Below are 115343 nucleotides of genomic sequence, written 5' to 3' on the forward strand. Positions count from 1 at the left end.
GGAAGATTCAATGGCAGGCCGTTTCCGTAGGGGTCCTCGACAGATGCTCAGGGCAGCGGGCTTCGCTGTGGTCCGGGCACCGACCCCCGGCGGGGGGTCGGTGAGCGACGCCTGTCCGTCGTGGTTCGGGTTGTGAGGAAGTGAGAACGATGGCTGTGCATTCGGAGCGGGTGCAGACGCAGTCCCCGGATTCAGGGAAGGCTGCCGTGGCCGGAATTGAGACGAGTGCCGCCGGTGGTGGCGCCAACGGCACCCCCCGCAAGGGCGCCAGACCCGCAGGCGGGCCGAGCCTCGGCGCACGCCTGGCACCGTACCTGCTACTGCTGCCCGCCACCGTGGCGACCCTCGCCCTGCTCGGCTGGCCGCTGGTGAAGACGGTCCTGCTGTCGTTCCAGAACCTCAACAAGCGCCAGTTCGTCCAGCACCTGACCGAGTGGAACGGCTTCGACAACTACAAGGAGCAGCTGACCGACCCGGACTTCTGGGCGGTCACCGGGCGCACCGTCGTCTTCACCCTGGTCAACGTCGTGCTGATCATGGTCGGCGGCACCCTGATCGGCCTGCTGCTCAACCGCCTCGGCAAGCGGATGCGGCTGCTCCTCTCGGTCGGCCTGCTGATGGCCTGGGCGATGCCCGTGGTCGCCGCGACCACCGTCTACACCTGGCTGTTCGACCAGCAGTGGGGCGTCGTCAACTGGTTCCTGGACAAGCTGGGTTGGCACGCGATGGCCGACTACAACTGGATGAGCGACCAGTACTCGACCTTCTTCGTGGTGATCCTGCTGATCGTCTGGCAGTCGGTCCCCTTCGTGGCGTTCAACATGTACGCCGGACTGACCACCATCCCCAAGGAGCTCTACGAGGCCGCCCGGATGGACGGCGCCGGCGCGTCCAAGATCTTCGGCTCGGTGATCTTCCCGAACCTGAAGCCGTTCTTCCTGGCCACGACGTTCCTGGAGATCATCTGGGTCTTCAAGGCCTTCACCCAGGTGTACGCGATCAACGGCGGCGGCCCCGAGAACCTGACCCGCACCCTGCCCGTGCACGCCTTCCTGGAGGGTTCGTCCGGGCAGCACTACGGCATCGGCTCCGCGATCGCGGTGCTCACCATCCTGATGCTGGGCGCGATGATGGCGTACTACTTCCGCATCATGATCAAGCAGGAGGACGAGCTGTGAGGCGCTCGCTCATCGGACGTACCTGGCCGAACGTGATCGCGGTCGTCCTCTTCGTCTTCTTCATCTTCCCCGTCTACTGGATGATCGCGACTGCCTTCAAGCAGGACAACGACATCATCAGCAAGACGCCGGTCTTCATCCCGTTCAACGGGACCCTCGACCACTTCACCACCGCGATCAACGCGCCCAACTTCTGGACGTACGTCACCAACAGCCTCATCGCCACCGTCGGTGCGGTGCTGATCTCGCTGGTGATCGCGACCCTCGCGGCCTTCGCCATCGCCCGGATGAAGTTCCGCGGCCGCAAGGCCTTCGTCCTGGTCGTCATGGTCGCGCAGATGGCGCCGTGGGAGGTCATGACCATCGCGGTCTACATGATCTCGCGCGACAACGAGATGCTGAACAGCCTCGTGCCGCTGACCTTCTTCTACATGATGATGGTGCTGCCCTTCACCATCTGGACGCTGCGCAGCTTCATCGCCGCGGTGCCGAAGGAGCTGGAGGAGTCGGCCATGGTGGACGGCTGCACCCGCTCCCAGGCCTTCGTGAAGGTGATCTTCCCGCTGCTGGCCCCCGGTCTGATGTCGACCTCGCTGTTCGGCTTCATCACCGCGTGGAACGAGTTCCCGCTCGTCCTGATCCTCAACAAGGAGGAGGGCAAGACCCTCCCGCTGTGGCTGTCGTCCTTCAAGACCGCCTTCGGCAACGACTGGGGCGCCACCATGGCGGCGTCCACGATGTTCGCCATCCCCGTGCTGATCCTGTTCGTCTTCCTGCAGCGCAAGGCGGTCGGCGGACTGACCGACGGCGCCGTGAAGGGCTGAGAAACGTGAGCATCCTCGTCCCCACCGCTCCGGTCAGCGACCAGCTGCACCGCGACGCCCTGACCGTCCTGCAGCCCGGCTTCGTCGGCACCGAGCCGCCGCAGTGGCTGCGCCGCCACCTCGCCGCCGGGCTCGGCTCGGTCGCGCTGTTCGACCGCAACGTGGTCGACCTCGACCAGCTCGCCAAGCTCACCAAGGCGCTGCGCGAGGAGAACCCCGACCTCCTGATCGCCATCGACGAGGAGAGCGGCGACGTCACCCGGCTGGAGGCGGGCTCCGGCTCGTCCTGGCCCGGGAACCTCGCGCTCGGCGCGATCGACGACCCGGCGCTGACCCGGGACGTCGCCCGCGAGCTGGGCCGGGCGCTGGCCGCGGCCGGCGTCAACTACAACTGGGCGCCCACCGCGGACGTCAACTCCAACCCGCGCAACCCGGTCATCGGCGTCCGCTCCTTCGGCGCCGACCCGGAGCTGTGCGCCCGGCACACCGCCGCCTGGGTGGAGGGCCTCCAGTCGGCCGGCGTGGCCGCCTGCTCCAAGCACTTCCCCGGCCACGGCGACACCGCCGTCGACTCGCACCACGGGCTGCCGGTCATCGACGTCGACCTGGACGTGCTGCGCTCGCGCGACCTGATCCCGTTCCAGGCGGCGATCGCGGCGGGCACCAAGGCCGTGATGACCGCCCACATCATGATCCCGGCGCTCGACCCGAAGCTGCCGGCCACCCTCAGCCCGCTCGTGCTGCGCGACCTGCTGCGCGCCGCCCCGGCCGACGGCGGCCTCGGCTACCAGGGCCTGATCGTCAGCGACGCGATCGAGATGGGCGCCATCGCCGACACCTTCGGGATGGGCGACGGCACCGTGCTGGCCCTGGCGGCCGGCGCGGACGCGATCTGCGTCGGCGGCGGGCTGGCCGACGAGGACACCGTGCTGATGCTGCGCGACGCCATCGTGGCGGGCGTGCGGGCCGGCGTGCTCTCCGAGGAGCGGCTGGCGGACGCCGCCGACCGGGTCCGCTCGCTCGGCAGCTGGGGCCGGATCTCGGCCCAGGGCGAGCGGCCGGAGCCGGACCTCGCGGTCGGCCTGCGGGCCGCCCGCCGGGCGCTGAAGGTGGTCCGGGCGCCGGGCCACGAGCCGCAGCCGGTGTCCGAGCGCCCGTTCGTGGCCTCGTTCTCGGACGAGCCGAACATCGCCGTCGGCGACGTCACCCCGTGGGGCGTGGCCGGCATGCTGGCCGACCGCTTCCCCGGCACCCGCACCCGCGCGGTCTCGGCGGCGCAGGCCGCCCCCGAGCTGCTGGACGCCCTGGTCGCCGAGCTGGTGGCCGGCGCCGAGGGCCGCCGCCTGGTGCTGGTGGTCCGGGACGCGCACCGGCACGCCTGGATGTCCGCCGCGCTGGGCCGCCTGGTGGCGGCCCGGCCGGACGCCGCGGTGGTCGAGATGGGGCTGCCGCAGTCCGAGCCGGTCGGCGCGCTCTACATCGCCACCCACGGCGCCGCCCGGGTCTGCGGGCTGGCGGCCGTGGAGGTGCTCACCGGGCAGCCGGGGGCCATCGGCTGAGACCGAGGGGGGCGTCACCGGGAGTGCCCGGGAGGCGTCGGCCGACGGGCCCGTCATGCGCATGTCGCATGGCGGGCCCGTTTCGTTTCCCCGCCGTTTGACCTGCGGATTCGCCAGGTGACCGTGCTCCCTCAAGTGGGCCTTAAATCCACCTTAAGTTCCACTTAGGGTGACGGTACGGCAACTGATCGCCACGGGGTACAACAGCTCTGCAACGGCCGTGGCGACGAGGCCATTTGGCCGTTGACACCACCTATGGTCTAGGCCAGAGTCCAGTCATCCGGTTCGAAATTCAACCTCACCGGATGTGGTATCGGCCCTCCCCGAAGCTCTTCGCCCCTGCCCGGACCCTCCGTTGCGGGCGCCATCACGCTGCCGGCGGGCAACACGGCTCTAGCACCCTCGGAGGATGGCGTGAAGAAGCGTCAGCTCATGTCGACGTTCGGAATCACTGCCCTGGCGATCGGGCTGACGGCCTGTTCATCGGCCGGTACGGCGTCGAAGGACGGCAAGAGCCCCGGCGCCGACCCGAAGGCCGCGAGCGGCACCGTCACCGTCTGGCTGATGGACGACGCCCAGAAGAACTGGCCCGACCTGGTGCAGCAGGTCAACGACCAGTTCGCGGCGAAGTATCCGAACGTCACCCTCAAGCTCGCCTACCAGGGCTGGGCCGACAAGGTGACCAAGCTCGACAAGGCGATCGCCGACGGCTCCGCGCCCGACGTGGTCGAGCTCGGCAACACCGAGACCATGAAGTACGTGCTCTCCGGCGCGCTGGCTCCGGTCGACCGGACCACCTTCGACAACTCCGACAGCTGGATCAAGGCGCTCGCCAACACCTGCACGTACCAGGACAAGCTCTTGTGCGTGCCCTACTACGCCGGCGCCCGGGTCGCCATCTACAACGCCGCCACCTTCCAGCAGGCCACCGGCAGCGCCGAATTCCCCAAGACCGAGGCCGACCTGACGGCGGCCCTGGACAAGGTCGCCGACAAGAACAAGGCCGACAAGAGCTACTCCTCGCTCTACCTGCCCGGCCCGTACTGGTACGCCGCGATGAGCTACGTGGCCGCGTACGGCGGCAGCATCGCCAAGTTCGACAGCTCCGGCAACTGGCACGGCACCCTGCACGACGCCAAGTCCCAGCAGGGCATCAGCCACTTCGTCGACCTGGTCCGCAAGTACACCAAGGGCGACCTGACGGTGAACGAGCAGAACCAGTTCGAGTCGATGGCCCGCGGGCGCGCCGCGTCCTTCTACGGCAACGGCTACGAGGCGGCCAGCGTCGTCGCGCCGGGCACCGGCGACCCGAGCCTCAAGGACACCGTCAAGATGGCCACCATGCCCGGCCCGGACGGCAAGCCGCTGCCCACCTTCATCGGCGGCTCCGACCTCGCGGTCACCGCCAAGTCCACGCAGGTCGAGCTGGCCACCGACTGGGTGCGGATGTTCACCAGCACCAAGTCCCAGCAGACGCTGGCCGACAAGGACATCCTGCCGAACAACCTCACCCAGCTGAACCCGCTGAAGAACAAGCCGACCACCGCCGCGGCGGCCAACGCGGTGCCGGACGCCTGGTTCACCCCGCTGGCCCCCGGCTGGGGCGCGATCGAGAAGCAGAAGATCCTGCCCGACATGCTGACCGGCATCCTCAAGGGCAAGTCGGTGGACCAGGCCACCAAGGACGCCGACGCCGCGATCGACCAGCTGATCAACAAGGCGTCCTGACCCGGCGCCGCCAGCCGCACAGGCCGAAGGCCCGTCCCGTCCGGGGCGGGCCTTCGGGTGTGCCCGCCGGGGGCGGCCCCCGTAGGATTGCGGCAGGAAACCACCGCAGCGAGTGTGCGGACTCGCCGCCGTAGAGGTCCCCGTCGGGCAACCTGCCCGGAGGGGTCGAACCATCTCATCGGAGGCACATCCTGATGTCCGACCCGCAGACTGTTTCCGTTCCCGGCCGGATCATGGCGGCGGAGATGGCCGAGCAGCCGGCCGTCCTCCAGCGCATCCTCGACGAGGGTGCCCCGAAGATCCGCCAGATCGCGGCCGAGATCGCCGCCCGCAACCCTCGCTTCGTCCTGCTGACCGCGCGCGGCACGTCCGACAACGCGGCGCTGTACGCCAAGTACCTGATCGAGATCCTGCTGGGCAAGCCGGCCGGCCTGACCTCGATGTCCACCACCACCGCGTACGGCGCCAAGCCGGACCTCACCGACGTCCTGGTCGTCACCGTCAGCCAGTCCGGCGGCTCGCCCGACCTGGTGGCCTCCACCAAGGCCGCCCGCGAGGCCGGCGCCATCACCCTCGCCGTCACCAACAACGCGTCCTCGCCGCTGGCCGAGGTCTCCGAGTTCCACATCGACGTGCTGGCCGGCCCGGAGAAGGCGCTGCCCGCCACCAAGACCTACACCGCCGAACTGCTGGCGCTCTACCTGCTGGTCGAGGGCCTGCGCGGCGGCGACGGTGCGGCGGCCAAGGAGCTGCCCGGCCTGGCCGCCGGCGTCCTGGCCCGCCACGCCGAGGTGAAGGCGCTGGCCGAGCGGTACCGCTTCGCCCAGCGCCTGGTCATCACCTCGCGGGGCTACGGCTACCCGACCGCCCGCGAGGCGGCGCTGAAGCTGATGGAGACCACCTACATCCCGGCCTCCCCGTTCTCCGGCGCCGATCTGCTGCACGGCCCGCTGGCCATGGTGGACAACGTCTCGCCGGTCATCGCGATCGTCCCGGACGGCAAGGGCGGCGAGGCCCTGCAGCCGGTGCTGGACCGCCTGCGCGGCCGCGGCGCGGACCTGGTCGTGGTCGGCCAGCAGGCGCAGGTGGACGCTGCCTCGGCCGGCTTCGTCCTGCCGGCCGGCGTGCCGGAGGAGGTCCAGCCGATCCTGGAGATCCTCCCGCTGCAGCTGCTGGCCTACGAGGTCACCATCGCCCGCGGCCAGGACCCGGACGCCCCGCGCGCCCTGGCCAAGGTCACCGAGACGCACTGAGGCACGGCGCCACGCGATCGGGCCCCCGTCCACAGGCTGTGGACGGGGGCCCGACTCGTTGAGCGGCGGAACATGGCTTCGGCGGGGGGAGCGCCCGGAACGCGTCGCGCCCCCGGAACGCGTCGCGCCCCCGGAACGCGTCGCACCTGGCGCTCGGCGTACCCGGAAAGCACTACGGGCCACGGCGCCGACACGGGACCCTCAACCCATGCGGCACCGCAGCCCGGAGCTGTCGTCGGTCGCCGGAGTCGATCGAGAACTGTGCGGGGTCCTCGTTCGGCGGCGTCCGACCGAGGAAAGGCCTCGCGCGGTCAGGGCAGTTGCGCGGTGGGCCTCTCCTTGGTGCCCTTTCATTGTGGACTAGACCAATCTGGGTTGTCCAGGCCGCCCCGGAAATTGGTCTGGACAACTTCGGGAAGCGGGCTTCGCCGCAGGCCCGGCGCATGATCCGTTCCCCGGTCCGCCGCGCCGCGCCCCGACCGGCGGCGCTACCCTCGCCATGTGCCCTCGCTGAACGAACTCGTCCGCCGCCACACCACCCTGACCGGGGCCGATGTGGAATGGCTCCACATGCTGGTCTCGGAGTGGCAGCTCCTCTCCGACCTCTCCTTCGCCGACCTGGTCCTGTGGATCCCCACCTGGGACGGCATCCGCTACGTCTCGGTGGCGCAGATGCGGCCCAACACCGGCCCCACCTCCTACCAGGACGACATGGTCGGCCACCTCGTCCCGCGCGGGCGCCGCCCGCTGCTGGACGCCGCCTTCGACGAGGGCCGGATCGTGCGCGAGGGCGATCCGGAGTGGCGCGAGGAGGTGCCGGTCCGGGTCGAGTCCATCCCGGTCCGGCGCGAGGGCAAGGTGCTCGGGGTGATCGCCCGCAACACCAACCTGCTGACCGTCCGCACCCCCAGCCGGTTGGAGCTCACCTACCTGCAGAGCGCCTCCGACCTGGCCCAGATGATCGCCGCCGGCAGCTTCCCCTTCCACGGTGTCGAACAGATCGACATGGACGCCGCCCCCCGGGTCGGCGACGGCCTGATCCGGCTCGACGCGGACGGCATCGTCACCTACGCCAGCCCCAACGCCCTGTCCGCCTACCACCGGCTCGGCCTCACCACCGACCTGGTCGGCAGCCACCTGGGCCGGGCCACCGCCGAACTGGTCCCGCCCTCCCGGGCGGCCGTGCACGAGGCGCTGGTGAAGCTGGCGAGCGGCTGGGCGCCGCGGCAGACCGAGGTCGAGGTGCAGGGCGGGGTGGTGACCCTGCGGGCCATCCCGCTCAAGCCCAAGGGCACGCTGACCGGTTCGCTGGTGCTCTGCCGGGACGTCACCGAACTGCGCCGCCGCGACCGCGAGCTGATGACCAAGGACGCCACCATCCGGGAGATCCACCACCGGGTGAAGAACAACCTGCAGACCGTCGCCGCCCTGCTGCGGCTGCAGTCCCGCCGGATGGAGTCGGAGGCCGGCCGCGCCGCGCTGGACGAGGCGGTGCGCCGGGTCGGCTCGATCGCGATCGTGCACGAGACGCTGTCCCAGGCGCTGGACGAGCAGGTGGCCTTCGACGAGATCGCCGACCGGGTGCTGGCGATGGTGATGGAGCTGTCCCAGGACGGCCGGGTGGCGACCCGCCGCAGCGGCAGCTTCGGCATCCTGTCCGCCGAGGTGGCCACCCCGCTGTCGATGGTGCTGAACGAACTGCTGCAGAACGCGCTGGAGCACGCCTTCGGCCCGTCCGCCTCCGGGAACCTGGAGGTCAGCGCGCTGCGCGGGCGGGCCCCGGCGACCGGGGCGGGCTGGTCGGACAGCTGGAACGGCGGCGCCCGGCCGGAGGAGTTCCTGCTGATCACGGTGCAGGACGACGGCCGCGGCATGCCCGAGGGGTTCGACCCGCAGACGGCCGGCAACCTCGGTCTGCAGATCGTCCGCACGCTGGCCACCGGCGAGTTGGGCGGCACCTTCGACATGGTGGCCGGTCCGGACGGCGGCACCAAGGTGATCCTGGAGATCCCGGTCCGCTGATCCGCCGGCCGGTCTGCGGTGCGGTCCGCACTGCAGACCGCGGAAAGGTGCATCGAGGCGCGCGGTGGGGGCGTGCACTTGGCGAAAGCGCCGGGTGCCCACCCCGCGAGCCCGGCGCGGGTCGGCCCGCGCGGGGGCGTGCCAGGGTGCTGGCGCGCTGGGGCGCGCACACAGAACGGGGCGCGAAAACAGAAACGAGGCCCTGTCGACCGGGGGGGGGTGGGTCGACAGGGCCTCTCAACCCGTTCCGGCCGTCGGGGGGAGTCGGCCGGAACGGGGGCTCTGGGTGGTGCGACACCTCGCCCGTGCGTTGCACACGGTGAGCGCCACAGCTCCACGATATTGCTCTAAGTGAACAGTATCAAGTGGCTGGACGGTCCGGTGTCGCGGGACCTCGCCAGGCAAGGCCCTTTGTGCGGAAGGCTTCACCAGGAGGTGCAGGGAAGCCTTTGATCATGTGTTGATCGGTGTTTCGGTTACTGCTGGTGTTACGGCGTGTGATCAGGCGGTGCGGGCGCGGTTGCGGGCGGCACGGCGCTTCATCGCGCGACGCTCGTCCTCGCTCATACCGCCCCAGACGCCGGCATCCTGGCCGGTCTCAAGAGCCCACTGCAGGCACTGCTCCATGACCGGACAGCGGCGGCACACGGCCTTGGCTTCCTCGATCTGCAGCAGAGCAGGACCGGTGTTCCCGATCGGGAAGAACAGCTCCGGGTCCTCTTCGCGGCAGACAGCGCGGTGGCGCCAGTCCATGGTCGTCCAACTCCTCCTGCCGGCGGGGGGCACCCGGTCGGCATAATCGATGGCTTGTGAATGTGGCTTGTGAATGTGAACGCTTTCACGAATCCCGCAACAGCAAAAGAGACCAAAGGCCCGCCGGGGCCCGGGTGGTCTGTGCTAGGGAGGGATTCGGCGATTCGAGGGACGCCCCGCGGTCGACACCCGCCAGGTTCTGAGGTTGCCGTCGCTGCGATGCGTCCCGATCGCCATGTAGAGGTTCGCAAACCTCGGGCCCGGATACAACCCCCTTCAGGGAGGAATTTTTGATTCTTCGGTGTCGCCTAGCTCACAGCCAGTACTTCTATGGAGTGAAGGGGGCTTGTGCGTTCGAGAAGAAGGGTGAAACCCCCTTCCGGTCACACAATCACACGCAGTGCCCGCCGTACGCCTGTGAAACTGACGCGACTCCTGTCTCCAAGGTGGTCCCCGTCAACCTGGAACGGGGCCGGTTCCTCTGAAACCAAGGTGAAGTGTCTGACGTCGTGATAGGAGACGACGTGCTTGCCGGACGGGCCGGCCGGCGGGGCGCCTTCGCTCGAAGAGGCGTACGACCGCAGGATCTGACGGATCGTTCGAACGGTGCCGAACGCCGTCATCCGGGTGATCCCGAAGACGTCGAGATCAGTGTCGAAGGAGGCGAGCGGTGAGGGGTACACCGGGCGGTTGCCGAGGAACGTCCACGGCGAGGTGTTGCTGACTATGGCCAGGGCCAGGCCCGGCACGCCTTCTCGGCCCGGTAGTTCCAGGGCCACAGGCCCGGAACGACGCTGCTCACGCTGGGTGACGTAGTGCCGCAGCGCCTGCCCCACATAGAGCGCGTGGGTGGACTTGCGCCCCAACCGGCGCTGCTCCTCGACCCGGCCGACCACCCCGGCGTCGAAGCCCAGGCCGGCGGTGAAGGTGAACCAGCGGTCCGGCAGCCCGTCGGTCATCGCCTTGCCCAGGCCGACCGGCCGCTCGCTCCCGTGCTCCAGCGCGTACAGCAGGGCGCCGGTGGCTTCCACCGGGTCGTTGGGCAGACCCAGCGCGCGGGCGAACACATTGGTCGAACCGCCCGGCACCACGGCCAGTCGCGGGACCTTCTCGCCCGGGCCGTGCGTGAGCAGCCCGTTCACCACCTCGTTCACGGTGCCGTCGCCGCCGAGCGCCACCACCAGGTCGACCGTGCCGTCCTCCGAGGCCTCGCGGGCCAGGTCGCGGGCGTGGCCCCGGTACTGCGTCTCGGCCACCTCCAGCTTGAGGTCGCTGCGCAGCGCGTGGATCAGTACGTCCCTGGTGCGGCCACTGGTGGTGGTGGCCTTGTGGTTCACGACCAGGAGAGCGCGCATGGGGAAAGCCTACGGGTCGGTACGGACCAACCGGCGGCTACCCTGCTGGAGTGACCGCAGAATCCTCCGCACCCGTACCCACGGCGGGCCCGGCCCGCCCCTTGGCGCTGACCGTGGGCGCCGCCATCACCGCCCTGGAGGGCGCCGCGCTGGCCGTCGTCGGCGTCTGGGACATGGTGTCCGCGCTGTCCGGCCAGTCCAAGCAGCTCGCCCTGAACGAGTTCGGCGGCCTGGTCATCGTGCTGCTCGGCGTGCTGCCGGTGCTGGCCGCCCGCGCGCTGCTCAAGGAGCGCCGCTGGGGCCGCAGCCCGGCCGTGCTCACCAACTCGATCTGTCTGCCGATCGGGTACTACATGCTGGAGAGCGGCGGCGCGATGATCGGCGTCGGCGTGCTGGTCGGCCTGCTCGGGCTGGTCGGCATCGGCGCGCTGCTGAACCCGAAGTCGACGGCGGCCCTGTACGCGTCGCACGAGGGCTGAGCGCACAGGGCCGCCGGGGGTCGGCCGCCGGTTGAGCGGCCGTCAGTCCTACTCCTCCACCAGGAGCTTCTCCCGCAGCTGGGCCAAGGTTCGGGCCAGCAGGCGGGACACGTGCATCTGGGAGATCCCCACCTCGGCGGCGATCTGCGACTGGGTCATGTTCCGGAAGAACCGCAGCACCAGGATCTTCTGCTCCCGGGGCGGCAGTTGGGCCAGCAGCGGCTTGAGCGACTCGCGGTACTCGACGCCCTCCAGCGCCTCGTCGGTGGCGCCGAGGGTGTCCGCCACGGCCGGCGACTCGTCGTCGCTGTCCGGGACGTCCAGGGACAGCGTGGAGTACGCGTTGGCGGACTCCAGGCCCTCCAGGACGTCCTCCTCGGAGATCCCCAGGTGCTCGGCGAGCTCGTGCACCGTGGGGGAGCGCCCGTGCCGCTGGGAGAGCTCGCTGGTCGCCGTGGTGAGCGACAGCCGCAGCTCCTGGAGGCGGCGCGGCACCCGGACCGCCCAGCCCTTGTCGCGGAAGTGCCGTTTGATCTCGCCGACGATGGTCGGCGTGGCGTAGGTGGAGAACTCGACCCCGCGCTCGTGGTCGAAGCGGTCCACCGACTTGATCAGGCCGATGGTGGCGACCTGGGTCAGGTCGTCCAGCGGCTCGCCCCGGTTGCGGAACCGCCGGGCCAGGTGCTCGACCAGCGGGATGTGCATCCGCACCAGCTGGTTGCGCAGCTCGACGCGCTCCGGGGAGCCGTCGGGCAGCGCGGACAGCCGGACGAACAGCGCGCGGGCCGCCTCCCGGTCCGGTGCGCCCGAGCGGTGCGGGGCCGGGGCCGGCGCCTGGACGGGCACCGCGGTGCGCAGGTCCGCGGCCTCGTCCGCCGGATCGGACGGGGGCGGGGATGCGGGCGACGGTTCAGACGTCGGCTCGGTCGGGTGGCTCATCCGGTGGGCGTCCTTCGGGTGCGCATCGTCGTTGGCGGCGAGGCCAGGAACGCTCGCCTGGGTCGGTACGGCAGGTCCCGCCGTCGCGAGGCCGGTACGGTCCAGATCACTCACGGCCATTCCCCCGTTCCGTTCCGGGAGCACCGGGGCCCTCGGGCCCCGGCATCGTCTCGTTGGTCGTACCGCGTGGGGGGCGGTACCGGGCGCCGCCCGCCCGGCCCCTGATCGGGGACCGGGCGGACGGCCCTTGTGCGGTGCTGGTCGACGCCCCGGCTAGTGGGCGACGGGGCCGCCGCGCTTCTTGTGCAGGCTGATCGACACGGTCTTGTCCTCGCCGACCGAGGAGTCGACCTCGCCGGCCAGGGCGGAGAGCACCGTCCAGGCGAAGGTGTCCCGTTCGGGCGCCTTCCCGTCGGTGGTGGGGGCGGTGACGGTCACCTTCAGCGAGTCGCCGACCAGCCGGAACTCGCAGGTCAGGACGGAGCCTGGCACCGCCTGCTGGAGCAGGATGGCGCAGGCCTCGTCGACCGCGATCCGCAGGTCCTCGATCTCGTCGAGGGTGAAGTCGAGCCGTGCCGCCAGGCCGGCCGTCGCTGTTCGCAGGACCGAGAGGTAGGCACCCGCCGCGGGCAGCCGGACCTCCACGAAGTCCTGCACTCCGGGCTCGCCGTCGATCTGGGACACCCTCACCTCCTGGGTGACGCGCTGTGCTTCCGGGCCGGTGGCCGCGGCACTGTCTGTTGCTTGGCTCAACTGCTTCGCCCCAACTGTCCAGAGGGGTGGTGCGGTACGTACCGGTCATACCCTTCGCGGGGCGACCGGACGCCGCGTATCCGCCTGAGACCTTACCGCCTTCCGCACGCCGGCCGGGGCTCGGGAGTCACTCATGGTAAGCCATCGCGACGCAGGGTGGCAGGGGTTCGGACGGTCCGTTCAGTGACCGCCGCCGGCGGCGGCGAGCGCCTCGCCGGTGAGCCGGTAGACGGTCCAGCCGTCCATCGGCACCGCGCCGAGGGACTTGTAGAAGTCGATCGAGGGCGTGTTCCAGTCGAGCACCGACCACTCCACCCGCGCGTAGCCGCGCTCGACGGCGATCCGCGCCAGTTCCAGCAGCAGCGCCTTGCCGTGGCCGCCGCCGCGGGACTGCGGGCGGACGTACAGGTCCTCCAGGTAGATCCCGTGGGTGCCGCGCCAGGTCGAGAAGTTGAGGAACCAGACCGCGAAGCCGACCGGCTCGCCGGTGGCGTCGTCCTCGGCGATCAGGCCGAACAGCGCCGGGTTGGCGCCGAACAGGGCGTCGCGCAGCTGCTCCTCGGTGGCCACGGCCTCCTGCGGGGCCTTCTCGTACTCCGCGAGCTCGCGGATCAGGGCGAGGATGACGGGGACGTCGGTCACGACGGCGGTGCGGATCATGCCGCGAGCCTACTGCGCGCCCCCGCCCGCGGCCCAGGCCCTGATCGGGGCCCGGGCCGGGACCGGGCGGGTCAGCGGGCGGGGACGGTGCGCAGGTAGTCGGCCAGCGCGGTGATCGCGGCCGGGTTGCGCGGGCTCTCCACCAGGTCGACGTAGTCCAGGACGAAGATCCGGTCGTTCCTGACCGCCGAGACGCCGGCCAGCGGCGGGAAGGACTTCAGGAAGGCGCGCTTGGCGTCGGCGCCGGTCTCGCCGTAGTTGTTGATCAGGATCACCTCGGGGTCGCGCTGGACGACGCTCTCCCAGCCGACGGTGACCCAGGTGTCCGCGAGGTCGCCCATCACGTTGGCCCCGCCGGCCTTGGCGATGATCTCGTCGGCCGCGGCGAACTTCCCGGCGGTGTACGGCTTGTCCTGCCCGCTGTCGTACAGGAACACGGACGGCCGGCGCTCGGGCTGCGGGGCGGCGGCGACCTGCGTCTTGAAATCGGCGACCAGCTTGTCCGCCCGGTCGCGGACGTCGAAGATCTCGCCGAGGTTGGCCAGGTCGGTGTAGAGCGCGTCCAGCGGGGACATCACGCCGCGCTCGGTGCCCTTGCCGCTGCGGCAGGACTCGCTGAGCACGTACGAGGGGATGCCGAGGTCCCCCAGCGCCTGCGGGGTGAAGCCGCGGCCCTCGTCGAAGCCGTAGTGCCAGCCGGCGAAGACCAGGTCGGCCTTGGCGCCCAGCACGATCTCCTTGGTGATCTCCTTCTTGGAGAGCCACGCGGTCTGCTGGTAGCCGTCCTTCCAGGCGACCTGGTCGACCCGGCCCTTGTCGTCGGGCATCACGTAGCCGGCCATCCGGTCGGCCAGGCCGAGGGCGAGCATCAGCTCGGTGATGCCGACGTCGTTGGTCACCGTCCGGGCGGGCTTCTGCGGGAAGGTGAGCTTGGTGCCGCAGTTCTCCACGGTCACCGGGTAGTGGGCGGAGGCGGCGGTGGCGTCGCCGCTCGGGGCGATCTCGGCGCCGCAGGCGGTGAGCCCGAGGGTGAGCAGGGCGGTGATGGCAACGGCCTTGGTGCGCACGGGGGTTCCTTCGGGGGGTGGGTCAGATCCGGTCGAAGAGCAGTTGGACGGCGCCGGTCACCGGGTGCCGGACGGGGGTGGCCCGGACGCCGAACACCTCGGCCAGCAGGGCGGGTCGGAGCACCTCGGCGGGCGGCCCCGAGGCGACGATCCGGCCGGCCCGCAGCACGTACAGCAGGTCGCAGTGGCCGGCCGCCAGGTTGAGGTCGTGCAGCGCGGTGAGCACCGTCGGGCCGGCTTCCCGGACCAGCGCCAGGACGTCCAACTGGTGGGCGATGTCCAGGTGGTTGGTGGGCTCGTCCAGCACCAGCAGCCGGGGCTCCTGGACCAGCGCGCGGGCGATCAGCACCCGCTGCTTCTCGCCGCCGGACAGGCTCAGGAAGCCCCGCCCGGCCAACTGCTCGACGCCGACCTTGCGCAGCGCCTCGGTGCAGCGGGAGTGGTCGTCCGCGCCCGGGCCGCCCAGGCCGCGCCGGTGCGGCAGCCGGCCCATGGCGACCACCTCGGCCACCGTGAAGTCGAACTCGGCGGAGTGCTCCTGGGGGAGCGCGGCCACCCGCCGGGCGGCCTCGCGCGCGGTCAGCGCGTGCAGGTCCGTGCCGTCCAGCAGGACGGCCCCGGCGGCCGGCCGCAGCGCCCGGTAGACGCAGCGCAGCAGCGTCGACTTGCCGCTGCCGTTCGGTCCGATCAGTCCGACCACCTGCCCGGCGGCGGCGTCCAGGGCGACGTCGTGGACCAGCCGGGCGCCGGCCAGCTCGACCGAGACGGAGTCCAGGGCGAGATCCATCAGCGGCCTCCGAAGGAATAGCCGCGACGGCGCATCAGCAGCAGGAAACAGGGCACCCCGAGCACCGCGGTGACCACCCCGACGGGCAGTTCGGCGGGCGCCAGCAGGGTGCGCGAGACGATGTCCACCCAGACCAGCAGCAGCGCCCCGGCGAGCGGCGCGACCAGCAGCACCCGGCGGTGCCCGGCGCCGACCAGCATCCGGGCCAGGTGCGGCACCATCAGCCCGACGAAGCCGATCGCCCCGCTGACGGCCACCACCGTGCCGGTGACGGCGGCGGTCACCACGAACAGCTCGCGGCGCAGCCGGTCCGGGTCCACGCCCAGCGAGGCAGCCGTCTCGTCGCCCATCGCGAGCGCGTCCAGCCGGCCGGCGGCGCAGGCCAGGTACGCCAGGCCGGCCAGCACGGTGGCGGCGGCGATCGGCACCGAGCCCCAGGTGGCGCCGCCGAGGCTGCCGAGCAGCCACATCATGGCGTCCCGGGCGGCCTCGCCGCGGGCGGCCGCGAAGACCATCAGCGCGGTGACGGCGGAGAAGCCGTAGGAGAGCGCGGTGCCGGTGAGCACCAGCCGCAGCGGGGTGAGCCCGTAGGCCGTCCGCGCCGCGAGGTAGACCAGCACCATGGCGACCAGCGCGGAGCCGAACGCGGAGGCCGAGATCGCCCACACCCCGAGCGAGGCGAAGGCGCCGAGCAGCAGTACCGCGTTGGCGCCGACGGCCGCGCCGGAGGAGATGCCGAGCACGAACGGGTCGGCCAGCGCGTTGCGCACCAGGGCCTGGACGGCGACCCCGGTGGCGGCCAGCCCGGCGCCGACCACGGCGGCCAGCACGGCGCGCGGCAGCCGGATCTCCCAGACGATCGCGTAGGCGGCGGCCTCCTCCGCCTCCAGCCGTCCGCCCGTCAGCCCGGCGGCCAGCAGCCGCAGGACGCGGGGCAGGCCGATCCCGGAGGCGCCCAGCGCCACGCCGCAGAGCAGCGAGAGCAGCAGGGCGGCGGCCAGGCCGACGGCGAGCGGGAGGGCGGGTATTCGGCGGTCGGGCGGGCTCGTTGCGCCACTGCCCGCGACTGCGGTGCTGCTCACGGTGCGCCTTGCCTCGGGCCGCGGGTGCGCGGGGGCGGCACCGGTCGGGCGCGGGCCCGGGCGCCATCCCCTCGCAGTCCACGGCGAGTTGTCGGGAGTTCAGCGGCCGGGGGCGATCGGGCTGGCGCGGCCCCGGGGGCCGTGCTCACCGTTGCGGGTCAGCGCCGGATTCACACCGGACTTCCCCCTCGGACGCCCTGGCAGCATAACAGCCACTCAGGCTAGGCAACCCTTACCGGGCTCGGATGGGGCGTGAACGCACGACCGCCCCCGTCCGGGCTCGCGGACGGGGGCGGTCGGGTGGCGACGCGTCAGGCTCAGGCCTGCTTGGTCTCCCAGAAGATCTTGTCGACCTCGGCGATCAGGTCCAGCAGGGCCTGGCCGGTGGCGGGGTCGGTGGACGCCTTGGCGGCCGAGGCGGCCTTCAGGGTGTCGTTGATCAGCTGGTGCAGCTGCGGGTACTTCTCGAAGTGCGGGGCCTTGAAGTAGTCGCTCCACAGCACCGAGATGTGGTGCTTGACGGCCTCGGCACGCTGCTCCTTGATGATCAGGGCGCGGGTGCGGAAAGCCGGGTCCTCGTTGGCCTGGTACTTCTCCTGGGTGCCCTTGACCGACTCGGCCTCGATCCGGGCCTGCGCCGGGTCGTACACGCCGCAGGGCAGGTCACAGTGGGCGTGGGCGGTGGCGCGCGGTGCAAACAGACGAGAGAACATGGGAGTCCTTCCTTAGATCGTCTTCCCGCGCCCGAGATTACCCTTCCGCCCCCGGGGTTTCGCGATCGGGCGGTGGGCCTAGGGCAAAAGGCGGACCCGGAACCGGGGTAATCCGGACATCGAACGGATCGAACGGGGTGACGGTCCGTACGGCAGACTGGGACCGGTCGGTCCGGGAGGAGGAGTCGTGGCGCGGAGCACGGAACCAGCGGGCACGGAACCGGCGGGCACGGAACCCCGGGGGCGGGGCCGGGGCGGCGGCGCGGTGCCGTTCGGGCTGGTCGACGTGGCGGGCCCGTCGATGGTCCCGACCCTGCGCGAGGGCGACCAGTTGCTGGTGCGCTACGGCGCGCCGATCCGGCCCGGCGCGGTGGTGCTCTTCCGGCACCCCTTCCAGCAGGACCTGCTGGTGGTGAAGCGGGCCGCCGAGCGGCGTCCGAGGGGCTGGTGGCTGCTGTCCGACAACCGGCCGGTGGACAGCGACAGCCGCAGCTACGGCCCGGTCCCGGACGAACTGGTGCTCGGCCGGGTGCTGCTGCGGCTGCGCCCGCGCCCGGCCTGGCTGGCGCCGGGGCGGCGGCTGGAGCGGCTGCTGCTGAGCACCCGGCTGGCCCGGGTGCCGGGCCTGGCCCGCCGCCTGGGCGTCTGGGCGGAGCAGCTCTGACCCCCTGGGCCCTGCTCTGTCTGCCAGGCCCGGCCTAGCCGGCGGCGCCGAGTGCCGCGGCCTCGGCCTCCTGGCGCTTGCGGGCCCGGTACGCGGCGACGTTGGCGCGGGTCGCGCAGCGGTCCGAGCAGTAGCGGCGGGAGCGGTTGGTCGAGGTGTCCAGGTAGGCGTTGCGGCAGGGCGCGGCCTGGCAGATGCCGAGCCGGTCGGCGCCCAGTTCGGTCAGGTGGACGGCCAGGCCCATGCAGGCGACCGCGCTGAAGTGCGCGGTGGCGGTCGGCGAGTTGTCGGCCAGGTGAAGGTGCCAGCGCGGCCGGCCGGCGTCGTCCAGGTAGTCGTGCCCGGAGACCAGCGGGCTGACCGGGTACTCCATTAGCAGGCTGTTCAGCAGGTCGACGCCCCGGATCTCGTCGCCCTCGGCGGCGGCCTCGAAGACCCCGCGCAGCCTGGTCCGCACCGCCCGCAGCCGGGGCAGGTCGGACTCGTCGGCCTGTGCGGCGGCCCGCGAGGAGTCGGAGAACAGGCCGCGCACCGCGTCCACGGACGTCAGCGTGTCGGTGCCGCGTTCGGGCTCCTCGGTGTTCACCAGCCGAACGGCGAGATCGGCGTACGAGGCGAGCTCCACGGAGGTCCTTCCAAAAGGTCGGTAACGGGCTGATTGCGTCCAGCCTATTACCTGGGTGGGGAAAACGTCGGCGCCCGGCAGGAGCAGCCTGCCGGGCGCCGGTCGGTACGGTTCTACAGCACCTTGGAGAGGAAGGCGCGGGTGCGCTCGTGCCGGGGGTCGGTGAGCACCTCGCGGGGGTTGCCGGACTCGACCACCACACCGCCGTCCATGAACACCAGCGCGTCGCCGACCTCGCGGGCGAAGCCCATCTCGTGGGTGACGACCACCATGGTCATGCCCTCCTCGGCGAGGCCGCGCATGACGTCGAGGACATCGCCGACCAGTTCGGGGTCGAGCGCCGAGGTGGGCTCGTCGAACAGCATCAGCTTGGGCTTCATGGCCAGCGCGCGGGCGATCGCGACGCGCTGCTGCTGGCCGCCGGAGAGCTGGGAGGGGTAGTTCTTCGCCTTGTCGGCGAGGCCGACCCGCTCCAGCAGGACCATCGCCCGCTCCCGGGCGGCGGCCTTGCTCTCGCCCTTGACCTGGACCGGGGCCTCCATGACGTTCTCGACGGCCGTCATGTGCGGGAACAGGTTGAAGCGCTGGAAGACCATGCCGATGTCGCGCCGCTTGACGGCGACCTCGCGGTCCTTGAGCTCGTAGAGCTTGTCGCCCTTCTGCTGGTAGCCGACCAGTTCGCCGTCCACCCAGAGGCGTCCGCCGTTGATCTTCTCCAGGTGGTTGATGCACCGCAGGAAGGTCGACTTGCCGGAGCCGGAGGGGCCGATCAGGCAGAACACCTCGCCCTGCTTGACCTCCAGGTCGATGCCCTTGAGCACGTGCACGGAGCCGTAGGACTTGTGGACGCTCTCGGCGCGCACCATCGGCTGCCCGGTGGCGGCGGCCGGGGTCTTGCTCAGGTCGGTCATACGTGACCACCTCCCTCAAGCCCCGGGACGACGTCGGCGCCGGTCTTCGGGGCGGGCTTCCCGGCGAACAGGCCCCGCAGCCGCTGCACCGGGGTGGGCGGGAGGGTCCGGTTGGAGCCGCGGGCGTAGTAGCGCTCGATGTAGTACTGGCCGATGGTCAGCAGCGAGGTGAAGAACAGGTACCAGAGGCTGACCACGATCAGCAGCGGGATGTTCTGGTAGTTCCGGGAGTAGATGACCTGACCGGCCCGGAAGATCTCCTCCAGGGAGATCACGCTGACCAGCGAGGTGGTCTTGAGCATCGAGATGGTCTCGTTGCCGGTCGGCGGGATGATCACCCGCATGGCCTGGGGCAGGACGATCCGGCGCATGGTCTGGAACCGGCTCATGCCGAGTGCGTGGGCGGCCTCGGTCTGGCCCTCGTCCACCGACTGGATGCCGCCGCGGACGATCTCCGCCATGTAGGCGGCCTCGTTGAGGCCGAGGCCCAGCAGGGCGGCGACGAAGGTCGGGATCAGGACGTTGGTGTCCGCGGACCAGAACTCCGGCCCCCACGGGACGCCGATCGACAGCTTGGCCCAGATCAGGCCGAGGAAGTTCCAGAACACCAGCTGCACCAGCACCGGGGTGCCGCGGAAGACCCAGATGTACATCCAGGCGGTGCCGGAGAGCAGGGGGTTCGGGGACAGGCGCATCACGGCGAGGACGATGCCGCCGATCACGCCCATCAGCATGGAGAGGACGGTCAGTTCCAGCGTGACGACCATGCCGTGCACGATGCTGTCGTGGAACAGGTACTGCCCGACGATGTCCCACTTGAAAGCGGGGTTGGTGAAGAGGGCGCTCAGCAGCATCGCCGCAAGCAGGGCGATGACGACGGCGCCCACCCAGCGTCCGGGGTGGCGGACCGGGACGGCCTTGATGGTCTCAGGCCGTCCCTCCTCCGCCTTCCCCTTGTCCAGAGAGTTCACGGTGTGGCCTCGGGGGAGAGATGGAGCAGGCGGACGGTCAGTTCACGGCGCCGTTGACGGTCGACTTGTCGAGGGCGCCGGACTCGACGCCCCACTTGGTGAGGATCTGCTTGTAGGTGCCGTCGTCGATCAGCGACTGGACGGCGCCCTGGATCGCGGGGGTGAGCTTGGAGCCCTTGGCGACGGCGACGCCGTAGGGGGCCACGCCGTAGGTGGAGCCGAGCTTCTCCAGCTGGCCGCCGGCCTGCTTGATCGCGTAGTCGACGACCTGGGAGTCGGCCATCATGGCCTGGTCGCGGCCGGAGACGACGGCGTTGGTGACGTCCGTCTGGAGGTCGAACTTGTCGCCGTCGTTCTGGATGCCCGGCTTCCCGTTCTTGGCGCAGTCCGGGTTGCGGGTGTCCTTGATCTCGTCGGCCTGGGTGGTGCCGGTCTGGACGGCGACCTTCTTGCCGCACAGGTCGTTGGGGTCGACCTTGTCGGGGTTGCCCTTCTTGACCGCGATGGCGCTGCCGGAGTTGAAGTAGGTCACCATGTCGACGACCTGCTCGCGCTCCTTGTTGTCCGTGAAGGACGACATGCCGAGCTGGAACTTGTTCGACTGGATGCCGGGGATGATCGCGGTGAAGCCGGAGTCCTGGACGTCGGCCTTCAGCCCGAGCTTGGCCGCGATGGCGTTGGCCAGGTCCACGTCCATGCCGATGACCTTGCCGCTGTCGTCCTTGAACTCGTCCGGCGCGTACGAGGCGTCCGCGCCGACCAGGAGCTTGCCGGAGGACTTGACGTCGGCGGGGACGAGGGCGGCGAGCTTGTCGTCGGCCTTGACCGCGTTGACGGTCGCGGAGGCGTTGGGCGCGCCGCTGCCACCGTCGCTCTTGCTGCTGCTGCAGCCGGTCAGGACGAGGGTGACGGAGGCGGCAACCGCGCCGGCCGCGAGAAGCCGGGTGCGCTGGGTACGGGCGGTCATGAGGGGGATCTCCTCCTGAGGGAGAGGGCGGGCGGAGCGCGCCGCGGGGGGCGGCACACCGGGGCGGCAGGGTCGTACGGCGCTGTACGGGTGTATTTCGCTGTACGTCGTCGTACGTGCAGGGCCGGATGGTGCGGTGCCTGTGCGGACGGGCCGCCCAGGTTGCTACGGGGTACTGCTTCCGCCACCCTCCGCCGAGGTGGACGTCAAGCGAACCGCCTCGACCAGTGGCCGGCTCGATCCGAGATGGGGGGAATCCTGCCATCTGTGAACGGTCAGATGGCCCTCATCCAGATCAAAATCGGATAACGAGGGCCCGGGCTGTCCGCTATTCGGACTTATTCCGTGTTCCTGTCACTCCGTGCATAAGTATGCAGATCCCTCTGCCCGGTGCCCGGAGGCCCGCCGCCCCCGGCTCGGATGCCGCCGTCGACCACGGCGGAGGGGCGTACGGCCGCCACGGTGACGCGCGGGTGTACGCGAAATGGCGGACATGCGATCCGGCCATCCCGCACTCCCGGGCCCGGCGGCGGGTGTGTCAGAATTCGGTACCGGGTGACCCCCGAACGCTCGAACCAGACCGACGAGCCCCGACAGGCTCGGGGTGTCCGGGAACGGAAGTCATCACGTGGCTCCGTATCCGGGACGCCGACTCCCCAGCGCGTCTGCGTTCACTCCTGCGGGTGCGCGTGCCGCCATCACCGTTGCCGCCGCCGGAGCCCGGCGCTTCCGACGCCGGGCCCCAGTGACGCGACAGCTCGGCGATGAACTGCACGTGACGAGGACGAAAAGGCATAGGTGCGATGCCTTGGTCCGACCTACGCTCGGCCCGGAAGCACAACGCGGACCAACAAGACCCATAAAACCCTCATCCGAGGGCGCCGCCCGACGGCAGCGCCCCGACCCAGCCCCCCGGGTCCGCTTCGGCGTACCCGGTTTCCGGTTTCCGGACGGGTCGTCCTGTCCGTCGGTCGCGCACCCTCGCCAGATCAATGACGAAGAGGTCATCGTGGCAGCGGAGATCATCAGCAGCACCCAGGACACCGTCGATCCGGTCGACGCCGTTTTCGCGCTCCACCGCGGCGGCAAGATGGAGATCAGGGCGACCGTCCCGGTGCGCGACGCGGACGACCTGTCCCTCGCCTACACGCCCGGTGTCGCCCGCGTCTGCACGGCCATCGCCGAGCAGCCGGAGCTGGTCAACGACTACACCTGGAAGTCCAACACCGTCGCCGTGGTCACCGACGGCACCGCCGTGCTGGGCCTCGGCGACATCGGCCCGGAGGCCTCCCTGCCCGTGATGGAGGGCAAGGCCATCCTGTTCAAGCAGTTCGGCGGCGTGGACGCGGTGCCGATCGCGCTCGCCTGCACCGAGGTCGACGAGATCGTCGAGACCGTGGTGCGGCTGGCGCCCTCCTTCGGCGGCGTCAACCTGGAGGACATCTCCGCCCCCCGCTGCTTCGAGATCGAGCGCCGGCTCCAGGAGGCCGTGGACATCCCGGTCTTCCACGACGACCAGCACGGCACCGCGATCGTCACCACCGCCGCCCTGTGGAACGCGGCCAAGGTGACCGGCCGTGAGATCGGCTCGCTGCGGGCCGTCATCTCCGGCGCCGGCGCGGCCGGCATCGCCATCGCCAAGATGCTGGTGGCGGCGGGCATCGGCGACGTCGCGGTCTGCGACCGCAAGGGCGTGGTGTACGACGGCCGCGGCGACCTCACCGACGTCAAGGCCGAGATCGCCGAACTGACCAACCGCACCGGCCTCAAGGGCACCCTGGCCGACGCGCTGGCCGGCGCCGACGTGTTCATCGGCGTCTCCGGCGGCACCGTGCCGGAGGAGGTCGTCGCGACCATGGCCGCGGGCGCGTTCATCTTCGCGATGGCCAACCCCACCCCGGAGATCCACCCCGAGGTCGCGCACAAGTACGCGGCGGTCGTCGCCACCGGGCGCAGCGACTTCCCGAACCAGATCAACAACGTGCTGGCCTTCCCCGGCATCTTCGCCGGCGCCCTCCAGGTGCGGGCCAGCCGGATCACCGAGGGCATGAAGCTGGCCGCCGCCAAGGCGCTGGCCGGTGTCGTCGCCGACGAGCTGACGCCGCAGAAGGTCATCCCCTCGCCGTTCGACGAGCGGGTCGCCCCGGCGGTCACCAAGGCCGTCGCCGAGGCCGCCCGGGCCGAGGGCGTGGCCCGGATCTGACGATCCGGGCGCCGCTGCCGGGCAGGCCCGGCGTGAGCGGCGCCGCCGACACGGCCGGGGCCGGGACACGCGTCACACCCGCGCGTGGTTCCCGGCCCCGGCCGGCGCGGCTATCGTCCGCAGCATGTTTGCTGCCTACGCCGCACGTATCGACGCCGATGACCCGCTCAGCGGACTGGAGTTGGGCGAACTCCCCGAGCCGCAGGCCCGCCCCGGATGGAGCGTGGTCACGGTCAGGGCCGCCAGCCTCAACCACCACGACCTGTGGTCGCTGCGCGGGGTCGGCCTGCCCGCCGGCCGACTGCCGATGATCCTCGGCTGCGACGCCGCCGGTGTCGACGAGCACGGCAACGAGGTCGTCCTCCACTCGGTGATCGGCCAGAGCGGCCACGGGGTCGGCCCGGACGAGCCCCGGTCCATCCTGACCGAGCGCTACCAGGGCACCTTCGCCCAGCAGGTGGCCGTGCCCACCTGGAACCTGCTGCCCAAGCCCGCCGAACTCAGCTTCGAAGAGGCCGCCTGCCTGCCCACGGCCTGGCTGACGGCCTACCGGATGCTGTTCACCAACGCCGGGGTCAAGCCCGGCGACACCGTCCTGGTGCAGGGCGCGGGCGGCGGCGTGGCGACCGCGCTGATCGTCCTCGGCAAGGCCGCCGGGCTGCGGGTCTGGGTCACCGGCCGGGACGAGGCCAAGCGCCGCCGGGCGGTCGAACTCGGCGCCGACGCCGCCTTCGAGAGCGGCGCCCGGCTGCCCGCCCGGGTGGACGCGGTGATGGAGACGGTCGGCGCCGCGACCTGGGCGCACTCGGTGAAGGCGCTGCGCCCGGGCGGCACCGTCGTCATCTCCGGTGCCACCTCAGGCCCCAACCCGAGCACCACCGAGCTGAACCGGATCTTCTTCCTGGAGCTCAAGGTGGTCGGCTCGACCATGGGCACCAAGGAGGAACTGGCCGGGCTGCTCTCGCTGTGCGCGACCACCGGCGTCCGGCCGGTGATCGACTCGGTGCTGCCGCTGGCCGAGGCCCGGGACGGCTTCGCACGGCTCGCCAAGGGCGACGTCTTCGGCAAGATCGTGCTGACGCCGTGACGCCGTGACGCCGTGACGCCGTGACGCCGTGACGCCGTGACGTCTTGTGATCCTGACGCGGACCGGCCCGGCACGCTCCGCCGAGCGTGCCGGGCCGGTGGTGGTCCGGTGGTCCGGCGGCCTGCCGGCCTGCCGGTCAGCCGAGCAGGCGCTTCAGCCGCTCGCCGGCCGCGCCCAGCACCGAGCGGGCCTCGGCCAGCTTGTCGTTGCTCACGCCGCCGTCCCGGGCCGCGTCGCGGACCTGGTCGCGGAAGCGGTCGAGCAGCCGCTCCAGTTCGCGGGCCGGGTCGCCGGCCGGGTCGGTCCGCGCCCACGGCGGCAGGTCGGCCGGGGCGGTCGGCGTGGTCGGCTCGTCCTTGTCCAGGTCGATCCGGGTGACGGTGACCTCCTCGGCCGACCCGTCGGCCGGCTGGCCCCAGCGGGCCGCGTCGGCCAGCCCGGACAGGCCCTTGGTCAGCTCGGCCAGGCCCTCGGCCAGGCCGGTCGGCCAGTCGCCCTTCGCGGCGTGCTCGCGCACCTGCTGCTCGACCCGGCGCTTGATCCGCAGCGCCTCCTGCTGCGCGGCCGTCCGCGAGGCCTTGGCCTGCTCGCGCAGCCTGCGGGCCTCCTCCTCGGCGGCCTTCGCCTTGGCCTTGGCGGCCTTCTCCTGCTCCCGGGCGCGCTTGGCCTGGTCCTTGGCCTGCCGCTTGAACTGGGCGAACTCCTCCTTGGCGCGCTGCCAGGACTCGTTGTCGCCCCACGGGCCGGACCACGGGTCCCCGCCCTCGGCGCGGTCCGGCCGGGGGGCCTGCCGGGCGGCCTGCCACAGCTCCTCACGCAGGTCCTTGGCGCTGTCCCGGACGTCCTCGCGGATCGCCCCGGCCAACTGCGCCACGGAGTCGTGGATCTCCACTTCCAGGTCGTCCAACTCGCCCTGGCGGGCTTCCAGTTCGGCACGCCCGGCGTCGGTCAGCCGGTAGACCTTGCGGCCGCCCTCGGTGCTGTGGGTGACCAGGCCCTCCTGCTCCAGCTTGGCGAGCCGGGGGTAGACCGTCCCGGCGGAGGGCGCGTACAGGCCCTGGAAGCGCTCCTCCAGCAGGCGGATCACCTCGTAGCCGTGCCGCGGGGCCTCGTCGAGCAGCTTCAGCAGGTAGAGCCGGAGCCGGCCGTGGCCGAACACGGGCGTCATCTCACGCCTCCTTGGTGAGGTCGGGCTTGCCGAGTCCGGCCGGGAGCTCCTTGACGACCACCGGCGACTCGTCCTCGGGGTCGGGGCGGCGCAGCACGGTGACGCCGCCGGAGACGGTGGTCACGGCGAGGCTGCCCCGGCCGTCGCCGAGCTGGCCGGACAGGCGCTTGGCGCCCCAGCTGCCGCTGAGCTTGAGGCCGTCGAAGGTGCTGGAGATGTCGCCGCTGGTGGAGCCGGCCTCGACCTTGGCGTCGGCCAGCGAGGGGATCCGGATGACGACCGGGCCGCTGACGGTGGTGACCTTGATGTCGGCCGGGCTGGCGACGTCGAGGTCCAGGGTGACGGCGCCGGTGACGGCGTTGGCCTGGATCCGGTCGGCGGTGCCGGCGACGACGGTGAGCTGGCCGGAGACGGTGTTGACCTTGAGCTGGCCGGCCACCGACTGGGCGTCGACGTCGCCGGTGACGGTGTTGGCCTCGGTGCGGCCGGTCAGGCCGACCAGGGTGGCGTCGCCGCTGGCGCTCTGCACCGAGACGTGCCCGGTGATCCCGGAGACGGTGGCGTCGGCCGAGACGGTGCCGACCTTGACCTCGGCGTCGGCCGGGACGGTCAGGGTGACGCCGGCGACGCGCTTGCGCTTGAAGGAGCTGAAGAAGCCCTTGACCGCGTCGACCGACTTGAGCCGGTCGCCGAACTCGCCCCAGCTGTTGATGTCCTTGTAGGTGACCGTCAGGACGCCGTCCACCAGGGTCACGTGCAGCGGCTCGCCCTGGAGCTCGGTGACCTCCAGGCGGGCCGGGCCCTCGGCCGCCACCACGTTCACCGTGCCCTCGATGATCCGCACGTGCAGCGCCCGGACCGTCTCGTCGATGGTGATCCTCTCGGGTCCCTCGACCGTCCACTGGCTCATCTCTGCCGCCTCCCGTTGCCGATCGCGATGTATCGCGTTCTCTTTTAAAGACGATATATCGCGTGACGCGCAAGTCAAGCGTGCCGTCCCGGATCCCGTCCCGGAGCCGCCCCGGAGCGGCCCCCGAGGCGTCCCCTACGGGCGGGCGCGGATACGCGGGGGGCCCGGCAGGCGATCGCCTACCGGGCCCCTCATCAGCGGTTCAGTGCAACGGCACCGCACCGGTCACTCGTCGTCCTCGTCGTCGAGCCGGGCCAGCCAGGTGGCCAGCCGCTCGACGGGGATCTCGAAGTCCGGGTTGAGGTCGACGAACTCGCGCAGTCGCTCGGCCAGCCACTCGAAGGTGACCTCCTCGTCGCCGCGCCGGTTCTGCAGCTCCTCGATGCCGCGGTCGGTGAAGTACACGGGTTCACTCCGGTCCGATGGGGATTGACCTGGTCAGGATAGTCGGGGACGCCCGCGGCCCCCGTCTCCCAGGGGAGGACGGGGGCCGCGGGCGTCGGTGCTCCAGCGCTTCGGGGCCTCAGGGCCTCAGAGCGAGTAGACCTCTTCGATCAGCGCCTGCTGCTCGGCGGCGTGCCGCTTGGCCGAGCCGACCGCCGGGGACGAGGCCGTCGTGCGGGCGACGCGGCGCAGCCGCGAGCCGTTGGCGCTGCGGCCGACGACGACCTGGAGGTGGTCGACCAGGTTCATCGCGATGAACGGCCAGGCGCCCTGGTTGTCCGGCTCCTCCTGCGCCCAGACGAACTGGACGTCGTCGCCGTAGCGGGCGAGCTCCTCCTGGAGCTCGGCCACCGGCAGCGGGTAGAGCCGCTCGACCCGGACGATCGCGGTGTCGGTGACGCCGCGCTCGGTGCGGGCCGCCGCCAGGTCGTAGTAGAACTTGCCGGCGGTGATGACGACCTTGCGCACCTGCGCCGGGTCGACGGTGTTGTCACCGATGACCGGGCGGAAGGAGCCGGACAGGAACTCCTCGGTCGCACTCGCCGCGGCCTTGAGACGCAGCATCGACTTCGGGGTGAAGACGACCAGCGGCTTGTGGTGCGGGTTGTGCGCCTGCCAGCGCAGCAGGTGGAAGTAGTTCGACGGCAGGGTCGGCATGGCGACCGTCATGTTGTTCTGCGCGCACAGCTGCAGGAAGCGCTCCGGGCGGGCGGACGAGTGGTCCGGGCCCTGGCCCTCGTAGCCGTGCGGCAGCAGCAGGGTGACGCCCGAGTGCTGGCCCCACTTCTGCTCGGCGGAGGCGATGTACTCGTCCACCACGGTCTGCGCGCCGTTGACGAAGTCGCCGAACTGCGCCTCCCACATGACCAGCGAGTTCGGGCGGGTCAGCGAGTAGCCGTACTCGAAGCCCATCGCCGCGTACTCCGACAGCAGGCTGTCGTAGACGGTGTAGCGGGCCTGGTCCTCGGTGAGGTACTGCAGCGGGGTGTAGTCCTCGCCGGTGTTGCGGTCGATCAGGACGGCGTGCCGCTGGCCGAAGGTGCCGCGGCGGCTGTCCTGGCCGGCCAGGCGGACCGGGTGGCCCTCCATGAGCAGCGAGCCGATGGCGAGGGTCTCGCCCGTCGCCCAGTCGATGGTGTTGTCCTCGACGGAGGCGGCGCGGCGCTGGAGCTGCGGCAGCAGGCGCGGGTGGACGGTCAGCCAGTCCGGCAGGTTGACCTGCGAGGCGGCGATCCGCTTGACCATCTCCTGGGAGATGCCGGTCTGGATGTTGACCGGGAAGTCGGCGACCGGCTTGCCGGCGATGGCCGGGGCGGGGGTCTGGGCGGCGTCGCGGACCTCGGCGAAGACCTTCTCCAGCTGGCCCTGGAAGTCCTGGAGCGCCTGCTCCGCCTCTTCCATGGTGATGTCGCCGCGACCGATCAGGCCCTCGGTGTACAGCTTGCGCACCGAGCGCTTCTTGTCGATCAGGTCGTACATCAGCGGCTGGGTGAACGACGGGTTGTCGGCCTCGTTGTGACCGCGGCGGCGGTAGCAGATGAGGTCGATCACGACGTCCTTGTGGAACGTCTGGCGGAACTCGAAGGCGAGCCGCGCGACGCGGACCACGGCCTCCGGGTCGTCGCCGTTGACGTGGAAGATCGGGGCCTCGATCATCCGGGCCACGTCGGTGCAGTACATCGAGGAGCGCGAGGACGCCGGGGCGGCGGTGAAGCCGACCTGGTTGTTGACCACCAGGTGGATCGTGCCGCCGGTGCGGTAGCCGCGCAGCTGCGACATGTTCAGGGTCTCCGCGACGACGCCCTGGCCGGCGAAGGCCGCGTCGCCGTGGATCTGGATCGGCAGCACCGGGAAGGTGGTGCCGCCCTGGTCCAGGATGTCCTGCTTGGCGCGGGCGATGCCCTCGACGACCGGGTCGACCGTCTCCAGGTGGGAGGGGTTCGCGGCGAGCGAGACCTTGATGGTCTCGCCGTCCAGGCCGGTGAAGGTGCCCTCGGAGCCGAGGTGGTACTTCACGTCGCCGGAGCCGTGCATCGACTTCGGGTCGAGGTTGCCCTCGAACTCGCCGAAGATCTTGCCGTACGGCTTGCCGACGATGTTGGCCAGCACGTTCAGGCGGCCGCGGTGGGCCATACCGATGACGGCCTCGTCGAGGCGGTGCTCGGCGGCGGCGTCGATGGTGGCGTCCAGCAGCGGGATGAGCGACTCGCCGCCCTCCAGCGAGAAGCGCTTCTGCCCGACGTACTTGGTCTGCAGGAAGGTCTCGAAGGCCTCGGCCGAGTTCAGCCGGCGCAGGATGCGCAGCTGCTCCTCGCGCTCGGGCTTGGAGTACGGCTTCTCCAGGCGCTCCTGCAGCCACTTGCGCTGCTTCGGGTCCTGGATGTGCATGTACTCGACGCCGACGGTGCGGCAGTACGTGTTGCGCAGCAGGCCGAGGATGTCGCGGAGCTTCATCATCTTCTGGCCGCCGAAGCCGCCGACCGCGAACTCGCGCTCCAGGTCCCACAGGGTGAGGCCGTGGGTGGTGACGTCCAGGTCGGGGTGCTTGCGCTGCTTGTACTCCAGCGGGTCCGTGTCGGCCATCAGGTGGCCGCGCACACGGTACGCGTGGATCAGCTCCATGACGCGGGCGGTCTTGTTGACCTCGTCGTCGTGGGTGGTGGCGACGTCGGTGGCCCAGCGGACCGGCTCGTACGGGATCCGCAGCGACTCGAAGATCTCGTCGTAGAAGCCCTTCTCGCCGAGGAGGAGGCGGTGGATCTCGCGCAGGAACTCGCCGGACGCCGCGCCCTGGATGACGCGGTGGTCGTAGGTCGAGGTCAGCGTCATGATCTTGGAGACGCCCAGGCGGGACAGGGTCTCCGGGGCGGAGCCCTGGAACTCGGCCGGGTACTCCATGGCGCCGACGCCGACGATGGTGCCCTGGTTCTGCATCAGGCGCGGCACGGAGTGCACGGTGCCGATGCCGCCGGGGTTGGTCAGCGAGACCGTGACGCCGGTGAAGTCGTCCATGGTCAGCTTGTTGGCGCGGGCCCGGCGGACGATGTCCTCGTAGGCCTGCCAGAAGCCGAAGAAGTCGAGGGTCTCGGCCTTCTTGATGGCCGCGACGACGAGCTGGCGGTCGCCGTTCGGCTTGACCAGGTCGATGGCCAGGCCGAGGTTGACGTGCTCGGGCTTGACCAGGAAGGCCTTGCCGTTCTCCACCTTGTAGCTGTAGTTCATGCCCGGGGCGGCCTTGATGGCCTGGACCAGGGCGTAGCCGATCAGGTGGGTGAAGGAGACCTTGCCGCCGCGGGCGCGCTGCAGGTGGTTGTTGATGACGATGCGGTTGTCGATCAACAGCTTCGCGGGCACCGCGCGGACCGAGGTCGCGGTCGGCACCTCCAGCGAGGCGTCCATGTTGGTGGCGACGGCCTTGGCCGGGCCGCGCAGCTGGATCAGCTCGGGGCCGGCGGGCGCATCCGCCGCGGCGGCGGCCGGAGCGGCCGCAGGGGCCGGGGCGGCGGCCTTGGGGGCCGGGGCCGGAGCCGGGGGCGCGACGGGAGCTGCGGCGAGCGGCGCGGGGGCCGGCGCCGGAGCGGCCGGGGCGGCCGGTGCGGCGGGGGCGGTCGCGGCCGGAGCAGCAGCAGCGGGCGCGGGGGCAGCGGCAGGGGTCGGCGTGGGGCCGGCCTGGGTCGCGGCCTGGGTCACTGGGGTCACCTCGGTACCGGGCTTGTAGTCGGCGAAAAAGTCCCACCAGGCTCGGTCGACCGAGTTCGGGTCCTGGAGGTACTGCTGGTAGATCTCATCGACGAGCCACTCATTGGGACCGAAGCCAGTGGAGCTAGCCGAGCTATTGGGGGTTTCAGGGGACTGTGGCGACACGGCGGCAACCGCCCTCTTCCGCTTCCTTTTGGGATGTTTGGACAGCGGGGATTAAGGCTACGCCCCTGACCAGTGATCGCGCAGTCCCCGGGCCCCAGGCGTCGCCCAGATCACAGTCCTGACCTGCAGTTTGGCTGAAAATGTGCGTTAGAAAGCCGTATCTGAGGGGAAGCGATCGCGCCCACCCATAGGGCATATCCGGGCAAAACCGGACAAAGGTGCATGTAGATCATCCAATGATCTTCGTGTACGTCTGTATCGCTTCTGTGACACATCCGACCCTCAGCGCTGCCCCGGCAGCCGGACCTCGATCCGGCAGCCGCGCGGCGACTCGGCGACCGCGATCCGACCGCCGTGCAGGTCCACCGCCCAGCGGGCGATGGCCAGGCCGAGGCCGGTGCCGCCGTCCGAGCCGGGCCCCTGGGCGGTCGCGGTGCCGCTGCGGCTGAACCGCTCGAACACCCGGCCGCGGTCGGCCGGCGGGATGCCCGGGCCCTCGTCCTCGACCTCCAGCAGCAGGCCGCCGGGCCCGCCGTCGGGCCGCGCGCGCACCGTCACGGTGCCGCCGGGCGGGGAGTGCTTGCAGGCGTTGTCGACCAGGTTGGCGACCACCTGGTGGAGCCGTTCCGGGTCCGCCACGCCGGTCAGCCCGGTCGGGCTGACCTCCAGCGCCAGCCGGACGTCGCCGCGCCGGGAGAACGCCCCGCCGGCCGTCGCGCCGTCCACGGTGACCCCGCGCAGCACGCCGTCCAGGAACTCGCGCACCTCGAAGGGGCGGGCGTCCAGGTCGACCACGCCGTCGTCGATCTTGGAGAGGTCCAGCAGGTGGGTGACCAGGCGGCCGAGCCGCTCGGTCTGCTCCAGGGCGGCCCCCAGGGTCGCCGGATTGGGCTGGACGACGCCGTCCACCACGTTCTCCAGCACGGCGCGCAGCGCGGCGATGGGCGTGCGCAGCTCGTGCGAGACGTTGGCGACCAGCTCGCGGCGGTGCCGGTCGGCGGCCCCCAGGTCGGCGGCCATCTGGTTGAAGGTGGTCGCCAGCTCGCCGATCTCGTCGCGCGAGTTCACCTCGACCCGGCGGCTGTAGTCGCCGGAGGCCATCGCGCGGGCGGCGGCCGTCATCTCGCGCAGGGGGGCGGTCAGCCCGTGCGCGAGGAACTGCATGAAGAGCAGCGAGGCGATCATGGAGAAGACCATGATGATCCGGATCTGGGTCTCGGACCGGATCGCCACGACCACCATGCCGGTGGCCAGGAAGACGGAGACGATCACCAGCAGGGCGAGCTTGCCCTTGATCGAGCGGACCGGGTCGAGCGGCCTGATGTCGGCCCAGACCCGGCGGGCGGCGCGGGCGGCCAGCGTCTGCGACCGCGTGCCGCCGGTGTCCCCGTTGCGTTGCTGTGGAAAGGTCATTGGTCCCCTGTGATCCCCGCGTACGTCCCCCGCGTGGTGCGCGGCAGTTCGGGACACGGGCCCCCCGGAGGCCCGTCGCCCGAGGCTCGCCGCTAGGAGAGCGGGGCCTCCAGCGCGTACCCGACGCCGTGGACGGTACGGATCCAGCTCGCGCCGATCTTGCGACGCAGCGCCTTGACGTGGCTGTCCACGGTGCGGGTGCCGGACGCGTCCGTCCAGTCCCAGACCTCGGCCAGCAGCTGCTCGCGGGTCAGCACGGCGCGCGGCTGCGCGGCCAGGCAGGCGAGCAGGTCGAACTCGGTGGGCGTCAGGTGGACGTCGCCCGAGGCGAGCCGGACCCGGCGCTGCACGTGGTCGATCTCCAGCTCGCCGAAGCGCAGCGAGCCGAGCGCGGGCGTGCGGGCCGCCTGCTGGGCGCGCTCGACGCGGCGCAGCAGCACGTTGACCCGGGCGGCCAGTTCGCGCATCGAGAACGGTTTGGTCATGTAGTCGTCGGCGCCCACGCCAAGGCCGACCAGCAGGTCCGTCTCGTCGTCGCGCGCGGTCAGCATCAGCACCGGCACCGGGCGCTGCGCCTGGATCCGGCGGCACACCTCAAGGCCGTCGAAGCCGGGCAGCATGATGTCGAGGACCACCAGGTCCGGCTGCCAGGTGTGGAAGCCGTCGACCGCGCCCGGCCCGTCGTGGGCCACGGCGACCTTGAAGCCCTCCGCGCCCAGCCGGGCCGCGATCGACTCCGCGATCGTCGGCTCGTCCTCCACCACCAGCACTCTGCGTTGGCTGCTCACCGTGCCGCCGCTGTGGTTGTTGTCCTGCTGAAGTTCTGTCACGGTCACGCCACCGCCCCCAGGGCTGCGGGCCGGCCACCTGTGGGGATGGCGGGCTCCGCTCGTAGTCTTGTTCCGTCGTGGACTGTGCCGGGTCCGCCGTCCCGTCGTGCGTGCGGGTCGGCGGGCGGATTGTCGCCCGCCCACTTCTCCCGCGCACTTCGCAGCGTACGGACAGCGGATGCCTCCCGGCAGGTGGACCGGACGTTTCCGGCCCGTGGGCCGGCTGTCGGGCCGCCCTCGGAGCCCACTGCACGAGTGGGCACGGGCCGATACCTTACCCGGCGATTTTTCTCTGCGTAACGGTACGTATGCAGTCGAGTTGACGCCAAGTCGCCGGTCAGAGCCCCTGTCGGTGCGCCCGCCGGAAGAAGGTCTGGACCAATATCAGGAATCCGGTCGACCGGTTTCCTGACGGTCTTCACCGGCTTTTCTCAGATGCCTCTCAGAACCTCGACGTAACGTGGCCACGACAACGCCCCGCAGGGCGGGATCCGCGGCGCGCGCCGGTACGTTGGGCACCTGGTGAGGGGCCGGTGGCTGCCGGCGTGGAGCGGAGGGCGGCATGGCTGGACTGCGGCGAGGTGCCGGACGGGTCGGGGCGTCGCCCGCCGGCCCGCCGTACGGCATGCTCCGGCACGGTCTGCGCACCGGCGTCGTCGAGTGGCTGCTGGCGCGGGTGCCGACACCCCGGCGAAACCCCTTCACCCTCGGCTATCTCGCCGTGGTGGGCGCCACCACGACCTTTGCCAAACTCGCCGATCCGGAACTCGTGCAGCGGCTGCAGGAGGCCTCCAGTTCCGACGGCCACAACCTCCTGCAGCACCCCCTGCGCGCGCTGCTGCTCAGCGGTTTCTGGGTGGCCGGCGAGGTGTGGATGCCCTACCTGTGGGGATTCGCCGTCACCCTCGCGCCGCTGGAGCGCCGGATCGGTCCCGCCCGGGCGGCGGCGGTCTTCGCGATCGGGCACGTCACGGCCACGCTGCTGTCCCAGGGTGTGGTGATCACCGCGGTGGAGACCGGGCGGATGGAGACCGCGGCGCTGGACTACCTGGACATCGGCGTCAGCTACGGCGTGCTCACCTGCCTGGGTGCGGTGGCCGGGCTGCTGCCGTGGCGCGGGCGGCTGGTCGCGCTCGGCGGCGCCGGGCTGCTGATCGCCGAGCAGATCCTCACCGAGCGGGACCTGGTCACCGCCGTGGGGCACCCGGCCGCGGTGCTCACCGGGGTGGCGCTGTGGCGCTGGCTGCGCCGGGCCCAGGCCCGCCGTCCGCGGCCGAGGCCGCGGGCGCGGCGGGTCGAGGCGCCGGCCGCGGGCTCCTCGCCCGCGCCGGGCGGCGCTCCGGTCCTGGACGTGCGCTGACCCCTCCGGGTGCCGCTCCCGCGTGCTTTTGACGGCACTTCCCGCGCCCTCCCCCCGTTCGCTCCGCACCCCCTCCCTGTTCGCTCACGGCGAACACCGCCCCGGGAACATCCGGCGCGCGCCAGGCCTTAGTCAGGTCGACTCAACTTCACTGACTGGGGAGAGATCATGGCATCGACGTCCACACCGCTCACCCTGCCCGTGCTGCCGCTCGACGACGAGGTCGTCCTGCCGGGCATGGTCGTCCCGCTGGACCTCAAGGACACCGAGGTGCGCGCCGCGGTCGAGGCCGCCCGCGCGGCGGCCACCGGCACCGGCAAGCCGCAGGTCCTGCTGGTCCCGCGGGTGGACGGCTCGTACGCGGCGGTCGGCACCCTGGCCGCCGTCGAACAGGTCGGGCGGCTGGCCGACGGGGAGCCGGCCGCGCTGGTGCGCGCCGTGCGCCGGGTCCGCATCGGGGCCGGCACCACCGGCCCCGGCGCCGCCCTCTGGGTGGAGACCACGCCCTTCCGGGAGTCCTCGGTGGACACCCCGGTGGCCGGCCGGGCCGCCGAGCTGGTCAAGGAGTACAAGGCGCTGTCCACCCAGTGGCTGCGCAGGCGCGGCGCCTGGCAGATCGTCGACCGGGTGGCCCAGATCGAGGGCGTCGGCGAGCTCGCCGACAACATCGGCTACGCGCCCTTCGCCACCGCCGAGCAGAAGCTCAAGGTGCTGCTGGAGGCCGACCAGGCCGCCCGCCTGGAGTACGCGCTGACCCTGCTGCGCGACCACCTCGCCGAGGAGGAGGTCAACGACACCATCCGCAAGGACGTCGAGGAGGGCGTGGCGAAGCAGCAGAAGGAGTTCCTGCTCCGCCGCCAGCTGGAGGCCGTCCGCAAGGAACTGGCCGAGCTCAACGGCGACCCGGCCGACGAGGAGGGCGACTACCGCGCCCGGGTCGAGGCCGCCGACCTGCCCGAGAAGGTCCGCGACGCGGCCCTCAAGGAGGTGGACAAGCTGGAGCGGGCCTCCGAGCAGTCCCCCGAGGGCCCCTGGATCCGCACCTGGCTGGACACCGTCCTGGAGCTGCCCTGGAACGAGCGCACCGAGGACGCGTACGACATCGCCGGCGCCCGCGCCGTGCTGGACGCCGACCACGCCGGCCTCGCCGACGTGAAGGACCGCATCGTCGAGTACCTCGCGGTGCGCAAGCGCCGGGCCGACCAGGGGCTCGGGCTGGTCGGCGGCCGGCGCGGAGGCGCGGTGCTGGCGCTGGTCGGTCCGCCCGGCGTCGGCAAGACCTCGCTCGGCGAGAGCGTGGCCCGCGCCATGGGCCGCACCTTCGTCCGGGTCGCGCTCGGCGGCGTCCGGGACGAGGCCGAGATCCGCGGCCACCGGCGCACCTACGTCGGCGCGCAGCCCGGCCGGCTCGTGCGGGCGATCAAGGAGGCCGGCTCGATGAACCCGGTCGTCCTGCTCGACGAGATCGACAAGGTCGGCTCCGACTACCGGGGCGACCCGGCCGCCGCCCTGCTGGAGGTGCTGGACCCGGCGCAGAACCACACCTTCCGGGACCACTACCTGGAGGTCGAGCTCGACCTCTCGGACGTCGTCTTCCTCGCCACCGCCAACGTGCTGGAGGCCATCCCCGAGGCGCTGCTCGACCGGATGGAGCTCGTCCGCCTCGACGGCTACACCGAGGACGAGAAGGTCGTCATCGCCCGCGACCACCTGCTCCCGCGCCAGCGCGAGAAGGCCGGACTGGGCGGCGGGCAGGTCAGCGTCGACGAGGCGGCGCTGCGCCGACTGGCCGGGGAGTACACCCGGGAGGCCGGCGTGCGGAACCTGGAGCGCTCGATCGCCCGGGTGCTGCGCAGGATCGCCGCCCAGGCCGAGCTCGGCGAGCGCGAACTGCCCGCCGCGATCGGCCCGGACGAGCTGCGCGCCCTGATCGGCCGGCCCCACCACGTGCCGGAGGCCGCCCAGGCGCCGGCCGAGCGGCGCACCGCCGTCCCCGGCGTGGCCACCGGCCTCGCCGTGACCGGCGCCGGCGGCGACGTCCTCTACATCGAGGCCTCGCTCGCCGACGCCGAGACCGGCGGCACCGGGCTCACCCTCACCGGGCAGCTGGGCGACGTGATGAAGGAGTCCGCGCACATCGCGCTCTCCTACCTGCGCTCGCGCGGCGCCGAACTGGAGCTGCCGGTCACCTCGCTGCGCGACCGCGGCGTGCACCTGCACGTCCCCGCCGGGGCCGTCCCCAAGGACGGGCCGAGCGCCGGCATCACCATGACCACGGCGCTCGCCTCGCTGCTGTCCGGCCGCAAGGTGCGCACCGACCTGGCGATGACCGGCGAGGTGTCGCTGACCGGGCGGGTGCTGCCGATCGGCGGGGTGAAGCAGAAGCTGCTCGCCGCCGACCGGGCCGGCGTCACCACGGTGATCATCCCCAAGCGCAACGAGGCCGACCTGGACGACGTCCCGGCCGAGGTGCTGGAGCGGCTCACCGTGCACCCGGTGGCGGACGTGCGGGAGGTGCTGGAGCTGGCCCTGGAGCCGGCCAAGGTCCTGGCCGCGGCGGCCTGACCCGGCCGCGCCGGGTCGGCGGGAGGATCGACGGGAGGACGGCGTCTGCGCGTGCCACACTGCGGAGATGCCGTCCCCCACGCAGCGCGCCCTGGCCCGGGTGCCGGCCCGGCTGCGTCCGTTCCTGGTGCGGCACCGCAGGCTGGTGAAATTCCTGCTGGTCGGCGGCGCCTGCTTCGTGCTCACCACGGTGACCGACTTCGAGCTGAAGTTCACCGTGCTGGAGCACAAGCCGGTGGTCGCGCTGACGGTCGCGACCGTGCTCTCGACCGTCGTCTCCTACGTGCTCAACCGTCGCTGGGCCTTCCGGACGGCCGGGCACCCACGTGAGGCACTGCTGTTCTTCCTGGTCAGCGCCATGGCGATCGCCGTCAACGACCTGCCGCTGGCACTCTCCCGCTACGCCCTGGACCTGCGCGAGCCGTACGTCGGCCCGTTCGTCCAGGAGACCGCGGACTTCCTCAGCGGGATGGTCGTCGGCACCTTCGCCGCGATGCTGTTCCGCTTCTGGGCGATGCAGCGGTGGGTCTTCACCCGGCCCGCCGAACGGGCGCACCCGGGGTACGAACCCGGTTACGCTGCACCCGAGATGCCACGGGATGCCCCATAAGGCCGTGAGGTGAGGGTTATGCGCGGGGAACCGGACGCGGTTCGGAGCGGGCCCGCCAGCCAGCAGGGGATGCGCCGGGCCAACCTGGCCCTGGTGCTCGGGGTGATCGCGCGCGCCCCGCGCTCCCGGGCCGAGGTGGCCGCCGAGACCGGGCTGACCAGGGCCGCCGTCTCCTCGCTCGCCGAACAGCTGATCGCCGGCGGCCTGGTCGTCGAGGAGGGCCCGGCCGCTCCCAGCGGCAAGGTCGGCCGCCCCGGCACCGCGCTCGGGCTCAACCCGCTCGGGCCCGGCGGCCTCGGCGCCGAGATCGGCGTGGAGCACCTCGGCGCCTGCGTGGTCGACCTGAGCGGCGAGGTCCGGACCTGGCGCCGCCGCGAGGTCCGCAACCGGGGCCGCCGGCCCGCCGCGGTCATGGCCGACCTCGCCGAACTGCTGCACGCGGCCGTCGCCGAGGCGGGCCTGCGCCCGGCCGGGCTGACCCTGGCCGTCCCCGGGCTGGTCGGCACCTCCGGCGGGGTGCTCCAGCGGGCCGCCAACCTGGGCTGGCGGGACGTCCCGCTGGCGGCCGAACTGCGCCCGGCGCTGCGGGCGGCCGGCGCGGCCGAACTGGCCGAGCTGCCGGTCGAGGCGGACAACGAGGCCAACCTGGGCGGGCTGGCCGAACGGTGGCTGGGCGGCGGGCCGGAGGACTTCCTGTACGTCTCGGCCGAGGCCGGCGTCGGGGCGGCGATCGTGGTCGGCGGGCGGCTGCTGCGCGGGGCGCGCGGCTACGCGGGCGAGTTCGGCCACGTACCGGTCCACCCGGACGGCCACCGCTGCGCCTGCGGCGCGCACGGCTGCCTGGAGCAGTACGCGGGGGAGGCGGCCGTGCTGCGGGCGGCCGGGCCGGCGGGCGCGCGGGGCGACTGGGTGACGCTGCTCGCCGGGCGGGCCGAGGCCGGGGACGAGCCGACCCTCGCGGTGCTGGCCGGGGCCGGTTCGGCGCTGGGCATCGCGGCCGCCGGGGCGGTCAACCTACTGGACCCGGCCGAGGTGGTGCTGGGCGGCGGCTACGCCCGGCTGGCGCCCTGGCTGCTGCCGGCGATGCGGGCCGAGCTGGCCGCCCGGGTGACGGTGCGGCCCTGGTCGGACGAGCGGCTGACGGTGTCCCGGCTGGGCCGGCGCGGGCCGCTGCTGGGCGCCGCGGTGGGTGTGGTGCGGGCGGTCGTCGCGGACCCGGGCCGGCTCGCCGGCGGCTGACCTCCCGGCCCGGGACGCACCCGAGCCCCCGGCCGGGCGGCCGGGGGCTCGGGCGCAGGAACGCGGGGGATCAGGCCTCGGAGGACGCCTCGGCGGCGACGATCTCGCGGCCGCCGGAGCGCGGGCCGCGCAGCACGGCCAGGTAGGCGACGCCGATGCCGATCAGCGCCCAGACCACCAGGACCACGATCGGCATGCCCAGGTTGGTGGAGCCGAAGTAGGCGATCGACTTGGTGGCACTGGTCCCGGCGCCGTTCGGGATCAGCGAGCCGATGGCCCGCCAGAACGGCGGCATCATCGGTGCCGGGTAGACGCCGCCGGCGCTCGGGTTGCCCAGCACCACGAAGATCAGCACCGCGACGCCGATGCCGATGACGTCGAACAGGCACTGCAGCGCCATGGTGAACGCGCCGACCGTGAACACCACCAGGGCGCCGATGCCGGTCAGGGCCAGGATCGAGCCGGGCAGCGCGTCCAGCACCGGTCCGGCGATGATCGTGCCGCCGAGGCCCGCGCCGACCGAGTACAGCGCCAGCACGCCGAGGCGGATCAGCAGGCGGTGGACGTTGGCGGGCTTGGAGCCGGCGCTGATGCCGAGGATCGAGGCGACCAGGTAGCCGCCGACGCACCAGCCGATGACCAGGTAGAACGCGGAGAGGCCGTTGGTGTCGCCCTTGGCGAGCGGCACGACGTCCTCGACCTTGACGGTGCGCCCCTGGGCCTTGTCCAGCGCGGTGGTGACGGACTCGGCGGCCTTGGCGGCGGAGGTGCCGCGGGCGCCGCCGACCAGCAGGGTGTCCTCGGTGCCGGTCGGGTTCACGACCAGCGCGGCGTAGATCTTCTGGTCCTTGATCTGCTGGGTGGCCGTCTCGGCGTCCGGGGCGGTGACGGCCTTGACGGCGTCGTCCGGCACGGATTCCAGCGCCTGGACCAGCTTGGGGGCGACCTGCGGCGGGGCGACCACCGCGATCGACAGCTCGTGCGGGGCCGGGTGGTGCAGCGCCCCGACGTACGAGGTGATGAAGCCGAGCTGCAGCAGCAGCACGCCGATCACGAGCAGTGCCGCACGCGGTGTGACCGCGCCCTTCAGTTCAGCGACGAAACCCTGCCCCGGGGCGGCCATCCACATCTCCTTGTGTATTGGGGGAAAACGGATACTTCATACCATGAACTAGTTAGCTTGTCGCACCCCACGCGCCGCCTTCCAGCCAGTGTGGCTGCGGGATACTGGCGCGGTGAGTGACGAGGAATCCCTGCTGGCGGTGGAGCGCGAGGTCGCGCTGATGTTCCGGCGGGGCCGGGCCCGAGTGGCGGAGCTCTCACGCCGGGTGCACCCCGAGCTGGAGGGGATGGCGTACAGCATGCTCGGCTACATCGAGCAGGCCGGGCGGGTGCGGGTGACGGACGTCGGCGTGCACTTCGCGGTCGGCAAGGCCACGGTGAGCCGGCAGATCCGGGCACTGGAGGAGCTGGGCCTGGTGGCCCGGGAGACGGATCCGCTGGACCGCCGGGCCGCGCTGGTCTCGCTGACCGAGGACGGGCGGCGGCGCTACCTGGTGGCCCGGGACGTCCGGATGCGGCGGGTGCGGGAGCTGCTGGGCAGCTGGTCGCCGGAGGACGTGGACCGCTTCGCGGTGCTGCTGCACCGCTTCAACGACGTGATCGGGGAGCCGCCGGCGGAGTGACCGGGGGTCGGGGCCCGGGGCGGGGGTCGGGTCCACGGTGGCTGGATCCAGGTCTGGGTCTGCGGCGGCTGGGGCGCGGCCTTTACTTGGGCTTGAAGAAAGTTGCCTTAGTCAACCATCGAGCCTATGGTTGCGTAAGGCAACGAAATTTCCCTGCCCGCGCACCCCCCACTCCCCGCTCACTCCTCCCGCCGAAGGACCCAGATGACCGTCACAGCCGAGGCGACCGTCGGAGCCGCCGTCGACGATCAACCGATGACCCACCGGCAGGTGATGGAGGCGCTGTCCGGCCTGCTGCTCGGCCTCTTCGTGGCCGTGCTCTCGTCGACCGTCGTCTCCAATGCCCTGCCGCACATCCTCACCGACCTGCACGGCGGCCAGTCCGCCTACACCTGGGTGATCACCGCGGCCCTGCTGACCCTGACCGCCTCCACCCCGATCTGGGGCAAGCTCTCCGACCTCGTCAGCAAGAAGCTGCTGCTCCAGATAGCCCTGCTGATCTACATCGCCACCTCCGCCCTGGCCGGCCTCTCCCAGAACACCGCCGAGCTGATCGCCTGCCGCGCCCTCCAGGGCATCGGTGCCGGCGGTGTGGTCGCGCTGGGCCAGATCTGCCTGGCCGCGATGGTCCCGCCGCGCGAGCGCGGCCGTTACAGCGGCTACTTCGGCGCGGTCTTCGCGCTGGCCACCATCGGCGGACCGCTGATCGGTGGCGTCATCGTGGACACCTCGTGGCTGGGCTGGCGCTGGTGCTTCTACGTCGGCATCCCGTTCGCGCTGGCCGCGATCCTGGTGGTGCAGCGCACCCTCAAGCTGCCGGTGGTCAAGCGCAAGGCGAAGATCGACTACCTGGGCGCGCTGGTCATCACCGGCGCCGTCAGCCTGCTGATGATCTGGATCACGCTGGCCGGCACGAACTACGACTGGCTGTCCTGGCAGACCGCCGCGATGGTCGGCGGCGGCCTGCTGCTGGGCGCCCTCGCCGTGGTGATCGAGCGCCGCGCGGCCGAGCCGATCATCCCGCCGGACCTCTTCAAGTACCGCACCGTCACCCTGGCCGCGGTGGCCAGCGTGCTGGTCGGCGTCGGGATGTACGGCGCGACCACCTTCCTCAGCCAGTACTTCCAGCTGGCCCGCGCCAAGTCCCCGACCATGGCCGGCCTGATGACCCTGCCGATGATCCTCGGACTGGCGCTCGCCTCCACCATCGCCGGCCGGCTGATCACCAAGTACGGCAAGTGGAAGGCCTACCTGGTCGCCGGCACGGCGCTGCTCGCGATCGGCTTCGGCCTGCTCGCCACCGCCCGCGCCGACACCGACTACAAGCTGCTCTGCGTCTACATGGCGATCACCGGCATCGGCCTCGGCCTGACCAGCCAGAACCTGGTGCTCGCGGTGCAGAACACGGTGCCGCGCCACGAGCTCGGCGCGGCCAGCTCCGTGGTGACGTTCTTCCGCACCATGGGCGGCGCGATGGGCGTCTCCGCGCTCGGCGCGCTGATGAACAGCAAGGTGACCCACTACCTCGCGGAGAACCTGGCCGCCGCGCACATCCCGGCCGCGAGCGCGGCCGGCGGCGGGGGCATCCCGGACCTGCACAAGCTGCCCGCCCCGATCGTCCCGCTGGTGACGGACGCGTTCGGGCACGGCGTCGGCACCGTCTTCCTGTGGGCCGCGCCGTTCGCGGCGCTGGCCTTCGTCACGGTGCTGTTCATCCGGGAGACCGCGCTGAAGACCAGCCAGCAGGGCTGACTCCGGGCGGGGATGCGCGAACGGGCCGGGGAGTGTGGATCACACTCCCCGGCCCGTTCGGTTCGTCCCGCGCGCGGACGGCGGGAACCGTCGGCCACGCGCTACGGCGCGGCGATCAGGACCACGCGCTACGGCGCGGCGATCAGGACCAGGCCGTAGACGACGGCCGCGGCGCAGAGGCCGAAGCAGGCGTAGGCGCCGGCCAGGGCCAGCCGGCCGCCGCCCGGCTCCTGGGCGGCCTCGCCCTCGCGGGCGCTCAGCGCGGCCTCGCGGCGGGACAGGGCCAGGATGCCGAGTGCGAAGACGGAGACCACGGCGACGGTGATGCCGAAGCTGGCACCGGCGGTCTGGGCCAGGGCGTTCCACTTGATGTGCATGGCGGGTGCTCCTCAGCCTGCGGCGCTCAGGCCGCGACCGTGGTCGAGGCGGGGGTGGGGGCGTTCGCGGGGGCGGCGGTGGCGGGGACCTCCACCGGGGTGACGTCGTTGACGTCGTTGACGTTGTCCGCGCTGATCGGCTGGCGGCGGGAGATCAGCCACATCGCGCCGGAGCCGGCCACCAGCACGGCGCCCACCAGGACGATGCCCCAGGTGCCCTGGCGGACCAGCAGCGCGGCGCCGCCCGAGACCAGCGCGGCGGCCGGCAGGGTCAGCGCCCAGGTGTAGACCATGCGGCGCACCAGGCTCCAGCGCAGCTCGGCCTTCGGGCCGCCGAGGCCGGCGCCCATGATGCCGCCGGAGCAGACCTGGGTGGTGGAGAGGCCGAAGCCCATGTGCGAGGAGGTCAGGATGACGGTCGCGGCGGCCGACTCGGAGGCGAAGCCCTGTGGCGCCTTGATGTCGGCGAGGCCCTTGCCCATCGAGCGGATGATCCGCCAGCCGCCCATGTAGGTGCCGAGCGCGATCGCGGCGCCCGCGGAGATGATCACCCAGGTGGGCGGCAGCGCGCCGTGCGGCAGGGCGCCGACCGACACCAGGGTCAGGGTGATGATGCCCATCGTCTTCTGGGCGTCGTTGGTGCCGTGCGCGAGCGAGATCAGCGAGGACGAGAAGATCTGGCCGGTCTTGAAGCCCTTGGTGGCGGTGGTCTCGTTGCCCTTGCGGGTGATCGCGTAGGCCAGCTTGGTGGCGCCCCAGGAGGCCAGGCCGGCGACCAGCGGGGAGGCGATCGCCGGGATCAGGATCTTGGAGAGGACGGTGTCGAAGTTGACGCCGTTCATGCCGACACCGACGACGGTGGCGCCGATCAGGCCGCCGTACAGCGCGTGCGAGGAACTGGACGGCAGGCCGCGCAGCCAGGTCAGCAGGTTCCAGAGGATCGCGCCCGCCAGCGCGGCGAAGATGATCTCGGGGTGGATGCCGCTCTTCTCGTTGACGATGCCGCCGGAGATGGTGGTGGCGACCTTCACGGACAGGAACGCGCCCGCGAAGTTGAGGACGGCCGCGATGGTGACCGCGACCTTCGGCCGGAGGGCTCCCGTCGCGATGGAGGTGGCCATCGCATTGGCGGTGTCGTGGAACCCGTTGGTGAAGTCGAAGGCGAGCGCCGTGATGATCACAACGGCTACCAGGAACGAGATGTGTTCCATACCCAAACAATCGTCGTAGTTGTCGCACGGACGTTGGTGTCGTCGCGACCGTAGGTCTGTTTGGTAAACGGAAGGTGAACTGAGCCGGGAATCGTGGTTCCGCTGGTGTCCCGGTGGTGTCCGGAAGCTTTCGGAAGGGTGTCGGCGGTCGCGCTGAGCTGGACATTAGCGAAGTTCGCCCCGGTTCGCTCCGGTTTGCTGAGAGCTGTCTCACAGATCAACCCAGAATTAACCTCCCAGTCCGGATGCGCCCTGTTTCCGGTGAGTAACCCGTGGGAGGATCTGCGGGATCCGGGGACGCCGGTGACAGGCTGGGGCGGGGAGGACCAACCCATGGGTGGGGCTGCACAGCGCACTGAAACGGCAGTCGTACGGCCCTGGCTGCGGGCGGCACTGCGCTGCGGAGCCGCCCTCGCGGCCGCCGCGCTCGCCCTCCCGCTCGCCGCGCAGGCCGCGTACGCCGCCCCCGACCCGGGCGCCTCGATCACCGCGGCCAGCCCGGACGGCGACCCGCTCGCCGCCGCCAAGGCCACCCTCGGCCCGCTGCTCGACCAGCTGCACACGCTCTACCAGAGCGCCGAGACCGCCACCGAGCAGTACAACGGCGCCGTCGCCAAGGTCGCCGAGCAGCAGGCCGCGCTCACCGACCTCCAGGGCCGGCTGGACCGCCAGCAGAAGCAGGTCGACGCCGGCACCGACATCGCCTCCCAGCTCGCCGCCGCCCAGTACCGCAACGGCGCCGCCTCCGCCTACGCCGAACTGCTGCTCTCCAAGGACCCGTACGAGGCCGTCACCATCGCGGAACTGCTCACCGCCGCCAGCCGCTCGCAGTCCGAGTTCCTGGACCGGCTGAAGACCGACCGCGAGGCCCTCGCCGGCCTGACGAAGCAGACCGAGGACGCGCTCAAGACCTCCCAGACGCTGGTCACCCAGCAGGACGCCGCCAAGGCCAAGGTCGCCACCGACCTCGCCTCCGTCGAGCAGCTGGTCTCCTCGCTCACCGGCGCCCAGCGCACCGAACTGGAGAAGCTGGAGAAGGCCAAGGCCGACGAGGCCCAGCTCACCTTCCTCGCCTCCGGCGCCCTCGGCAAGGGCGAGCGCACCCCGTCGGCGGCCGGCCGCACCGCCGTCGCCTTCGCGCTCGCCCAGCTCAACAAGCCGTACCTGTGGGGCGGCGCGGGGCCGGACTCCTTCGACTGCTCGGGCCTCACCTCGCAGGCCTGGCTGCACGCCGGGCTGCCGATCCCGCGCACCAGCCAGGAGCAGTGGGCCCAGCTCCCGCACATCGCGCTGAACCAGCTGCGCCCCGGCGACCTGGTCATCTACTTCGAGGGCGCCACGCACGTCGCGATGTACATCGGCGGCGGGCTGGTCGTCCAGGCACCCCGGCCGGGCGCCGTCATCAAGGTGTCGCCGATCGGCTCGATGCCGATCCTCGGGGCGGTGCGGCCCGACCCGTCCGGCGCGGCGGACGAGGCCGGCGGCAGCTGGAAGGTGCCAGACCTGCCCGCCGGCTGGGACACCGTCACCCCGATCGCGCCCAGCCCGGCCAACCAGGTCCCGACCGCCCCGGCCCCCGGCACACCCGCCAACCCGCCGGCCACCCCGGGCACGCCGTCCACCACCCCGGGCACGCCCGCGGACACCGGCACCGGCACGCCGTCCGGCACCGGGACCGGAACGCCCACCGACCCGGGGACGCCGTCCGGCACCGGCACCACCGCCCCCGGCACGTCCACGCCCACGCCGACCCCGACCGGGACGGGCACGCCGACCCCGACCGGGACGGGCACCCCGACGCCGACCGGCACAGGTCCGGCGACGCCCGCGCCGACCGGCACCGGCACCGGTACCGGCACCCCGGGTTCCACCGGCACCGCGGCCTCCACCACCACCGGCTCGGCGAGCGCCGGGGCCCCGGGCAGCGCCACCGCGACACTGCCGCTCGGCACCAACTAGGTCCGGACAGGGCCTGAGCCATGACGAAGGCCGCCCGGCGTCCACGGACACCGGGCGGCCTTCGCGTGCGTCACACCGGGGCGCCGGTGTCCGGCTCGAAGCGGACGACCACGGCCTTGGAGGTCGGCGTGTTGCTGATGTCGGCGGTGGAGTCCAGCGGGACGAGCACGTTGGTCTCCGGGTAGTAGGCCGCCGCGCCGCCGCGGGCCACCGGGTAGTGGACCACCCGGAAGTGCGGGGCGCGCCGCTCGACGCCGTCCCGCCACTCGCTCACCAGGTCGACGAAGGCGCCCTCGGCCAGGCCCAGTTCGGCGGCGTCGGCCGGGTTGACCAGGACCACCCGGCGGCCGCCCTTGATGCCCCGGTAGCGGTCGTCCAGGCCGTAGATGGTGGTGTTGTACTGGTCGTGCGAGCGCAGCGTCTGCAACAGCAGGCGGCCCGGCGGGACCTCGGGGGCGGTGAGCGGGTTGACGGTGAAGTTGGCCTTCCCGGTCGCGGTGGGGAAGGTCCGGGAGTCGCGCGGGCCGTGCGGCAGGGTGAAGCCGCCGGGGCGGCGGACCTTCTCGTTGTAGTCCTCGAAGCCGGGGACGACCCGGGCGATCCGGTCCCGCAGGGTGTCGTAGTCGGCGGCGAAGTCCTCCCACGGCACGGTGTCCCCGGGGCCGAGGACGCTGCGGGCGAGCCGGCAGACGATCGCGGTCTCGGAGAGCAGGCCCGGGGCGGGCGGGCGCAGGCCGCCGCGCGAGGAGTGCACCTGGCCCATCGAGTCCTCGACGCTGACGAACTGGGCGCCGGCGCCGCTGACGTCCCGGTCGGTGCGGCCCAGGGTGGGCAGGATCAGTGCGCGGGCGCCGGTGACCACGTGCGAGCGGTTGAGCTTGGTGGAGACGTGCACGGTCAGCCGGCAGCGGCGCATCGCCGCCTCGGTGACGTCGGTGTCCGGGGTGGCCGCGACGAAGTTGCCGCCCATCGCGAAGAACACCCCGATCCGGCCGTCGCGCATCGCCCGGATGGTGTCCACCGAGTCGAGGCCGTGCGCGCGCGGCGGCTCGAAGCCGAACTCCTTGCCGAGCGCGTCCAGGAAGGCCGTCGAGGGCCGCTCGAAGATGCCCATCGTCCGGTCGCCCTGGACGTTGCTGTGCCCGCGCACCGGGCAGACCCCGGCGCCCGGGCGGCCGACGTTGCCGCGCAGCAGCAGGAAGTTGACCACCTCGCGGATGGTCGGGACGGCGTGCTTGTGCTGGGTGAGGCCCATCGCCCAGCAGACGATGATCTTCCGGGAGCCCAGCACCAGCCGGCCGAGCTCCTCGATCTGCTCCCACGGCAGGCCGGTCGCGGCGAGCACCTCGGCGCGGTCGGTCGTGCCCGCCTGCGCCTCGAACTCCTCGAAGCCGTGGCAGTGTTCGGTGACGAAGGCGCGGTCGACGCCGTCCTGCTCCAGGATCATCCGGTTGAGCGCGCGGAACAGCGCCAGGTCCCCGCCGAGGCGGATCTGCAGGAACAGGTCGGTCAGCTTGGTGCCGTGGCCGACCAGGCCGCGCGCGTGCTGCGGGTTCTTGAAGCGCTCCAGGCCGGCCTCCGGCAGCGGGTTCACGCTCACGATGGTGGCGCCGGCCCGCTTGGCGCGCTCCAGCGCGGAGAGCATCCGGGGGTGGTTGGTGCCCGGGTTCTGGCCGGCCACGATGATCAGGTCGGCCTGGTAGAGGTCCTTGAGGCTGACGCTGCCCTTGCCGACGCCGAGCGTCTCGGTGAGCGCCGAGCCGGACGACTCGTGGCACATGTTGGAGCAGTCCGGCAGGTTGTTGGTGCCCAGCCGGCGGGCGAACAGCTGGTACGCGAAGGCGGCCTCGTTGCTGGTCCGCCCGGAGGTGTAGAAGGCGGCGCCGTCCGGGGTGTCCAGGGCGCGCAGTTCCTCGGCGATCAGCGCGAAGGCGTCGTCCCAGGAGACCGGCGTGTAGTGGGTGGCGCCCTCGTCGAGCAGCATCGGCTGGGTGAGGCGGCCCTGCTGGCCCAGCCAGTAGCCGGAGCGCTCGGCCAGCTCGGCGACCGGGTGGGCGGCGAAGAACTCGGCGCGGATCCGGCGCTCGGTGGCCTCCTCGGCCACGGCCTTGGCGCCGTTCTCGCAGAACTCCGCCGTGTGCGTCTTGCCCGGCTCCGGCCAGGCGCAGCCGGGGCAGTCGAAGCCGTCCGGCTGGTTGACCTTGCGCAGCGTGGCGAGGGTGCGCAGGGGGCCCATCTGCTCGGCGGCCATCCGCAGGCTGTGGCCGACCGCGGGCAGCCCGGCCGCCGCGTGCTGGGGCGCGGACACCTCGGGGGCGTCCTGCGCCGGGTCGCTCTGCGGGGCCTGCTTGGCCATGACCGCTTCTCCTCGGCTCTGCTCGTCCGGCGGCCGTGACACCGGGGTGACACCGGGCCCGCCGGGCCCGCCGCTTCGGCGCGGGGGCTCGGGGGCCATCCTTCCACCCGGGTGAAGGCGGGGGGAGGGGGGCTGAACGGGCGTCGGTGGAGTCGGAGAGGCCGGGAGGGGTCCTGAACCCGCTTGCCGCGCCCACCCCGGGGCCCGCCTTCAGGCCCCCCTCGTCCGGCCGGAGGGCGGGCGCGGCGGTGGCGGGGTGCGCTGACCGCACGGCGGAGCAGGGGCGGCGACCGCCGACAGCGCGGCGAGGCGGGTGCCCTGGCGGCGGCGGGCGGGAGGGGGATCGACGACGGGCCCCGGGACGGCGGCCGGGAGCGCGGCCAGTGCCCGCAGCAGCGCGCGGGCGGCGGCGTCGTTCTGCCGGAATCCCGGGGAGTTGGTGCGGGGCCGGGCGAAGGCGGCGGCGGCGCGCAGGCTGGTGTGCGGGCCGAGTGCGGTGCGCCGCGGGTGCGGGGCGCCGCCCAGGGCCGGGTCGAGCAGTCGGCTGTCGCCGGGGGCGATGGTGACCAGGCCGGAGCGGTGGGTGTACTCCTCGTCGGCGACCACCTCCTCCACGAGCCGCCCGGCGCGGTGCAGTTCGCGCAGCACCGGGTCGAGGGTGCGGGTCAGCTGGTGCTTGGGCAGGTACGCCTCGACCAGGGCGGTGGCGGCGATGCGGTGGCCCGGCACGGTGTCGCCGCCGGCCCGCCAGGTGCCGGTGGTCTCGTCCCGTTCGACCCGGACGCCCGCGCCCAGGAAGCGCACGATCCCGGCCTCGGACAGGGCGAGCAGCTGGCGCAGCCGGAAGCCGGGCGGGCCGGAGGCCAGGTAGCTGAAGTAGCCGAAGAACCAGCCGTCCACCTCTTCGGCGACCGAGCGGGCGGTGAGCCGGCCGGTCGCGAGGATGCGCGGGAGCTGGCCGAACAGCGAGAGCAGGGCGAGGAAGGCACCGAGGTCGGCGCTGTGCGCGGGGTCGGCGCGGCGGTCGGCGTCGGCGGTGATGTAGGCGCGCAGGTGCTGCTGGAGTTCCTCGGCGGAGCCGAGTTCGAGGCCGGCCAGCGGGTGGTCGAGCCGTTCGAAGTCGATCCGGTCGGCCGGGTCGGGTACCGCCTCGGCGACCAGGGCGGTCAGGTCGGGGGAGTACCAGTCGTGCCGGTCGAACCGGGCCAGGAACTCCGGCCAGGGCAGCGCGGTGCGTTCGGGGTGGGCGTGGAACAGCTCGTGGTAGTGCCCGAAGGCGGTCTCCTTGGCCATCAACGGCCAGAAGTCGCGCCGGAGTTCGAGCGGCCCGTCGGTGGCGAGGACGGCGTCCACGGCGGCCGCGTCGAAGTACCGGGGGAGCGGGGCGGGCGGCCCCTGGAGTCGGTAGTCGGTCTTGGAGTGGTACGGGACGCCGCGCCGGGAGCCGAGGTGCAGCACCGGTTCGCGGCCGGACGGGCGGTAGCGCAGCCCGTCCTCGGTGGGCTCGAAGCGGCCGCCGCGCCCTTCGGTGAGCAGGGCGACCAGGTCGACGGAGGCCAGGCCGAGGCCGCGCAGCACGACGTGCTCGCCGGGGGCGATGCCGTCCAGGTCGGCGTCGGCGGAGTAGGCGGGCGGGAGGTGGAAGCGGCCGTGCCGGGCGGCGAAGTCGGCGTCGGCGGCGTACCGGGGGTGCGGGGTGGAGTCGAGGTGGCCGAGGGTGAGGGCGACGTGGTCGGCGGTGAGCGTCCGGCCGGTGAGGTGGACGGTCTGCGGGCCGTCGGGCGGGCCGTCGATCCGCCGGACGGTGTCCCGGTGCACGGTGACCGTGACGTGCGGCGGCAGGTCGGCGACGGCGCGGCGGAACGCCCAGTCCAGGTAGGCGCTCTGGGCCCGGCGGGTGGGGAAGTCGGTGGGCGCGAGGGTGTCCAGTTCGGCCCGGACGGCCGGGTCGGCGACCTCCCGGTAGGGCGCGAACTCCCGTCGCCGGAGCGCCCATTGGGCCAGCGAGGGGCCCGGGCGGACCGGCCCGTCGATGGTCGAGCGCTCGTCGGTGAACATGGTGACGTCCTCCGCCATCGAGTTCATCCGCAGCAGCGGGGACTGCTCGTGGCGCCAGATCCGGCCCGCGCCGGGCGGGTGCGGGTCGACCAGGTGGACGTGCAACGGCCGTTCGGTGGGCAGGAGTTCGGCCGCGTTGGCGGCGATCCGCTCCAGCAGCCCGGTGCCCCGCGGGCCCGCGCCGACGATCACCAGGATGTTCATGCCGCCACCTCGCGCAGCCGCCGCAGGGCGGCCCGGGTCCGCTGGAGCGGGGTGGGCGGCAGGCCGTCCCGGGTGGCGCCCTTGGCGTAGTGGCGCTCGACGTAGTACTGGCCGACGGACAGCAGGGTGGTGACCACCAGGTACCAGATGGTGGCGACCACCAGCATCGGGATGACCCGGTACGACTGCAGGTAGACCAGCTGCACCGAGTAGAGCAGGTCGGAGACGGCCAGCACGCTGACGATGCTGGTGCCCTTGAGCGCGCTGATCAGCATGTTCCCGGCGGTCGGCACGATCGAGCGCATCGCCTGCGGGACGACGATCCGGCGCAGCACCCGCCACCGGCCGAGGCCGAGCGCCGAGGCGGCCTCCAACTGGCCGCGGTCGACGGACAGGATGCCGCCGCGGATCACCTCGGCGGCGTACGCGGTCTCCAGCAGGGTGAGGCCGATGACGGCGGTGAGGGTGGGGCCGATCAGGTTGACGGTCTTGACGGTGACGAACTCGGGGCCGAACGGGATGCCGAGGCCGAGGGTCGGGTAGAGCGCGCCGATGTTGAAGAAGAACAGCAGCTGCACCAGCGGCGGGGTGGAGCGGAAGATCCAGATGTAGCCCCAACTCAGGGTGCGCAGCACCGGGTTGCCGGACATCCGCATGACGGCGAGACCGGTGCCGAGGACGAAGCCGAGGGCGAGGGTGACGGCGGTGAGCCAGAGGGTCAGGGTGAGGCCGTTGAGCACCGACCCGGCGGTGAACCAGTCGGCGACCACGTCCCACTGGAAGGCCTTGTTGCGCACCACGGAGTTGACGGCCATCGCGGTCAGCAGCAGCGCGATCCCGGCGCAGACCCACTGCCCGGGCCGGCGGCGGGCGACGATCCGGGCGCCGGGGTCGGGCGGCGGGCCGGGGCGGTCGGGGGCGGAGGCGGCGGCGGGGGTGGGCGTGGAGCGGGCGGGGAGGAGGTCCTGCGGGCTGGCCATGGCGGCGGCTCCTGGCGGAGGTGCGGGCGGGCGGGAGGTACGGGTGTGGTCACGTACGGCCGTCGCACCGGCCCGTGTCCCTCAACACGGCCGGCGCTGTGCACTGCACTCCGCCGTGATCGTACGCATGCGCGATCGACGGCTGTCAAGGGTGGTCCGGGCCCTGGCCGGGGCCCGGCGCGGACCGGTCGCAGGGCGACAGGAGATCGCAACAGAGCGGCAATGATGGGTGGTTGACGGACCACTTGGCAGGCTGTTCAACTTGAGGCCATGTACGCCGAGCAGCCCCTGGTCACCCGCGACCACATCGACTTCGGTCGGGTGTGGTCCGCGGCGTGTCGCGGCTGACCCGGCAGCGGGCCGCCCGTCCGGCCCTCTGATCTCCCGCGGGGAGCCCTCCCTCGGTCTGCCCCGCCGCGGGCCGGGACCAGCCGTCCGCAGCTGACGGCGTCCCAGGCGCACGCTGCCGTCCGACGACCGCGCACTGAACTCCGGCAGTACTCCCTCGTCCACGCCTGCCTCCCACTCCTCCCGCCGCGCGCGCCGACCCCACCGTCGGCGCGGCCGCCGCGCACCCGTGCTCACGGCCGCCCCGCCCCGGCCGGCTCCGGCCTGCCCACCCGCAGTCCACCGGACTCCGCTCACCCCGAAAGGTTCCGCCATGCCCGTCGAATTCCTCGGTATCGCCGCCACCGGCGACGGCTCGGAGACCACCCCCCGCTCCACCGCCGCCTTCGACCGCGACTACACCCTGCGGCTGGCCCGGGCCCACGAGGACCACGGCTGGGACCGGGTGCTCTTCGCGTACGGCGCCGGCTCCCCGGAACCCGCGGCCGCGGCGGCCTTCCTCGTCTCGCACCTGGACCGGCTGCAGATCCTGCTGGCGCACCGGCCGAACGTCTCCTACCCGACCTTCGCCGCCAAGACCTTCGCGACCCTGGACCAGATCAGCGACGGGCGGCTGACCGTCCACTTCATCACCGGCGGCAGCGACCACGAGCAGCAGCGCGAGGGCGACTTCCTGTCCAAGGACGAGCGCTACGAGCGCACCCGCGAGTACATCGGCATCGTCAAGAAGGCGTGGACCAGCCGGGAGCCCTTCGACCACGAGGGCGCCCACTACCGCTTCAACGACTTCGTCTCCGACGTCTTCCCCGTCCAGCAGCCGCGCCCCGGGGTCTCCTTCGGCGGCTCCTCGGACGCCGCCTACGCGGCCGGCGGCGCCGAGGCGGACGTCTACTGCCTGTGGGGCGAGCCGCTGGCCCGCACCGCCGAGCAGATCGAGCGGGTGAAGGAGGCGGCCCGGGCCGCCGGGCGCACCGACGTGCCGCGGATCCAGGTGGCGTTCCGGCCGATCATCGCGCCGACCGAGGAACTGGCCTGGGAGAAGGCGCACCGGACGGTGGCCGCGATCAAGGCCCGCCGGGAGTCCGGGGATCTCGTCCGCCGGGGCCGCCCGCTCGGCGCCACAACGCCTGAAAACACTGGTTCCCAGCGGCTGATCGAGATCGCCGAGGCCGGCGAGCGCTACGACCGCGCGCTGTGGACCCCGACCGCCGCGGCCACCGGCGGGGCCGGCAACTCCAACGCCCTGGTCGGCACCCCGGAGACGGTCGCCGAGGCGCTGCTCGACTACTACGACCTCGGCGTGGACATCCTCTCCGCCCGCGGCTACCACCTGCTCGACGACGCGATCGACTTCGGCCGCCACGTCATCCCGATCGTCCGCGAGGAGGTCGCCAAGCGGGACGCCGCCAAGGCCGCGGCGGCGGCCGAGCGGGCCGAGCGGGACCGGCACCAGCTGATCGCGGTGCAGGCGTGAGCGCTCCGGACCGGGGGGCGGGCCCCGCGGCCGGGTTCCGCCGGGTCACCATCGACGACCCGCTGGTCGAGCCGCTGCTGCGCGAGCTCACCCACGAGTACGTCAGCCGCTACGGCCCCGAGGCGCACCAGGAGATGACCCGCTACCCCCGGGACGCCTTCGCCGAGCCGCACGGCGTCCTGCTGCTCCTGCTGGAGGACGGCGAGCCCGTCGCCGGCGGCGCGTACAAGCGGTACGACGAGCGCACCGCCGAGCTGAAGCGGATGTGGACGCACTCCGCGCACCGCCGCCGCGGCCTGGCCCGCCGGGTGCTGGCCGAGCTGGAGCGGACGGCGGCCGCCGCCGGCTACGCCCGGATCTACCTCACCACCGGTCCGCGCCAGCCCGAGGCCAGGGGCCTCTACCTGGCGTCCGGCTACACCCCGCTGTTCGACGTCGCCGCCGATCCTCCCTCCTTGCCCGCCGACGGGCAGGAGGGGCCCATTCCGATCGGCCCGCTCCCCTTCGAGAAGCACCTGCCGGTGCTGGCTCCGACCCCCTGAAAGGCCCCCCGTGAGAAGCACCACCGTCCGCCGCCGCCTGCTCGCGGCCACCGCCCTGCTGCCGGTGCTGGCGCTGGCCGCGTGCGGCTCGGACCCGAAGATCGCGGGCCCGGCGGGGGCGAGCGGGCCCGCCGCCACCGCCGTCTCCCAGGACGTCGTCTCCGGCCTCGCGAAGTCGGACGCCGCCGCCGCGCTGCTGCCCGAGGAGGTCCGCAAGGCCGGCACGCTGACCTTCGGTACGTCCTTCGGCTCGCCGCCCACCGCCTTCTACGCCGACCAGGCCACCAAGAAGCCGGCCGGGATCGACGTGGACTTCACCGATGCGGTGGCCAGGCTGCTCGGGCTGACCGTGCAGCGCCAGGAGGCCGCCTTCGAGACCATCCTGCCCGCCCTGGACAGCGGCAAGTTCGACGTCGGCACCGGCAACTTCGGGGTCACCACGGCCCGGTTGAAGACCATCGACTTCGTCACCTACATCGACGACGGCCAGGGCTTCGCGGTCCGCAAGGACAACCAGGCCGTCCAGCCGGTCACCGACCTGCTCCAGCTCTGCGGGCTGACCATCGGCACCGGCGCCGGCACCACCTTCGAGACCACGCTGAACGCGAAGCGCACCGCCTGCACCGACGCCGGGAAGAAGCCGTACGAGGTCAAGGCGTTCAGCGATCCCGGGGCCGTGCTCACCGGCCTCCAGCAGGGCCGGGTCGACGTCCTGATGTCCACCATCAACGGCCTGCGCTATCAGGCCGCGCAGGAGGCCTCCGGGACGCGCTTCCTCGGCGAGTTCCACCGGCTGGACGTCGGCTTCGCGTTCAAGAAGGGCTCGAAGCTCACCCCGGCCTTCCAGGCGGCGGTCAACCAGCTGATCAAGGACGGGACGTACGAGCGGATCCTCAGGAAGTGGGGGGTCGCCGAATCGGCGATCAAGGAGTCCCTGATCAGCCCGCCCGAACACCAGTGATCCCCGGGTCTGCCGAAGGAGCCCCCCGATGACCGCCAGCACCACCGCGACGTCCCAGGCCCAAGCCCAAGCCCCGATCTCGACCTCGGCTCGGGCCGAGCGGGCACCGGCGACCGGACCCGATCCCGGTCCGGGCGCCGGCCCCCGCCTGGACCTCGACGAACTGGCCGCTCTGCGGGCCGTCCCCGCCCGGCACCCCTGGCGCTGGGGGATCGGGGCCGTCGCCCTCGTCGTGCTCGCCCAGTTCGTCCACGGCCTGGCCACCAACCCCGGCTGGGACTGGGCCACCTTCCGGCTCTACTTCACCGCCGACACGATCGTCCAGGCGGTCGGCCGCACCCTCGAACTCACCGTCTACGGCACCGGGTTGGGCTTCCTGCTGGGCGCCGTGGTGGCCGCGATGCGGCTGTCCCGCAGCGCGATCCTCCAGTCCATCGCCTGGGCGTACGTGTGGGTGTTCCGCTCGATCCCGCTGATCGTCCAGCTGGTGTTCTGGTTCAACCTGTCGTACCTCTACAAGCGGTTCGGGATCGGCATCCCGTTCGGCCCGACCTTCGGGGACTTCGAGACGGTCGGCGTGCTGAGCGCGCTCGGCGCCGCCGTGCTCGGCCTCGGGCTGCACCAGGCCGCGTTCGCCGCCGAGATCATCCGCGGCGGCGTCATCGCGGTGGACGCCGGCCAGCGGGAGGCCGCCACCGCGCTCGGCATCCCGCGCTGGCGCCAGAGCTGGCGGATCGTGCTGCCGCAGGCGATGCGCGGCATCCTGCCGGCCGCCGCCAACGAGGTGATCTCGCTGCTCAAGGGCACCTCGGTGGTCTACGTGATGGCCATCGGCGAGCTCTTCTACCAGGCGCAGGTGGTCTACGGCCGGACCGGCCGGGTGGTGCCGCTGCTGATGGTCGCCACCGTCTGGTACGTGCTGCTGACCACGGTGCTGTCCATCGGCCAGTACTACGTCGAGCGCTACTTCGCCCGCGGCGCGCAGCGCACCCCGCCGCCCACCCCGCTCCAGCGCGCCCGGGCCTTCGTCCGGAGCCTGCCCGCCCGCACGCCGACCGCCCGCACGCCGACCGCCCGAACGCCGACCGCCCGCACGCCGACCGCCCGCGCAGCGACCGCCCGCACCACCGGAGGACGTCGATGACCACGCTCACCAAGACCGAACCGGCGGCCGCACCGATGGTGCAGGTCCGCGGCCTGCACAAGAGCTTCGGGCCACTGGAGGTGCTGCGCGGCCTCGACCTGGACGTCCCGGCCGGCTCGGTCACCGTGGTGCTCGGCCCGTCCGGCTCCGGCAAGTCCACGCTGCTGCGCGCGATCAACCACCTGGAGAAGCTCGACGGCGGCTACGTCGCCATCGACGGCGAGCTGATCGGCTACCGGCGCTCCGGCGACCGGCTGTACGAGCTCAAGGAGCGCGAGGTGCTGCGCCAGCGCACCCACATCGGCTTCGTGTTCCAGAACTTCAACCTGTTCCCGCACCTCACCGTGCTGGAGAACCTGGTCGAGGCGCCGATCGCCGCGCTGCGCCGCCCCCGGGCCGAGGCCAGGGCGACGGCGCTGGCGTTGCTGGAGCGGGTCGGGCTGGCGGACAAGGCCGCCGCGTACCCCCGGCAGCTCTCCGGCGGCCAGCAGCAGCGGGTGGCGATCGCCCGGGCGCTGGCCCTGGAGCCGAAGGTGCTGCTGTTCGACGAGCCCACCTCGGCGCTCGACCCGGAGCTGGTCGGCGAGGTGCTGGACGTCATCAAGGACCTCGCCCGGACCGGCACCACCATGATCGTGGTCACCCACGAGATCGGCTTCGCCCGCGAGGTCGCCGACACCGTCGTCTTCATGGACGGCGGCGTGGTGGTCGAGCAGGGCCCGCCGGCCGAAGTCCTGGACCGCCCCCGGCACGAACGCACCCGGGCCTTCCTCGCCAAGGTGCTCTGAGCCGAGGTGCTCTGAGCCGAGGTGCCCTGAACCGAGGTGCCCTGAACCGAGCTGCCCTGAACCGAGCTGCCCCGAGCCGAGGGCCTCCAGCCCTTCCCGCCGCACCGAAACCCCCTTCACCGAGCAGGAGTTCCGCCATGCCCCTACCCCGTCGCGCCCTCGTGACCGCCGCCGGCGCGCTCGCCGCCGCCCTCGCCCTGACCGCCTGCGGCGGCGCGTCCTCGGGGGCCACGGCGGAACTCGCCCCGGCCAAGGGCAGCACCGCGCCGAACGGCGCCGTGGTGAACCTGACGGCCGACCAGAACCGGGTGACCACGGCCAAGGTCGACGCGATCGCGGCGCTCGTCCCGGAGGAGATCAGGAGGAGGGGGACCCTGGCCGTCGTCGACTCCCTCGGCACCACCCCGCCGCTGGACTTCTACGCCAACGACGACAGGACCATCATCGGCGTCGAGCCGGACATCGCCACCCTGGTCGGCAACGTGCTCGGCCTCAAGGTCGAGTTCAACCCGGTCTCCTGGGAGAACATCTTCGTCGGCCTGGACAGCGGCAAGTACGACGTCGGCCTCTCCAACATCACCGTCACCGAGGCGCGCAAGGAGAAGTACGACTTCGCCACCTACCGGCTGGACGTCCTCGGCTTCGAGGCCAGGAAGGGCAGCGGCCTCAAGGTCACCGGCGCCAAGGACCTGGCGGGCAGGTCGGTGGGCGTCTCCTCCGGCACCAACCAGGAGAAGCTGCTGATCTCCTGGAGCGAGGAGAACACCAGGAACGGCCTCAAGCCGATCGACATCAAGTACTTCCAGGGCGCCGAGTTCTACCTGGCGCTCTCCTCCGGCCGGATCGACGCCTACGTCGGCCCCAATCCCAACCTGGCCTTCCACGTCGCGCAGACCGGCGAGACCGAGATCGTCGGCACCTACTCGGGCGGCGGCGCGGATGTCCTCGGCAAGATCGCCGCGACCACCCGCAAGGGCAACGGGCTGGTCCAGGCGCTCAACGGGGCGCTGAACGAGGTGATCAGGAACGGCAGTTACGGTCAGGTGCTCAAGCGCTGGGGGCTGGACAACGAGGCGGTGCCGACCTCCGAGGTCAACCCGCCCGGGCTGCCCAAGCCGTAGGGCCCGTCCGTTCACCCGTTCGCCGCCCCCCGCCGCTATGGTGACCCCTCCGATCCGACGGCGAACACCGCCCGGACACGGCGGACTTGGGGGAGGACATGCAGCAGGGGGAGGTGCTCGACGGCCGGTACCGGCTGGACGAGTGGCTGGGCAGGGGCGGCTTCGGGGTGGTCTGGAAGGCGACCGACCAGCGGCTCGACCGCGAGGTCGCGGTCAAGCTGCTGCTGGCGGAGCACGCCGCCGACCGGGAGGCCGTCGGGCGGTTCGTCCGCGAGGCCCGCACGGCCGGCGGCCTCTCCAATCCGCACATCGTGACCGTGTACGACTACGGCCTGGTCGCGACCGCCACCGGGGGCACCCACTACCTGGTGCTGGAACTGGTCCGCGGCCGGGCCCTGTCCGACATCCTCAAGGACGGTGTCCCGGACCAGGAGGCCGCGCTGAAGTGGATGCGCCAGGTCTGCAAGGCGCTGGACGCCGCGCACCGCTCGGGCGTCGTCCACCGCGACATCAAGCCCGAGAACGTGATGGTCGACGCGGGCGGCAAGGCCAAGGTGCTGGACTTCGGCATCGCCCGGCTGCTCACCCAGTCCGCGGTGCTCACCTCCACCGGCAGCGTGGTCGGCACCGTCCCGTACCTGGCGCCCGAGTGCTGGTCCGGTGCCGCCGTGGACGGCCGGGCCGACCTCTACGCGCTCGGCGTCATGCTGTACGAACTCTGCACCGGGCGGCGCCCGTTCCGCGCCTCCTCGGCCGCCGAGTACATGTACAAGCACCTGGAGGAGACCCCGCCCCGGGTGCGCAGCACCGATCCGGCGCTGGCCGACCTGGTCGCCGGGCTGCTCGCCAAACGGCCCGCGGACCGGCCGGCCACCGCCGCCGAGGTGCTGGAACGGCTGCGCCGGATCCGGCCCGGGGTGCTCCGCCCGGACGACCCCAGCCCGGAGCAGCTGCGCCGCCGGGCCGACCAGGCCTGGCTACGCGGCGCGCAGGGCGCCCCCGGGGAGGCCGTCGAGATGCTCACCGCGCTCATCCCCGACCTCGCCCGGATCTGCGGCCCGGCCGACCCGCGCACCCTGCGCACCTGCCACGACCTGGCCCTGTGGCTGGCCCAGGACGGCAGCCCGGGCGCCGCCGTCGCGTTGCTGCGCGAGCTGGCCGCGGAGCCGGCCGCCGAACCGGACGTCCGGGCCGACGCGCTGCGCGACCTCGACCGCTGGCACCGGGAGGCCGCCCGGAGCGGGCCGGGCCGGCCGCGGGCGCTGAGCCTGGCCGGCCTGCTCGGCGGCGGCCCGCAGGGCGGCTGAGGGCCCTCGGCGCCGTACGGGCGGGAGGCTGTCAACCGTGCGGGCCGCTGATTCGGTGTCTGCGGCGACTGTGGGAATTGAGAGGAATCCGCCCACCGGGACGGTCTGGTTCACGGCCGGTGGCGTTGATATACCTCGTTGCCAGAGTCGGGTGCGGTGTCTTCGGCCGCCCCGGTGAGCTGCGACGAAAAGGCTGGTGACGGATCGATGAAGCTCCTCCGCGTCGGACCCCCGGGCGCCGAGCGCCCGGTCGTGCTGGGCCAGGACGGCATCGGGTACGACCTCTCCGGGCGTGCCCGGGACATTGACGGGGCCTTCCTGGCCGGGCTGGACGCCGCCGCCCTGGCGCGGGACGTGGCCGCCGGGGCGCTGCCCCGGGTGGACCTCGCCGGGCAGCGGGTGGGCGCGCCGGTCGCCCGCCCGGGCAAGGTGGTCGGCATCGGGCTCAACTACCGCGACCACGCGGCCGAGGCCGGGGTCGCGCCCCCGGACGAGCCGGTGATCTTCCTCAAGCCGAGCTGCACCGTGGTCGGCCCGTACGACGAGGTGCTGGTGCCGCGCGGCGGCGAGAAGACCGACTACGAGGCCGAGCTGGCCGTCGTGATCGGCCGCACCGCCCGCTACCTGGCCGGGCACGAGGAGGCCGCGGCGGTGATCGCCGGCTACACGATCGCCAACGACGTCACCGAACGGGCCTTCCAGTTCGAGCGCGGCGGCCAGTGGGACAAGGGCAAGTCGGCGGAGACCTTCACCCCGCTGGGGCCCTGGCTGGTCACCGCGGACGAGGTGGCCGACCCGCAGCAGCTGCCGCTGCGGCTGTGGGTCAACGGCGGCCTGCGGCAGGACGGCAACACCGGCAAGATGATCTTCCCGGTGCTCGAACTGGTCCGCTACGTCAGCCAGTTCATGGTCCTGGAGCCGGGCGACGTGATCGTCACCGGCACCCCGGCCGGCGTCACCCTGGGCCACCCCGGCACGCCGTTCCTGGCCCCGGGCGACATCGTCGAGATCGAGATCGAGGGCCTCGGCCGCCAGCGGCAGGTGCTCGGCAAGGCGTAGGGCGTGCCTGACACTCCCTGACAACCCCGCCGGCGCGGCACCGGCCGCCCCGACCCCGGGCACGGGGGTCGGGTCACCGGGCCGCCAGCACCTCGCGCAGCCGCTCGGCCCGCGACGCCTGCGGCCCTTCCAGCGCGAGCAGCACGGCCAGCACCTGCGCGGTCTGCGGGTCGTGCAGCGCGGTCGCCGCCGCCATCGCCGTGAACTGGTCCACCAGCCAGTCGCGCAGCTCGCCCACCGGCAGCGTGCGCCCCTCGTCCAGCCAGGTCAGCGACGCGCCCTCGACCACCGCGATCCACGAGCGCACCAGCAGTGTCAGCCGGGGCCCGGCCTCCCGCACGCCGAGGTGCCGCAGGGTCCGCTTGAGCGCCGCCCGCCGGACGTCGTCGACGATCGCCGAGGTGCGGGCCGTCTCCACCACCGAACCGCCGCGCAGCAGCGCCGAGTAGCCGGCGTCGTGCTCGGCCACGAAGGCGAAGTAGCCGTCCAGGACGGCCGCCAGCTGCTCGGACGGGGTCCCGGCCAGCGGGACGGTGAAGCGGCTGGTCAGCTCGTCGGCCGCGCTGCGCAGCGCGGCCTCGTACAACTGCTGCTTGCCGCCCGCGAAGTAGCGGTAGACCAGCGGGCGGGAGGCCCCGGCGGCCTCGGCGACGTCGTCCAGGCCCACCTCCTCGGGCGGCCGGACGGCGAACAGTTCCAGGGCGACCGCGATCAGCTGTTCGCGGCGCTGCTGCACCGGCAGCCGCCGGTAGCCGGTGCGGCGCGGGCGGGGGCCGGGTGCGGCCGGGGCGGGTACCTGGTCGGTTGCCGTGGCGGGGCGGGCTTCCATGGCGGTCAGCGTAATGGGCGTGGGCCCGATCGGATCCTGTCGCGCGCGGCGGTTTCCCGAACGTGTGTTTGTGTGGGTCCGCCCGGCGGCGGTCGGCCGGTGCATGTCACCGATCGCCCGGTAAAGGCTTGCAATCGGCCCTCGCCGCGCCATGATGTCCGAATGGTTGAAGAACTGATCACCTCCGACGCCACCACCCCGCGCCGCGTCGCCGACGGTTACGTCCGGGCCCTGGCCGAACTCGACCCGCTGGCCGCGGTCTACCTGGGGTTCAGCCCCGAGGACGACCGGCTGCCCGACCTCTCGCCGGCCGGCGCCGAGGCGATCGCCGACCTCGGCCGCCGCACCCTGGCGGCCCTCGCCGAGGCCGAACGCTCCGACGCCGCGCAGGACGAGGCGGAGCGCCGCTGCGCCCGGCTGCTGCGCGAGCGGCTGACCGCCTCCCTCGCCGTCCACGAGGCCGGGGAGAACTTCCGCGCGGTGCGCAACCTGGGTTCCCCGGTGCACGAGGTCCGGGACGTGTTCACCCTGATGGGGACGGACACCGAGGCCGAGTGGCAGGTGGTCGGCCGCCGGCTGGCCCGCGTGCCGCTCGCGCTGGTGCAGTACCGGGAGACGCTGGCCGCCGGCATCGAGCGCGGCCTGCTGTCCGGCCCGCGCCAGGTGGCCACCGTGGTCGGGCAGCTCGGCGAGTGGCTGGAGGGGGACGTGCCCGGCGGCTGGTTCGGCGCGTTCGTCCAGGGCGCGCCGGAGGGCCTGCGCGCCGAGCTGTCCGGGCCCGCGCTGGCCGCCGGGGAGGCGCTGGCCGCCCTGCGCGACTGGCTGCGCGACGTCTACGGCCCGGCCGCCGCCGACACCTCCGACACCACCGGCCGCGAGCGCTACCGCCGCTTCGTCCGCTTCTGGACCGGCTCCGACCTGGACCTGGACGAGGCCTACGCATGGGCCTGGGGCGAGTTCCGCGACCTGCTCGCGCAGATGGAGGCCGAGGCCGAGAAGGTCCGCCCCGGCGCCGGCCCGATGGCGGCGATGAAGTGGCTGGAGGCGGACGGCCCGGCCGTGGAGGGCGCCGAGGCCACCCGGGTGTACCTCCAGGAGCTGATGGACCAGGCGGTCCGGGACCTCCAGGGCACCCACTTCGACCTGGCCGAGCCGATCACCCGGGTCGAGTCGAGGATCGCCCCGCCCGGCAGTGCGGCCGCGCCGTACTACAGCGCGCCCTCGCTGGACTTCAGCCGCCCCGGGCGGACCTGGCTGCCGGCGCTCGGCCGGGAGCGCTTCCCGGTCTGGGACCTGGTCTCCACCTGGTACCACGAGGGCGTCCCGGGCCACCACCTGCAGCTCGCGCAGTGGAACTACGTCGCGGACCGGCTCTCCACCTACCAGGTCAGCCTGGGCGGGGTGAGCGCCAACCTGGAGGGCTGGGCGCTGTACGCCGAGCGCCTGATGGACGAGCTCGGCTACCTCACCGACCCGGGCCACCGCCTCGGCTACCTCAACGCGCAGATGATGCGCGCGCTGCGGGTGATCGTCGACATCGGCATGCACGCGGGCCTGGACTTCCCGGCCGACTCCCCGTACCTGCCGGGCGAGCCGGTCAGCCCGGAGGCGGCCCGGGAGTTCTTCGGCCGGTACTGCGGCCTGACCCCCGACTACCTGGACAGCGAGCTGGTCCGCTACCTGGGCATGCCCGGCCAGGCGATCGGCTACAAGCTGGGCGAGCGCGCCTGGCTGCGCGGCCGGGCGGCGGCGCGGGCGGCGCACGAGGCGCGCGGTGAGGAGTTCGACCTCAAGGCCTGGCACATGGCGGCGCTCTCGCAGGGCTCGCTGGGGCTGGACGACCTGGTCGAGGAGCTGTCCGCACTGTAGGTCGGCCACCGGCCCCGGGCCTCGTCCGCGAGTCCCGGGGCCGCTGGTCCTTTGGCCCGAAAAGGTCGATTTGGTGAGGTTTTTCCTTGCCATCCGTCCGTGCGGGAGCTTCGCTTGAAGGCGACTGCGTGACTTCCCCGACTGCGTGACCCCTCCGTACCCCTCCGGAAGGCTGACCAGTGTCTGCGCGAACCGCCACCGGTCATGAGAACGCGGACAGCCGCCGCTGGTGGGCGCTGGTGGTCATCGCCGTCGCCCAGCTCATGATCGTCCTCGACGTCACCATCGTGAACATCGCGCTGCCGTCGGCCCAGCGGGACCTGGGCATCTCCGACGCCGACCGGCAGTGGGTGATCACCGCCTACACGCTCGCCTTCGGCGGCCTGCTGCTGCTCGGCGGACGGCTGGGCGACCTCTTCGGCCGCAAACGCGTCTTCACCGTCGGCCTGCTGGGTTTCGCCGCCGCCTCCGCCCTCGGCGGCTCGGCGGACGGCCCGGCCATGCTCTTCGGCGCCCGCGCCCTCCAGGGCGGGTTCAGCGCCCTGCTCGCCCCCTCGGCCCTGGGGCTGCTCTCCACCACCTTCACGGACCCCAGGGAGCGCAGTACGGCCTTCGGCGTCTTCGGCGCGATCGCCGCCGGCGGCTCCGCTCTCGGCCTGATCCTGGGCGGGCTGCTGACCGAGTACCTGGACTGGCGCTGGTGCCTGTTCGTCAACGTCCCGATCGCCGCCGCCGCGGCCCTCGCGGCCACCGGCCTCCTGGAGCGCGACCACGCCGCCGGGGGGCGCCGGGTCCGGCTCGACCTGCCCGGCGCGCTGCTCGGCTGCGGCGGCCTGCTGGCGATCGTCTTCGGCACCTCCGAGGCCGTCACCCGGACCTGGGGCGACGGGCTGGTGCTCGGCTCGCTGGCCCTCGGCCTGGCGCTGCTCGCGGTGTTCGTCCTGGTCGAGAGGCGTACCGCGCACCCGCTGCTGCCGCTGCACATCGTCGCCGACCGCAACCGCGGCGGGGCCGCCCTCTCGGTCGGCCTGGCCATGATCGGCATGTTCGGCCTGTTCCTCTTCCTCACCTACTACCTCCAGGTCATCAAGCACTTCTCGCCGGTGCTGTCGGGCGTCTCCTTCCTGCCCATGACGGCCGCCATCGTGCTCAGCTCGACCGGCTTCGCGGCCCGGCTGATGACCAGGGTGCCGACCCGGAACCTGGTCTGCCCCGGGCTGCTGCTCGCCGCGGCCGGCATGGCCTGGCTGACCCGGATGACGGTGGACAGCCCGTGGGCCGGCACGGTGCTGCCCGCCGAACTGCTGCTCGGCTCCGGCATGGGCCTGGTCTTCATGCCGTCGATGAACCTGGCCACCCTCGGGGTCTCCCCGCGCGAGGCGGGCGCGGCCTCGGCCACCATCAACTCGGCTCAGCAGGTGGGTGGTTCGTTCGGCACGGCGCTGCTGAACACGGTCGCGGCCAGTGCCACCGCGTCGTTTCTGGCGACCCGGATCGCCTCGTCGCCGGTGGTGCGGGCCCAGGCCACGGTGCACGGCTACGTGGTCGCGAACTGGGTGTCGACGGGCGTCCTGCTGCTGGCCGCGCTGATCGCCTTCCGGGTGATCGACCACCGGCCGGCGCCCGCCGTGGCGACCGTCGCCCCGGTCGAGGTGCAGGCGGGGGCCCACCCGGCCGTCCCGGCAGAGCCCCGACGAGAACCCTGAAATTTTCAGCAAGACCTTGCAGCCAACCTCCGGCGCCTGCTTGACTCCTGGCCACCGTCCAGGGACCAAGGAGGCGCCGTCGTGCTGCCCGAGTTCGACCTGCTCGTCGTCGGCGGCTCCGGCGTCGACACCATCGTCCGGGTGGACCGGTTGGAGGTCCCGCCCGGCGACTCGCTGTTCGTCGGACCCGTCCGCGACTACGTCGGCCACACCGGCAACGGCGTCGCCCTCGGCGCCCACCGCCTCGGTCTGCGCACCGCCTTCCTCGACTTCCTCGGCGACGACCCGCAGGGCGCCCTGGTCCGCGCCTCCTACGAGCGCCACGGCCTGCACTTCGCGCACCTGGTGAGCCCGCACGGCACCCCGCGCGGGGTCAACCTGGTGGACGCTGCCGGCCGCCGGTTCTCCTTCTTCGACGGCCGCCACCCCGCCGACCTGCGGCTGCCGCCCGATTTCTACCTGCCGTACGCGCGGCGCAGCCGGCACGTCCACCTCTCCATCACCGGCGTCAACCGGGACATGTACGCCGACCTCCACCGGCTCGGCCGCACCACCTCCACCGACCTGCACGACTGGGACGGCACCAACCCGCACCACCGCGACTACGCGCTCGGCTCGGACCTGGTGTTCCTCTCGGTGGCCGGCTGCCGCGGCCGGCACGAGCAGGTGATGCGCGCGATCCTCGCCGAGGGCCGCGCCGGTGTCGTCACCGCCACCGCGGGCGCCGACGGCTGCTACCTGCTCACCCGCGACGACGACGAGGTGCGCCACCTGCCGGCCGTCGACCCGGGCCGCCCGGTGGTGGACACCAACGGCGCCGGGGACGCCTTTGTCGCGGGCTTCCTCGCCTCCTGGTTCCGGGGCCGCCCGCCGCTGGAGTGCGCCCGGGCCGGCTCGGTCGCCGGTGCCTTCACCTGCACCGTCGCCGGGACGCACACCGCCTTCATCGGGGCCGAGGAACTGGGGAGCGCGCTGGACCGCTTACGCGCCGACGGGTGACGTTTTTCTCATGGATATCCCAGCCACCGGTAACGACCTTTCCAGGCTGAAGCGGCATAGTCGTTGATCGCACGCAGCCCCCGGGAAGCCGTCGATCACTGGCAGGAGAGACAGACATGGGTCAGCACAGCCGACCGACGTCGCGCCGCCGCCGCAGCCTGCTGGGGCCGACCCTGTTCACCGCGCTCTCGGCGGTGGTGGTGGCCGCCGTGGTCACCGGCACGCACGGGCTGAGCCTGTCCGACGCGACGGCCGCCGGGAAGGCGGCCCGCAGCTCCCGGGCCGCCGTCGCGCCGGCCGCGACCGCGCCCGCGTCCGAGGCGCCCGCCGCACCCGCACCGGTCGACGCCCCCGCTCCGACCGACAGCCCCTCCGCCGCCCCGACGGACGGCCCGACCGACAGTGCGGGCGCCCGCGCGAGCGCCAACCCGGGCAGCGCCCCGGCGGTCACCCCGACGCCCTCCGCGCCGGCCACCCCCGACACCCGCGGCGTCGTCCTCGGCACCACCGCCACCGCCGCCGCCACCCCCGAAGCGGCCACCGTGGGCGCGCTGTTCAGCGGCACCGCGGCGGCCGGCAACCACTTCTGCACCGCCAGCGTGCTGCACAGCCCCGGCGGCAACCTGCTGCTGACCGCCGCGCACTGCCTCGGCAGCGCCGGCGGCGTGACCTTCGTCCCCGGTTACCGGGACGGCTCCGCCCCGTACGGCAGCTGGCAGGTCACCGCGGTCCACACCACCACCGGCTGGTCCCAGAAGGGCGACCAGGACGAGGACTTCGCCATCCTGGAGACGGCCCCGAACAACGGCCGCAACGTCGAGGACGTGGTCGGCGGCAACCGGCTCGGCGCCGACGAGCCCTTCGGCGCCACCGTCCGCCTCTACGGCTACCCCGGCGACGCCGAGGAGCCCCTCCTGTGCACCAACACCACCGGCCAGCAGAGCACCTACCAGCGCGTCATCGACTGCCCCGCCTACCCGTCCGGCACCAGCGGCGGCCCCTGGATCAACGTCGCCACCGGCGACGTGGTCGGCGCCATCGGCGGCTACCAGCAGGGCGGCGACAGCGACGACGTGTCCTACAGCGCCTACTTCGACCACACCATCGCCGGGCTGGTCTCCCAGGTCGAGGGCACCTCGTCCTGAGCCCGGTCGGGTCCGCAGCGCGCGCCGCCGACCGGGCCCGGACATGACGAAGGCCCAGATCCGTGGATCAACTCCACTGATCTGGGCCTCAGTTGCACTTCCTGCGAAGTGCCCCCGGTAGGATTCGAACCTACGCACCCGCCTCCGGAGGGCGGTGCTCTATCCCCTGAGCTACGGGGGCCTGCTCGATGTCGTCGGCGTTTCGGCCTCCGACGTGAAGAACACTACCAGGCTCCGGGCGTGGTCCGTGCACGGGTTTGCGGCGGGGGAGCGGGAGCGGGTGCAAGGTGCGTCGGCGGCGGGCGGCGGGGGCGGTGGAAGTGCCCAAAGGCCGGACGGGGCGGCGGGGGCGCCGATACCCTCGGTGAGGTGTCGGGAGTGTCCGGGCGGGTCCTCGTGGTGGACGACAGCGAGGTGATCCGCCAGCTGATCAGGGTCAACCTGGAGCTTGAGGGCTTCGAGGTGGTGACCGCCGCCGACGGCGCCGAGTGCCTGGAGGTGGTCCGCCGGGTGAAGCCGGACGTGGTGACGCTGGACGTGATGATGCCGCGCCTGGACGGCCTGCGGACGGCGGCCCGGCTGCGCGCGACCCCGGGGACCAGCCGGCTGCCGATCGCGATCGTGAGCGCCTGCACCCCGGCCGATCTGGACCTGGGGGAGGCCGTCGGGGTGGACGGCTACCTCGGCAAGCCCTTCGACCCGGCCGATCTGGTGGCGCTGGTGCGGCGGCTGATGACCCTGGGCGGACAGCCGAGCGGGTTTCGCCCTGAGCGAACAGAGCGGACGGATCGAGGCTGACACCGCTGACGGGAGCGCCCGCGGGCGTCCCGACCGGCAAACCGGGTGGCGGGCGGGTACCCCGTCTCGCCTACGCTTGGCGTCGTGACACCCGCAGAGCTTTCCCAGGCAGTCCAGGCCGCAGTGAGCGCCGCCGTCGAGGCGGGCGAGCTGACCGTCGCCGTGCCCGAGCACGTGACGGTCGAGCGACCCAAGAACAGGGACCACGGCGACTACGCGATCAACGTGGCCCTCCAGCTCGCCAAGGCGGCCGGCCGCCCGCCGCGAGCCGTGGCGGAACTGCTGGCCGACCGCCTGCGAGGGATCACCGGCGTCGCCAAGGTCGACATCGCCGGGCCGGGCTTCCTGAACATCACCATGGACGCCGCGACCCAGGGCGCGCTGGCGCGCACCATCGTCGAGACGGGCGAGGCCTACGGGCGCAACGAGGCACTCAAGGGCCTGAAGATCAACCTGGAGTTCGTCTCCGCCAACCCGACCGGCCCGATCCACATCGGCGGCGTCCGCTGGGCCGCCGTCGGCGACTCGCTGGCGCGCGTGCTGCGGGCCAGCGGCGCCGACGTCACCACCGAGTACTACCTGAACGACGCCGGCGTGCAGATCTCCAAGTTCGCCGGCTCGCTGAAGGCCGCCGCGAACGGTCAGCCCGTCCCCGCCGACGGCTACGTGGGCGAGTACATCGGCGACATCGCCAAGGCCATCACCGACGGCGTCCCGGGCGTGCTCGACCTGCCCGACGCCGAGCAGCTGGAGGCCTTCCGCACCGAGGGCCTCAAGCTCATGGTGGCCGAGATCCAGCGCTCGATGCAGGAGTTCGGCACCCACTTCGACGTCTGGTTCTCGGAGAAGTCGCTGCACGACTCCGGCGCGGTCGAGAAGGCCATGGACCGGCTGCGCGAGCAGGGCCACGTCTTCGAGCAGGACGGCGCGGTATTCCTGCGCACCACCGACTTCGGCGACGACAAGGACCGCGTCCTGGTCAAGGCCGACGGCGAGACCACCTACTTCGCCGCCGACGCCGCGTACTACCTGTCGAAGCGGGACCGCGGTGCCGAGGTCTCCGTCTACATGCTGGGCGCCGACCACCACGGCTACGTCAACCGGCTGAAGGCCATCGTGGCCTGCGCGGGCGACGACATGGACCGCAACATCGAGGTCAAGATCGGCCAGTTCGTGAAGATGCTTCGCGACGGCGAAGAGGTCCGCATGTCCAAGCGGGCCGGCAACATCATCACGATCGACGACGTGATCGAGTGGATCGGCGTGGACGCCGCCCGCTACACCCTGACGCGGTCCCCCACGGACTCCACCATCACGCTCGACATCAACGTGCTGACCAGCCAGTCCAACGAGAACCCGGTCTACTACGTCCAGTACGCGCACACCCGGATGTGCGGTGTGGCCCGCAAGGCCGCGCAGCTCGGTGTCGACAAGGGCGCGGCGCAGGACTTCAAGCCCGAGCTGCTCGCCACCGTGTGGGAGAACGACATCCTCGGCGCCCTCGGCGAGTTCCCGCGGATCCTGGCCACGGCCGGCGAGCTGCGCGAGCCGCACCGGGTCGCCCGCTACCTGGAGGACCTGGCGGGCAAGTACCACCGCCTGTACGAGAACTGCATGTTCCTGCCCAAGGGCGACGAGGAGCTCACGGACACGCACCGCGCCCGGCTCTGGCTGGTCGAGGCCACGCGAACGGTGATGGCCAACGGCCTGACGCTCCTGGGCGTCACGGCGCCCGAGCGGATGTAGGCACCACCCCCAAGTGCGCAGCGGGGGCGGCTGACGGTCAACGGAGACCGTCGCCGCCCCTCGCCATAGGTCAAGGAAGCAGGACATGTCTCGCTCCGCACACCCCGCAGGCCCCCGTCACGGTGACGTGCTGCCCGAGGGCCACTACTCCGCCCCGCCGGCCGACCTGAACGCGCTCGACCCCAAGGTCTGGTCGTGCACCGTCGCCCGTGACGCCGAGGGCGTGGCCACCGTCGGCGGGATCGACGTCAAGTCCCTGGCGGCCGAGTTCGGCACGCCGGCCTACGTGCTCGACGAGGACGACTTCCGGGCCCGGGCGCGGGCCTGGCGCGACGCCTTCGGCACCGAGGCGGACGTCTTCTACGCCGGCAAGGCGTTCCTCTCCAAGGCGATCGTGCGCTGGCTGCACGAGGAGGGCCTGAACCTCGACGTGTGCAGCTCCGGCGAGCTGACGGTGGCGCTGGCCGCCGGGATGCCGCCGCAGCGGATCGCGCTGCACGGCAACAACAAGACGGCGGACGAGCTCGAACACGCGGTGAAGACCGGCGTCGGGCGCATCGTGGTCGACTCCTACGAGGAGATCGAGCGGCTGGCCGCGATCACGGCCCGCCAGGGCGTCCGCCAGCAGGTGCTGATCCGGATCACCGTCGGCGTCGAGGCGCACACCCACGAGTTCATCGCCACCGCGCACGAGGACCAGAAGTTCGGGCTGTCGCTGGGCAACCGTTCTGCCGCCGAGGCGGTGCGCCGGGTGCTCGGGCACGAGGGCCTGGAGCTGCGCGGCATCCACTCGCACATCGGCTCGCAGATCTTCGACACCGCCGGTTTCGAGGTGGCCGCCCGCCGGGTGGTCGGCCTGCTGGCCGAGATCCGCGACGAGCACGGCGTCGAGCTGCCCGAGATCGACCTGGGCGGCGGCCTGGGCATCGCGTACACCAGCGAGGACGACCCGCGCGAGCCGGCCGAGATCGCGGCCGCGCTGGCCGACATCGTGCGCCGCGAGTGCGCCGCCGCGAACCTGGACACCCCCCGGCTGAGCGTGGAGCCGGGCCGGGCGATCGTCGGCCCGACGGCGTTCACGCTGTACGAGGTCGGCACCGTCAAGCCGCTGGAGGGCCTGCGCACCTACGTCAGCGTGGACGGCGGGATGTCCGACAACATCCGGACCGCGCTGTACGACGCCGAGTACTCGGTGGCCCTGGTGTCGCGCCGCAGCGACGCCGAGCCGATGCTGGTGCGGGTGGTCGGCAAGCACTGCGAGTCCGGCGACATCGTGGTCCGGGACGCCTTCCTGCCGGCCGACCTGGCCCCGGGCGACCTGATCGCGGTGCCCGCCACCGGTGCGTACTGCCGCTCGATGGCGAGCAATTACAACCACGCCCTGAAGCCTCCCGTGCTGGCCGTCAAGGACGGTGCCGCGCGGGTGATCGTCCGGCGCGAGACGGAGGAGGATCTCCTGCGTCTCGATATCGGATGACGAAATCCTTGTCTCAGATCATGGAACGACCGTAGATCCGTGCGGGAAGTCCCCGAGACTGGTACGGACCGAAGTTCCCGGCGGCCCCCAGAATCCCGCCGGAATTACCGAAGCACGAAGAATGCAGAGCGGAGTCGGATGATGCGTACGCGCCCGCTGAAGGTGGCGTTGCTGGGTTGTGGTGTGGTGGGCTCCGAGGTGGCGCGCATCATGACGACGACGGCCGACGACCTCGCCGCGCGCATCGGTGCCCCGGTCGAGCTCGCCGGGATCGCGGTCCGCCGGGCCGGCCGGGTGCGTCCGGGCGTGCCCGAGCACCTGATCACCACCGACGCCGAGGCCCTGGTCAACCGGGGCGACATCGACGTGGTGGTCGAGGTCGTCGGCGGCATCGAGCCGTCCAAACACCTCATCCTGTCGGCGTTCGAGCGGGGTGCCTCGGTGGTCAGCGCCAACAAGGCGCTGCTCGCCAAGGACGGCACCGAGCTGCACGCCGCGGCCGCCGGGGCCGGGGTGGACCTGTACTACGAGGCCGCGGTGGCGGGCGCGATCCCGCTGCTGCGCCCGCTGCGCGAGTCCCTCGCGGGGGACAAGGTCAACCGGGTGCTGGGCATCGTCAACGGCACCACCAACTTCATCCTCGACAAGATGGACACCACCGGCGCCGGCTACTCGGAGGCGCTGGAGGAGGCCACCGCGCTGGGCTACGCCGAGGCCGACCCGACGGCCGACGTCGAGGGCTTCGACGCCGCCGCCAAGGCCGCGATCCTGGCCGGCATCGCCTTCCACACCAAGGTCACCGCGGCGGACGTCTACCGCGAGGGCATCACCGAGGTGACCGCCGCCGACATCGCCTCCGCCAAGGAGATGGGCTGCGTGGTCAAGCTGCTCGCGATCTGCGAGCGGGCGGCGGACGGCGAGTCCGTCACCGCGCGGGTCCACCCGGCGATGATCCCGCTGTCGCACCCGCTGGCCTCCGTCCGCGAGGCGTACAACGCGGTGTTCGTCGAGGCCGAGGCGGCCGGCCGGCTGATGTTCTACGGCCCGGGCGCGGGCGGCTCGCCGACCGCCTCCGCGGTGCTCGGCGACCTGGTCGCGGTCTGTCGCAACAAGCTGGCCGGCGCCACCGGTCCCGGTGACTCGGTGTACACGCAGCTGCCCGCCAAGCCGATGGACGAGGTGGTCACCCGCTACCACGTCAGCCTGGACGTGGACGACCGTGCGGGTGTCCTCGCCCAGGTCGCGTCCGTCTTCGCGGAGCACGGCGTCTCCATCGACACCGTGCGCCAGCAGGGCCGCGACGGCGACGCCTCGCTCGTCGTGGTCACTCACCGTGCCACCGACGCCGCGCTGTCGGCGACGGTCGACAAGCTCCGCGCGCTGGACAGCGTGCGGGACGTGGCCAGCATCATGCGGGTCGAAGGGGAGTAAGGAACAGCCATGAACGCCGTTGCCGAGAACGTCGTCCGAGGCGCGCACACCCACCAGTGGCGCGGCCTGATCGAGGAGTACCGGGACCGCCTGCCGGTCACCGCGGCCACCCCGGTGGTCACCCTGCTGGAGGGCGGCACGCCGCTGGTCCCCGCCCAGGTGCTGTCCGAGCGCACCGGCTGCGAGGTCTACCTCAAGGTCGAGGGCGCCAACCCGACGGGCTCCTTCAAGGACCGCGGGATGACGATGGCCATCTCCAAGGCCAAGGAGGAGGGGGCGCAGGCCGTCATCTGCGCCTCCACCGGCAACACCTCGGCCTCCGCCGCCGCGTACGCGGTGCGGGCCGGGATGGTCTGCGCGGTGCTCGTCCCGCAGGGCAAGATCGCCCTCGGCAAGATGGGCCAGGCGCTGGTGCACGGCGCCAAGATCCTCCAGGTGGACGGGAACTTCGACGACTGCCTCACCCTCGCGCGTGAACTGTCCGAGAAGTACCCGGTGGCGCTGGTCAACTCGGTGAACCCGGTGCGGATCGAGGGCCAGAAGACCGCGGCCTTCGAGATCGTCGACATGCTCGGCGACGCCCCGGACATCCACGTCCTGCCGGTCGGCAACGCGGGCAACATCACCGCGTACTGGAAGGGCTACCGCGAGTACTCCGCCGACGGCCTGGCCACGCGCACCCCGCGGATGTGGGGCTTCCAGGCCTCCGGCTCGGCCCCGATCGTGGACGGCGCGCCGGTGCTCAAGCCGCAGACCATCGCCACCGCGATCCGGATCGGCAACCCGGCCTCCTGGGACTTCGCGCTCGCCGCGCGGGACGAGTCGGGCGGCCTCATCGACAAGGTGACGGATCGTCAGATCCTGTCCGCCTACCGGCTGTTGGCCGCGCAGGAGGGCGTCTTCGTGGAGCCCGCCTCGGCCGCCTCGGTGGCCGGCCTGCTGGCCAAGGCGGAGGCCGGCCTGGTCGACCCGGGCCAGCGCATCGTCTGCACCGTGACCGGCAACGGCCTCAAGGACCCGGACTGGGCGGTGGCCGGCGCGCCGCAGCCGCAGATCGTCCCGATCGACCCGGAGGCGGCGGCGCAGCGCCTGGGCCTGCTGGACTGACCTGCCGTCGGGCCCCGCGGGCGCCCGACGCATCGACGGGCCGACCCTTTCGGGGGTCGGCCCGTCGATGTTCTCCGGTGACACTTTTGTGTCAATTACGCCGCGCATTCCGATCCGATTCCGGTACGCATTCCGGCCAGAAGCGGCAACACACCAGATCGGAGGACCACGGGGTGTACCACTGGGGAACCTCTCTTCGATACTCTGGGTTCGGCCGTGTGGCACATGCCCCGGGTCCGGCCTTCTCCAGGCCGCGCCAACGACCGTGACCGCCCGCCCCGCCGGGGCCTGCGGTCCATTCCCCGCCTTCGCACCGACGACGCGATCCGCGCCGCCCGATTTCCCCAGGAGAGTCCACCGCATGGCCGGTCCCGCGTTCCGTGCCGCCGCCGTCCGGGTCCGGGTTCCCGCGACCAGCGCCAACCTCGGCCCGGGCTTCGACGCCTTCGGCCTCGCGCTGGGCCTGTACGACGACGTGGTCGTCCGGGTCGCCGACTCCGGGCTCTCCATCGACATCGCCGGCGAGGGCGCCGAGACGCTGCCCCGCGACGAGCGCCACCTGCTGGTCCGCTCGATGCGCGCCGCCTTCGACCGCCTCGGCGGCCAGCCGCGCGGCCTCGAAGTGGTCTGTGCCAACCGGATACCGCACGGCCGTGGCCTCGGTTCCTCCTCGGCCGCGATCTGCGCCGGCATCGTGGCCGCCCGCGCGGTCACCATCGGCGGCCCGTCCGCGCTGGACGACGACGCGCTGCTGGCCCTCGCCTCCGAGCTGGAGGGCCACCCCGACAACGTCGCGGCCTGCCTGCGCGGCAACTTCACCATCGCCTGGACGGACGAGGAGTCGGCCAAGGCGGTCAGCCTGGAGCCCTCCGACCAGGTCGTCCCGGTGGTGTTCGTCCCCGCCGACGAGGTGCTCACCGAGACCGCCCGCGGCCTGCTGCCGAAGACCGTCCCGCTGACCGACGCCGCCGTCAACGCCGGCCGCGCCGCGCTGCTGGTCGAGGCGCTGACCAGGCGGCCCGAGCTGCTGCTCGCCGCCACCGAGGACCGCCTGCACCAGGACTACCGCTCCTCCGCCATGCCCGACAGCGCCGCCCTGGTGGGCGCGCTGCGCGCGGAGGGCGTCCCCGCGGTGATCTCCGGGGCCGGCCCGACCGTCCTCGCGCTCACCGACGAGGCGGGCGCCGACAAGGTGCTCTCCTTCGCCGGGCACCACGGCCACGGCGGCGACCCGGCGTTCGCCGCGCACCGCCTGGAGCTCGACCGGATCGGGGCCACCGTGCTCCCGCTGGACGGCTGAACGGCCTGTCCGGGCTGCTCGTCCGGCCCGGTCCGGCCACCTGCCGAGCCGGGCCGTCCGGACACGATTGGCAAGCGCAAGGCTGGGGAATGTCTGAGGGGGTCGGTAGTGTTAACCTCATTGCTGCACCAGGTGCCCTCCGGGGCTCGGTGCGCCGCGTCCCGATCCCAGCACTCCACTGCCGTGGAGTCGCGGCGATGCACGGGGCGACGATTCTCCGGGAGCCCACCGCAGCGCGTACGCAGCCTGCCTGCGCGACACGCGGCCGCATCCCGAAGCCGTGACGGCACCTGACTCCCACTCGCGGCCTCCCACCTTGAGGCCAGGACGGGCGGAGCGCGGTCCACCGTCACGCGACGGGGGCCCGGGATTCGCAGGCAAGCGTGGGGGTACGCCCGGTCGGCACACGACCGACCGGCCCGCCGCGCCACTCAGCACCACCGTGCTTCACGCACCGCACCTCGCAGCTCTCCCTCGACCGGCTTCCGCCTTTCGGGGGATCACCGCCTCGGACCGACGCAGTCGAGCGTCGGTCAGGACAGCACAACCGGTCGCCGAGCCAGACAGGCCGACGTCCGCTCCAGGGAAGGACCCTTAGTGAGCGACTCCACCGATCTGATGGGCGCGCGCCAGGACGCCGAGGCGTCGGACGCAGCCGCCGCCCCCGCGACCCCGGCGCGGCGCCGCCGTACCGCCGCCGCTGGCCTGGACGGCATGGTCCTGGCCGAGCTGCAGAAGCTCGCCGGGGACCTGGGCATCACCGGTACCGGACGCATGCGCAAGAGCCAGCTGATCGAGACCATCAAGGAGAAGAGCGGCGGAGACCCGCTGCTCGCCGCCGGTGGTGCTCCGGCCGCCGCCACCAAGCGCACCGCCGCCAAGGCGGACGCCGCCGAGGCGCCGGCCGAGAAGCCGGCCCGCCGCACCAAGGCCGCCGCCGCTGCGGCCGCCGCGGCCCCGGCCGCCGCCGAGTCGCAGGCCCAGATCGAGATCCCGGTCCAGGCCGCCGCCGAGACCGCCGCGCCCGCCCGTGCCGAGCGCACCCGCCGCCGCGCCACCTCGGCCGCCGGCGCCCCGACCGCCGACGTCACGGCCGACGCCGCCGTCGTCGTGGCCGAGCCCAAGCAGGCCGAGACCCGCCAGGCCGAGACCCGCGCCTTCGAGGGCCGCGAGGAGGGCCGCACCGAGACCCGTCGCGACCGCCGGGACCGCCGGGACCGCAGCGACCGCCCGGAGCGGGCGGAGCGCCCCGAGCGCGCCGAGCGCCAGGACGGCGGCGAGGCCCAGGACGGCGACTCCCGCGAGTCGCGTCGCGACCGCCGCAACCGCCGCGAGCGCACCGACCGCCAGCCCCAGCAGGGCGGCGGCCAGCAGCAGGCCGCTCAGGGCGACGGCCAGCAGGCCCGCCAGGGCGGCCAGCAGACCCAGCAGCCGCAGATCCAGCAGGGCGGCTACGACGACGACGAGTTCGGCGACGGCCGCCGCGGCCGCCGCGGCCGCTACCGCGACCGCCGGGGCCGTGGCGCCCGCCGCGAGGGCTTCGAGGCCGGCCCCGCCGAGCCGCAGGTCGGCGAGGACGACGTCCTGATCCCGGTCGCGGGCATCCTCGACATCCTCGACAACTACGCGTTCGTGCGCACCTCCGGCTACCTGCCGGGCCAGAACGACGTCTACGTCTCGCTCGCCCAGGTCCGCAAGAACGGCCTGCGCAAGGGCGACGCCATCACCGGCGCGGTGCGCCAGCCCAAGGACGGCGAGCGCCGCGAGAAGTTCAACGCCATGGTGCGGCTGGACTCCGTCAACGGCATGGACCCGGAGAGCGGTCGCGGCCGCCCCGAGTTCAACAAGCTCACCCCGCTCTACCCGCAGGACCGGCTGCGCCTGGAGACCGAGGCGGGCATCCTGACCACCCGGATCATCGACCTGGTGTCGCCGATCGGCAAGGGCCAGCGCGGTCTGATCGTCGCGCCGCCGAAGACCGGCAAGACGATGGTGCTGCAGGCGGTCGCCAACGCGATCACCCACAACAACCCCGAGTGCCACCTGATGGTCGTCCTGGTCGACGAGCGTCCGGAAGAGGTCACCGACATGCAGCGGTCGGTGAAGGGCGAGGTCATCTCCTCGACCTTCGACCGCCCGGCCGAGGACCACACCACCGTCGCCGAGCTGGCCATCGAGCGCGCCAAGCGCCTGGTGGAGCTGGGCCACGACGTGGTCATCCTGCTGGACTCGATCACCCGCCTCGGCCGCGCCTACAACCTGGCGGCGCCGGCCTCCGGCCGCATCCTGTCCGGTGGTGTCGACTCGACCGCGCTGTACCCGCCGAAGAAGTTCTTCGGTGCCGCGCGCAACATCGAGAACGGCGGCTCGCTGACCATCCTGGCCACCGCGCTGGTCGAGACCGGCTCGCGCATGGACGAGGTGATCTTCGAGGAGTTCAAGGGCACCGGCAACATGGAGCTCAAGCTCGACCGCAAGCTCTCGGACAAGCGCATCTTCCCGGCCGTCGACGTGGACGCCTCCAGCACCCGCAAGGAGGAGATCCTGCTCGGCAGCGAGGAGTTGGCCATCGTCTGGAAGCTGCGCCGGGTGCTGCACGCGCTCGACTCGCAGCAGGCGATCGAGCTGCTCCTGGACAAGATGAAGCAGACCAAGAGCAACGCCGAGTTCCTGATGCAGATCGCCAAGACCACCCCCGGCTCCAACGACTGACCGTAGCCGGACGGTTGTCGCCCACCGAACCCCGGACCGCGCGAGCGGTCCGGGGTTCGGTGCGTCCACCCGGCTTTGTTCCAGAGTTGGGACATCATGAGGCTTTTTGATCATCTTGTCCGTTTTACTCTGGACCGTATGGCCGAGCACAAGAGGGTCCTGACCCGCCGCCGCAAGATCCTGCGGGCGGCCGCCTGCGCGTTCGCCGCGCTCGTCGTCCTCGGCGCCGGAGCGGCCGGCTACGCGTACGTCAAACTCAACGGCAACATCAAGAGCGTCGACATCAACGCCCGCCTCGGCGACGCCCGCCCGCCGGCCGCCACCGACGGCTCGTTCAACGTCCTGGTGCTGGGCTCCGACTCGCGCAACGGCGAGAACGGCGACCTGGCCGGCGGCGACACCGGCGACACCGCCCGCTCGGACACCGCGATGGTGCTGCACGTCAACCAGGACCACTCGCACGCCGAGGTCGTCTCGATCCCGCGCGACACCCTGGTCACCCGGCCCGACTGCACCGACGCCGGCGGCAAGGCGGTGGCCGGCGCCAAGCGCGCGATGTACAACAGCGCCTTCGAGGCCGGCGGCGCGGCCTGCGCGGTCAAGACCACCGAGCAGTTCACCGGGCTGCGGATGGACCACTACGTGCAGATCGACTTCGCCGGCTTCGCCCGCGTCGTGGACGCGATAGGCGGGGCCACCGTGAGCACCACGGTGGCCATCCACGACAAGGACAGCGGGCTCGACCTGGCACCGGGCGAGCACCACCTCGACGGACAGCAGTCGCTGGCCTTCGTCCGCACCCGGCACGGCGTCGGCGACGGCAGCGACCTCGGCCGGATCGAACTCCAGAAGCAGATGGTGAAGTCGCTGCTCCAGCAGGCCGGCGGGATCGGGCTGTTCTCCAACCCGGTCAAGCTCTGGTCGATCGGCGACACCATGACCCGCAGCATCACCACCGACTCCGCGCTGGGCTCGGTGAACGCCCTGGTGGGGCTCGTCCAAGAGCTCAAGGGGATCGGGCCGGACCAGCTCGGCATGGTGACCCTGCCGGTGGTGACCGCGCCCAGCGACCCCAACCGGGTGGTCGAGCAGCAGCCGCAGGCGGACCAGCTCTGGGCGGCCCTCAAGGCCGACCAGCCGGTCCCGCAGGCGATCGTCTCGGCGCAGCCCGAGAACCCCGCCCAGGCCGCCCCCACGGCCGCCCCCACGGCCCCGGCGAAGGCTCCCGCCCGGCGCTGAGCGGCGCCCGGAATATCCCGGAACACGACCCGGTTTGGGAAGATGCGGCCGGTCCTGGCAGACTGGTCCGTCGGTCCCGGTTCACGTGCGGCGCTCCCGCCGCCGACCCGGTGCCCTCCCGAACCTAGGAGAACCCCTTGAAGCCCAACGTTCACCCCCAGTACGTGGTCACCCGTGTGACCTGCACCTGCGGTGCCGAGTTCACGACCCGCTCGACCGAGGCCAGTGGCGAGATCCGCGCCGAGGTCTGCTCGCAGTGCCACCCGTTCTACACCGGCAAGCAGAAGATCCTCGACACCGGTGGCCGCGTGGCCCGCTTCGAGGCCCGCTTCGGCAAGCAGCACAGCGCGAAGGCCTAGCGCTCCCACGGCGCCGGTTCCCGGTGCCCCCGTACTCGTTCCGGGGGCGCTGGGGGCCGGCGCCGTTCGCATCCCCCCAGCACCCCCTCCAGCGGTTCGCACGACCGGCCGGTTCCCACCGGCTTCCAACGGTTCTCACGGGAAGAAGGCCCACTCCATGTTCGAGGCAGTCGAAGAGCTCCTCGTCGAGCACGCCGACCTCGAGAAGAGGCTGGCCGACCCGTCCGTCCACGCCGACCAGGCCAACGCTCGCAAGCTGGCCAAGCGGTACGCCGAGCTGACCCCGATCACCCGGGTCTACCGGCAGTGGCGACAGGCCGGCGAGGACATCGAGGCCGCGCGCGAACTCGCCGCCGAGGAACCGGAGTTCCTCGCCGAGGTGAAGGAGGGCGAGCAGCGCCGCGAGGGGCTGACCGAGGAGCTGCGGCTGCTGCTCGTGCCGCGCGACCCGAGCGACGACAAGGACGTCATCCTGGAGATCAAGGCGGGTGAGGGCGGCGAGGAGTCCGCGCTGTTCGCCGGCGACCTGCTCCGGATGTACCTGCGCTTCGCCGAGCGGATCGGCTGGAAGACCGAGATCATCGACGCCAACGAGTCCGACCTCGGCGGCTACAAGGACGTCTCGGTGGCCGTGAAGACCAAGGGCAACGCCGAGGCCGGGCAGGGCGTCTGGGCCCGGCTGAAGTACGAGGGCGGCGTGCACCGCGTGCAGCGCGTCCCCGCCACCGAGTCCCAGGGCCGCATCCACACCTCCGCGGCGGGCGTGCTGGTCACCCCCGAGGCGGAGGAGGTCGAGGTCGAGATCGTCGCCAACGACCTGCGGATCGACGTCTACCGCTCGTCCGGCCCCGGCGGCCAGTCGGTCAACACCACCGACTCCGCGGTCCGGATCACCCACCTGCCGACCGGTATCGTGGCGTCCTGCCAGAACGAGAAGAGCCAGCTGCAGAACAAGGAGCAGGCGATGCGCATCCTGCGGTCGCGCCTGTTGGCCGCCGCGCAGGAGGAGGCCGAGCGCGAGGCCTCGGACGCGCGTCGCAGCCAGGTCCGTACGGTGGACCGCTCCGAGCGGATCCGGACGTACAACTACCCGGAGAACCGCATCTCGGACCACCGCACGGGGTTCAAGTCGTACAACCTGGACCAGGTCCTGGACGGCGAACTGAACGCGGTGATCCAGTCCTGCGTCGACGCGGACGCGGCGGCCAAGCTCGCCTCGGCCCAACAGAACTGAGACCGGCGCGCCCCAGCCCGAGCGACGGCGCGAGCCGGAGCGCAGAAACAAGAGGTCGTACGGATGAACCTGCTGCTCGCCGAGGTGGCCCAGGCCACCCAGCGGTTGGCCGCGGCCGGCGTGCCGTCGCCGCGCTTCGACGCGGAGGAACTCGCCGCCTACGTCCACAACGTCAAGCGCAGCCAGCTGCACTCGGTGAAGGACGCCGACTTCGACGCCCGCTACTGGGAGGCCGTCTCCCGCCGCGAGGCGCGCGAACCGCTCCAGCACATCACCGGGCGGGCGTTCTTCCGCTACCTCGAACTGGAGGTCGGCCCCGGGGTGTTCGTGCCCCGGCCGGAGACCGAGACGGTCGTCGAGTGGGCCATAGACGCCGTCCGCGACATGGACGTGGCCGAGCCGCTGGTCGTCGACCTGTGCTCCGGCTCCGGCGCCATCGCGCTCGCCCTGGCCCAGGAGCTGCCGCGCTCGACCGTGCACGCCTTCGAACTCGACGAGGGCGCGCTGCAGTACACCCGGCGCAACATCGAGGCCAGCCCCGACCGCGCCCGGGTCACCCTGCACGCCGGTGACGCCACCCGGGCCTTCGCCGACGACCGCTCCTGGGACGGCCGCTTCGACCTGGTGATCTCCAACCCGCCGTACATCCCGCTCACCGAGTGGGAGTACGTCGCCCCGGAGGCCCGCGACCACGACCCGCAGATGTCGCTGTTCTCCGGCGAGGACGGCCTGGACACCATCCGCGGCATCGAGCGGGTGGCCGCCCGGCTGCTGCGCCCCGGCGGCGCGGTGGTGATCGAGCACGCCGACCAGCAGGGCGGGCAGGTCCCGTGGATCTTCAACGAGGAACGCGGCTGGACGGACACCGCCGACCACCGCGACCTGAACAACCGACCGCGCTTCACGACAGCCCGCAGGGCGTCGTTGTGACCAGCCGGGCCGCGGCAGCGCCGCTCGCCCGGCCGCGCCGTGAAGACCGTGCTGTGAACGCTGTGATGAGCCATTCCGGAAGGGGACCGCACCGATGAGCCGCCGTTACGACTGTGCCGACGCCGGGGACCGCGCCACCGGCCTGCGCGAGGCCGCCTCGGCCATTCGCCGGGGCGAACTCGTCGTGCTGCCCACCGACACCCTGTACGGGGTCGGCGCGGACGCCTTCTCGCCGGAGGCCGTCGGCGACCTGCTGGCCGCCAAGGGCCGCGGCCGCAACATGCCCTCGCCCGTGCTGGTCGGCTCGCCGACCACCCTGCACGGCCTGGTCACCGACTTCTCCGAGCAGGCCTGGGAGCTGGTCGACGCGTTCTGGCCGGGCGGGCTCACCCTGGTCGCCAAGCACCAGCCCTCGCTGCGCTGGGACCTCGGCGAGACCCGCGGCACCGTCGCCGTCCGGATGCCGCTGCACCCGGTCGCCATCGAGCTGCTGAACGCCACCGGCCCGCTGGCCGTCTCCAGCGCCAACAAGACCGGCGGCCCGTCCCCGGCCACCTGCGACGAGGCGCAGGCGCAGCTCGGCGACGCCATCTCGGTCTACCTGGACGGCGGACAGGCGGACCACGCGACCGCCTCGTCCATCGTCGACGTCACGGGCAAGGTCCCGGTCCTGCTGCGGGCGGGCGCGATCAGCGTCGAGCAGCTGAGGGAGGTCGTCCCCGACCTGGAGGCCGGCAGTTGACGCCCATCGCCTCGCTCCACGCCGGGCCCGGCATAGCGCCGTACCTGAGTGTGGGCCCCAGGCCGCTGGACCACTTCCGGATCCTGTTCGTCTGCACCGGCAACATCTGCCGCTCGCCGATCGCCGAGCGGCTCACCCGGCGTGAGCTGGACACCCGGCTCAGCCCCCGGGTGGCCGGCCGGATCCTGGTGGAGAGCGCCGGCACCTGGGGCCACGTGGGCGCGCCGATGGAGGACCACGCCGCGACCGTCCTGGACGAGTACGGCGCCGACAGCGGCGGCTTCACCGGCCGCGAGCTGCTGGACGAGCACGTGGTCGAGGCCGACCTGGTGCTCACCGCGACCCTGGACCACCGCGCCCAGGTCATCTCGATGGGCCACGAGGCGGGGCTGCGCACCTTCACCCTGAAGGAGTTCACCCGCCTGGTGCGGACGATCGACCCGGGCACCCTGCCCGACCCGCGCCGCGGCGCCGACGTCACCGAGCGCGCCCGCGCCCTGGTCCGGGCGGCCGCCGCGCTGCGCGGCTGGCTGCTCGCCGCCACCCCGGAGTCCGACGAACTGGACGACCCGTACGGGGCCCCGATCGGCATGTTCCGCAACTGCGGCGAGGAGATATTCCACGCGGTCGACCCGGTGGTCACCGCGCTCACCGGCGTGCCCGCGCTGCGCTGACCGCCCGCGCCGCGAGCGGCCCGAAGGCCCCCCGGCGGCCCGGCGACGGCCCGCGGCGGCCGAGCGCCGAATGGCCCCGCGCCGACGAGCCGCCCGGCCCGGCCGGTCCTACGCTGGAGGAACCCACCCTTCCCGGCCCCCACGCCGGGAGGCGCCCCCACGCCGCCCCGGAGCCCCGCCATGACCGTCACCGACGCCCCGACCGGCCCGACCGCGACCAGAGGGCGCCCGTGGGCCTCCGAGGCACTGCACCGGGCCGATCCGCAGGTGGCCGACCTGCTGGCGGCCGAGGCCGAGCGGCGGGCCGAGACGGTCCAGCTGCTGGCGGGGGAGAACCTGACCTCCCCGGCCGTCCTGGCGGCGCTGAGCGGGCCGCTGATCGACAAGTACGCCGAGGGCTACCCGGGCCGCCGGCACCACACCGGCTGCGCCCTCGCGGACGCCGCCGAGCTGCTGGCGATCGACCGGGCCCGTGAGCTGTTCGCCGCCCCGCACGCCAACGTCCAGCCCCGGTCGGCGACTTCGGCGATGCTGGCGGCGTACGCGGCGCTGCTGCGGCCCGGCGACGGGGTGCTGGCGATGTCGCTGGAGCACGGCGGCCACCTCAGCTGCGGCTCGCGGGCGAACTTCTCCGGCCGCTGGTTCGCCTTCACCGGGTACGGGGTGCGCGAGGCCGACGGCCTGATCGACCTCGACCAGGTGCGCGACCTGGCCCGCGAGCACCGCCCGAAGGCGATCGTGGCGGGCTCGATCTCGCACCCCCGGCACCCGGACTGGGCCGCCTTCCGGGAGATCGCCGACGAGGTGGACGCCTACCTGATCGCCTCGGTCGCCCAGACCGCCGGCCTGGTCGCGGCCGGAGTGGCGCCCTCCCCGGTGCCGTACGCGGACGTCACCGTGGCGGCCACCCACAAGCTGCTGCGCGGCCCGCGCGGGGGCCTGCTGCTGTCCACCGCGGAGCTGGCCGAGCGGATCGACCGGGCGGTGTTCCCGTTCAGCCAGGGCGGGGCGGCGATGAACGAGGTGGCCGGCAAGGCGGTGGCACTGGCCGAGGCGGCGACGCCCGGCTACCGGGCGTACGCGCAGCGGACGGTGGACGGGGCGCGGGTGCTGGCGACAGGGCTCGCGGCGGCCGGGATGCGCCTGCTGACCGGCGGCACCGACACCCACCTGGTGACGGCGGACGTGAGCCCGCTGGGCGTCACCGGCGCGGAGGCCGAGCGGCGCTGCGCCGTGGCCGGACTGCTGCTCGGCAAGTGCGCGCTGCCCTTCGACCCGGCTCCGGCGGCCGAGGCCTCCGGGATCCGGCTGGGCACCGGCACGGTGACCAGCCAGGGGATGGGCGAGGCGGAACTCGCCGAGCTCGCCGGGCTGATCGCTCAGGCGCTCGCCGGGGGCACGGGCGCGCGGGTGGCGAACCGGGTCCGGGAGCTGGCCCTGTCCTTCGCCGACCGACGGTGACGAGAGCGTCGTCGACGGATATTCGGATCTCCTACCCGGGAGAGCGAACCGCGATGCGTGCCTTGAGCGTCCGACTCAATAAGGTGTGGGGCGTGGCGACGCACCTCGAACCCCGGGAACGCAGGGGAGTACCTTCGGTACCTCCCCGTTGGACAGTGACGCAGGAGGCCGGTGGTGCGTGAGTATCTGCTGGTGCTGTTCTGCACCGCCGCCGTCACCTACCTGTTGACCGGCCCGGTCCGGAAGTTCGCCATCGCGGCCGGCGCCATGCCGCCGGTCCGCGCCCGGGACGTGCACCGCGAGCCGACGCCGCGGCTCGGCGGGATCGCCATGTTCGGCGGGCTGTGCGCGGGCATCCTGGTCGCCTCGCAGCTGGACAACCTGAGCAAGGTGTTCTCCCAGGGCACCGACATCCGCGCGCTGCTGTCCGGTGCCGGGATCATGTGGCTGCTCGGGGTGCTCGACGACAAGTGGGGCGTGGACGCGCTGGTGAAGCTCGGCGGCCAGATGATCGCCGCCGGTGTGATGGTCTGGCAGGGCGTCACGGTGATCACCCTCCCGGTGCCCGGTGTCGGCGCGGTCGCGGTGAGTCCCACCCAGGGCATGGTCATCTCGGTCACCCTGGTCGTCGTCATGGTCAACGCGGTGAACTTCATCGACGGCCTGGACGGCCTGGCGGGCGGCATGGTCTGCATCGCCGCGATGGCGTTCTTCCTGTACAGCTACCGGCTCTGGTACGGCTACACGATCACCGACGCGGCGCCCGCGGTGCTGTTCAGCGTGCTGCTGATCGGCATGTGCCTGGGCTTCCTGGCGCACAACATGCACCCCGCGCGGATCTTCATGGGCGACTCCGGCTCGATGATGCTGGGCCTGATGCTGGCCGTGGCCGCGATCTCCATCACCGGCCGCGTCGACCCGGACCTGATCAGCAGCGAGACCGGTTCACAGACCGCGACCGTGCACGCCCTGGTGCCGATCTACATCCCGCTGCTGCTGCCGCTGACGGTCATCGCGCTGCCGCTGGCGGACCTGCTGCTCGCGGTGGTGCGCCGCACCTGGGCCGGCCAGTCGCCGTTCGCCGCGGACAAGCGCCACCTGCACCACCGGCTGCTCCAGGTCGGGCACTCGCACAGCCGTGCGGTCCTGATCATGTACTTCTGGGCCGCGCTGATCGCCTTCGGCACGGTGGCCTTCTCGGTCACCAACACCGGCCGCACGGTGGTGCTGACGCTCGCCGGGCTCTGCCTGGTCGGCCTGGTGGTGCTGTTGACGCCGCAGTTCCGGCCGCGCGCGCCGAAGGCGGTGCAGGCCTTCGTCCCGCCGCGCTACCGGCGCCGTCCGCCCGCCCCCATGGCCGAACTGTCGGCAAAGGACAAGCAACTTCTCGGTGAAGCCGACCGGGGAGCCTCCGCGCTCGACGACCACGGCCGGACCACCGGCCGCCGCTAGCAAGGCAGTTGATGTTCCGTCGGATGGCCTCACCCGTTCGGCTGTACCGTTGCGCCGTCGGTGTGACAGGTGCCACACATTCATGGTAAAGCTCTCATCAAATAGTTTGTGATACCGTTCACGAGTACCGAGAACGCGCCGAAAGACCTGACAGGTGGAGGACTTCCGTCCCTGGTCGGTCTCCCTCGACGGGCCCGCCGCTCCAGCGGGCGGCCCGGGCGGCGGCCTCTCGGTCCGGTGTCACCCACCACCTTCTGTGCCCCGTCCCCCCGTCACATCGACATGCCGCCGGAGCTGCCGACATGCCGTCCACCGACGCCCGGATCCTCCGAGGCGCCGCGATTCCCACTGCGGCCGCCGGGATCATCGCCATGGCGATCTCGTTCGCCGTCGCCGGCGGGAAGGGGCTGCTCGGCGCCCTCTTCGGCGCGCTACTGGTGATGGCCTTCTTCACTTCCGGCCAGGTCGCGCTCGACCGCCTGACCAGGTCGAACCCGCAGATCATGATGGCCGCGGCGCTCCTGGTGTACACCACGCAGATCCTGCTGGTCGGCATCGTCCTGGCCGTCTTCAAGGACACCGGGCTCTTCAACCGGCAGGCCTTCGCCTTCACGCTGCTCGGCTGCGCGCTGATCTGGACGGGCTTCCAGGTGCGCGGTGCGCTGAAGGCCAAGACCTTCTACGTCGACCCCGACGCCTCGGAAAAGAAGGGTGACAAGCCTTCCGACTCGGGGCGTCAACAGTGACGAGGCCCAACTGTCCCCCCAACGAGGGGGGCGGTGTTTATGCCGCACTGACGGACTGCTATCGTCCGTCGCAACAACGGAGTACGGGAAGCGGCCAGGTCTGTCCGAACAGTGGACGGATCGCCCCCCGAATCCGCGCAGTCTTCGATGATCCCGCTGTGGTGCGGCGCACCGGCGCGCGGGATCCGCGAGAAACCCATCAAGTTTCAGTGCCGCTCCGTGGCCGCAGGCCACGCCGACACACCGAGGTTGCCGTAACCATGCGTCACGACGAAGGAGTCCGTGGTGAGTGCTGATCAGCTCACGTTCCTCGCCTCAGGCAGTTGCCACTTCGGGGACGCTGGCTGCGGCTTCCCGGCCCCGGGTCTGAACGAGTTCCAGTTCAAGCCGATCTTCTCGATCGGCAGCATCGAGTTCAACAAGCCGATGCTGCTGTCGGTCATCGTTGCGCTGCTGGTCGTCGTCTTCTTCTGGGCCGCCTTCGCCAAGCCGCGCCTGGTCCCCGGCAAGCTGCAGCTGGTCGGCGAGATCGGCTACGACTTCGTCAAGCGCTCCATCGTGCTGGAGACGATCGGCAAGAAGGGCGAGAAGTACGTCCCGATGCTCGTCTCGATGTTCTTCTTCATCTGGTTGATGAACATCATGTCGATCATCCCGTTCGCACAGTTCCCCGTGACGGCGGCGATCGCGTTCCCGGCCGGCCTCGCGGCGGTCGTGTGGATCACCTACATGACGCTGACCTTCAAGAAGCACGGCTTCGTCGGCGGTCTCAAGAACCTCTGCTGGCCCTCGGGCATCCCCGGCTGGGTCATGTTCATCCTGGTGCCGATCGAGTTCTTCTCGAACATCTTCGTGCGCCCCTTCACGCTCGCGGTCCGAGCCTTCGCGAACATGTTCGCGGGCCACCTGCTGGTCGTGATGTTCTCCGTTGCCTCCTGGTACCTGCTCAGCCCGACCCTGGGTGCGCTCTACGGCTCGGCCTCGTTCGTCGTCGCCGTCGGCCTGACCGCCTTCGAGCTGCTGGTCCAGTTCCTGCAGGCCTACATCTTCGTGATGCTCGCCAGCAGCTACATCGCCGGTGCCCTCGAAGAGGCGCACTGAGCCAGGGGGCCCCGGCCCTCCTGAACCACTCCCGGAACGCCCGGTGGCCAATCACCACCGGTACACCATCCCCGCAAAGGACACACTGCAATGAGCATGCTCGCTGAGGTCGGCGTCTACGGTTCCGTCGCTTCGATCGGTTACGGCCTCGCCGCGATCGGCCCCGGCATCGGTGTCGGTCTCATCTTCGGTAACGGTGTGCAGGCGATGGCCCGCCAGCCCGAGGCTGCCGGCCTGATCCGCTCCAACATGTTCATCGGCTTCGCGCTGACCGAGGCGCTCGCCCTCATCGGCATCGTCATGCCGTTCGTCTTCGGCCAGGGCCCCAAGTAATCCCCGGCGTAGACCCTTCGAGGAAGGTCCAGATATGAGCGTCGTGGCTCAGCTTGCGGAGACGGAGGAGATCATGAATCCTCTCCTGCCCGCGTGGCCCGAGATCATCATCGGCCTGCTCTGCTTCTTCATCGTCTTCGGCCTGCTCGGCAAGAAGCTCCTCCCCAGCATCGAGAAGGTGCTGTCGGAGCGCCGGGACGCCATCGAAGGCGGCATGGAGCGCGCCGAGGCCGCCCAGGCCGAGGCCCAGGCCCTGCTTGAGCAGTACCGCGCCGAGCTCGCCGAGGCGCGTCACGAGGCTGCCCGCATCGTCGAGCAGGCTCGCGAGCAGGGCGCTGCCCAGCTCACCGAGATGCGCGAGGAGGGCCAGCGTCAGCGCGAGGCCATCGTCGCCGCCGGCCACGCGCAGATCGAGGCCGACAAGAAGCAGGCGACCGCCGTCCTGCGCCAGGACGTGGGTTCGCTGGCCTCCCAGCTGGCTTCCCGCATCGTGGGTGAGTCCCTTGAGGACAGCGCTCGGCAGAGCGGCGTGATCGACCGTTTCCTGGACGAGCTGGAGGCCAAGGCCGCCGTTGCTCAGGGTGCGGCCAAGTGATCGGCGCCAGCCGCGAGGCCCTCGCCGCCGGCCGGCAGAACCTGGAGAGCCTGACCGACTCCACCTCGGTGGACGCGGCCAAGCTCGCCGAGGAGCTCACCGCCGTCACGGCCGTGCTGGACCGTGAGGTGTCGCTGCGCCGTGTCCTGACCGACCCGTCCCGGTCGGGCCAGGACAAGGCCCAGCTGGTCTCCTCGCTGCTGACCGGTCAGGTCTCCGGCGAGACCGTCGACCTCGTCTCCGGTCTGGTCCGCTCCCGCTGGTCGGGCTCGCGCGACCTGGTGGACGGGACCGAGGAGCTGGCCGCGTACGCCGAGGTCATCGCGGCGGACAGGGCAGGTGCCCTGGACGACGTCGAGGACGAGCTGTTCCGGTTCAGCCGGGTGGTGAGCGGCTCGCACGAGCTGCGCGCCGCGCTGACCGAGCCGAAGGCCGGCATCGCCGCGAAGGCCGCGCTGATCAACAAGCTGCTCGGTGGCCGCGCTCACGCGGGCACCGTCCGGCTGGTCACGGCCATCGTCAACGCGCCGCGTGGCCGTAGCCTGGAGCAGGGCCTGGAGTCCTACTCGAAGCTCGCCGCCGCGCGCCGCGGCCGCGTGGTGGCCCTGGTCACCACCGCGGTGCCGCTGTCGGACACCCAGAAGGAGCGCCTGTCCGGTGCTCTGGCCCGGATGTACGGCCGCCAGGTCCACCTGAACATCGACGTCGACCCCGAGGTCGTCGGCGGTGTCCGGGTGCAGGTCGGCGACGAGATCATCGACGGCACCGTGTCGAGCCGCCTCGAAGGCGCTCGCCAGTCGCTCGAAGGCTGAGCACTCAAGCAGCAGCACATCCGACCCTCGGTCGGGAAACCGGCTCCCCAAGGAGCCGGCACATCGGACGGCCGGTTCGGCAGACCCGGCCGAGAGTCGAATACTTGCGGCCCTCAATGGCGGGCCGAGGATCGCAAACTAGGAGAGCAGGGAAGCCTGATGGCGGAGCTTACGATCCGTCCGGAGGAGATCCGGGACGCGCTGGCCGACTTTGTCCAGTCGTACCAGCCGGACGCCGCTTCTGTGGAAGAGGTCGGCACGGTCACTGACGCGGCGGACGGCATCGCGCATGTCGAGGGTCTGCCCTCGGTCATGGCGAACGAGCTGCTGAGGTTCGAGGACGGCACGCTCGGCCTCGCGCTGAACCTCGACACCCGCGAGATCGGTGTCGTCATCCTCGGCGAGTTCGGTGGCATCGAAGAGGGCCAGACCGTGCGCCGCACCGGCGAGGTCCTCTCGGTTCCGGTCGGCGACGGCTACCTCGGCCGCGTCGTGGACCCGCTGGGCAACCCGATCGACGGTCTGGGTGACATCGCCTCCACCGGCCGTCGTGCCCTGGAGCTGCAGGCCCCCGGCGTCATGGCCCGCAAGTCGGTCAAGCAGCCGCTGCAGACCGGCATCAAGGCCATCGACTCGATGACCCCGATCGGCCGTGGCCAGCGTCAGCTGATCATCGGTGACCGCCAGACCGGCAAGACCGCGGTGGCCGTCGACACGATCATCAACCAGCGCGACAACTGGCGCTCGGGCGACCCGGAGAAGCAGGTCCGCTGCATCTACGTCGCCGTGGGCCAGAAGGGCTCCACCATCGCGTCCGTCCGCGGCGCCCTGGAGGAGGCCGGCGCGCTGGAGTACACCACCATCGTGGCTGCTCCCGCCTCCGACCCGGCCGGCTTCAAGTACCTCGCCCCGTACACCGGTTCGGCCATCGGCCAGGAGTGGATGTACGACGGCAAGCACGTCCTGATCATCTTCGACGACCTGTCGAAGCAGGCCGAGGCCTACCGCTCCGTGTCGCTGCTGCTGCGCCGTCCGCCGGGCCGCGAGGCCTACCCGGGCGACGTCTTCTACCTGCACTCCCGCCTGCTGGAGCGCTGCGCCAAGCTGAACGACGCCCTGGGCGGCGGCTCGATGACCGGTCTGCCGATCATCGAGACCAAGGCCAACGACGTCTCGGCGTACATCCCGACCAACGTCATCTCCATCACCGACGGCCAGTGCTTCCTGGAGTCCGACCTGTTCAACGCCGGCATCCGCCCGGCCGTGAACGTCGGCATCTCGGTCTCCCGCGTCGGTGGCTCCGCCCAGATCAAGGCCATGCGCTCGGTCGCCGGCCGTCTGCGTCTGGACCTCGCCCAGTACCGTGAGCTGGAGGCCTTCGCCGGCTTCGGTTCCGACCTGGACGCGGCCTCCAAGGCCCAGCTGGCGCGTGGTGCACGCATGGTCGAGCTGCTGAAGCAGGGCCAGTACCAGCCGTTCCCGGTCGAGGAGCAGGTCGTCTCCATCTGGGCCGGCACCAACGGCAAGCTGGACGACGTCCCGGTCGCCGAGATCCGCCGCTTCGAGCGCGAGTTCCTGGACCACGTGCGCCTCCAGCACAAGGACCTGCTCGCGGGCATCGTCGAGACCGGTCTGCTCGCCGAGGGCACCGTCGACGCGCTGACCACGGCCATCGAGGCCTTCAAGCAGGGGTACCAGACCGCCGACGGCAAGCTGCTCTCCGAGCAGGCCTGAGTCCGGTAGCGAGGGAAAGGACGTAACGACCCATGGGAGCACAGCTTCGGGTCTACAAGCGCCGGATCCGCTCTGTCACCGCGACGAAGAAGATCACCAAGGCGATGGAGATGATCTCCGCGGCGCGCATCGGCAAGGCGCAGCGCGCGGTGGCCGCCTCCGCTCCGTACGCCGATGAGCTCACCCGGGCGGTGACGGCGGTGGCCACCCGGTCCAACGCCAAGCACCCGCTCACCACCGAGAACCCGAACGCCACGCGTGCCGCCGTCCTGCTGATCACGGCGGACCGCGGCCTGGCGGGCGGTTACTCGTCCAACGCCATCAAGGCGGCGCTGGCGCTCACCGAGCGCCTGCGCGGCGAGGGCAAGGACGTGGTGACCTACATCGTCGGTCGGAAGGGTCTGTCGTACTACACCTTCCGTGACCTGACGGTCGGGAACTCGTGGACGGGCTTCTCGGACAAGCCGACCTACGGTGACGCGAAGACGGTCGCGGGCGAGCTGATCGAGGCCTTCACGGCCGAGACCGGCGGCGTGGACGAACTCCACGTGGTCTCGACCGAGTTCGTGTCGATGCTGACGCAGGACGCGGTGGACGCCCGACTGCTGCCGCTGAAGCTGGACGAGGTCCAGCTCAGCGACCAGACGTCGGCCAAGGCCGAGATCTTCCCGCTGTACGACTTCGAGCCGTCGGCGGAGGGCGTCCTCGACGCGCTGCTGCCGCGGTACGTCGAGAGCCGGATCTACAACGCGCTGCTGCAGTCGGCCGCCTCCGAGCACGCCGCCCGCCGCCGCGCGATGAAGAGCGCGACGGACAACGCCGGCGAGCTCATCAAGTCGCTCACGCGGCTTGCCAACTCGGCCCGTCAGGCCGAGATCACCCAGGAAATCAGCGAGATCGTCGGCGGTGCCAACGCCCTCGCCGACGCTAGCCGCGGGAGCGAATGAGAATGACCACCACTGTTGAGCCGACCACGGCGACGGGCCGCGTCGCGCGGGTCATCGGCCCGGTCGTCGACGTGGAGTTCCCCGTCGACGCCATTCCGAACATGTTCAACGCCCTGCACGTCGAGGTGGAGAACCCCGACGGCTCGGGCAAGAAGACCCTGACCCTCGAGGTCGCCCAGCACCTGGGCGACGGCATGGTCCGCGGCATCTCGATGCAGCCGACCGACGGTCTGGTCCGTGGCACCCAGGTCACCGACACCGGTGCCGCCATCTCGGTGCCCGTCGGCCAGATCACCAAGGGCAAGGTCTTCAACGCCCTCGGCGACGTGCTGAACGTGGACCAGAAGGAGTTCGACCAGCAGGTCGAGGTTCGCTGGCCGATCCACCGCAAGGCGCCGGCGTTCAAGGACCTCGAGTCCAAGACCGAGATGTTCGAGACCGGCATCAAGGTCATCGACCTCCTCACCCCGTACGTCCAGGGTGGCAAGATCGGTCTGTTCGGTGGTGCCGGTGTCGGCAAGACCGTTCTGATCCAGGAGATGATCTACCGCGTCGCCGAGAACTTCGGTGGTGTGTCGGTGTTCGCCGGCGTCGGCGAGCGCACCCGTGAGGGCAACGACCTCATCGACGAGATGGTCGACTCGGGCGTTCTGGACAAGACCGCGCTGGTCTTCGGCCAGATGGACGAGCCGCCGGGCACCCGTCTGCGCGTCGCGCTCTCCGCGCTGACCATGGCGGAGTACTTCCGTGACGTCGAGAAGCAGGACGTGCTCCTCTTCATCGACAACATCTTCCGGTTCACCCAGGCCGGTTCCGAGGTGTCGACCCTGCTCGGCCGCATGCCCTCCGCGGTGGGCTACCAGCCGAACCTGGCCGACGAGATGGGCCTCCTCCAGGAGCGCATCACCTCGACCCGCGGTCACTCGATCACCTCGATGCAGGCGATCTACGTCCCCGCGGACGACCTGACCGACCCGGCCCCGGCCACCACCTTCGCCCACCTGGACGCGACGACCGTTCTGTCGCGCCCGATCTCGGAGAAGGGCATCTACCCGGCCGTCGACCCGCTGGACTCCACGTCCCGCATCCTCGACCCGCGGTACATCGCGCAGACCCACTACGACACGGCCCTCCGTATCAAGGGGATCCTGCAGAAGTACAAGGACCTCCAGGACATCATCGCCATCCTCGGTATGGACGAGCTGTCGGAGGAGGACAAGATCACGGTCCACCGGGCCCGTCGCATCGAGCGCTTCCTCTCGCAGAACACCTACGTGGCGAAGCAGTTCACCGGTGTCGAGGGTTCGACCGTGCCGCTGTCGGAGACCATCGAGGCCTTCAACTCGATCGCCGACGGCAAGTACGACTCCGTCCCGGAGCAGGCCTTCTTCATGTGCGGTGGCATCGAGGACCTCGAGAAGAACGCCGCCGAGCTGGCGAAGAAGTAATCGCGGCCGGTAGCAGCTGAGTGACCGTGAGGGGTGGCCCCGAGCCCGGGACCACCCCTCGCGTCGCATCGGCTGTGATTCCGGTCAAATCCGTGCCGCCGGTTTCATGCCGGGGGCGCGCGGCCGTTATTCTTACCGAAACTCCCGAGTAATCGGGGGTTGCATGAGCCTAGGAGCCCACGTTGGCTGAGCTGCACGTCGAGCTGGTCGCAGCCGACCGCAAGGTGTGGTCCGGTGCGGCCACCATCGTCGTCGCCCGTACGGCCTCCGGCGACACCGGCATCATGCCGGGTCACACCCCGGTGCTGAGTGTGCTGGAGACCGGTCCGGTCACCATCCGCACGACGGACGGCGGCACCGTGATCGCCGCGGTGCACGGCGGCTTCATCTCCTTCGCCGACAACAAGCTGTCTCTGCTCGCGGAGATCGCCGAGCTGGCGGACGAGATCGACGTCGCCCGCGCCGAGCGCGCGCTGGAGCAGGCCAAGTCGGGCCTGGACGAGCACGCCGAGCGGCGCGCCGAGGTCCGCCTGTTCGCGGCGCGCGGCCTCAAGGCCCACGTCTGAGTGCGCCAAGACCCCGGTTCAGCGGGGTCGACCGACGGTCCCGGGGACGCGTGAGCGTGACCCCGGGACTGTCGTCGTAGTTGGTAGGTCAACGCGGTCGCTTGATACGACCGATACGGGGAACGCGGGTAGCGAGGAGGTAGGTGAGCATGGTCCTCGCGCTTGTGGTGTGTGCGGCGGTCGTGGCGCTGGGTGTGATCGGCCTGGTGGCGTTCGCGGTACGACGCCGCCTGATCCAGCGGGTCGGCGGCACGTTCGACTGCAGTTACCGACTCAAAATGCCCGCCGACGCCTCGACGCAGCCCGACCTCGACGAGAACGGCAAACCCACCTCGGCCCCGGTCCCCCAGACCGACGGCAAGGGGTGGGTTTTTGGTATCGGCCGCTACAGCGGTGACTCGATCGAGTGGTTCCGGGTCTTCTCGTACGCCCCGCGCCCGCGCAGGGTGCTGCCGCGCCGGGAGATCGAGGTGCTCGGCCGGCGCTACCCGGAGGGCCAGGAGGAGCTCGCCCTGCTCTCCGGCTCGGTGGTGCTGCGCTGCCTGCACAACGGGGAGCCGCTGGAGCTGGCGATGAGCGAGGACGCACTCACCGGCTTCCTCGCCTGGCTGGAGGCCGCCCCGCCCGGGCAGAGGGTCAACGTCGCGTAGCGACGGACCCTCGGGGTGGGGGTACCCCCGGCCGGAGGCTGGGGGAGGTCAACGTCGCGTAGCGACGGACCCTCGGGGTGGGGGCACCCCCGGCCGCCGGGCTGATCCCCGCTCGGGGTTAACGCCGCCTAACCCGTCCGGCTACGCTGGCCGCATGGTGAATCTGACGCGCATCTACACCCGTACCGGCGACGACGGCACCACCGCGCTCGGCGACATGAGCCGGACCACCAAGACCGATCCCCGCCTGGCGGCGTACGCCGACACCAACGAGGCGAACGCGGCGATCGGGGTGGCCGTCGCGGCCGGATCGCTGCCCGAGGACATCGTCACGGTGCTCGTCCGGATCCAGAACGACCTGTTCGACGTCGGCGCGGACCTGTCCACGCCGGTGGTCGAGGACCCGAAGTACCCGCCGCTGCGGGTGCTGCCGTCGTACATCGACCGGCTGGAGGGGGACTGCGACCACTACCTGGAGCAGTTGGAGAAGCTGCGCAGCTTCATCCTGCCCGGCGGCACGCCCGGCGCGGCCTACCTGCACCTGGCCTGCACGGTGGTGCGGCGGGCCGAGCGGGCCACCTGGGCGGCGATCGCGGAGCACGGGGACAGCGTCAACCCGCTGACCGCGAAGTACCTCAACCGGCTCTCCGACCTGCTGTTCATCCTGGCCCGGGCGGCCAACAAGGAGCGCGGCGACGTGCTCTGGGTGCCGGGCGAGAACCGCTAGGGCGAGCCCCTCAGAGCCGCTTCTCCGGGACGCCGGCGACGGGCTGTTCGGCGATCGGGGCGTGCGCGTCCTGCTCGCCGGCCGGCGGCTGCTTGGGCCAGAGCGTGTAGCTGACGGCGATGACCACGTTGACCACGGCGGCGATGCCCAGCTTGAGGTACCACTGGAGGAAGGTGCCGAAGTGCGCGGAGCCTCCCGACAGCGGCACCAGCAGGGTGATCAGGCTCAGCGTGATCACGGCCGAGACCACCGTGCGGCGGCAGATCTGCCACTCGTACCGGGACCGCTCCGCACCGTACTTCGGTGAGCGCGGCGGCTTGGGGCCGCCGGCGAAGCGGTACATGAAGTGCCGGTCGGCCCAGCGGACCAGGGAGGGCCCGTACCCGATGGAGAAGCCCGCGTAGCTCGCCGCGAGGGCGTGCGTCCAGCTCGCGGCGGCGCCGCCGCGCAGGTCGAGCACGGTGAGCGCGTACAGGGTGAGGTCCACCACCGGCAGGCCGACCAGCAGGGCGGTGCTGGTGCGGCGCCACCGCAGCAGGTAGCGGGCGGCGAGACCGAGGCCGAGCAGGATCCAGAAGGAGATCTCGGCCGCGACGATGAGGGTGACGATCACGTTGTGCTCCCGGGCGGTCGGCGGTGCCTCCAGCCTGGCGCGCGGGCGTGGCCGCGTCGTCGTCGCCGGGTGCCGTCCCGGCCTGCACCTTTCGATGTACGGCTGCTCCTCCGGGGACGGGAGCCGCCCGGCGCCCGGGGATGGTGAGATGGGGGTGTGCTGAGACCGACCCTCACCCCGCGTCAGGAGGACCGGGGGATCGCCCTGCTCGGTCTGCTCGGCGGAGCGCTGCTGATCGCGCTCCAGGTCTACGACAACTCCTCGCGGATCCCGCGCTGGGCGGTGGTGCCGTCGCTGCTGGTGATGGCGGTGCTGGAGCTGTTCCGCCGGACCAGGCCGGTGCTCACCACGACGCTGGGCGGGCTCGCCTTCGGGTACAGCATCTTCACCGGCGCCCTGCTGGCGACCAGCCTGATGTACACCGACCTGCTCTACGCGGCGGTGCTCTACGGCACCCCGAGGATGTCCCGGATCCTGCACCTGACCGGCACGGGCTCGGTGCTGGTGCTGTCCACCCTGGTGCTGATCTACAGCGACGCCTCGAACGCGGTGGCGGTGGTGGTGCTCACCGTGCTGATCTACCTGGCGCCGGTCTGGACCGGGGACGTGGTCCGCAAGCACCGCGACCGGGCGGTGAGCGAGCGGCTGCGGGCCGAACAGACCGCGCTGCTCTCGGAGATGGACCGGCGTGAGGCCGTCGTCGCCGAACGCGCGAGGATGGCACGGGAGTTGCACGACGTGGTGGCCAACCACCTGTCGGCGATCGCGATCCACGCGACCGGCGCGCAGTCCGTCGCCCGGCGCCGTCGGCTGGCCGGGGACGACCCGCTGGTGGAGGTGCTGGCGGTGATCCGGGAGAGCAGCGTCCAGGGTTTGGCCGAAATGCGTCGCATGATCGGACTGCTGCGCGACAGCGGCGGGGGAGAGGCGGACGAGTCGTACGCGGCGCCCGACCTGGCCGCCGTGGACGCCCTGCTGGCCAAAGCCCGGGCGGCCGGCCAGGACGTCGGGCTGGACTTCGAACTCGCCGAGCAGGGCGAGCGCGGGGAGGTCCCGGTGCCGGTCCGGCTGGCCGCGTACCGGATCGTCCAGGAGTCGCTGACCAACGCGCTCAAGCACGCCGGGCCCGGACTGGTCAGCGTGCGGATGGAGTTCGGCCCCGAGGAACTGCGGATCGCCGTCGACAGCCCGTACCGGCACGGCCCGGGCCGCGAACTGCCCGGTGCCCGGGCCGGGCTGGTCGGCATGGCGGAGCGGGCCGGGCTGCTCGGCGGCAGCTTCGAGGCGGGGCCACGGAACGACTACTGGAGCGTGCGCGCGGTACTGCCGCGCGGGCGGGAGAGCGAGGCAGGGGCATGACGATCCGGGTGCTGGTCGCCGAGGACCAGGCGGCGGTACGGGCGGCGCTGGTGATGATCCTGCGGGCCGAGCCGGACATCGAGGTGGTCGGGCAGGCCGCCGACGGCGAGGAGGCCGTCCGGCTGGCGCTGGAGCTGCGGCCCGACGTGGTGCTGATGGACGTGCAGATGCCCCGGCTGGACGGCGTCTCGGCGACCCGGCAGGTGGTCGCCGCCGGGGCCGGCCAGGTGCTCGTGCTGACCACCTTCGACCTGGACGAGTACGTCTACGGCGCGCTGCGGGCCGGCGCGGCCGGGTTCCTGCTCAAGGACCTGGAGGCGGACACCCTGGTCGAGGGCGTCCGGACGGTGGCGCGCGGGGACGGCATGCTGGCGCCCTCGGTGACCAGGCGGCTGATCGGCGCCTTCGCCCGGCCGGACCGGGCGGTCGGGCCGGAAGCCAGGGAGGCGGTGGCCGGACTGACCCCGCGTGAGCGGGAGGTGCTGGCCTGCATCGGGGCCGGGCTGTCCAACGGGGAGATCGCGGCCCGGCTGGAGATGGCGGAGGCGACCACCAAGACGCACGTCAGCCGGATCCTGGCGAAGCTGCGGCTGCGCAACCGGGTGCAGGCGGCGATCCTGGCGCAGGACCTCGGGCTGAGTGTCTGACCGTCCGACCGTCAGATGGTCTGGTCATCCGGCCCGGTCAGATGGTCCGATCGGCTGGTCTGATCGGCTGGTCACGGCGGGTCTGGGTCGCCCGACCAGGTCGGGCGCAGATCACACTCCCGATTGACACCACGGGGCCGGATTGGGCATTAGAGTCCCGGCAACGAGCGACGCGGCTCTCCGGCGGTGACCCCTGCCCTGAGCCGCCTTCAGGGCCCGCCCCAGGGCGGCGACGGCATCGGGAGACCCAGCCATGAGCAATGCGTCCAGCAAGCAGATCGCCGTGATCGGTGCCGGCCTGATGGGCGCCGGCATCGCCCAGGTGTCCGCGCAGGCCGGCCACCCGGTGGTGCTGCGGGACGTCACCGAGGAGGCCCTGCAGCGCGGTCTCGCGGGCATCCGCGCCTCCTACGCGAAGTTCGTCGCCAAGGGCCGGCTGAGCGCCGAGGACGCCGAGGCCGCGCTGGGCCGGATCACCACCACCACCGACCTGGGCGCCGTCGCCGAGGCCGACATCGTGGTCGAGGCCGTGTTCGAGCAGTTCGAGGTCAAGGAGGCCGTCTTCCGGGAGCTCGACAAGCTCGCCAAGGACGGCGCGGTGCTGGCCTCCAACACCTCCGCCATCCCGATCACCCGGATCGCCGCCGCCACCCGGCGCCCCGAGTCGGTCGTCGGCGTGCACTTCTTCTCGCCGGTGCCGCTGATGAAGCTGGTCGAGCTGGTCCGCGGCTACAAGACCAGCGACGAGACCCTGGCCGCCGCCCGCGCCTTCGCCGAGGGCGTCGGCAAGGACGTCGTGGTGGTCAACCGGGACGTGGCCGGCTTCGTCACCACCCGCCTGATCACCGCACTGGTCGTCGAGGCCGCCAAGCTGTACGAGTCGGGCGTCGCCACCGCCGAGGACATCGACACCGCCTGCCGCCTCGGCTTCGGCCACCCGATGGGCCCGCTGGAGACCGCCGACCTGACCGGCGTGGACATCCTGCTGCACGCCGCCCGCAACATCTACGAGGAGACCCAGGACGAGAAGTTCGCCGCCCCGGAGATCATGGCGCGCATGGTCACCGCCGGCGACCTCGGCCGCAAGAGCGGCCGCGGCTTCTACCCGTACGAGGGCAAGTGAGCCCCCGCCGGAACGGGTGAACGACGACGCCCGGAGACCGGGCGGGCCGTGCGGCCGAACACCGTACGGCCTGCCCGCCCGGGGGTGGGTGAGTTTCCTCACGCCAGGTGCCGCAGACGGGTGATTTGGGCGGTAATCGAGCGTAGGTGTGGAGACTGACTGCGTATATTCCCTCGGACGAGTGAAGTTGCTTCAGATCTGGCCGGAACCAGCAACCTGCGCTGCTGGTTTGCCGTCAGAAGAGGGAGACCCGGCCCAGCACGACGAGGCTGCGACCGGACCCGGGCGAGGGGCCACGGCCCGCCCGGATGGACACCCCCACCCCCCGCCCCGGCACGGCCGGGTCGGACCACCCCCGTACCGGACCGGTCAGGCGAAGGAGGAGAGCATGCGCATCACCGGCGACCACAGGGCGCTGGCCATCGAAGGCCGCCTCGACGTGCGCACCGCCGCCGACGCGCGTGCCCGGCTGCACCAGGCCGTGGACGGCGGCCTCGGTGACCTCGTGCTCGACCTCGCCCGGCTGGAGTTCTGGGACGCCACCGGTCTCGGCGTGATCATGGGCACCCACCGCAGGGCCGGCCGGATCGGCCGCCGGCTGGTGCTGCGCTCCGTCCCGGCCCAGCTCCAGCGGCTGCTGGTGGCCACCAAGCTGCACCGCATCCTGGCCGTCGACGGCGTCACCGAGGCCCAGGGGATCGCCCTCTAGGGCTGTCCGGTCCGGCCCTCGTTCGTCCCCTGCCTTCGTTCGTTCCCTGCCTTCGTTCGTCCCCTGCCCGGTCTTCGTCCGGCTCCGACCTGGCCCGGATCGGCCGTCGCCCGGCCCCCGACCGGGCCGCCCCTGCGCGGGCGGGCCCGGATGTGCAAGAGTCTGCCCGTCAGATGACGGCCGCCTCAGCCAGCTGCCCCCAGCCCGCGCGCGGCCGCGACCGAGACGTCACCCGACCGGCGCGGGGCGCCGGCGGCCGAGCAGGATGCGGAGCAGAACGTGGCACAGCCAACCGGGGAGTTCCGGCAGGAGGCCGCCCGCACCCGAGGCGGCGAACTCGTCTCCGGCGCCCTGCTGGTCGGCGTCGGCGCCCCGGACGGCTCCGAGGTCAGGCCCTGCCCCGAGGAGTGGCGGCCCCGCCCGCGCCGGATCGAGCGCAGCGAGCCCGCCCGGGGCCCGGTCGGCGGCGTCGGCCGCGCGGTCGGCCCGCTCGCCCTCGGCGCCGGGCCCGCCGACCTGCCGCTGCTCGACCGCGAGGCCGACGTCGCCGAACTCCTCGGCCTGCTCGCCGAGGGCCGCTCGATACGCCTGGTCGGCCAGGCCGGCTCGGGCCGCAGCGCGCTGCTGTCGGCCGTCGCCGAGGCCGCCGCCGACCTCGCCCCCGGCGGCGTCGTCCAGCTCTGCGGGCACCGCCGCACCGCCGCCGACCTGCTCCAGGACCTCTTCGCGGCCACCCACCACGCCCCCGGCTACCGGCCCGACCCGGGCCGGCTGGCCGTGCACCTCGCCGAGGTCGGCGCGATCGTGGTCGTCGACGGCGCGGAGCAGTCCGGCGCCGAGCTGGAGGGCCTGCTCGCCATCGCCCCCGGCTGCGCCTTCCTGATCTCCGTCGCCCCCGGGAGCCCGGCGCTGTCGCCCGGCTCCCGCTTGCAGGACCACCTGGTCGCCGGGCTCTCCCGCTCCGCCTGCCTCGCCCTCGCCGCCCGCCAGGCCGGTCGGCCGCTGGACGTCGAGGAGAAGGCCTGGGCGGTCGACCTCTGGTTCGAGTCCGAGGGACTGCCGCTGCGCTTCGTCCAGGCCGCCGCGCTGCTGCGCCAGCGGGACGTCGCGGTGGACGCGCTGGTCGCCGCCGAGGAGGACCGGATGGGGGTCTTCGGCGCGGTCGAGGAGCCCGTCCACGACCCCGACCCGGCCGTCCGCGAGAACGCGCTGCGCCGCACCGTCCCGCTGCCGTCCGTCGCCGAGACCGCCGCACCCGCCGTCCGGCTCGCGGAGGGGCTGAGCGAGCCCGCCCAGGCCGTCCTGAGGCTCGCCGTCGCGCTCGGCGGCGAGTGCCCCACCGCGCCGCACCTGCCCGCGCTGATCGACGTCGGCCAGGGCGAGAGCGCCCTCGCCGAACTCGCCGACGCCGGGCTGGCGGTGTCCATCGGCGGGCACCACCGGCTGACCGCCGGGGTGCTGGACCTGCTCGCCCCGCACTGGCCGGCCCGCGGCTGCCTGGACGGCGCCGCCCAGCACTTCGCCTGGTGGGTCGGGCACAGCTCGGTGTCGCTGGCGCAGGTCGCGGCCGAGGCGGAGGTGGTGGTCGGCGTGCTGGTCGCGGACCGGGAGGCCGGCCGGCACGACGCGGTCGTGCGCCTGGCCCGGGCGGCCGCGCCCGCGCTGGCGCTGGCACTGCGCTGGGGCGCCTGGGAGCGGGTCCTGCACCTGGGGCTGGAGGCGGCCCGCAGGACGGGCTCCGGCACCGACCAGGCCTGGTTCCACCACGAGGCGGGCGTGCACGCGTTCTGCGTCCAGGAGCCGTCCCGGGCGATGGCCGAGCTGGAGACGGCGCTCACCCTGCGGTCCGCCGCCGGCGAGCAGCGCGGCGTCGCGGCAGCCGGCCGGATGCTGGACCTGCTGCGCGCCGACGGGCGGCAGCTGGCGCCCGCCGCGACCCCCGGGCCGGCGCCCGTGCGGCGGCCCGTCATCCGCGCGATAGCCAAGGTGCCGTCCAGCCTGCGCTCCGGGACCAGGCGCCGGGTGATCGCCGCGTCGGCGGCCGTCCTCGCGCTCGGGGCGCTCGGGACGGCGGTGGCGATGAGCGCCACCGGTCCGGAGCAGCACCCGGGCAACGACCCGCACACCCGGCTCGACGACCCCGACGGCGGGCAGGGCGGGCCGCTCCCGTCGCCGCACGCCAGCGGACCGACCGCCGGTACCGGTGCCACCGGTACGGGGACGCCGGGGACGGACGCGGGCGGCGGTCCGGCGGCGGACGGGACCAGCCCGGAGCCGTCGCAGAGCGGTGGCGCGTCGCGCTCGCCGAGTGCGTCGAAGAAGCCGAGCCGTGGGCCGAGCGAGACCGCGGCGGCCACCGAGCAGTCGCAGCAGTCGCAGCCGCCCGTACCGGGACAGTCGCAGCCGCCGGCCCAGCAGTCCGGCCCGCCGCCGGGCGGCGGCAGTGGTGGCGGCAGCGGTGGCAGTGGTGGTGCCGGCGGCGGCGGTGGCAACTCCGGGGGCACTCAGCCCGGCGGAGGCGCCAGCACGCCGCCCCCGTCGAAGCCGTCGACCACGTCGCCCTCGGCGACCGCGAGCACACCGCCGCCCGCCACGACGGGCCCCGCGACCGGGACGCCCAGTCCGTCATCGACGGCGTCCTCGCCGCCCGCGAGCTGACCGGTCAGAACAGCTTGAGCTTGTCGTCGTCGATGCCGCGCAGCTCGTCGTAGTCCAGCACCACGCAGCCGATGCCCCGGTCGGTGGCCAGCACGCGGGCCTGGGGCTTGATCTCCTGGGCGGCGAAGATGCCCTTGACCGGGGCCAACAGCGGGTCCCGGTTGAGGAGTTCGAGGTAGCGGGTGAGTTGCTCGACGCCGTCGATCTCACCGCGGCGCTTGATCTCGACGGCCACCGTGGTGCCGTCCGAGTCGCGGCAGAGGATGTCGACCGGGCCGATCGCGGTGGGGTACTCGCGGCGGATCAGGGACCAGCCGGCGCCGAGCACCTCCATCCGGTCCGCGAGCAGCTCCTGGAGGTGCGCCTCGACGCCGTCCTTGATCAGGCCCGGGTCCACCCCGAGTTCGTGGGAGGAGTCGTGCAGCACCTCCTCCAGCGTGATGATGAGCTTCTCGCCGGCCTTGTTCACCACCGTCCAGACCCCGTCCGCCTCCTTGAGGGCGCACGGCGGGGACATCCAGTTGAGCGGCTTGTAGGCGCGGTCGTCGGCGTGGATGCTGACGCTGCCGTCGGCCTTGACCAGGATGAGCCTGGTGGCGGAGGGCAGATGGGCGGAGAGCCGACCGGCATAGTCGACTGAGCAGCGGGCAATTACGAGACGCACGGTCGACCACGCTAGCCCACCGGGGCCAGTTGATGCGATTCCACGACGACCGGGTGAAGAAACCGGGAACCCCGCGAACATGGAGGTTCGGCAATTCCGCGCACCGCCCGTCGCGGTCTGGCGCCCACCCCCTGGGGTCGCTACCGTACGTGACGGCACGCGTGCGGGATCGCTGTCAACGGGGACGGAGACTTCAGATGAACGATCCGACGGGATCCGGCCAATGTGGTGCACCACCGCGTATTTCCAAAGCAATCCACAGGAATGACCGGCCCGTCCCGCCGTTGACTGCCACGCTGTTCCGAGCGCGGTCGGTGTCCGGGACGTCACGTCCCGTGGTGCCGCCGCCTTCGCAGGGTGTCAAAAACGCCCGTTCCACGGCGTTCCGGACACCACGCGCGATCCGCCCACCCTCACTGTGAGCTTGGACTACGCACGACCACCCGGGCGCCGCGCGGGTGGACCGCGAGAGGAGAATCCATGTCGCTCGACGTCTCACCGGCCCTGCTGGAAAAGGCCGAGCGGGGCGAGGTCGACGAGCGGGAATTCGTCGACTGCGTCCGCGTCTCGCTGCCGTACGCCTGGGACCTGATCAGCTCGCTGGTCGCCCAGGCGAAGGTCGACGGTACCGACTTCGCCGACAACCAGGTACCGCCGCCCAGCGAGCAGGCCCGCGGCCAGCTCCTGCGGGCCCTCGCCAGCGACGCCATCCGGGGGGCCCTGCAGCGGCACTTCGGGGTGCGGCTGGCCTTCCAGAACTGTCACCGGGTGGCGGTCTTCCTGCCGTCGGACGCCAACGAGGCACGGCACGCACGCTTCACCTCGGTCCGGGAGCAGCTGCTCAACCAGTCCGAGGAACTGCGGGACTGCTGACCCGGCAGCACCGCCGATCCGGGCCGTAGCGGCCCGGAAGGTCGTCGGGCCGCCCCCGTCCCCCGGTGCGGGGGGAGGGGCGGCGGCCCGGACCGGGCCCGGCCGCTCCACCCCCGGTCTCACCCCAGCTGCGGCAGCACCTCGGAGCCGAGCCGGGCGATGTTGTGCAGGGTCGCCTCGCGCTCGCCGCTGCCCTCCGCGAGCAGCGCGAAGCGGCGGATGCCGGTCCGCTCGGCGGTGGCCAGCAGCCGGTCGGCGCACTGCCGCGGCGTGCCCACCGCGTGCAGGTCGCAGAGGAGTTCGGTGTACTCGCGCGGGTCGCGCATCTTGCGCTCCCGGCCGTCCACGGTGCGGTGGGCGCCGAGCCCGTACTCGAACCAGCCCGGCATGGCGTTCAGCAGGGTGGCGCGGGCCGCCGAGGTGCGGTCGTCGACCTGGGCCACCCCGGCCGCGACGTGTTGGCGGTTCACCCGGCGCAGCTGCTCCTCGCCGCGCCCGGCGGCCAGCCAGGCGGTGCGGTACAGCTCCAGCATGCGCAGCTTGTCGTCGTCGCCGGAGTGCATGCCGAGCAGCATCGGCAGGCCGCGTTCGGCGGCCAGCCGCACCCCGCTCGGCGAGGTGCACGCGACCACCATCGGCGGGCCGGCCACCGGCCGCCCGGACGGGTCGAGTTCCTCATCGACGCCCTCGACGTCCTGGCGCTGGCGCGGGAAGCGCACCGGGCCGGACCGCTCGCCGAGACCGAGCCAGCTGCCCAGTCCCGGCCGGCGCACCGGTTCGGTGGCGCGCGGCACCACCGCCACCTCGGGGAAGGCGAACTGCGGGCCGTCCGCGCCGACCCGGGAGCCGCGCAGCCAGCGCAGCAGCAGGTCCAGCCGCTCCGGGAAGCCGTTCTCGAAGGCGCCCACGCCGCCGCCGAACACGTCCAGGTCGATCCAGGGGCCGCCGCGGCCCACCCCGAGCGTGAAGCGCCCGTCCGAGGTGAGGTGCAGCAGCGCGGCCTGCTCGCCGAGCGCCACCGGGTGGGCGGTGGAGAGCACGCTGACCGCCGTGCCGACGCCGATCCGGCGGGTGCGGCCGAGCAGCAGCGCGGCCAGCGTGGCGGCGTTGGGGCAGACCCCGTACGGGACGAAGTGGTGCTCGGCCAGCCAGACGCTGTCCAGGCCCGCGCGTTCGGCCTCGACGGCGGCCCGGACGGTGCGGTCCAGCGCCTCGCGGTGGCTCTGCCCGGGGAACTGCGCGGACAGCAGGAACGCGCCGACCCGCACCGGCGCGGTGTCCGGCGGGAGCGCGCCCGCCCGCTGCGGCACGGGCAGCGGCTCGCCCGCCGCGGCCGTGACCGGGGCGGGCGAGGTCAGCACCGGGCCGGGGGCGGGCGGCCGGACTCCGACGGGCCGACGGGTCTCGGCGCGGGCGCTGGTCTTGGTCATGGTGGGGCCTCCTCGGGTGCGCGCAGGGTCTGCGGGCCCCGCCTGTTCCCCTTGTGGGTATCCGATGTCATGTGCCAACGGCACGCGGAAACCCGGATTTCGTCGAAGATCGGGTGGATCTCGGCAAAAACGCGGGAGCGTCGGACGATGCCGTGATAGTGGCCTGCCGGAGGGGTGGCCGGCCGTAGGCTGGAACGGCCCCGAAACCCTGGAAGAGAGGTAGTCCGACGTGTCGCCGCGCCGCAACCGGATCAAGAGCGCCGACCCGGGCGGGAGCGCCGAGCAGGCCTCCCCGCTCGGTGGATCGCTGCGCCGCACCGAGAGCCACCAAGGCGACGACTGGGTGGTCCAGACGGTCGCCGGGACGGCCGGGCGGCACTACCGGTGCCCGGGCTGCGACCAGGAGATCCCGCCGGGGATGGGCCACGTGGTGGCCTGGCCGATGCACGGCGCGGGCGTGGACGACCGGCGGCACTGGCACCGCGCCTGCTGGGGCGCGCGGGAGCGCCGGGCCTCCAACGTCCTGCGGGGCCGCGGCGCTCCGCGGTACTGAGCCGGCTGCGCGTCCCCTAGGCGTCCCGGTTCTTGAGCACCAGCGCGCCGCCGAGCAGGGCGGCGAGCGTCCAGGCCAGGCAGATCACGAAGCCCGCCCACGGCCCGTACGGCTGGCCGTACTGCTCGTACACCAGCAGCATCCGCGAGCCCGCGTAGTCCGGGAAGTAGTGGGCCAGGGTCTTGACCTTCGGCACCGCCGAGAGGATCGGCGAGAGCAGGAAGAAGAACGGGACCAGTACGCCCAGCGCCAGCGTCTGGCTGTGCAGCATCGTGGTGACGCCGGCCGAGAACAGGCACAGCATCGTCAGGTACAGCGCGGCGCCGAACACCGCGCGCAGCACGTGCGGTTGGTCGAGGCTGGTGGAGTGCGAGCCGAGCAGCGCCTGGCCGGTGAAGAAGGTGACGAAGGCCGTCACCACCGAGACCGCCAGGGCCATCGCGCCGAGCACCACCGCCTTGCCGGTGAGCAGGGTGCCGCGCTGCGGGACGGCGGCCAGGGTGACCCGGATCATGCCGGTGCTGTACTCGTTGCCGATGGCCAGCACGCCGAAGACGATGATGGCGAGCTCGCCGAGCATGATGCCGGAGAAGGCCGTGCCGGTGGCGTCGAAGACGGACTGGTCGCCCCGCCGGAACTCGCCGAAGTTGTTGTTGGTGAGCAGGGACAGCAGCGCGCCGATGCCGACGGTGACGACGAAGGTCAGCGCGAGCGTCCAGACCGTCGAGCGGACGCTGCGGATCTTCGTCCACTCGGAGCGCAGGATCGCCGGGAAGGACGTCATCTCAGTTCTCCTCCTGCCGGGCCGCCGCGGTTTGCGGGGCGCCGTCCGCCTTCCAGCCGGCGCCCCAGACGCCGGGTGCGCCGGCCGCGTCCCGGCCCGGACCGTCGCCCGCGTGGTACTCCACCGAGTCGGCCGTCATCTGCATGAACGCCTCCTCCAACGAGGCCTGCTGCGGGCTGAGTTCGTGCAGGACGACGCCGTGGGCCGCGGCCAGGTCGCCGAGCCGGGCGAGGTCGCCGTCGACCACCTCGTAGGAGCCGCCGGGCCCGGGCTCGGGCCGGAGCCCGGCGCCGGACAGGGCGTCGAGCAGGCGCTCGGGGTGCGGGGTGCGCAGCCGGACGGCGGAGCGGGAGTTGCGTCGGATGAACTCCGGCATCGGCAGGTCGGCGAGCAGCCGGCCCTTGCCGATGACCACCAGGTGGTCGGCGGTGACGGCCATCTCGCTCATCAGGTGGGAGGAGACGAAGACGGTCCGGCCCTCGGTGGCGAGCCGCTTCATCAGGTTGCGGATCCAGAGGATGCCCTCCGGGTCCAGCCCGTTGACCGGCTCGTCGAACATGACGATCTCCGGGTCGCCGAGCAGGGCGGAGGCGATGCCCAGGCGCTGGCCCATGCCGAGCGAGAAGCCGCGGGCCCGCTTGCGGGCGACCGGGGTGAGGCCCACCAGGTTGAGCACCTCGTCCACCCGGCGGGTCGGGATGCGGTTGCTCTGGGCGAGCCAGAGCAGGTGGTCGCGGGCGGTGCGGCCGGGGTGGACGGCCTTGGCCTCCAGCAGCGCGCCGATGTACTTGAGCGGTTCGCTGAGTTGCCCGTAGCGCTTGCCGTCGATGGTGACCCGGCCGCTGGTGGGGCGATCGAGGTCGAGGATCATGCGCATGGTGGTGGACTTGCCGGCGCCGTTGGGTCCGAGGAAGCCAGTCACCACGCCCTGGGGGACCTGGAAGCTGAGCCGGTCCACCGCGAGGGTCCTGCCGTAACGTTTTGTCAGGTCGTGCAACTCGATCATTCGCGCTCCCTTAGCCTTTGTAAGGCTAGGACAAAGCGGATATCGCGGCCCGCTGAGTGGGCCCGCCGGGCGTGCCGGAATACGGTGGGCCCATGACCCAGCCCCCCTCCGCAGTGTCCGTCCGCGAGAGCGGCACCGGAACACCCCTCGTACTGCTGCACGCCTTTCCGTTGAACGCCTCGATGTGGTCCGCCCAACTGGACGCGCTGCCCGGTCTGACCGGCGACGAGGCCCGGGTGCTCGCCCCGGACCAGCGCGGCTTCGGCGGCACCGAGCTGGGGACCGACGAACCCTCGCTGGACCTGGTCGCCGACGACCTCGCCCTGCTGCTGGACGCGGCCGGGATCGAACGCGCGGTGGTCGGCGGTCTCTCCATGGGCGGCTACGTGGCGCTGGCCTTCGCCCGCCGCCACCCGGACCGGCTGGCCGGACTGCTGTTGGCCAGCACCCGCGCCACCGCCGACACCGACGCCGTCCGGGCCAACCGGGAGCGGATCGCGGCCGCCGTCACCGCCCGGGGCAGCGTCCAACTGCTGCTCGACGAGGAGGTCGCCGCCGGGCAGCTCGGGCCGGACGCGCGGCACCTGGTGGAGCGGGTGCGGTCGCTGGTCGCCGCCGCGTCGCCGGCCGCCGTCGCCTGGGCCCAGCGGGCCATGGCGGCCCGGCCGGACGTGCTGGACGTGCTGGCCGGGCTGCGGGTGCCCACCGCCGTCGTCGCGGGCGCGCAGGACGGCCTGGTGGCGCCGGAGGAGGCCGAACCGATGCTCCGGGCCCGGCCGGACGCCGAACTGACCGTCATCCCCGGGGCGGGCCATCTGAGCGCCCTGGAGGCGCCGGAGGCGTTCAACACCGCCGTCCGCGACCTGCTGGCCCGGGCGGCGGCCGGATGAGGGAGGAAGCGACCGGCTGGGACTTCTCGGCGCTGGAGGTGACCGGCCGGATGCCCGTGACCAACCGCGGCGAGGGCCTGGTCGAACTGACCCTGGAACCGCTCGGCGAGGACTACTGGCTGCGCCCCGGCGAGACCTTCATCGTCACCTCGTACGGCGACCACGGCTCCGGCCACCCGTTCGAGGTGCAGTACTGGCCGGACTCGGTGTCGGTCTGGTGCACCTCGTGGTTCGGCACCGTCTCCGACGACGAGGGCAACCAGCTCAGCAGCGGGTACCAGCGGCCCGACGGGGCCTACCCCAGGTGACGCCCGCTCACCCAGGTCACCCGAGATGATGACAGTGGAAAGACGGCAGGCCCTCACCCGGGTGGGTGAGGGCCCGTCTGCTGTTCCGCACGTGCCGTCCGTTGCGCACGTACCGCCGGGCGCCGGCGCCCGGCGGCGGCGTCAGCGCGACTGCTGGGCGGGCACGCCCATGGTGTCGTCGCCCGGCAGCGAGGCGGCGGCCACGGCCGCGCCGGTCAGCGTCGCCAGCATCTCGCGGACGTTGGTCAGCTGGGCGTTGATGCTGTCGCGGCGGTTGGTGAGCGCCGCCAGCTCGCGCTCGGACTCGCTGCGGATCCGGTCGGCCTTGGCGTTGGCGTCCGCCACGATGTCCTCGGACTGGCGCTGCGCCGTCTCGACGGTCTGGCGGGCGCGGCGCTCGGCGTCGGTGCGCAGCTTCTCGGCCTCCAGGCGCAGCTGCTCGGCCCGGTGCTCGATCTCGGCCAGGCGCTTCTCGGCCTTGGCCTGACGGGCGGCCAGGTCACGCTCGGACTGCTCGCGGCGCTTGGCCAGGTTGGTCTCGAACTCCAGCGCGGCCTGGGCGGCCTTGGTGCGGGTCTCCTCGAAGAGGGCGTCCGCCTCCTCGCGCTTGTTCTGGGCGTCCTTGTTGGCCTCGGCGCGCAGCTGGGCGCTGTCGCTCTTGGCCTTGTCGACGATCCGCAGACCCTCGTCCTCCGCCTTGGCCTTGCGGTCCTTGGCGTAGTTCTCGGCCTCGGTGCGGACCTGCTGGGCAGCGGCCTCGGCGAGCTCGCGGTGCTGCTCGGAGGCGCGGTGCGCCTCGTCGCGCAGGTCCTTGGCCTCCTCCTCGGCCAGTCGCAGGATCTTCTCGACCCGGGCGCCGAGACCGGCGTACGAGGGCTCCGCCTCGGTGACCGCCGCCTGCGCGGTCTGGGTCTCCAGGTGGAGCTCCTCGATGCGCTTCTCGAGCGCGCTGATCCGGATCAGGGCACTGTCACGGTCGGCCACCAGCTTGGTGATCCGCTCGTCGACCTGGGCGCGCTCGTACCCACGGCGCACCAGGTCGAAGCCGTGAGGGGAGTGACTGTCGCTCATGGGGTTCTGGGCTTCCTGTCGTCAAACCGCTGAGGTGGTTGAGGGAATCCTGACACGGTACCGGAGTGTCGACGGCGAGATGCCGTCGTCCCGCGGACAATGTCCGCTCAATCGGGTGGTGCGTTCTTGGAGCGATTGCCACCCGACCGGGGGGAACCAATTCCGGCACCCGCCTTGGCACCCCCGTCCTTCTTGGTGCTGCTTCCCCCGTTGGTCTGGGCGACCGGTGCCGGTGCCTCGAACGCCTCCAGCGCGGACAGCACGTCCTGCACCCTGGAGATCTCGGTGTTGATGTCCTTGCGCCGCCGTACCAGCTCGTCCAGCTCGCGCCGGCCCTCGTCGGTGACCCGCTTCGCCTCGGCCTGCGCCTCGGCGAGCAGCCGTTCGGCCTCCGCCTTCGCCAGCTCGACCTGCTCGTCGGCGCTGCGGTCGGCGTCCCGCAGCCGCTTCTCCGCCTCGGTGGCGGCGTTCTCCAGCCGCTCCTCGGACTCGGCCTCGGCCGACTGGAGCTTGGCCTCGGCCTTGACGATCAGCGCCTCGGCGCGGCTGGTGGAGTCGGAGAGCTTGGTCTCCGCCTCCTTCAGCAGCCCCTCGGCCTTGCGGACGGCCGAGATCCGGACCTTGCTGGCCTCCGCGGACGCCTCCGAGGTGAGCTCGCCCGCGCGGTCCTCGGCGGCCGCGACCAGGGCCGCCGCCCGGTCCTCGGCCTCGGCGACGGTGGCCACCGCCTGCTCCTCGGCCTCGGTCAGCTGCTCCTGAGCGGCCGTCACCAGGGCGTCGACCCGCTCGCCGGCCGACTTCATGGCCGCCGCGTTCTCCTTGCGGGCGCGCTCGTGCAGCGCCTCCACCTCGGCGTCGGTGCGCTCGCGCAACTCCTCGGCGCGCTCGCGGATCGCGGTGGAGTCCCGGCGGGCCTCGGCGAGCAGCGTGTCGGCGTCGGACCGGCCCTTCTCCACCTCGGCCTGGCCGGCCGCCTCGCCGGCGGCGACCAGTCGGTCGGCCTCCTTGCGGGCGGCGGCGACCATCGCGTCCGCCTGCTCCTCGGCGGCGGCGGTGGTGGCCAGTGCGGTGGTCTGGGCGTCCTCGCCGAGCGACTCGGCGTCCGCGAAGGCCTTCTCCAGGACGGAGTTGGCCTGATCGCGGGTGGCCTTGTCGAACTGCTCGGCGGCCTCCCGGGTCTCCGCGTCGTACGCGTCGGCGCGGCCGTGGGCGGCGGCGTCGTACTCGTCGGCGAGGGTGCGGGTGGCGAGCGCGTACTCCTCGGCCTCGGCGCGCAGGGCGGCGGCCAGCTCCTCGGCGTCGGCGACCAGGCCGGCCGAGCGCTCGTCGGCGGCGGCCATCGTCCGGACGGCCTGGGCCTCGGCGTCCGCGCGCAGCTGTCCGGCGCCCTCCCGGGCCGCGTGCAGTACGGCGTCGGCCTCCGCTCGCAGGTGCTCGTCGTAGGCCTGGGCCTCGGCGCGCTGATGGCCCAACTCGGCCTCGTGGGCCTCGCGTTCGGCGGCCAGCTCGCGGTCGGTCAGCTCGCGCAGGGCGGTGGTCTCGGCGTCGGTGCGGGCGCGCAGTTCGGTGGTCTCGTGGTCGGCGAGGGCCCGCTGCTCGGAGGTCTCGGCGTCGGCGAGTTCGCGCAGGGCGGTGGTCTCGGCGTCGGCGAGGGCCCGCTGCTCGGCGGTCTCGCGCTCGGCCAGCTCGCGCAGTTCGGCGGCGGCCTGCTCGGCCCGGTCGCGGACCTCGGCGGCCTCCCGCTCGGCGGCGGCCTTCCGCTCGGCGATCTGCTCGGCGGCGGCCTCGTGCATGCCGGCCACCGACTGGCGGACCTCGGCGGCCTCCTCCTCGGCGGCCTCGACCAGGGCGGCGCCCTCGACGCCGGCGGCGGCGACCAGCTCCTCGCCGTCGACCCGGGCCTGCTCCAGGACGGCGGTGGCCTCGGCCCGGATGCCGTCGGCGGTGGCGCGGGCCTCGGACAGCTCGCGGCCGGCCTCGGCGCGGACCGTCTCGGCCTGCTCGGCGGCGAACGCCAGCTCGGCGGCGGCCTTCTCCCGCACGGCCTTGGCGTCCCGGGCGGCCTCGGCCCGGCGCTGCTCGGCGGCGCTCCGGGCGCCCTCCAGCAGTTCCTCGGCTTCGGCGCGCTGGGCGGCGACGTGCTGCTCGGTCGCCTCGCGCTGTTCGGTGGTCTCGCGTTCGGCGAGGGCGCGCAGTTCGGTGACGTGCTGTTCGGTCGCCTCGCGCTGTTCGGTCGTCTCGGCGGTGGTGCGTTCGGTGAGTTCGGTGGCGGCCTGTTCGGCCTTGGCCCGGACGTCGGCGGCGTACGCCTCGGCGGCGGTGCGCTGTTCGGCGCTCTCCCGCTCGGCGAGCTCGCGCTGTTCGGTGGTCTCGCGTTCGGCGAGTTCGCGCAGCTCGGTGGTCTCGCGTTCGGCGAGTTCGCGCAGCTCGGTGGTCTCGCGTTCGGCGAGGGCGCGCAGTTCGGTGACGTGCTGTTCGGTCGCCTCGCGCTGTTCGGCGGTCTCGGTGGCGGTGCGTTCGGTGAGTTCGGTGGCGGCCTGTTCGGCCTTGGCCCGGACGTCGGCGGCGTACGCCTCGGCGGCGGTGCGCTGTTCGGTGGTCTCGCGGTCGGCGAGCTCGCGCAGTTCGGCGCTCTCGCGGTCGGCGAGGGCCCGCAGCTCGGTCGCGGTCTGCTCGGCCTGCTCGTGGGCGGCCTGGGCGGCGGCCAGCTGCTCGGCGGTCTCCTCGCGTTCGCGGTGCAGCCCGGCGGCGGCCTCCTCGTGCTCGCGCCGGCTCTCCTCGCGCAGCGCGTTCGCGGTGGTCTCGGCCTCGCTGCGGGTACGGGCGGCCTCGGCGTCGGCCTCGGTGCGGACGCGCTCGGCGTCGGCCACCGCGGCGTCCCGGACGGCGTTCGCCTCGGCCTGCGCATCGGTGCCGAGGGCGGTCGCGGCGGCGTTCGCCTCGGCCCGGACTCGCTGGTCGAACTCGGTCGCGTCCCGGCGGAGTTCGGCGGTCTCGCGTTCGGCGGCGGCGCGGTTCTCGGCGGCCGCGGCCTTGGCGGCGGCGAGGGCGTCCTGGCCCTGCTGCTCGGCGGCGGTGGTGGTCTTCTCGGCCTCGGTGCGGGCCCGGGCGAGGGTCTGCTCGGCCCGGCCCTGGGTCTCGGCGGCCTGTTCCTGGGCCTGCGCGCGCAGCCGCTCGATCTCCCCGGCGGCGCCCGCGCGCAGCTCGTCGGCGTCGGTCTTGGCCCTGGTGAGCAGTTCCTCGGCGTTCTTCGCCGACTCCTCGATCTGTACGACGGCCTGGCGGCGGGCCTCGCCGCGTACCCGGTCGGCCTCGGCGGCGGCCTGGGCGCGCAGCTCCTCGGCCTCGGCCCGCAGCCGGGCCGCCTCGTCCTGCATCTGCTCGATCCGCTCGCGGATCGCGGCGGCGTCGTCGAGGGCGGCGTTCTGGGCCTGCTCGACGGCGGCCTGGGCCTGCTCGCGCAGGCGCTGCGCCTCGGCGGCGGCCTCGGTGCGGATCCGCTCGGCCTCGGTGGCGGCCTCGGTGCGGGCGGTCTCGGCGTCCTGGTTGGCCTGGCCGAGCACCTCCTCGGCGGTCTTGGCGGCCTTGGCGAGGTGGACGGTGGCGTCCTTGGCGCCGGTCGCCCGGCCCTCCTCCTCGGCCGCGTGGCGCAGCCGCTGGGCCTCGGCCTCGGCGTGGGCGCGTAGTTCGGCGACGTCCCGGTCGGCCTGGGCGCGCAGTTCGGCGATCGCGGCCTCGGCCTCGGCGCGCAGCTCGCCGGCCACCGATTCGGCGGTGGCCCGCAGCCGTTCGCTCTCCTCGGCGGCGGCGGCCTTGGCGGCCTCCGCCTCGGCCTGCCTGGTGGTGGCCTCGGCGCGGATCGCCTCGGCCTCCTTGGTGGCGTGGGCGACCATCCGGGCGACCTCGGCACGGGCGGTCTGCGAGCGCTGCTCGTTGGCGGCCTCGCCGTCGGCGGCCTTGCGTTCGGCGGCGGCCTCGGCGTCGGCCTGGAGCTGTTCGGCGGCCTGTTCGGCCTGGGCCCGCAGCTCGGCGGACTCGCGGCGGGTGCGTTCGGCCTCGGCGATCGCCTCGGCACGCAGCCGCTCTATCTCGGCCTGGGCGTGGGCGAGCTGCTGCTCGGCCCGGATCTGCTCGGCGGAGGCCTGCTCCTTGAGCCGGCCGATCTCGCCCTTCGCGACGGCGAGCTGCTGCTCGGCGGCGGCGTGCGCGGCGGCCAGCTGCTGCTGGGCCTCGCCGCGGGCGGCGTCCACGTCGGCGGCGGCCTGGGCGCCGGCCTGCTGGGCGTGCTCGGAGGCGGCGCGCAGCAGGCGCTCGGCGTCGCTCTGGGCCCGCTGGATGGCGGCCTCGGCGGCGGCATGGGCTTCCCCGCGGGCGGCGTCGACGTCGGCGGCGGTCTGGGCGCGGGCCTGGTCGGAGAGCGCGACGGCCTCGGCGCGGGCGGCGGCGACCATGCGCTCGGCCTCGGCGCGGGCGTCCTGGAGCAGGCGCTGGGCCTCCTGCTCGGAGCCGGTCCTGGTCTGCTCGGCCCAGCCGTTGACGTGCTGCTCGGCGGTGCGGCGCAGCTCGGTGAGCTCGTCCTCCAGCTGGCGGCGGCGGGCGGTGAGCTCGGCCTCCAGTCGGGCGGTGCGCTCGGCGGCCTCGGCCATGATCCGCTGGGTGGCGGCCTGGGAGTCGCGCAGCTGGCGTTCGGCGTCGGCGCGCAGCTGCTGGGCCTGCATCTCGGCAGTGCGGAGCATCTGCTCGGCCTGGCCGGAGACGGCGTCGAAGGCGCGCGGTTGGGCGAGCATGCGGCGGGATTCGTGCAGCTTGGCCCGGAGCACCTCCACCTGGTAGGCGAGGTCCTCGGCATGCTCGGCTGCCTTGTCCCGCTCCTTTCGAGTCCGACCCATCTCGGCCTCGAACTGGGAGAGGTGATCGTCAACCTCGTAGCGGTCGTTGCCCCGCACTCCGCGGTCCCATCCATCTCCTGGTCGCGTCCTCGACCCGGCCGGTCCAGGGCACCCGTTGTCCGGGTACTGGTCCGACTGGCTCCTTGCATCCGCAGCCGGTGGACGGCCCGCCGGTCAAGCCGGGGCCGCCCGCCGCGGTCGTCGGAGCCCTGGGCGTGGAAGCGCGGTGATGCCGCGTTCCCCCGTCCGGGTGGACTCCTGGGCGAACTCTTGCCTTGTGGAGAATGGTGACAGATCAGTGTTGCGACTGTTCAGCCGTGCCCGCGTTGTGGACTCCCCTGCGACGGGCCGGCCACCGCTGGGCGGACGGGCCTGTCATCGGCCGTGCCCGTCGCCTCCGTCCCCCGGAGCCTTCGCGCACCTGGGCATTGTAGTGGGAGCGCACTGCGGGGGAATGGCCGCGTGGTGGTTTTCCGGCTGTCGGACGAGGTTACTGACGGGTCATGACCGGTGATTCGGGGGTGCCGCCCGGTCGTGGGCGGCACCTGGCGGGGGTCAGTGGGCGTCGTGGAGGCCCGGTTCGGCGGA

At 72.4% G+C, this 115343-nt stretch carries 98 protein-coding genes, 1 tRNA gene and 1 riboswitch (1 of these 100 running past the window's edge); of the genes, 64 read left to right on the forward strand and 35 right to left on the reverse strand.

Features of this window, described 5'->3' with window-relative positions:
- Window positions 1-149: 149 nt before the first annotated feature.
- From AB0R04_RS16775 to AB0R04_RS16800, 6 genes are all read left to right on the forward strand, one after another.
- A complete protein-coding gene (locus tag AB0R04_RS16775; protein ID WP_063347863.1) occupies window positions 150-1178 on the forward strand; it encodes a sugar ABC transporter permease in 1029 nt (342 codons plus the stop codon).
- Entirely contained in the window at window positions 1175-2002 is an 828-nt protein-coding gene (locus AB0R04_RS16780) for a carbohydrate ABC transporter permease (RefSeq protein ID WP_063347862.1), read from the forward strand. Before AB0R04_RS16775 ends, AB0R04_RS16780 begins: the two co-directional genes overlap by 4 nt.
- A 5-nt stretch (window positions 2003-2007) precedes the next feature.
- A complete protein-coding gene (locus AB0R04_RS16785; RefSeq protein ID WP_063347861.1) occupies window positions 2008-3561 on the forward strand; it encodes a glycoside hydrolase family 3 protein in 1554 nt (517 codons plus the stop codon).
- 432 nt (window positions 3562-3993) lie between these two features.
- On the forward strand, window positions 3994-5289 hold the full coding sequence (locus AB0R04_RS16790; protein WP_363371788.1) for an extracellular solute-binding protein: 1296 nt from the start codon (window positions 3994-3996) through the stop codon (window positions 5287-5289).
- Window positions 5290-5483: 194 nt separating this feature from the next.
- Window positions 5484-6542 (forward strand): SIS domain-containing protein, encoded by a 1059-nt coding sequence (locus AB0R04_RS16795; protein ID WP_363371791.1) that lies wholly within the window; start codon window positions 5484-5486, stop codon window positions 6540-6542.
- A gap of 501 nt (window positions 6543-7043) precedes the next feature.
- Window positions 7044-8564: a PAS domain-containing sensor histidine kinase gene (locus AB0R04_RS16800; RefSeq protein WP_244293369.1), complete on the forward strand. Its 1521-nt coding sequence runs from the start codon at window positions 7044-7046 to the stop codon at window positions 8562-8564.
- A gap of 501 nt (window positions 8565-9065) precedes the next feature.
- Here AB0R04_RS16800 and AB0R04_RS16805 read toward each other — a convergent pair.
- Together AB0R04_RS16805 and AB0R04_RS16810 are read right to left on the reverse strand one after the other, a co-directional pair.
- Window positions 9066-9317 (reverse strand): WhiB family transcriptional regulator, encoded by a 252-nt coding sequence (locus AB0R04_RS16805; RefSeq protein ID WP_014138019.1) that lies wholly within the window; start codon window positions 9315-9317, stop codon window positions 9066-9068.
- Window positions 9318-9700: 383 nt separating this feature from the next.
- Entirely contained in the window at window positions 9701-10672 is a 972-nt protein-coding gene (locus AB0R04_RS16810; RefSeq protein WP_063347858.1) for a diacylglycerol kinase family protein, read from the reverse strand.
- Window positions 10673-10722: 50 nt separating this feature from the next.
- Between AB0R04_RS16810 and AB0R04_RS16815 the strand changes: the two genes are divergently transcribed.
- Window positions 10723-11151, forward strand: coding sequence for a hypothetical protein (locus AB0R04_RS16815; protein ID WP_159398434.1), 429 nt, complete (start codon window positions 10723-10725; stop codon window positions 11149-11151).
- A 48-nt stretch (window positions 11152-11199) separates the two neighbouring features.
- On the opposite strand, the gene AB0R04_RS16820 is transcribed toward AB0R04_RS16815, so the two are convergent.
- The 7 genes from AB0R04_RS16820 to sodN all read right to left on the reverse strand — a co-directional run bounded on the left by AB0R04_RS16820 (window position 11200) and on the right by sodN (window position 17152).
- Entirely contained in the window at window positions 11200-12204 is a 1005-nt protein-coding gene (locus AB0R04_RS16820) for an RNA polymerase sigma factor SigF (RefSeq protein ID WP_350879654.1), read from the reverse strand.
- Window positions 12205-12363: 159 nt separating this feature from the next.
- Entirely contained in the window at window positions 12364-12774 is a 411-nt protein-coding gene (locus tag AB0R04_RS16825; protein WP_063347857.1) for a hypothetical protein, read from the reverse strand.
- Window positions 12775-13023: 249 nt separating this feature from the next.
- Window positions 13024-13503 carry a GNAT family N-acetyltransferase gene (locus AB0R04_RS16830; protein ID WP_063347856.1) on the reverse strand — a complete coding sequence of 160 codons (480 nt, stop codon included), beginning with the start codon at window positions 13501-13503 and terminating at the stop codon, window positions 13024-13026.
- A 71-nt stretch (window positions 13504-13574) separates the two neighbouring features.
- Complete coding sequence (locus AB0R04_RS16835) at window positions 13575-14570, reverse strand: ABC transporter substrate-binding protein (protein ID WP_363371796.1); 996 nt, start codon at window positions 14568-14570, stop codon at window positions 13575-13577.
- A gap of 22 nt (window positions 14571-14592) precedes the next feature.
- The gene (locus tag AB0R04_RS16840; protein ID WP_363371799.1) at window positions 14593-15357 is read right to left on the reverse strand and encodes an ABC transporter ATP-binding protein; all 765 of its coding nucleotides are present in this window, start codon (window positions 15355-15357) and stop codon (window positions 14593-14595) included.
- Window positions 15357-16385: an iron ABC transporter permease gene (locus AB0R04_RS16845; protein ID WP_363372035.1), complete on the reverse strand. Its 1029-nt coding sequence runs from the start codon at window positions 16383-16385 to the stop codon at window positions 15357-15359. Before AB0R04_RS16845 ends, AB0R04_RS16840 begins: the two co-directional genes overlap by 1 nt.
- 143 nt (window positions 16386-16528) lie before the next feature.
- Window positions 16529-16668, reverse strand: a riboswitch (cobalamin riboswitch).
- Between the two features lie 88 nt (window positions 16669-16756).
- A complete protein-coding gene (gene sodN / locus AB0R04_RS16850; RefSeq protein ID WP_063347853.1) occupies window positions 16757-17152 on the reverse strand; it encodes a superoxide dismutase, Ni in 396 nt (131 codons plus the stop codon).
- Between the two features lie 301 nt (window positions 17153-17453).
- Here sodN and sodX point away from each other — a divergent pair, with 301 nt between their 5' ends.
- Window positions 17454-17816, forward strand: a complete 363-nt coding sequence (gene sodX, locus AB0R04_RS16855) for a nickel-type superoxide dismutase maturation protease (RefSeq protein ID WP_079136256.1) — start codon at window positions 17454-17456, stop codon at window positions 17814-17816.
- 34 nt (window positions 17817-17850) lie between these two features.
- Here the strand turns inward: sodX and AB0R04_RS16860 are convergent, their stop codons facing one another.
- The 4 genes from AB0R04_RS16860 to AB0R04_RS16875 form a co-directional block, all read right to left on the reverse strand.
- A complete protein-coding gene (locus tag AB0R04_RS16860; protein WP_063347852.1) occupies window positions 17851-18441 on the reverse strand; it encodes a CGNR zinc finger domain-containing protein in 591 nt (196 codons plus the stop codon).
- Window positions 18442-18554: 113 nt separating this feature from the next.
- The gene (locus AB0R04_RS16865; protein WP_363371803.1) at window positions 18555-19352 is read right to left on the reverse strand and encodes an amino acid ABC transporter ATP-binding protein; all 798 of its coding nucleotides are present in this window, start codon (window positions 19350-19352) and stop codon (window positions 18555-18557) included.
- Window positions 19349-20323: an amino acid ABC transporter permease gene (locus AB0R04_RS16870; protein ID WP_063347850.1), complete on the reverse strand. Its 975-nt coding sequence runs from the start codon at window positions 20321-20323 to the stop codon at window positions 19349-19351. Before AB0R04_RS16870 ends, AB0R04_RS16865 begins: the two co-directional genes overlap by 4 nt.
- A 37-nt stretch (window positions 20324-20360) precedes the next feature.
- Window positions 20361-21290 (reverse strand): ABC transporter substrate-binding protein, encoded by a 930-nt coding sequence (locus AB0R04_RS16875; protein ID WP_063347849.1) that lies wholly within the window; start codon window positions 21288-21290, stop codon window positions 20361-20363.
- A 1009-nt stretch (window positions 21291-22299) separates the two neighbouring features.
- On the opposite strand from AB0R04_RS16875, the gene AB0R04_RS16880 reads away from it, so the two are divergent.
- Both AB0R04_RS16880 and AB0R04_RS16885 read left to right on the forward strand, forming a co-directional pair.
- Window positions 22300-23493, forward strand: a complete 1194-nt coding sequence (locus tag AB0R04_RS16880) for an NADP-dependent malic enzyme (protein WP_363371807.1) — start codon at window positions 22300-22302, stop codon at window positions 23491-23493.
- 124 nt (window positions 23494-23617) lie between these two features.
- Complete coding sequence (locus AB0R04_RS16885) at window positions 23618-24580, forward strand: zinc-binding dehydrogenase (protein ID WP_063347847.1); 963 nt, start codon at window positions 23618-23620, stop codon at window positions 24578-24580.
- Window positions 24581-24716: 136 nt separating this feature from the next.
- Here the strand turns inward: AB0R04_RS16885 and AB0R04_RS16890 are convergent, their stop codons facing one another.
- The 6 genes from AB0R04_RS16890 to AB0R04_RS16915 all read right to left on the reverse strand — a co-directional run bounded on the left by AB0R04_RS16890 (window position 24717) and on the right by AB0R04_RS16915 (window position 33209).
- Window positions 24717-25748: a PadR family transcriptional regulator gene (locus AB0R04_RS16890; RefSeq protein ID WP_363371810.1), complete on the reverse strand. Its 1032-nt coding sequence runs from the start codon at window positions 25746-25748 to the stop codon at window positions 24717-24719.
- A 1-nt stretch (window position 25749) separates the two neighbouring features.
- Window positions 25750-26658 carry a DUF4097 family beta strand repeat-containing protein gene (locus tag AB0R04_RS16895; RefSeq protein ID WP_363371813.1) on the reverse strand — a complete coding sequence of 303 codons (909 nt, stop codon included), beginning with the start codon at window positions 26656-26658 and terminating at the stop codon, window positions 25750-25752.
- Window positions 26659-26883: 225 nt separating this feature from the next.
- Window positions 26884-27063, reverse strand: a complete 180-nt coding sequence (locus AB0R04_RS16900) for a DUF6104 family protein (protein ID WP_063347844.1) — start codon at window positions 27061-27063, stop codon at window positions 26884-26886.
- Window positions 27064-27189: 126 nt separating this feature from the next.
- Window positions 27190-30966, reverse strand: coding sequence for a multifunctional oxoglutarate decarboxylase/oxoglutarate dehydrogenase thiamine pyrophosphate-binding subunit/dihydrolipoyllysine-residue succinyltransferase subunit (locus AB0R04_RS16905; RefSeq protein WP_363371816.1), 3777 nt, complete (start codon window positions 30964-30966; stop codon window positions 27190-27192).
- 282 nt (window positions 30967-31248) lie between these two features.
- Window positions 31249-32379: a HAMP domain-containing sensor histidine kinase gene (locus tag AB0R04_RS16910; RefSeq protein WP_063347842.1), complete on the reverse strand. Its 1131-nt coding sequence runs from the start codon at window positions 32377-32379 to the stop codon at window positions 31249-31251.
- A gap of 92 nt (window positions 32380-32471) precedes the next feature.
- Window positions 32472-33209, reverse strand: coding sequence for a response regulator transcription factor (locus AB0R04_RS16915; protein WP_063351140.1), 738 nt, complete (start codon window positions 33207-33209; stop codon window positions 32472-32474).
- A 562-nt stretch (window positions 33210-33771) separates the two neighbouring features.
- On the opposite strand from AB0R04_RS16915, the gene AB0R04_RS16920 reads away from it, so the two are divergent.
- The 4 genes from AB0R04_RS16920 (at window position 33772) to AB0R04_RS16935 (ending at window position 38983) form a co-directional block, all read left to right on the forward strand.
- Window positions 33772-34569 (forward strand): rhomboid-like protein, encoded by a 798-nt coding sequence (locus AB0R04_RS16920; protein ID WP_363371819.1) that lies wholly within the window; start codon window positions 33772-33774, stop codon window positions 34567-34569.
- 168 nt (window positions 34570-34737) lie between these two features.
- Complete coding sequence (lon, locus tag AB0R04_RS16925) at window positions 34738-37134, forward strand: endopeptidase La (protein ID WP_363371822.1); 2397 nt, start codon at window positions 34738-34740, stop codon at window positions 37132-37134.
- Between the two features lie 67 nt (window positions 37135-37201).
- A complete protein-coding gene (locus AB0R04_RS16930) occupies window positions 37202-37744 on the forward strand; it encodes a GtrA family protein (RefSeq protein WP_363371824.1) in 543 nt (180 codons plus the stop codon).
- Window positions 37745-37762: 18 nt separating this feature from the next.
- Window positions 37763-38983: an ROK family transcriptional regulator gene (locus tag AB0R04_RS16935; RefSeq protein WP_363371827.1), complete on the forward strand. Its 1221-nt coding sequence runs from the start codon at window positions 37763-37765 to the stop codon at window positions 38981-38983.
- Between the two features lie 70 nt (window positions 38984-39053).
- Here AB0R04_RS16935 and AB0R04_RS16940 read toward each other — a convergent pair whose 3' ends face one another.
- The gene (locus AB0R04_RS16940; protein ID WP_363371830.1) at window positions 39054-40106 is read right to left on the reverse strand and encodes an ABC transporter permease; all 1053 of its coding nucleotides are present in this window, start codon (window positions 40104-40106) and stop codon (window positions 39054-39056) included.
- A 112-nt stretch (window positions 40107-40218) separates the two neighbouring features.
- Between AB0R04_RS16940 and AB0R04_RS16945 the strand changes: the two genes are divergently transcribed.
- Complete coding sequence (locus tag AB0R04_RS16945) at window positions 40219-40668, forward strand: MarR family transcriptional regulator (protein ID WP_363371833.1); 450 nt, start codon at window positions 40219-40221, stop codon at window positions 40666-40668.
- Between the two features lie 204 nt (window positions 40669-40872).
- Window positions 40873-42420, forward strand: coding sequence for an MDR family MFS transporter (locus AB0R04_RS16950; protein ID WP_363371836.1), 1548 nt, complete (start codon window positions 40873-40875; stop codon window positions 42418-42420).
- 128 nt (window positions 42421-42548) lie between these two features.
- Here AB0R04_RS16950 and AB0R04_RS16955 read toward each other — a convergent pair whose 3' ends face one another.
- Together AB0R04_RS16955 and AB0R04_RS16960 are read right to left on the reverse strand one after the other, a co-directional pair.
- Complete coding sequence (locus tag AB0R04_RS16955) at window positions 42549-42797, reverse strand: hypothetical protein (protein WP_063347835.1); 249 nt, start codon at window positions 42795-42797, stop codon at window positions 42549-42551.
- 26 nt (window positions 42798-42823) lie between these two features.
- The gene (locus AB0R04_RS16960; RefSeq protein ID WP_063347834.1) at window positions 42824-44008 is read right to left on the reverse strand and encodes an inorganic phosphate transporter; all 1185 of its coding nucleotides are present in this window, start codon (window positions 44006-44008) and stop codon (window positions 42824-42826) included.
- Between the two features lie 333 nt (window positions 44009-44341).
- Between AB0R04_RS16960 and AB0R04_RS16965 the strand changes: the two genes are divergently transcribed.
- Window positions 44342-45967 carry an NlpC/P60 family protein gene (locus AB0R04_RS16965; RefSeq protein ID WP_363371839.1) on the forward strand — a complete coding sequence of 542 codons (1626 nt, stop codon included), beginning with the start codon at window positions 44342-44344 and terminating at the stop codon, window positions 45965-45967.
- Window positions 45968-46037: 70 nt separating this feature from the next.
- On the opposite strand, the gene AB0R04_RS16970 is transcribed toward AB0R04_RS16965, so the two are convergent.
- From AB0R04_RS16970 to AB0R04_RS16980, 3 genes are all read right to left on the reverse strand, one after another.
- Entirely contained in the window at window positions 46038-48323 is a 2286-nt protein-coding gene (locus AB0R04_RS16970; protein ID WP_363371842.1) for an FdhF/YdeP family oxidoreductase, read from the reverse strand.
- A 210-nt stretch (window positions 48324-48533) separates the two neighbouring features.
- Window positions 48534-50585: an FAD/NAD(P)-binding protein gene (locus AB0R04_RS16975; RefSeq protein WP_363371845.1), complete on the reverse strand. Its 2052-nt coding sequence runs from the start codon at window positions 50583-50585 to the stop codon at window positions 48534-48536.
- Window positions 50582-51565, reverse strand: coding sequence for an amino acid ABC transporter permease (locus tag AB0R04_RS16980; RefSeq protein ID WP_363371848.1), 984 nt, complete (start codon window positions 51563-51565; stop codon window positions 50582-50584). Before AB0R04_RS16980 ends, AB0R04_RS16975 begins: the two co-directional genes overlap by 4 nt.
- Window positions 51566-52226: 661 nt before the next feature.
- Between AB0R04_RS16980 and AB0R04_RS16985 the strand changes: the two genes are divergently transcribed.
- From AB0R04_RS16985 to AB0R04_RS17020, 8 genes are all read left to right on the forward strand, one after another.
- Window positions 52227-53387, forward strand: a complete 1161-nt coding sequence (locus AB0R04_RS16985) for an LLM class flavin-dependent oxidoreductase (RefSeq protein WP_363371851.1) — start codon at window positions 52227-52229, stop codon at window positions 53385-53387.
- A complete protein-coding gene (locus AB0R04_RS16990; protein WP_363371854.1) occupies window positions 53384-53929 on the forward strand; it encodes a GNAT family N-acetyltransferase in 546 nt (181 codons plus the stop codon). The genes AB0R04_RS16985 and AB0R04_RS16990 overlap by 4 nt, the downstream gene beginning before the upstream one ends.
- Before the next feature lie 10 nt (window positions 53930-53939).
- Window positions 53940-54890 carry an ABC transporter substrate-binding protein gene (locus tag AB0R04_RS16995; RefSeq protein WP_363371856.1) on the forward strand — a complete coding sequence of 317 codons (951 nt, stop codon included), beginning with the start codon at window positions 53940-53942 and terminating at the stop codon, window positions 54888-54890.
- Window positions 54891-55038: 148 nt separating this feature from the next.
- On the forward strand, window positions 55039-56034 hold the full coding sequence (locus tag AB0R04_RS17000; RefSeq protein WP_363372039.1) for an amino acid ABC transporter permease: 996 nt from the start codon (window positions 55039-55041) through the stop codon (window positions 56032-56034).
- Entirely contained in the window at window positions 56031-56822 is a 792-nt protein-coding gene (locus AB0R04_RS17005; protein WP_063347826.1) for an amino acid ABC transporter ATP-binding protein, read from the forward strand. Before AB0R04_RS17000 ends, AB0R04_RS17005 begins: the two co-directional genes overlap by 4 nt.
- Window positions 56823-56959: 137 nt before the next feature.
- Entirely contained in the window at window positions 56960-57943 is a 984-nt protein-coding gene (locus AB0R04_RS17010; RefSeq protein ID WP_363371859.1) for an ABC transporter substrate-binding protein, read from the forward strand.
- A gap of 98 nt (window positions 57944-58041) precedes the next feature.
- On the forward strand, window positions 58042-59250 hold the full coding sequence (locus tag AB0R04_RS17015) for a serine/threonine-protein kinase (protein WP_363371862.1): 1209 nt from the start codon (window positions 58042-58044) through the stop codon (window positions 59248-59250).
- Window positions 59251-59457: 207 nt separating this feature from the next.
- The gene (locus AB0R04_RS17020) at window positions 59458-60309 is read left to right on the forward strand and encodes a fumarylacetoacetate hydrolase family protein (protein WP_363371865.1); all 852 of its coding nucleotides are present in this window, start codon (window positions 59458-59460) and stop codon (window positions 60307-60309) included.
- Between the two features lie 73 nt (window positions 60310-60382).
- On the opposite strand, the gene AB0R04_RS17025 is transcribed toward AB0R04_RS17020, so the two are convergent.
- Window positions 60383-61138: a helix-turn-helix domain-containing protein gene (locus AB0R04_RS17025; protein WP_363371868.1), complete on the reverse strand. Its 756-nt coding sequence runs from the start codon at window positions 61136-61138 to the stop codon at window positions 60383-60385.
- A 162-nt stretch (window positions 61139-61300) separates the two neighbouring features.
- On the opposite strand from AB0R04_RS17025, the gene AB0R04_RS17030 reads away from it, so the two are divergent.
- The 4 genes from AB0R04_RS17030 (at window position 61301) to AB0R04_RS17045 (ending at window position 66857) form a co-directional block, all read left to right on the forward strand.
- Window positions 61301-63007 carry a DUF885 domain-containing protein gene (locus AB0R04_RS17030; RefSeq protein ID WP_363371871.1) on the forward strand — a complete coding sequence of 569 codons (1707 nt, stop codon included), beginning with the start codon at window positions 61301-61303 and terminating at the stop codon, window positions 63005-63007.
- Window positions 63008-63186: 179 nt separating this feature from the next.
- Window positions 63187-64713 (forward strand): MFS transporter, encoded by a 1527-nt coding sequence (locus tag AB0R04_RS17035; protein ID WP_363371874.1) that lies wholly within the window; start codon window positions 63187-63189, stop codon window positions 64711-64713.
- An 84-nt stretch (window positions 64714-64797) separates the two neighbouring features.
- Window positions 64798-65712 (forward strand): carbohydrate kinase family protein, encoded by a 915-nt coding sequence (locus AB0R04_RS17040; protein WP_363372042.1) that lies wholly within the window; start codon window positions 64798-64800, stop codon window positions 65710-65712.
- A gap of 116 nt (window positions 65713-65828) precedes the next feature.
- Complete coding sequence (locus tag AB0R04_RS17045) at window positions 65829-66857, forward strand: serine protease (protein WP_363371877.1); 1029 nt, start codon at window positions 65829-65831, stop codon at window positions 66855-66857.
- A 109-nt stretch (window positions 66858-66966) separates the two neighbouring features.
- Here AB0R04_RS17045 and AB0R04_RS17050 read toward each other — a convergent pair.
- Window positions 66967-67038 (reverse strand) — tRNA-Arg (locus AB0R04_RS17050).
- A gap of 197 nt (window positions 67039-67235) precedes the next feature.
- Between AB0R04_RS17050 and AB0R04_RS17055 the strand changes: the two genes are divergently transcribed.
- The 26 genes from AB0R04_RS17055 (at window position 67236) to AB0R04_RS17180 (ending at window position 95178) form a co-directional block, all read left to right on the forward strand.
- Window positions 67236-67655 (forward strand): response regulator, encoded by a 420-nt coding sequence (locus AB0R04_RS17055; RefSeq protein WP_063347820.1) that lies wholly within the window; start codon window positions 67236-67238, stop codon window positions 67653-67655.
- A gap of 84 nt (window positions 67656-67739) precedes the next feature.
- Window positions 67740-69401, forward strand: a complete 1662-nt coding sequence (gene argS / locus AB0R04_RS17060; RefSeq protein WP_063347819.1) for an arginine--tRNA ligase — start codon at window positions 67740-67742, stop codon at window positions 69399-69401.
- A gap of 85 nt (window positions 69402-69486) precedes the next feature.
- The gene (gene lysA / locus AB0R04_RS17065) at window positions 69487-70878 is read left to right on the forward strand and encodes a diaminopimelate decarboxylase (protein ID WP_363371880.1); all 1392 of its coding nucleotides are present in this window, start codon (window positions 69487-69489) and stop codon (window positions 70876-70878) included.
- Between the two features lie 138 nt (window positions 70879-71016).
- Entirely contained in the window at window positions 71017-72309 is a 1293-nt protein-coding gene (locus tag AB0R04_RS17070; RefSeq protein WP_363371883.1) for a homoserine dehydrogenase, read from the forward strand.
- Between the two features lie 9 nt (window positions 72310-72318).
- On the forward strand, window positions 72319-73416 hold the full coding sequence (thrC, locus tag AB0R04_RS17075; protein WP_063347816.1) for a threonine synthase: 1098 nt from the start codon (window positions 72319-72321) through the stop codon (window positions 73414-73416).
- Between the two features lie 361 nt (window positions 73417-73777).
- The gene (gene thrB / locus AB0R04_RS17080; protein WP_063347815.1) at window positions 73778-74716 is read left to right on the forward strand and encodes a homoserine kinase; all 939 of its coding nucleotides are present in this window, start codon (window positions 73778-73780) and stop codon (window positions 74714-74716) included.
- A 597-nt stretch (window positions 74717-75313) separates the two neighbouring features.
- Window positions 75314-77428: a transcription termination factor Rho gene (gene rho, locus AB0R04_RS17085; protein WP_063347814.1), complete on the forward strand. Its 2115-nt coding sequence runs from the start codon at window positions 75314-75316 to the stop codon at window positions 77426-77428.
- Between the two features lie 138 nt (window positions 77429-77566).
- A complete protein-coding gene (locus AB0R04_RS17090; protein ID WP_363371887.1) occupies window positions 77567-78667 on the forward strand; it encodes an LCP family protein in 1101 nt (366 codons plus the stop codon).
- 137 nt (window positions 78668-78804) lie between these two features.
- Window positions 78805-79026, forward strand: coding sequence for a 50S ribosomal protein L31 (gene rpmE / locus AB0R04_RS17095; RefSeq protein WP_063347812.1), 222 nt, complete (start codon window positions 78805-78807; stop codon window positions 79024-79026).
- Window positions 79027-79183: 157 nt separating this feature from the next.
- Window positions 79184-80260, forward strand: coding sequence for a peptide chain release factor 1 (prfA, locus tag AB0R04_RS17100; protein WP_063347811.1), 1077 nt, complete (start codon window positions 79184-79186; stop codon window positions 80258-80260).
- A 63-nt stretch (window positions 80261-80323) separates the two neighbouring features.
- Window positions 80324-81190, forward strand: a complete 867-nt coding sequence (prmC, locus tag AB0R04_RS17105; protein ID WP_063347810.1) for a peptide chain release factor N(5)-glutamine methyltransferase — start codon at window positions 80324-80326, stop codon at window positions 81188-81190.
- A 94-nt stretch (window positions 81191-81284) separates the two neighbouring features.
- Window positions 81285-81932 (forward strand): L-threonylcarbamoyladenylate synthase, encoded by a 648-nt coding sequence (locus AB0R04_RS17110; protein WP_063347809.1) that lies wholly within the window; start codon window positions 81285-81287, stop codon window positions 81930-81932.
- 32 nt (window positions 81933-81964) lie between these two features.
- Window positions 81965-82606: a protein-tyrosine-phosphatase gene (locus AB0R04_RS17115; protein ID WP_363372045.1), complete on the forward strand. Its 642-nt coding sequence runs from the start codon at window positions 81965-81967 to the stop codon at window positions 82604-82606.
- Window positions 82607-82786: 180 nt separating this feature from the next.
- A complete protein-coding gene (locus AB0R04_RS17120; protein ID WP_063347808.1) occupies window positions 82787-84067 on the forward strand; it encodes a serine hydroxymethyltransferase in 1281 nt (426 codons plus the stop codon).
- Window positions 84068-84241: 174 nt separating this feature from the next.
- Window positions 84242-85519 carry an MraY family glycosyltransferase gene (locus AB0R04_RS17125; RefSeq protein ID WP_063347807.1) on the forward strand — a complete coding sequence of 426 codons (1278 nt, stop codon included), beginning with the start codon at window positions 84242-84244 and terminating at the stop codon, window positions 85517-85519.
- 302 nt (window positions 85520-85821) lie between these two features.
- The gene (locus AB0R04_RS17130; RefSeq protein WP_363371891.1) at window positions 85822-86265 is read left to right on the forward strand and encodes a hypothetical protein; all 444 of its coding nucleotides are present in this window, start codon (window positions 85822-85824) and stop codon (window positions 86263-86265) included.
- 285 nt (window positions 86266-86550) lie between these two features.
- Window positions 86551-87366 carry a F0F1 ATP synthase subunit A gene (gene atpB, locus AB0R04_RS17135; RefSeq protein WP_063347805.1) on the forward strand — a complete coding sequence of 272 codons (816 nt, stop codon included), beginning with the start codon at window positions 86551-86553 and terminating at the stop codon, window positions 87364-87366.
- A 90-nt stretch (window positions 87367-87456) separates the two neighbouring features.
- Window positions 87457-87699, forward strand: a complete 243-nt coding sequence (atpE, locus tag AB0R04_RS17140) for an ATP synthase F0 subunit C (RefSeq protein ID WP_030302757.1) — start codon at window positions 87457-87459, stop codon at window positions 87697-87699.
- A 34-nt stretch (window positions 87700-87733) separates the two neighbouring features.
- Window positions 87734-88294, forward strand: a complete 561-nt coding sequence (locus AB0R04_RS17145) for a F0F1 ATP synthase subunit B (protein WP_063347804.1) — start codon at window positions 87734-87736, stop codon at window positions 88292-88294.
- On the forward strand, window positions 88291-89106 hold the full coding sequence (locus AB0R04_RS17150; RefSeq protein ID WP_363371895.1) for a F0F1 ATP synthase subunit delta: 816 nt from the start codon (window positions 88291-88293) through the stop codon (window positions 89104-89106). The genes AB0R04_RS17145 and AB0R04_RS17150 overlap by 4 nt, the downstream gene beginning before the upstream one ends.
- A 159-nt stretch (window positions 89107-89265) precedes the next feature.
- Complete coding sequence (gene atpA, locus AB0R04_RS17155) at window positions 89266-90840, forward strand: F0F1 ATP synthase subunit alpha (protein ID WP_363371897.1); 1575 nt, start codon at window positions 89266-89268, stop codon at window positions 90838-90840.
- A gap of 32 nt (window positions 90841-90872) precedes the next feature.
- Complete coding sequence (locus AB0R04_RS17160) at window positions 90873-91787, forward strand: F0F1 ATP synthase subunit gamma (protein WP_363371900.1); 915 nt, start codon at window positions 90873-90875, stop codon at window positions 91785-91787.
- 2 nt (window positions 91788-91789) lie between these two features.
- Window positions 91790-93235 carry a F0F1 ATP synthase subunit beta gene (gene atpD / locus AB0R04_RS17165; protein WP_363371902.1) on the forward strand — a complete coding sequence of 482 codons (1446 nt, stop codon included), beginning with the start codon at window positions 91790-91792 and terminating at the stop codon, window positions 93233-93235.
- A gap of 182 nt (window positions 93236-93417) precedes the next feature.
- Window positions 93418-93801 (forward strand): F0F1 ATP synthase subunit epsilon, encoded by a 384-nt coding sequence (locus tag AB0R04_RS17170; protein ID WP_063347799.1) that lies wholly within the window; start codon window positions 93418-93420, stop codon window positions 93799-93801.
- 149 nt (window positions 93802-93950) lie between these two features.
- Window positions 93951-94451: a DUF2550 domain-containing protein gene (locus tag AB0R04_RS17175; RefSeq protein ID WP_063347798.1), complete on the forward strand. Its 501-nt coding sequence runs from the start codon at window positions 93951-93953 to the stop codon at window positions 94449-94451.
- Between the two features lie 154 nt (window positions 94452-94605).
- Complete coding sequence (locus AB0R04_RS17180) at window positions 94606-95178, forward strand: cob(I)yrinic acid a,c-diamide adenosyltransferase (protein WP_063347797.1); 573 nt, start codon at window positions 94606-94608, stop codon at window positions 95176-95178.
- A 10-nt stretch (window positions 95179-95188) separates the two neighbouring features.
- On the opposite strand, the gene AB0R04_RS17185 is transcribed toward AB0R04_RS17180, so the two are convergent.
- Window positions 95189-95791: a hypothetical protein gene (locus AB0R04_RS17185; protein WP_363371907.1), complete on the reverse strand. Its 603-nt coding sequence runs from the start codon at window positions 95789-95791 to the stop codon at window positions 95189-95191.
- Window positions 95792-95947: 156 nt separating this feature from the next.
- On the opposite strand from AB0R04_RS17185, the gene AB0R04_RS17190 reads away from it, so the two are divergent.
- From AB0R04_RS17190 to AB0R04_RS17210, 5 genes are all read left to right on the forward strand, one after another.
- Window positions 95948-97150 carry a histidine kinase gene (locus AB0R04_RS17190; RefSeq protein WP_363371909.1) on the forward strand — a complete coding sequence of 401 codons (1203 nt, stop codon included), beginning with the start codon at window positions 95948-95950 and terminating at the stop codon, window positions 97148-97150.
- Window positions 97147-97797, forward strand: coding sequence for a response regulator transcription factor (locus tag AB0R04_RS17195; RefSeq protein WP_363371911.1), 651 nt, complete (start codon window positions 97147-97149; stop codon window positions 97795-97797). The genes AB0R04_RS17190 and AB0R04_RS17195 overlap by 4 nt, the downstream gene beginning before the upstream one ends.
- A 253-nt stretch (window positions 97798-98050) precedes the next feature.
- A complete protein-coding gene (locus tag AB0R04_RS17200; RefSeq protein ID WP_063347794.1) occupies window positions 98051-98920 on the forward strand; it encodes a 3-hydroxyacyl-CoA dehydrogenase family protein in 870 nt (289 codons plus the stop codon).
- Between the two features lie 388 nt (window positions 98921-99308).
- Window positions 99309-99629, forward strand: coding sequence for an STAS domain-containing protein (locus tag AB0R04_RS17205; RefSeq protein ID WP_063347793.1), 321 nt, complete (start codon window positions 99309-99311; stop codon window positions 99627-99629).
- A gap of 279 nt (window positions 99630-99908) precedes the next feature.
- Window positions 99909-102287, forward strand: a complete 2379-nt coding sequence (locus AB0R04_RS17210; RefSeq protein WP_363371915.1) for an ATP-binding protein — start codon at window positions 99909-99911, stop codon at window positions 102285-102287.
- Window positions 102288-102291: 4 nt separating this feature from the next.
- On the opposite strand, the gene nucS is transcribed toward AB0R04_RS17210, so the two are convergent.
- On the reverse strand, window positions 102292-102951 hold the full coding sequence (nucS, locus tag AB0R04_RS17215; protein WP_063347791.1) for an endonuclease NucS: 660 nt from the start codon (window positions 102949-102951) through the stop codon (window positions 102292-102294).
- Between the two features lie 480 nt (window positions 102952-103431).
- Between nucS and AB0R04_RS17220 the strand changes: the two genes are divergently transcribed.
- Window positions 103432-103824 carry an SCO5389 family protein gene (locus AB0R04_RS17220; RefSeq protein ID WP_063347790.1) on the forward strand — a complete coding sequence of 131 codons (393 nt, stop codon included), beginning with the start codon at window positions 103432-103434 and terminating at the stop codon, window positions 103822-103824.
- A 119-nt stretch (window positions 103825-103943) separates the two neighbouring features.
- Here the strand turns inward: AB0R04_RS17220 and AB0R04_RS17225 are convergent, their stop codons facing one another.
- Window positions 103944-105092 (reverse strand): LLM class flavin-dependent oxidoreductase, encoded by a 1149-nt coding sequence (locus tag AB0R04_RS17225; RefSeq protein ID WP_363372048.1) that lies wholly within the window; start codon window positions 105090-105092, stop codon window positions 103944-103946.
- 391 nt (window positions 105093-105483) lie between these two features.
- On the opposite strand from AB0R04_RS17225, the gene AB0R04_RS17230 reads away from it, so the two are divergent.
- Entirely contained in the window at window positions 105484-105807 is a 324-nt protein-coding gene (locus AB0R04_RS17230; protein WP_363371918.1) for an ATP/GTP-binding protein, read from the forward strand.
- Between the two features lie 16 nt (window positions 105808-105823).
- On the opposite strand, the gene AB0R04_RS17235 is transcribed toward AB0R04_RS17230, so the two are convergent.
- Window positions 105824-106591 (reverse strand): ABC transporter permease subunit, encoded by a 768-nt coding sequence (locus AB0R04_RS17235; RefSeq protein WP_063347788.1) that lies wholly within the window; start codon window positions 106589-106591, stop codon window positions 105824-105826.
- A gap of 1 nt (window position 106592) precedes the next feature.
- On the reverse strand, window positions 106593-107597 hold the full coding sequence (locus tag AB0R04_RS17240) for an ABC transporter ATP-binding protein (protein ID WP_363371920.1): 1005 nt from the start codon (window positions 107595-107597) through the stop codon (window positions 106593-106595).
- 92 nt (window positions 107598-107689) lie between these two features.
- Between AB0R04_RS17240 and AB0R04_RS17245 the strand changes: the two genes are divergently transcribed.
- Window positions 107690-108487, forward strand: a complete 798-nt coding sequence (locus AB0R04_RS17245) for an alpha/beta hydrolase (protein ID WP_363371923.1) — start codon at window positions 107690-107692, stop codon at window positions 108485-108487.
- Entirely contained in the window at window positions 108484-108795 is a 312-nt protein-coding gene (locus AB0R04_RS17250; protein WP_063347785.1) for a hypothetical protein, read from the forward strand. Before AB0R04_RS17245 ends, AB0R04_RS17250 begins: the two co-directional genes overlap by 4 nt.
- A gap of 141 nt (window positions 108796-108936) precedes the next feature.
- On the opposite strand, the gene AB0R04_RS17255 is transcribed toward AB0R04_RS17250, so the two are convergent.
- The 3 genes from AB0R04_RS17255 to mce form a co-directional block, all read right to left on the reverse strand.
- Complete coding sequence (locus tag AB0R04_RS17255; RefSeq protein WP_363371924.1) at window positions 108937-109866, reverse strand: cellulose-binding protein; 930 nt, start codon at window positions 109864-109866, stop codon at window positions 108937-108939.
- Between the two features lie 107 nt (window positions 109867-109973).
- Window positions 109974-114812, reverse strand: coding sequence for a hypothetical protein (locus tag AB0R04_RS17260; protein WP_363371925.1), 4839 nt, complete (start codon window positions 114810-114812; stop codon window positions 109974-109976).
- Window positions 114813-115310: 498 nt separating this feature from the next.
- Window positions 115311-115343: the 3' portion of a methylmalonyl-CoA epimerase gene (gene mce / locus AB0R04_RS17265; RefSeq protein WP_363372050.1), read on the reverse strand. The gene runs 411 nt beyond the window's last position; only the last 33 of its 444 coding nucleotides appear in the window; its start codon lies off the right edge, out of view; the stop codon is at window positions 115311-115313.

This window comes from Kitasatospora sp. NPDC056731 (genome assembly GCF_040687675.1).
GTDB lineage: Bacteria > Actinomycetota > Actinomycetes > Streptomycetales > Streptomycetaceae > Kitasatospora.

Coding starts and splice junctions, on each gene's coding strand:
- sodX (WP_079136256.1), top strand. CDS start 17,454: ATGGTCCCGACCCTGCGCGAGGGCGACCAGTTGCTGGTGCGCTACGGC.
- AB0R04_RS16980 (WP_363371848.1), bottom strand. CDS start 51,565: ATGGCCAGCCCGCAGGACCTCCTCCCCGCCCGCTCCACGCCCACCCCC.
- AB0R04_RS17120 (WP_063347808.1), top strand. CDS start 82,787: ATGACCGTCACCGACGCCCCGACCGGCCCGACCGCGACCAGAGGGCGC.
- AB0R04_RS17015 (WP_363371862.1), top strand. CDS start 58,042: ATGCAGCAGGGGGAGGTGCTCGACGGCCGGTACCGGCTGGACGAGTGG.
- AB0R04_RS17180 (WP_063347797.1), top strand. CDS start 94,606: ATGGTGAATCTGACGCGCATCTACACCCGTACCGGCGACGACGGCACC.
- AB0R04_RS16775 (WP_063347863.1), top strand. CDS start 150: ATGGCTGTGCATTCGGAGCGGGTGCAGACGCAGTCCCCGGATTCAGGG.
- atpD (WP_363371902.1), top strand. CDS start 91,790: ATGACCACCACTGTTGAGCCGACCACGGCGACGGGCCGCGTCGCGCGG.
- AB0R04_RS17020 (WP_363371865.1), top strand. CDS start 59,458: ATGAAGCTCCTCCGCGTCGGACCCCCGGGCGCCGAGCGCCCGGTCGTG.
- AB0R04_RS16805 (WP_014138019.1), bottom strand. CDS start 9,317: ATGGACTGGCGCCACCGCGCTGTCTGCCGCGAAGAGGACCCGGAGCTG.
- AB0R04_RS17160 (WP_363371900.1), top strand. CDS start 90,873: ATGGGAGCACAGCTTCGGGTCTACAAGCGCCGGATCCGCTCTGTCACC.
- AB0R04_RS17200 (WP_063347794.1), top strand. CDS start 98,051: ATGAGCAATGCGTCCAGCAAGCAGATCGCCGTGATCGGTGCCGGCCTG.
- prfA (WP_063347811.1), top strand. CDS start 79,184: ATGTTCGAGGCAGTCGAAGAGCTCCTCGTCGAGCACGCCGACCTCGAG.
- AB0R04_RS17070 (WP_363371883.1), top strand. CDS start 71,017: ATGATGCGTACGCGCCCGCTGAAGGTGGCGTTGCTGGGTTGTGGTGTG.
- AB0R04_RS17220 (WP_063347790.1), top strand. CDS start 103,432: ATGTCGCTCGACGTCTCACCGGCCCTGCTGGAAAAGGCCGAGCGGGGC.
- AB0R04_RS16810 (WP_063347858.1), bottom strand. CDS start 10,672: ATGCGCGCTCTCCTGGTCGTGAACCACAAGGCCACCACCACCAGTGGC.
- AB0R04_RS17205 (WP_063347793.1), top strand. CDS start 99,309: ATGCGCATCACCGGCGACCACAGGGCGCTGGCCATCGAAGGCCGCCTC.
- AB0R04_RS16935 (WP_363371827.1), top strand. CDS start 37,763: ATGCGCGGGGAACCGGACGCGGTTCGGAGCGGGCCCGCCAGCCAGCAG.
- AB0R04_RS17030 (WP_363371871.1), top strand. CDS start 61,301: ATGGTTGAAGAACTGATCACCTCCGACGCCACCACCCCGCGCCGCGTC.
- AB0R04_RS16940 (WP_363371830.1), bottom strand. CDS start 40,106: ATGGCCGCCCCGGGGCAGGGTTTCGTCGCTGAACTGAAGGGCGCGGTC.
- AB0R04_RS17145 (WP_063347804.1), top strand. CDS start 87,734: ATGAGCGTCGTGGCTCAGCTTGCGGAGACGGAGGAGATCATGAATCCT.
- AB0R04_RS16930 (WP_363371824.1), top strand. CDS start 37,202: ATGCCGTCCCCCACGCAGCGCGCCCTGGCCCGGGTGCCGGCCCGGCTG.
- AB0R04_RS17130 (WP_363371891.1), top strand. CDS start 85,822: ATGCCGTCCACCGACGCCCGGATCCTCCGAGGCGCCGCGATTCCCACT.
- AB0R04_RS16840 (WP_363371799.1), bottom strand. CDS start 15,357: ATGGATCTCGCCCTGGACTCCGTCTCGGTCGAGCTGGCCGGCGCCCGG.
- thrB (WP_063347815.1), top strand. CDS start 73,778: ATGGCCGGTCCCGCGTTCCGTGCCGCCGCCGTCCGGGTCCGGGTTCCC.
- AB0R04_RS16795 (WP_363371791.1), top strand. CDS start 5,484: ATGTCCGACCCGCAGACTGTTTCCGTTCCCGGCCGGATCATGGCGGCG.
- AB0R04_RS16955 (WP_063347835.1), bottom strand. CDS start 42,797: ATGCACATCAAGTGGAACGCCCTGGCCCAGACCGCCGGTGCCAGCTTC.
- AB0R04_RS17090 (WP_363371887.1), top strand. CDS start 77,567: ATGGCCGAGCACAAGAGGGTCCTGACCCGCCGCCGCAAGATCCTGCGG.
- prmC (WP_063347810.1), top strand. CDS start 80,324: ATGAACCTGCTGCTCGCCGAGGTGGCCCAGGCCACCCAGCGGTTGGCC.
- lon (WP_363371822.1), top strand. CDS start 34,738: ATGGCATCGACGTCCACACCGCTCACCCTGCCCGTGCTGCCGCTCGAC.
- AB0R04_RS17245 (WP_363371923.1), top strand. CDS start 107,690: ATGACCCAGCCCCCCTCCGCAGTGTCCGTCCGCGAGAGCGGCACCGGA.
- AB0R04_RS17025 (WP_363371868.1), bottom strand. CDS start 61,138: ATGGAAGCCCGCCCCGCCACGGCAACCGACCAGGTACCCGCCCCGGCC.
- AB0R04_RS17255 (WP_363371924.1), bottom strand. CDS start 109,866: ATGAGCGACAGTCACTCCCCTCACGGCTTCGACCTGGTGCGCCGTGGG.
- AB0R04_RS16950 (WP_363371836.1), top strand. CDS start 40,873: ATGACCGTCACAGCCGAGGCGACCGTCGGAGCCGCCGTCGACGATCAA.
- AB0R04_RS17240 (WP_363371920.1), bottom strand. CDS start 107,597: ATGATCGAGTTGCACGACCTGACAAAACGTTACGGCAGGACCCTCGCG.
- atpE (WP_030302757.1), top strand. CDS start 87,457: ATGAGCATGCTCGCTGAGGTCGGCGTCTACGGTTCCGTCGCTTCGATC.
- AB0R04_RS16970 (WP_363371842.1), bottom strand. CDS start 48,323: ATGGCCAAGCAGGCCCCGCAGAGCGACCCGGCGCAGGACGCCCCCGAG.
- AB0R04_RS17195 (WP_363371911.1), top strand. CDS start 97,147: ATGACGATCCGGGTGCTGGTCGCCGAGGACCAGGCGGCGGTACGGGCG.
- sodN (WP_063347853.1), bottom strand. CDS start 17,152: ATGTTCTCTCGTCTGTTTGCACCGCGCGCCACCGCCCACGCCCACTGT.
- AB0R04_RS16890 (WP_363371810.1), bottom strand. CDS start 25,748: ATGACGCCCGTGTTCGGCCACGGCCGGCTCCGGCTCTACCTGCTGAAG.
- AB0R04_RS16790 (WP_363371788.1), top strand. CDS start 3,994: ATGTCGACGTTCGGAATCACTGCCCTGGCGATCGGGCTGACGGCCTGT.
- AB0R04_RS16895 (WP_363371813.1), bottom strand. CDS start 26,658: ATGAGCCAGTGGACGGTCGAGGGACCCGAGAGGATCACCATCGACGAG.
- AB0R04_RS16875 (WP_063347849.1), bottom strand. CDS start 21,290: ATGACCGCCCGTACCCAGCGCACCCGGCTTCTCGCGGCCGGCGCGGTT.
- thrC (WP_063347816.1), top strand. CDS start 72,319: ATGAACGCCGTTGCCGAGAACGTCGTCCGAGGCGCGCACACCCACCAG.
- AB0R04_RS16960 (WP_063347834.1), bottom strand. CDS start 44,008: ATGGAACACATCTCGTTCCTGGTAGCCGTTGTGATCATCACGGCGCTC.
- lysA (WP_363371880.1), top strand. CDS start 69,487: ATGTCTCGCTCCGCACACCCCGCAGGCCCCCGTCACGGTGACGTGCTG.
- atpA (WP_363371897.1), top strand. CDS start 89,266: ATGGCGGAGCTTACGATCCGTCCGGAGGAGATCCGGGACGCGCTGGCC.
- AB0R04_RS16830 (WP_063347856.1), bottom strand. CDS start 13,503: ATGATCCGCACCGCCGTCGTGACCGACGTCCCCGTCATCCTCGCCCTG.
- AB0R04_RS16865 (WP_363371803.1), bottom strand. CDS start 19,352: ATGACCGACCTGAGCAAGACCCCGGCCGCCGCCACCGGGCAGCCGATG.
- AB0R04_RS17110 (WP_063347809.1), top strand. CDS start 81,285: ATGAGCCGCCGTTACGACTGTGCCGACGCCGGGGACCGCGCCACCGGC.
- AB0R04_RS16975 (WP_363371845.1), bottom strand. CDS start 50,585: ATGAACATCCTGGTGATCGTCGGCGCGGGCCCGCGGGGCACCGGGCTG.
- AB0R04_RS16965 (WP_363371839.1), top strand. CDS start 44,342: ATGGGTGGGGCTGCACAGCGCACTGAAACGGCAGTCGTACGGCCCTGG.
- AB0R04_RS17005 (WP_063347826.1), top strand. CDS start 56,031: ATGACCACGCTCACCAAGACCGAACCGGCGGCCGCACCGATGGTGCAG.
- AB0R04_RS16910 (WP_063347842.1), bottom strand. CDS start 32,379: ATGACCTTTCCACAGCAACGCAACGGGGACACCGGCGGCACGCGGTCG.
- AB0R04_RS17250 (WP_063347785.1), top strand. CDS start 108,484: ATGAGGGAGGAAGCGACCGGCTGGGACTTCTCGGCGCTGGAGGTGACC.
- AB0R04_RS17045 (WP_363371877.1), top strand. CDS start 65,829: ATGGGTCAGCACAGCCGACCGACGTCGCGCCGCCGCCGCAGCCTGCTG.
- AB0R04_RS17010 (WP_363371859.1), top strand. CDS start 56,960: ATGCCCCTACCCCGTCGCGCCCTCGTGACCGCCGCCGGCGCGCTCGCC.
- AB0R04_RS16885 (WP_063347847.1), top strand. CDS start 23,618: ATGTTTGCTGCCTACGCCGCACGTATCGACGCCGATGACCCGCTCAGC.
- AB0R04_RS17235 (WP_063347788.1), bottom strand. CDS start 106,591: ATGACGTCCTTCCCGGCGATCCTGCGCTCCGAGTGGACGAAGATCCGC.
- AB0R04_RS17175 (WP_063347798.1), top strand. CDS start 93,951: ATGGTCCTCGCGCTTGTGGTGTGTGCGGCGGTCGTGGCGCTGGGTGTG.
- AB0R04_RS16920 (WP_363371819.1), top strand. CDS start 33,772: ATGGCTGGACTGCGGCGAGGTGCCGGACGGGTCGGGGCGTCGCCCGCC.
- AB0R04_RS16985 (WP_363371851.1), top strand. CDS start 52,227: ATGCCCGTCGAATTCCTCGGTATCGCCGCCACCGGCGACGGCTCGGAG.